At 67.5% G+C, this 89,397-nt stretch carries 80 protein-coding genes and 1 pseudogene; 49 read left to right on the forward strand and 32 right to left on the reverse strand.

Translation table 11 applies throughout. The features are described from left to right. From CXY81_RS07130 to CXY81_RS07175, 10 genes are all read right to left on the reverse strand, one after another. Nucleotides 1–693, reverse strand: a 693-nt coding sequence (locus CXY81_RS07130; protein ID WP_104194454.1) for an HAD family hydrolase, incomplete at its 3' end; no start/stop codon positions are given. A 3-nt stretch (nucleotides 694–696) separates the two neighbouring features. Then, nucleotides 697–855: a hypothetical protein gene (locus CXY81_RS16630; protein ID WP_199183009.1), complete on the reverse strand. Its 159-nt coding sequence runs from the start codon at nucleotides 853–855 to the stop codon at nucleotides 697–699. A 7-nt stretch (nucleotides 856–862) separates the two neighbouring features. Then, a complete protein-coding gene (trpS, locus tag CXY81_RS07140) occupies nucleotides 863–1,867 on the reverse strand; it encodes a tryptophan--tRNA ligase (RefSeq protein WP_104171369.1) in 1,005 nt (334 codons plus the stop codon). 64 nt (nucleotides 1,868–1,931) lie between these two features. Continuing rightward, complete coding sequence (locus tag CXY81_RS07145) at nucleotides 1,932–2,699, reverse strand: exodeoxyribonuclease III (protein ID WP_233194047.1); 768 nt, start codon at nucleotides 2,697–2,699, stop codon at nucleotides 1,932–1,934. A 190-nt stretch (nucleotides 2,700–2,889) separates the two neighbouring features. Next, the gene (locus CXY81_RS07150) at nucleotides 2,890–3,981 is read right to left on the reverse strand and encodes a YihY/virulence factor BrkB family protein (protein WP_104194424.1); all 1,092 of its coding nucleotides are present in this window, start codon (nucleotides 3,979–3,981) and stop codon (nucleotides 2,890–2,892) included. A gap of 99 nt (nucleotides 3,982–4,080) precedes the next feature. Next, the gene (locus CXY81_RS07155) at nucleotides 4,081–4,869 is read right to left on the reverse strand and encodes a succinate dehydrogenase iron-sulfur subunit (protein WP_199183011.1); all 789 of its coding nucleotides are present in this window, start codon (nucleotides 4,867–4,869) and stop codon (nucleotides 4,081–4,083) included. Nucleotide 4,870: 1 nt separating this feature from the next. Further along, on the reverse strand, nucleotides 4,871–6,685 hold the full coding sequence (sdhA, locus tag CXY81_RS07160) for a succinate dehydrogenase flavoprotein subunit (RefSeq protein ID WP_104171372.1): 1,815 nt from the start codon (nucleotides 6,683–6,685) through the stop codon (nucleotides 4,871–4,873). A gap of 17 nt (nucleotides 6,686–6,702) precedes the next feature. Then, nucleotides 6,703–7,155 (reverse strand): succinate dehydrogenase hydrophobic membrane anchor subunit, encoded by a 453-nt coding sequence (locus tag CXY81_RS07165; protein WP_104100347.1) that lies wholly within the window; start codon nucleotides 7,153–7,155, stop codon nucleotides 6,703–6,705. 13 nt (nucleotides 7,156–7,168) lie between these two features. Beyond that, nucleotides 7,169–7,582: a succinate dehydrogenase, cytochrome b556 subunit gene (gene sdhC / locus CXY81_RS07170; RefSeq protein ID WP_104100346.1), complete on the reverse strand. Its 414-nt coding sequence runs from the start codon at nucleotides 7,580–7,582 to the stop codon at nucleotides 7,169–7,171. A 113-nt stretch (nucleotides 7,583–7,695) separates the two neighbouring features. After that, entirely contained in the window at nucleotides 7,696–8,850 is a 1,155-nt protein-coding gene (locus CXY81_RS07175; protein WP_104171373.1) for a glycosyltransferase family 1 protein, read from the reverse strand. A 79-nt stretch (nucleotides 8,851–8,929) separates the two neighbouring features. Between CXY81_RS07175 and CXY81_RS07180 the strand changes: the two genes are divergently transcribed. The 10 genes from CXY81_RS07180 (at nucleotide 8,930) to CXY81_RS07225 (ending at nucleotide 19,356) form a co-directional block, all read left to right on the forward strand. Next, nucleotides 8,930–10,051 (forward strand): mannose-1-phosphate guanylyltransferase, encoded by a 1,122-nt coding sequence (locus CXY81_RS07180; protein WP_104171374.1) that lies wholly within the window; start codon nucleotides 8,930–8,932, stop codon nucleotides 10,049–10,051. A 212-nt stretch (nucleotides 10,052–10,263) separates the two neighbouring features. Continuing rightward, nucleotides 10,264–11,358 (forward strand): BMP family protein, encoded by a 1,095-nt coding sequence (locus CXY81_RS07185; protein ID WP_104100343.1) that lies wholly within the window; start codon nucleotides 10,264–10,266, stop codon nucleotides 11,356–11,358. A 177-nt stretch (nucleotides 11,359–11,535) separates the two neighbouring features. Next, entirely contained in the window at nucleotides 11,536–13,056 is a 1,521-nt protein-coding gene (locus tag CXY81_RS07190; RefSeq protein WP_104171375.1) for an ABC transporter ATP-binding protein, read from the forward strand. After that, nucleotides 13,053–14,321, forward strand: a complete 1,269-nt coding sequence (locus CXY81_RS07195) for an ABC transporter permease (protein WP_166784761.1) — start codon at nucleotides 13,053–13,055, stop codon at nucleotides 14,319–14,321. The genes CXY81_RS07190 and CXY81_RS07195 overlap by 4 nt, the downstream gene beginning before the upstream one ends. Further along, the gene (locus tag CXY81_RS07200; protein ID WP_369828353.1) at nucleotides 14,318–15,613 is read left to right on the forward strand and encodes an ABC transporter permease; all 1,296 of its coding nucleotides are present in this window, start codon (nucleotides 14,318–14,320) and stop codon (nucleotides 15,611–15,613) included. Before CXY81_RS07195 ends, CXY81_RS07200 begins: the two co-directional genes overlap by 4 nt. Before the next feature lie 5 nt (nucleotides 15,614–15,618). Then, complete coding sequence (locus CXY81_RS07205) at nucleotides 15,619–16,047, forward strand: cytidine deaminase (RefSeq protein WP_255408686.1); 429 nt, start codon at nucleotides 15,619–15,621, stop codon at nucleotides 16,045–16,047. Nucleotides 16,048–16,049: 2 nt separating this feature from the next. Continuing rightward, nucleotides 16,050–17,363, forward strand: coding sequence for a thymidine phosphorylase (locus CXY81_RS07210; RefSeq protein WP_104194425.1), 1,314 nt, complete (start codon nucleotides 16,050–16,052; stop codon nucleotides 17,361–17,363). Between the two features lie 96 nt (nucleotides 17,364–17,459). Then, nucleotides 17,460–18,581 carry an adenosine deaminase gene (locus tag CXY81_RS07215; RefSeq protein ID WP_104194426.1) on the forward strand — a complete coding sequence of 374 codons (1,122 nt, stop codon included), beginning with the start codon at nucleotides 17,460–17,462 and terminating at the stop codon, nucleotides 18,579–18,581. 41 nt (nucleotides 18,582–18,622) lie between these two features. Then, nucleotides 18,623–19,087, forward strand: coding sequence for a PTS sugar transporter subunit IIA (locus CXY81_RS07220; protein WP_104171377.1), 465 nt, complete (start codon nucleotides 18,623–18,625; stop codon nucleotides 19,085–19,087). Beyond that, nucleotides 19,084–19,356, forward strand: a complete 273-nt coding sequence (locus tag CXY81_RS07225) for a PTS sugar transporter subunit IIB (protein ID WP_104100338.1) — start codon at nucleotides 19,084–19,086, stop codon at nucleotides 19,354–19,356. The genes CXY81_RS07220 and CXY81_RS07225 overlap by 4 nt, the downstream gene beginning before the upstream one ends. A 113-nt stretch (nucleotides 19,357–19,469) precedes the next feature. Here the strand turns inward: CXY81_RS07225 and CXY81_RS07230 are convergent, their stop codons facing one another. Both CXY81_RS07230 and CXY81_RS07235 read right to left on the reverse strand, forming a co-directional pair. Then, nucleotides 19,470–21,263, reverse strand: a complete 1,794-nt coding sequence (locus CXY81_RS07230; protein ID WP_104194457.1) for a phospho-sugar mutase — start codon at nucleotides 21,261–21,263, stop codon at nucleotides 19,470–19,472. Nucleotides 21,264–21,388: 125 nt separating this feature from the next. Beyond that, complete coding sequence (locus tag CXY81_RS07235; protein ID WP_104100337.1) at nucleotides 21,389–22,222, reverse strand: purine-nucleoside phosphorylase; 834 nt, start codon at nucleotides 22,220–22,222, stop codon at nucleotides 21,389–21,391. A gap of 191 nt (nucleotides 22,223–22,413) precedes the next feature. Between CXY81_RS07235 and CXY81_RS07240 the strand changes: the two genes are divergently transcribed. After that, complete coding sequence (locus tag CXY81_RS07240; protein WP_104194458.1) at nucleotides 22,414–23,850, forward strand: NAD(P)H-quinone dehydrogenase; 1,437 nt, start codon at nucleotides 22,414–22,416, stop codon at nucleotides 23,848–23,850. Between the two features lie 87 nt (nucleotides 23,851–23,937). Here the strand turns inward: CXY81_RS07240 and CXY81_RS07245 are convergent, their stop codons facing one another. Together CXY81_RS07245 and CXY81_RS07250 are read right to left on the reverse strand one after the other, a co-directional pair. After that, nucleotides 23,938–25,752, reverse strand: a complete 1,815-nt coding sequence (locus CXY81_RS07245; protein WP_104194427.1) for a biotin carboxylase N-terminal domain-containing protein — start codon at nucleotides 25,750–25,752, stop codon at nucleotides 23,938–23,940. Between the two features lie 109 nt (nucleotides 25,753–25,861). Next, nucleotides 25,862–26,515, reverse strand: a complete 654-nt coding sequence (locus CXY81_RS07250) for a nucleoside triphosphate pyrophosphatase (protein ID WP_104194428.1) — start codon at nucleotides 26,513–26,515, stop codon at nucleotides 25,862–25,864. A 45-nt stretch (nucleotides 26,516–26,560) separates the two neighbouring features. Here CXY81_RS07250 and CXY81_RS07255 point away from each other — a divergent pair, with 45 nt between their 5' ends. From CXY81_RS07255 to CXY81_RS07270, 4 genes are all read left to right on the forward strand, one after another. Beyond that, on the forward strand, nucleotides 26,561–27,874 hold the full coding sequence (locus tag CXY81_RS07255) for a class I SAM-dependent RNA methyltransferase (RefSeq protein ID WP_104194429.1): 1,314 nt from the start codon (nucleotides 26,561–26,563) through the stop codon (nucleotides 27,872–27,874). Nucleotides 27,875–27,953: 79 nt separating this feature from the next. Continuing rightward, nucleotides 27,954–28,640, forward strand: coding sequence for a response regulator transcription factor (locus CXY81_RS07260; RefSeq protein WP_104194459.1), 687 nt, complete (start codon nucleotides 27,954–27,956; stop codon nucleotides 28,638–28,640). Then, on the forward strand, nucleotides 28,627–29,925 hold the full coding sequence (locus tag CXY81_RS07265) for a sensor histidine kinase (protein WP_146067644.1): 1,299 nt from the start codon (nucleotides 28,627–28,629) through the stop codon (nucleotides 29,923–29,925). The genes CXY81_RS07260 and CXY81_RS07265 overlap by 14 nt, the downstream gene beginning before the upstream one ends. Continuing rightward, nucleotides 29,922–30,962 (forward strand): hypothetical protein, encoded by a 1,041-nt coding sequence (locus tag CXY81_RS07270; RefSeq protein WP_104171382.1) that lies wholly within the window; start codon nucleotides 29,922–29,924, stop codon nucleotides 30,960–30,962. The genes CXY81_RS07265 and CXY81_RS07270 overlap by 4 nt, the downstream gene beginning before the upstream one ends. A gap of 395 nt (nucleotides 30,963–31,357) precedes the next feature. On the opposite strand, the gene CXY81_RS07275 is transcribed toward CXY81_RS07270, so the two are convergent. Further along, nucleotides 31,358–31,660 (reverse strand): acyl-CoA carboxylase epsilon subunit, encoded by a 303-nt coding sequence (locus tag CXY81_RS07275; protein WP_233194038.1) that lies wholly within the window; start codon nucleotides 31,658–31,660, stop codon nucleotides 31,358–31,360. Between the two features lie 9 nt (nucleotides 31,661–31,669). Next, nucleotides 31,670–33,283, reverse strand: a complete 1,614-nt coding sequence (locus tag CXY81_RS07280; RefSeq protein WP_369828354.1) for an acyl-CoA carboxylase subunit beta — start codon at nucleotides 33,281–33,283, stop codon at nucleotides 31,670–31,672. Between the two features lie 185 nt (nucleotides 33,284–33,468). Here CXY81_RS07280 and CXY81_RS07285 point away from each other — a divergent pair, with 185 nt between their 5' ends. After that, complete coding sequence (locus CXY81_RS07285) at nucleotides 33,469–34,311, forward strand: biotin--[acetyl-CoA-carboxylase] ligase (protein ID WP_104194430.1); 843 nt, start codon at nucleotides 33,469–33,471, stop codon at nucleotides 34,309–34,311. Nucleotides 34,312–34,317: 6 nt separating this feature from the next. Continuing rightward, a complete protein-coding gene (locus CXY81_RS07290; RefSeq protein ID WP_233194039.1) occupies nucleotides 34,318–34,875 on the forward strand; it encodes a PH domain-containing protein in 558 nt (185 codons plus the stop codon). Here CXY81_RS07290 and CXY81_RS07295 read toward each other — a convergent pair. Next, complete coding sequence (locus CXY81_RS07295) at nucleotides 34,872–35,363, reverse strand: GtrA family protein (protein WP_104194431.1); 492 nt, start codon at nucleotides 35,361–35,363, stop codon at nucleotides 34,872–34,874. The genes CXY81_RS07290 and CXY81_RS07295 overlap by 4 nt on opposite strands. Before the next feature lie 121 nt (nucleotides 35,364–35,484). On the opposite strand from CXY81_RS07295, the gene CXY81_RS07300 reads away from it, so the two are divergent. From CXY81_RS07300 to CXY81_RS07310, 3 genes are all read left to right on the forward strand, one after another. Beyond that, nucleotides 35,485–36,621: a 5-(carboxyamino)imidazole ribonucleotide synthase gene (locus CXY81_RS07300; protein ID WP_104194432.1), complete on the forward strand. Its 1,137-nt coding sequence runs from the start codon at nucleotides 35,485–35,487 to the stop codon at nucleotides 36,619–36,621. Between the two features lie 87 nt (nucleotides 36,622–36,708). Then, entirely contained in the window at nucleotides 36,709–37,176 is a 468-nt protein-coding gene (gene purE, locus CXY81_RS07305; RefSeq protein ID WP_104194461.1) for a 5-(carboxyamino)imidazole ribonucleotide mutase, read from the forward strand. Further along, nucleotides 37,176–38,534, forward strand: coding sequence for an LCP family protein (locus tag CXY81_RS07310; protein ID WP_369828355.1), 1,359 nt, complete (start codon nucleotides 37,176–37,178; stop codon nucleotides 38,532–38,534). Before purE ends, CXY81_RS07310 begins: the two co-directional genes overlap by 1 nt. 50 nt (nucleotides 38,535–38,584) lie before the next feature. Here the strand turns inward: CXY81_RS07310 and CXY81_RS07315 are convergent, their stop codons facing one another. Genes CXY81_RS07315 through rfbB form a run of 3 tightly spaced genes read right to left on the reverse strand, consistent with a single transcriptional unit; the run spans nucleotide 38,585 to nucleotide 41,567 of the window. After that, nucleotides 38,585–39,730, reverse strand: a complete 1,146-nt coding sequence (locus CXY81_RS07315; RefSeq protein WP_104171386.1) for a glycosyltransferase family 1 protein — start codon at nucleotides 39,728–39,730, stop codon at nucleotides 38,585–38,587. Next, the gene (gene rfbD / locus CXY81_RS07320; protein ID WP_104194433.1) at nucleotides 39,727–40,581 is read right to left on the reverse strand and encodes a dTDP-4-dehydrorhamnose reductase; all 855 of its coding nucleotides are present in this window, start codon (nucleotides 40,579–40,581) and stop codon (nucleotides 39,727–39,729) included. The genes CXY81_RS07315 and rfbD overlap by 4 nt, the downstream gene beginning before the upstream one ends. Then, nucleotides 40,581–41,567 (reverse strand): dTDP-glucose 4,6-dehydratase, encoded by a 987-nt coding sequence (rfbB, locus tag CXY81_RS07325; RefSeq protein WP_104100325.1) that lies wholly within the window; start codon nucleotides 41,565–41,567, stop codon nucleotides 40,581–40,583. Before rfbB ends, rfbD begins: the two co-directional genes overlap by 1 nt. A 185-nt stretch (nucleotides 41,568–41,752) precedes the next feature. On the opposite strand from rfbB, the gene CXY81_RS07330 reads away from it, so the two are divergent. The 5 genes from CXY81_RS07330 to CXY81_RS07350 all read left to right on the forward strand — a co-directional run bounded on the left by CXY81_RS07330 (nucleotide 41,753) and on the right by CXY81_RS07350 (nucleotide 46,135). Continuing rightward, entirely contained in the window at nucleotides 41,753–42,772 is a 1,020-nt protein-coding gene (locus CXY81_RS07330; RefSeq protein ID WP_158252023.1) for a class I SAM-dependent methyltransferase, read from the forward strand. A 44-nt stretch (nucleotides 42,773–42,816) separates the two neighbouring features. Next, nucleotides 42,817–43,425 carry a dTDP-4-dehydrorhamnose 3,5-epimerase family protein gene (locus CXY81_RS07335; protein WP_104171389.1) on the forward strand — a complete coding sequence of 203 codons (609 nt, stop codon included), beginning with the start codon at nucleotides 42,817–42,819 and terminating at the stop codon, nucleotides 43,423–43,425. 2 nt (nucleotides 43,426–43,427) lie between these two features. Beyond that, on the forward strand, nucleotides 43,428–44,294 hold the full coding sequence (rfbA, locus tag CXY81_RS07340; protein ID WP_104171390.1) for a glucose-1-phosphate thymidylyltransferase RfbA: 867 nt from the start codon (nucleotides 43,428–43,430) through the stop codon (nucleotides 44,292–44,294). A gap of 234 nt (nucleotides 44,295–44,528) precedes the next feature. Next, on the forward strand, nucleotides 44,529–45,698 hold the full coding sequence (locus CXY81_RS07345; RefSeq protein WP_104171391.1) for a polysaccharide pyruvyl transferase family protein: 1,170 nt from the start codon (nucleotides 44,529–44,531) through the stop codon (nucleotides 45,696–45,698). Continuing rightward, a complete protein-coding gene (locus CXY81_RS07350; protein WP_104171392.1) occupies nucleotides 45,695–46,135 on the forward strand; it encodes a hypothetical protein in 441 nt (146 codons plus the stop codon). Before CXY81_RS07345 ends, CXY81_RS07350 begins: the two co-directional genes overlap by 4 nt. A 17-nt stretch (nucleotides 46,136–46,152) precedes the next feature. Here CXY81_RS07350 and CXY81_RS07355 read toward each other — a convergent pair whose 3' ends face one another. Continuing rightward, nucleotides 46,153–47,055 (reverse strand): glycosyltransferase family 2 protein, encoded by a 903-nt coding sequence (locus CXY81_RS07355; RefSeq protein WP_233194041.1) that lies wholly within the window; start codon nucleotides 47,053–47,055, stop codon nucleotides 46,153–46,155. A gap of 55 nt (nucleotides 47,056–47,110) precedes the next feature. Between CXY81_RS07355 and CXY81_RS07360 the strand changes: the two genes are divergently transcribed. The 5 genes from CXY81_RS07360 (at nucleotide 47,111) to CXY81_RS07380 (ending at nucleotide 55,495) form a co-directional block, all read left to right on the forward strand. Continuing rightward, nucleotides 47,111–47,947 (forward strand): ABC transporter permease, encoded by an 837-nt coding sequence (locus CXY81_RS07360; protein WP_104171394.1) that lies wholly within the window; start codon nucleotides 47,111–47,113, stop codon nucleotides 47,945–47,947. Next, on the forward strand, nucleotides 47,944–48,690 hold the full coding sequence (locus CXY81_RS07365; RefSeq protein WP_104171395.1) for an ABC transporter ATP-binding protein: 747 nt from the start codon (nucleotides 47,944–47,946) through the stop codon (nucleotides 48,688–48,690). The genes CXY81_RS07360 and CXY81_RS07365 overlap by 4 nt, the downstream gene beginning before the upstream one ends. A gap of 99 nt (nucleotides 48,691–48,789) precedes the next feature. Next, the gene (locus CXY81_RS07370; RefSeq protein WP_104171396.1) at nucleotides 48,790–51,306 is read left to right on the forward strand and encodes a glycosyltransferase; all 2,517 of its coding nucleotides are present in this window, start codon (nucleotides 48,790–48,792) and stop codon (nucleotides 51,304–51,306) included. 83 nt (nucleotides 51,307–51,389) lie between these two features. Continuing rightward, on the forward strand, nucleotides 51,390–53,447 hold the full coding sequence (locus CXY81_RS16055) for a hypothetical protein (RefSeq protein ID WP_146067645.1): 2,058 nt from the start codon (nucleotides 51,390–51,392) through the stop codon (nucleotides 53,445–53,447). Nucleotides 53,448–53,521: 74 nt separating this feature from the next. Further along, a complete protein-coding gene (locus CXY81_RS07380) occupies nucleotides 53,522–55,495 on the forward strand; it encodes a hypothetical protein (protein ID WP_146067646.1) in 1,974 nt (657 codons plus the stop codon). Here CXY81_RS07380 and CXY81_RS07385 read toward each other — a convergent pair. Next, nucleotides 55,482–55,934 (reverse strand): GtrA family protein, encoded by a 453-nt coding sequence (locus CXY81_RS07385; RefSeq protein WP_199180971.1) that lies wholly within the window; start codon nucleotides 55,932–55,934, stop codon nucleotides 55,482–55,484. The two genes, CXY81_RS07380 and CXY81_RS07385, sit on opposite strands and share 14 nt — an antisense overlap. Nucleotides 55,935–56,124: 190 nt before the next feature. Between CXY81_RS07385 and CXY81_RS07390 the strand changes: the two genes are divergently transcribed. From CXY81_RS07390 to CXY81_RS07400, 3 genes are all read left to right on the forward strand, one after another. Then, a complete protein-coding gene (locus tag CXY81_RS07390; protein WP_233194042.1) occupies nucleotides 56,125–57,081 on the forward strand; it encodes a glycosyltransferase family 2 protein in 957 nt (318 codons plus the stop codon). A 93-nt stretch (nucleotides 57,082–57,174) separates the two neighbouring features. Then, nucleotides 57,175–58,731 carry a DUF2142 domain-containing protein gene (locus tag CXY81_RS07395; RefSeq protein WP_158252024.1) on the forward strand — a complete coding sequence of 519 codons (1,557 nt, stop codon included), beginning with the start codon at nucleotides 57,175–57,177 and terminating at the stop codon, nucleotides 58,729–58,731. Between the two features lie 334 nt (nucleotides 58,732–59,065). Beyond that, nucleotides 59,066–59,893: a glycosyltransferase family 4 protein gene (locus CXY81_RS07400; protein ID WP_233194043.1), complete on the forward strand. Its 828-nt coding sequence runs from the start codon at nucleotides 59,066–59,068 to the stop codon at nucleotides 59,891–59,893. On the opposite strand, the gene CXY81_RS07405 is transcribed toward CXY81_RS07400, so the two are convergent. From CXY81_RS07405 to CXY81_RS07415, 3 genes are read right to left on the reverse strand one after another with little or no spacing between them, the layout of a single operon-like run. After that, complete coding sequence (locus CXY81_RS07405) at nucleotides 59,869–60,966, reverse strand: glycosyltransferase family 1 protein (protein ID WP_104171403.1); 1,098 nt, start codon at nucleotides 60,964–60,966, stop codon at nucleotides 59,869–59,871. The two genes, CXY81_RS07400 and CXY81_RS07405, sit on opposite strands and share 25 nt — an antisense overlap. Further along, nucleotides 60,963–62,120: a hypothetical protein gene (locus tag CXY81_RS07410; RefSeq protein ID WP_104171404.1), complete on the reverse strand. Its 1,158-nt coding sequence runs from the start codon at nucleotides 62,118–62,120 to the stop codon at nucleotides 60,963–60,965. Before CXY81_RS07410 ends, CXY81_RS07405 begins: the two co-directional genes overlap by 4 nt. Further along, nucleotides 62,117–62,992 carry a glycosyltransferase family 2 protein gene (locus tag CXY81_RS07415; protein ID WP_104194437.1) on the reverse strand — a complete coding sequence of 292 codons (876 nt, stop codon included), beginning with the start codon at nucleotides 62,990–62,992 and terminating at the stop codon, nucleotides 62,117–62,119. The genes CXY81_RS07410 and CXY81_RS07415 overlap by 4 nt, the downstream gene beginning before the upstream one ends. 58 nt (nucleotides 62,993–63,050) lie before the next feature. On the opposite strand from CXY81_RS07415, the gene CXY81_RS07420 reads away from it, so the two are divergent. Both CXY81_RS07420 and CXY81_RS07425 read left to right on the forward strand, forming a co-directional pair. After that, on the forward strand, nucleotides 63,051–64,220 hold the full coding sequence (locus CXY81_RS07420; protein ID WP_233194044.1) for a glycosyltransferase family 2 protein: 1,170 nt from the start codon (nucleotides 63,051–63,053) through the stop codon (nucleotides 64,218–64,220). Further along, nucleotides 64,220–65,254: a glycosyltransferase family 2 protein gene (locus CXY81_RS07425; RefSeq protein WP_104171407.1), complete on the forward strand. Its 1,035-nt coding sequence runs from the start codon at nucleotides 64,220–64,222 to the stop codon at nucleotides 65,252–65,254. The genes CXY81_RS07420 and CXY81_RS07425 overlap by 1 nt, the downstream gene beginning before the upstream one ends. Nucleotides 65,255–65,278: 24 nt before the next feature. Here the strand turns inward: CXY81_RS07425 and CXY81_RS07430 are convergent, their stop codons facing one another. Both CXY81_RS07430 and CXY81_RS07435 read right to left on the reverse strand, forming a co-directional pair. Then, entirely contained in the window at nucleotides 65,279–66,583 is a 1,305-nt protein-coding gene (locus tag CXY81_RS07430) for an O-antigen ligase (protein ID WP_104171408.1), read from the reverse strand. A 19-nt stretch (nucleotides 66,584–66,602) separates the two neighbouring features. Beyond that, a complete protein-coding gene (locus CXY81_RS07435; RefSeq protein ID WP_104194439.1) occupies nucleotides 66,603–67,907 on the reverse strand; it encodes an O-antigen ligase in 1,305 nt (434 codons plus the stop codon). Nucleotides 67,908–67,987: 80 nt separating this feature from the next. On the opposite strand from CXY81_RS07435, the gene CXY81_RS07440 reads away from it, so the two are divergent. Together CXY81_RS07440 and CXY81_RS07445 are read left to right on the forward strand one after the other, a co-directional pair. Then, complete coding sequence (locus CXY81_RS07440; protein ID WP_104194440.1) at nucleotides 67,988–69,664, forward strand: FAD-dependent oxidoreductase; 1,677 nt, start codon at nucleotides 67,988–67,990, stop codon at nucleotides 69,662–69,664. Beyond that, a complete protein-coding gene (locus CXY81_RS07445; RefSeq protein ID WP_104100304.1) occupies nucleotides 69,661–69,966 on the forward strand; it encodes a metal-sensitive transcriptional regulator in 306 nt (101 codons plus the stop codon). The genes CXY81_RS07440 and CXY81_RS07445 overlap by 4 nt, the downstream gene beginning before the upstream one ends. Nucleotides 69,967–70,125: 159 nt before the next feature. Here the strand turns inward: CXY81_RS07445 and CXY81_RS07450 are convergent. Then, nucleotides 70,126–70,293 (reverse strand): annotated as a pseudogene (locus CXY81_RS07450) (acyl-CoA dehydrogenase family protein); the annotation flags it as partial. A 203-nt stretch (nucleotides 70,294–70,496) separates the two neighbouring features. Between CXY81_RS07450 and manA the strand changes: the two are divergent. From manA to CXY81_RS07490, 8 genes are all read left to right on the forward strand, one after another. After that, nucleotides 70,497–71,795, forward strand: a complete 1,299-nt coding sequence (manA, locus tag CXY81_RS07455) for a mannose-6-phosphate isomerase, class I (protein WP_104194441.1) — start codon at nucleotides 70,497–70,499, stop codon at nucleotides 71,793–71,795. A gap of 256 nt (nucleotides 71,796–72,051) precedes the next feature. After that, nucleotides 72,052–73,008, forward strand: a complete 957-nt coding sequence (locus CXY81_RS07460) for a hypothetical protein (protein WP_104194442.1) — start codon at nucleotides 72,052–72,054, stop codon at nucleotides 73,006–73,008. Between the two features lie 81 nt (nucleotides 73,009–73,089). Further along, nucleotides 73,090–74,064, forward strand: coding sequence for a UDP-glucose 4-epimerase GalE (gene galE / locus CXY81_RS07465; protein WP_104194443.1), 975 nt, complete (start codon nucleotides 73,090–73,092; stop codon nucleotides 74,062–74,064). A 158-nt stretch (nucleotides 74,065–74,222) separates the two neighbouring features. Further along, on the forward strand, nucleotides 74,223–74,543 hold the full coding sequence (locus tag CXY81_RS07470) for a WhiB family transcriptional regulator (protein WP_104194444.1): 321 nt from the start codon (nucleotides 74,223–74,225) through the stop codon (nucleotides 74,541–74,543). Nucleotides 74,544–74,687: 144 nt separating this feature from the next. Then, nucleotides 74,688–77,813: a glycosyltransferase gene (locus CXY81_RS07475; RefSeq protein WP_104194445.1), complete on the forward strand. Its 3,126-nt coding sequence runs from the start codon at nucleotides 74,688–74,690 to the stop codon at nucleotides 77,811–77,813. Next, nucleotides 77,803–79,260, forward strand: coding sequence for a DUF5719 family protein (locus tag CXY81_RS07480; RefSeq protein ID WP_104194446.1), 1,458 nt, complete (start codon nucleotides 77,803–77,805; stop codon nucleotides 79,258–79,260). The genes CXY81_RS07475 and CXY81_RS07480 overlap by 11 nt, the downstream gene beginning before the upstream one ends. 25 nt (nucleotides 79,261–79,285) lie before the next feature. Further along, nucleotides 79,286–80,254: an MTAP family purine nucleoside phosphorylase gene (locus CXY81_RS07485; RefSeq protein WP_233194045.1), complete on the forward strand. Its 969-nt coding sequence runs from the start codon at nucleotides 79,286–79,288 to the stop codon at nucleotides 80,252–80,254. Then, the gene (locus CXY81_RS07490; protein WP_104194447.1) at nucleotides 80,251–81,315 is read left to right on the forward strand and encodes an NAD(P)-dependent oxidoreductase; all 1,065 of its coding nucleotides are present in this window, start codon (nucleotides 80,251–80,253) and stop codon (nucleotides 81,313–81,315) included. Before CXY81_RS07485 ends, CXY81_RS07490 begins: the two co-directional genes overlap by 4 nt. Before the next feature lie 113 nt (nucleotides 81,316–81,428). On the opposite strand, the gene CXY81_RS07495 is transcribed toward CXY81_RS07490, so the two are convergent. Both CXY81_RS07495 and CXY81_RS07500 read right to left on the reverse strand, forming a co-directional pair. Further along, nucleotides 81,429–82,595 carry a sensor histidine kinase KdpD gene (locus CXY81_RS07495; protein ID WP_104194448.1) on the reverse strand — a complete coding sequence of 389 codons (1,167 nt, stop codon included), beginning with the start codon at nucleotides 82,593–82,595 and terminating at the stop codon, nucleotides 81,429–81,431. Beyond that, nucleotides 82,592–83,344, reverse strand: coding sequence for a response regulator transcription factor (locus CXY81_RS07500; RefSeq protein WP_233194046.1), 753 nt, complete (start codon nucleotides 83,342–83,344; stop codon nucleotides 82,592–82,594). The genes CXY81_RS07495 and CXY81_RS07500 overlap by 4 nt, the downstream gene beginning before the upstream one ends. Nucleotides 83,345–83,464: 120 nt before the next feature. Here CXY81_RS07500 and CXY81_RS07505 point away from each other — a divergent pair, with 120 nt between their 5' ends. From CXY81_RS07505 to CXY81_RS07515, 3 genes are read left to right on the forward strand one after another with little or no spacing between them, the layout of a single operon-like run. Then, nucleotides 83,465–84,133, forward strand: a complete 669-nt coding sequence (locus tag CXY81_RS07505) for a glycosyltransferase family 2 protein (RefSeq protein WP_104099192.1) — start codon at nucleotides 83,465–83,467, stop codon at nucleotides 84,131–84,133. Continuing rightward, nucleotides 84,130–84,771, forward strand: a complete 642-nt coding sequence (locus CXY81_RS07510) for a DUF2064 domain-containing protein (protein ID WP_104171420.1) — start codon at nucleotides 84,130–84,132, stop codon at nucleotides 84,769–84,771. Before CXY81_RS07505 ends, CXY81_RS07510 begins: the two co-directional genes overlap by 4 nt. Beyond that, nucleotides 84,768–85,460 carry a bifunctional 2-polyprenyl-6-hydroxyphenol methylase/3-demethylubiquinol 3-O-methyltransferase UbiG gene (locus CXY81_RS07515; protein WP_104194450.1) on the forward strand — a complete coding sequence of 231 codons (693 nt, stop codon included), beginning with the start codon at nucleotides 84,768–84,770 and terminating at the stop codon, nucleotides 85,458–85,460. The genes CXY81_RS07510 and CXY81_RS07515 overlap by 4 nt, the downstream gene beginning before the upstream one ends. Here CXY81_RS07515 and CXY81_RS07520 read toward each other — a convergent pair. Both CXY81_RS07520 and CXY81_RS07525 read right to left on the reverse strand, forming a co-directional pair. Continuing rightward, nucleotides 85,409–85,909 (reverse strand): hypothetical protein, encoded by a 501-nt coding sequence (locus CXY81_RS07520; protein ID WP_104099189.1) that lies wholly within the window; start codon nucleotides 85,907–85,909, stop codon nucleotides 85,409–85,411. The two genes, CXY81_RS07515 and CXY81_RS07520, sit on opposite strands and share 52 nt — an antisense overlap. Before the next feature lie 11 nt (nucleotides 85,910–85,920). After that, nucleotides 85,921–87,210, reverse strand: a complete 1,290-nt coding sequence (locus CXY81_RS07525) for a molybdopterin-dependent oxidoreductase (RefSeq protein WP_104194451.1) — start codon at nucleotides 87,208–87,210, stop codon at nucleotides 85,921–85,923. A 111-nt stretch (nucleotides 87,211–87,321) separates the two neighbouring features. On the opposite strand from CXY81_RS07525, the gene CXY81_RS07530 reads away from it, so the two are divergent. Then, the gene (locus tag CXY81_RS07530; RefSeq protein WP_158252025.1) at nucleotides 87,322–88,854 is read left to right on the forward strand and encodes a glycosyltransferase family 87 protein; all 1,533 of its coding nucleotides are present in this window, start codon (nucleotides 87,322–87,324) and stop codon (nucleotides 88,852–88,854) included. Nucleotides 88,855–89,397: the final 543 nt, after the last annotated feature.

Here is an 89,397-nt window from a genome sequence, read left to right on the forward strand (position 1 = left end):
AGCCCCGGCCCCGGCCCCAGCCCCACCTCCAGCCCCAGTACCACCAGCCCCGGCCGCGGTCCGGTCCAGCCAGACTCCAGTCAGCCCGACCGCGGCGGCTCCGATCGCGTCCGTGCGCAGCCGGTCGCCCACGTAAACGGTCTGCTCCGGCTCCGACTCGAACACCATGCAGGCATGCCGGAAGATGCGAGGATCCGGCTTGGCGAAGCCCAGGCTGCCGGATGCGATCACGTGCTCCACCCGCACGTCGAGCCCGGTGTCCGCCAGTTTGTGCCCCTGAGGCGTCGACTCACCGTTGGTGATCAGCCCGATCCGCACGCCCGGAAAGGCGACGGCCAGCGCGTCGAGGCAGGGGAGCGCATCGGTGTGGAGGCGCCAGCTCGCCCGATAGTGCAGAAAATACGCGTCGAACCAGCTCGTCGCAGCCGGCCCGGTCAGGGTCAGGCCGTGCGCCGCCGCGAAGTCGCGGGCCCGCTCCCGGCGCTGCCCGGCGAAGTCCAGACTGCCGGCGAGGTAGGCGTGGTAATGCCGCTCTTCCAGGTCGTCCCAGAGCGCCAGCGCCGTGCCGGGGTCGGCGTCGGTGAAGGTGCCGCCCAGAGAGCCGAGGTAGGCGCGGATGCCGTCGGCCACGGCACCGCGATGGGCGAACAGGGTGTCATCGAGGTCGAACAGAACGACCGCGGGCGCGGACATCCGCTACCCGACGACGACGTCGACGACCATGACGACCATGACGACCATGACGACCATGACGAACATGACGACGACGACGACCATGACGACGACGACGGCCATGACGACGACGTCGACGGGCCGGCCCCGCCCCATCGGCAGCGAGCTCACCACAATCGCCACCACCGCCCTAGCGCCGCGGTAGCAGACCGACGCGGTCGTAGGCGCGCGCCAGCGTCTCGTTGGCCACCGTCGCCGCCCGGTCCGCGTTGAGGGCGAGGAGTCGGTCGAGTTCGGCCGGGTCGTCGAGCAGCTCGAGAACGCGCGCCCGGATCGGCCCGAACGTGCCCGTGACCACCTCGGCGAGACCTTTCTTCAGGTCGCCGTAGCCGCGGCCGGCGTACTCGTCCTCGATCGAACCCACCGAGCGTTCCGCGAGCACCGAGTAGATCGTCAGCAGGTTGGCCACGCCCGGCTTGTTCTCGCGGTCGAAGACCACGCCGCCCTCGGCATCCGTGACCGCGCGCATGATCTTCTTATTCGTCACCGCCGGCTCGTCGAGCAGCCAGATCACGCCCGCGTGCGACTCGGCCGACTTCGACATCTTCGACGTCGGGTTCTGCAGGTCGTAGATCTTGGCGGTCTCCGTGACGATGGCGACCTCCGGCACCGTGAACGTCTGCCCGAACCGGGCGTTGAAGCGCGCCGCGAGGTCGCGGGTCAGTTCAACGTGCTGACGCTGGTCTTCGCCGACCGGCACGATCTCGGTGTCGTACAGCAGAATGTCCGCGGCCATCAGCATCGGGTAGGCGAACAGTCCCACGGTGGTCGCGTCCGATCCCTGCCGGGCGGATTTGTCCTTGAACTGGGTCATCCGGCTGGCCTCGCCGAAACCGGTGATCGTGTTCAGCACCCAAGCCAGCTGGGCGTGCGCGGCGACATGCGACTGCACGTACAGTGTCGACGCCGACGGGTCGATGCCGCTCGCGATGTATTGGGCGGCGGTGCGGCGGGTGTTCTCCCGCAGCTTCACCGGGTCCTGCGCCACGGTCAGGGCGTGCAGGTCGACGATGGAGAAGTACGCGTCGTGGGTCTGCTGCAGCGCCTTCCAGTTCAGGAGGGCGCCGATGTAATTGCCGATCTGCAGGGAATCGGCGCTCGGCTGCATGCCCGAGTAGAGGCGGGGCTTGTCCATGGGATCAGATCTTTTCGTAGCGTGTGGCCGCCGGCCGGGCCGAAGGCGCGAGTTGGAGGGGAGGTCAGATGGTGTAGTCGACGACCACGGGGGTGTGGTCGGACCAGCGCTGGTCGTAGGCGGCCGCGCGGTCGACGACGTAGCCGGTGACGGATGCCGCGAGCGCCGATGTGGCCAGCTGGTAGTCGATCCGCCAGCCGGTGTCGTTGTCGAACGCCTGGCCGCGCCACGACCACCAGGTGAACGGCCCGTCCACTTCGCCGGCCCACCGGCGCCCCACGTCGATCCAGCCGAGTCCGGCCCCGGCGTTGTAGTCCGGGGCGTCTTCGGCGCCGACGATGCGGTCGAAGTAGGCGCGCTCCTCGGGCAGGAACCCGGCGTGCTTCACGTTTCCGCGCCAATTCTTGATGTCGAGCGTGCGGTGCCCGACGTTCAGGTCACCGAGCACGACGGCCCGGTCGCTGTGCGCGGCGAGCTCGGGCAGTCGTTCGAGCATGGCGTCGAGGAACCTGTACTTCTCGACCTGCTTCGGGGTACCTACCTCGCCGGAGTGCACATAGGTGCTCACGACGGTGATCAATTTGCCGTTGACCTCGTAGTCGGCTTCGAGCCAGCGGCCGGCGCTGTCGAATTCGGCGGCGCCGAGCTCGACCCGGTGGATGGCCGCGGTCGATCGGCTGGCCAGGGCCACCCCGGCCCGGCCCTTCGCGGTGGCGGCGTCGTGCAGGATGCTCCATTCCGGCCCGAGCAGACCCTCGAGGTCCTCGGTCGAGGCACGCACCTCCTGAAGGGCGAGGATGTCCACGTCGCGTTCGGACAGCCAGCCGCCCATTCCCTTGCGGAAGGCGGCGCGCACGCCGTTCACGTTCACGCTCGCGATCCGCAGGCGCTCGCCGGCGAAAGCCGCGGACACAGCGGAATCGGCGGAGGCGGCGGAGGAAGCAGGGTCGGACGCGGCCGGGGTGGAAGCGGCAGTCGAGGCGGCAGTCGAGGCGGAAGGCATTCCCCGATTCTACTTTGGCTCAGGCCGAGGGGCCGTCGTTCGTCAGCTCAGCGGCTCGCTTCTCGGCGGCGCGCAGGCGACGCGCGGTGAGCAGCCGCTGGGGCCAGGCCGCGGTGTCGTGTGCGAGGCGGGCCTCCCGAAGCTCGGCCTGCACCACCACGCGGAACGCCTCCCCCTCCTGCCGGCGCTTCTCGGTGGCAACCTCGTCCGCGCTGATCCGTCGCGGTGAGAACCCGGCGTCGTCCATGCCGACGGCGATCCAGGATGCCGCGAGCAGTGTCAGGGTGCTGGTCAGGTTAAACCAGATCAGGAGTCCGATGATCACCGCGAATGCGGCGAGCAGCGGGTTGCGGCCGGCGCCGGCGAGCAGCGTGCTGCCGAGGACCTTGAGGACACCGAGGCCCACCGCGCCCAGGATGGAGCCGGTGATGAGCTGGCGAACGGGGATCCGCACCCGCGACAGCACCCGGAACAGTGCGGCGAGGGTGATCGTGTCGATCAGGAGCACGAGGAGCAGGCCGACCGCTCGGGCGGCGCCGTTGAACCAGAACGAATCCCGGGACACCCCGAAAAGCCCGAACAGGGCCCCGAGCGCCTCGGTGCTCGCGATCGAGATCAACGCCGACACCACGAGCACGACCGCGAACAGCACTCCGAGGCCCAGCTCCCGCAGCTTGACGAGGAGGATGAAGGTCTTGTCGGGCGGCATCCGGAAGATCGTGCGCACTGCCTGCGCCGTTGTCGAGAGCCAGCCGAGCACGGTCGCGAGCAGGCCGACCAGTGCGATGACGCCCGACCAGCCGAGGACCCTGGCGTCGGCGAGGACGCTCGGGTCGATCACGCCTTCCTCGCCGATCAGCCCGGGCACGGACTGGTTGATGAAGGAGTAGAGCGTCAGCTCGAGGTCGGGATTGGACGTGATCCACAGCCCCGCGATGGAGAAGGTCAGCCAGAGGGCCGCGAACGTCGCGAAGATGGCCTGGTAGGACATGCCGCCGGCCAGGATGCCGCCGCCGCTTTCACCGAACCGGGTGAAGACCCGCACCGGGCGCGAGCGCATCACCCGCGCGATGAGTGTCTTGGTCCGGTCGATCGCCGTGGGAGTGTTCACCCGCTCAGCCTAAGCGGCAGCCGGGCAGCGGAGAAAGCGAAAGGCCGGTCTCGCCACGACGAAACGTCGTGACAAGACCGGCCCCAGGGTTCGGACCGGCTACACTATGCCGCGCAGCATGGCCTGCTTGACCTCGGAGATGGCCTGCGTGACCTGGATCCCGCGGGGGCACGCCTCGGTGCAGTTGAAGGTCGTGCGGCAGCGCCACACGCCTTCCTTGTCGTTCAGGATGTCGAGGCGCACGGCGGCGTTGTCGTCGCGCGAGTCAAAGATGAAGCGGTGCGCGTTGACGATCGCGGCCGGACCGAAGTACTGTCCGTCGGTCCAGAACACCGGGCAGCTCGACGTGCACGCGGCGCAGAGGATGCACTTCGTCGTGTCATCGAAGCGTTCGCGCTGGGCGACGGTCTGGATGCGCTCCTTGCCGTCGGTGGGGGCGTTGTTCGCCACCAGGAACGGCTGCACGGCACGGAACGATTCGAAGAACGGCTCCATGTCCACGATCAGGTCCTTCTCCAGCGGCAGGCCCTTGATCGCCTCCACGTATACCGGCTTGGTGATGTCGAGGTCCTTGATCAGGGTCTTGCAGGCCAGGCGGTTGCGGCCGTTGATGCGCATGGCGTCCGAGCCGCAGATGCCGTGCGCACAGGAGCGGCGGAAGCTCAGTGAGCCGTCCTGCTCCCACTTGATCTTGTGCAGAGCGTCGAGCACGCGGTCCGTCGGGTACATCTGTACGTCGAAGTCGTCCCAGTGCGGTTCGTCGTCGACCTCCGGGTTGTACCGGCGGATGATCAGGGTCACGGTGAAGGACTGGATTTCCTCCGGCACGACCGGGGCACTCGCAGTTGTCGGTGCGGTTGTCGGTGCGGTTGCGGTTGCGGTACTCAACTCAGTACTTCCTTTCCATCGGCTGGTAGCGCGTGATGGTGACCGGCTTCCAGTCGAGCGCAATGTGGTCGGCGGCGTCGGCGGAGAGCGGGTCTCCGGTCAGGTAGGCCATGGTGTGCACGAGGTAGTTGGCGTCGTCGCGCAGGGGGAAGTCGTCGCGCATGTGCCCGCCGCGGCTTTCCTTGCGGTTGCGTGCGGAGTACACGACGACCTCGGCCAGGTCGAGCAGAAAGCCGAGTTCGACGGCCTCGAGAAGGTCGGTGTTGAACCGGCGGCCCTTGTCCTGCACGCCGATGTTCTTGTACCGCTCGCGCAGGCCGTGGATCACGTTGGTGACGTCGGAGAGCGACTCGTCGGTGCGGAATACCTGCGCCTTGGCGTCCATCGTCTCCTGCAGCTCCTTGCGGAGCACCGCGATGCGCTCGGTTCCCGTCGAGGTGCGGATTCCTTCCAGCAGCTCCCGCACACCCCGGGCCGGGTCGGTCGGCAGCGGCGTGAACTCGGCTGTTTTGACGTAGGCGACGGCGTTGTTGCCGGCGCGCTTGCCGAAGACGTTGATGTCGAGCAACGAGTTGGTGCCGAGGCGGTTGGAGCCGTGCACGGACACGCAGGCGCATTCGCCGGCCGCGTAGAGGCCGGGCACGACGGTCGTATTGTTGCGCAGCACCTCCGCGTTCACGTTGGTGGGGATGCCGCCCATCGCGTAGTGCGCGGTGGGCATGACCGGCACCGGTTCGGTGACCGGGTCGACGCCCAGGTAGGTGCGGGCGAACTCGGTGATGTCGGGCAGCTTGGTCTCGAGCACCTCGGCACCGAGGTGGGTGCAGTCGAGGTACAGGTAGTCCTTGTTGGGACCGGCACCGCGGCCTTCCGCGACCTCCTTGACCATGCAACGGGCGATGATGTCCCGCGGGGCGAGGTCCTTGATGGTGGGCGCGTAGCGCTCCATGAACCGTTCACCGGCCGCGTTGCGGAGGATGGCGCCCTCGCCGCGCGCGCCCTCGGTGAGCAGGATGCCCAGGCCCGCCAGTCCGGTCGGGTGGAACTGGAAGAACTCCATATCCTCGAGCGGCAGGCCCTTGCGCCACACGATGCCCACGCCGTCGCCGGTGAGGGTGTGCGCGTTGGAGGTGGTCTTGTAGATCTTGCCGAACCCGCCGGTGGCGAAGATGAACGCCTTCGCCTGGAAGACGTGCAGTTCGCCGGTGGACAGGTCGTAGGCGACGACGGCCGAGGGCTGGTCGACCCCGTCGACCGGTGTCATGACCAGGTCGAGCACGTAGTACTCGTTGAAGAAGTTGATGCCGCGTTTGACGCAGTTCTGGTAGAGCGTCTGCAGGATCATGTGGCCGGTGCGGTCGGCGGCGTAGCAGGCCCGCCGTACCGGCGCCTTGCCGTGGTCGCTGGTGTGGCCGCCGAACCGGCGCTGGTCGATCTTGCCCTCCGGCGTTCGGTTGAAGGGCAGGCCCATGTTCTCGAGGTCGATGACCGCGTCGATGGCTTCCTTGGCGAGGATCTCGGCCGCGTCCTGGTCCACCAGGTAGTCGCCGCCCTTGACCGTGTCGAAGGTGTGCCATTCCCAGTTGTCTTCTTCGACGTTGGCGAGGGCCGCGGCCATCCCGCCCTGCGCCGCACCCGTGTGCGAACGCGTCGGGTACAGCTTGGAGATCACGGCCGTGCTGGCGCCGGAGCCGGCTTCGATGGCGGCACGCATACCGGCACCGCCGGCTCCCACGATGACGATGTCGAACTGGTGGTAGTGCACACCGTCGACGACGGTGGACTCTGAGGGCGCGGTTGAAGCATCCGTAGTCATATGGGTTTTAGCAGCTCCTAGATGGCCGAGCAAAACGAGGGAAGAAGATCGGCGGGCGAACCGGCCGGGCAAGGGTCGAACGTGAAGACCACGAGCGTGCCGAGCACGATCAGGATCACGACGGCCGCCAGGATGGCGGACTTCAGGATGCCGCGTGTCAGACGCTGCGTGGCGTAGTCGTTGACCAGCGTGCGCATGCCGTTGCCGCCGTGGATCAGGGCGAGCCAGAGCATGAGAACGTCCCAGACCATCCAGAACGGGGTGGTCAGCTTGCCGGCGACGAAAGCGAAGTTGAGGGCGCTGACGCCCTCGCCGACCATCAGGTTGACGAAGAGGTGTCCGAAGATGAGCACGACCAGCACGACGCCGGAGACGCGCATGTAGATCCAGCCCCACTTCTCCCAGTTCACGCCGCGGGAGCGCGGCGCGCGGGAGTAGGGGCTGCGGGGAGCTTCGATTGTGGATGTCATGGCTCTCCCCGTTCTAGTGGCTGAACACGTTGATCAGGTGGCGCGGCACGAAGGCGAGCATCGTTACCACCCACAAGGCGACCACAACGTAGAACATGGCCTTCTGGTACTTGGCGTTCCAGAAGTCGATCAGGATGATCCGAATCCCGTTGAAGGCGTGGAACACGATGGCCCCGACGAGCGCGGTTTCGCCGAGGCCCATGATCGGCGTCTGATAGCTGCTGATGACCGCGTTGTAAGCCTCCGGGCTGACGCGCACCAGCGCGGTGTCCAAGATGTGAACCAGCAAGAAGAAGAAGATCGCAACACCCGTAATGCGGTGGAGGACCCACGACCACATGCCCTCACGGCCCCGATACAGGGTGCCGGCGGGGCGACGTGATGTCGTCTTCTGCTGGGATGTCAGTGTCGCTGCCTGCTCTGGCATGACCAACCCTCCCTGGCTGTGTAGCGGCCTCGACGAAGCAGGCCGACAATGCGCCGTGCGCACATGATTCAATTATAAGTGTCTCTGTGCCGAGATAAAACGCGAATGTCCGGCTAGCGCTGCATTGACAGCGGAACCGCAACCATGGCGCGAACGGCGGCTCGTTCGTCGACGACCTGCTCGTAATGCGCCAGCAGCGCGCCGCAAACGTTTTCCCAGGATCGACCGAGCACGCTCCGGCGTCCCGCCTCGCCCATCCGCCGCCGCAGCGCAGGGTCCAGGACCAGCCGGGCGACGCAGCGGCGCAGGTCTCTCTCGTCGTCCGGAATGAAGAGGAAGCCGTTTTCGCCGTGGCTGACCAGGTCGATCGGGCCGCCGGCCCGCGGTGCGACGACCGGCAGCCCGGCGGCGTGCGCCTCCTGCAGGGTCTGGCCGAAGGTCTCCTCGGTGCCCGCGTGCAGGAACAGGTCGAAGCTCGCGTAAGCCCGGGCGAGATCCGCCCCGTCCAGGCGGCCGAGCCAGGTCACCGGTATCCCGGCGAGCTCCCGCTCGAGCGCCGGCCGCGACGGGCCGTCGCCGACGAGGGCGAGACGGATGCCGGGCAGCCCGCGCAGGGCCCGGAACCTCTCCACCTGCTTCTCCGGTGCCAGGCGGCCGACGTAGCCCACGACGACCTCCCCGTTCGGGGCCAGCCGGCTCCGCAGCGCCGACGCCTCCGGGTCGGATCTCCGGTTGGGGTGGTAGCCGACCAGGTCGACGCCGCGGGTCCAGTGCGCTAGCCGCCGCAGGCCGATGCGGCGCAGGTCCGCCATCGACGCGGAGGAGGGAGCCAGGGTGAGGTCGGCTCCCTCGTGCACCCACTTGACGAAACGCCAGACGGACTGCGCGGCCGGGCCGAGCCGGTTGCGGCGGGCGTAGCCGGCGACATCCGTCTGGAAAACGGCGACGCTGGGAACGTCCTGCCGGTTCGCGGCCGCGATGCCCTGGGCGCCGAGCAGGAACGGCGACGCCGCGTGCAGCACGTCCGGGGCGAAATCGGCCAGCAGCCGGTGCACCTGCGGGCTGGGCATTCCCACCGGGAACTGCCGGTAGCGTGCCGCGGGAACACCGTGCACGGGGAACCCGGCGTACTCGGCCGGGGCGCCGGCCGGGGCGATGACCATCGCGTCGTGGCCCGTGCGGGAAAGATGCTCGAGCACCTTGCACACGCTCGTGGTGACTCCGCTGACCGTGGGCAGAAAACTTTCGGTGATGAGTGCAACCCTCATGAGGGTGACCCTAGGCACGCCCTCCGGCGGGCAGGTGAACGCACCGTGAACGGCGTGGACCGGGCGGTAGTCTGGCCGAATGCTGCCTTCCACGGAACCACTCGATCGTTTCTACAGCGTGATTCCCGCCGGTGGGATCGGATCCCGGCTGTGGCCGCTGTCCCGCGCCGACGCCCCCAAATTCCTGCACGACCTGACCGGCTCCGGCCAGACCCTGCTCCGGGCCACCTGGGATCGCCTCGCACCTCTGTCGGGCGAGCAGCGCATCATGGTGGTCACCGGCCGCGCGCACCGCGCCGCCGTCGAGGAGCAGCTCCCCGAGCTCGCCGACCTGAACGTGGTGCTCGAAAGCGAGCCGCGCGAGTCCACCGCCGCCATCGGCCTGGCCGCGGCGATTCTGGAGAAGCGCGAACCGGGCGTCATCATCGGCTCCTTCGCCGCCGACCACGTGATAAAGGGACACCACCTGTTCCGCCAGGCGGTCGCCGAGGCCGTGCGCGCCGCCGACGCCGGCTACATCGCCACCATCGGCATCCAGCCCACGGAGCCGGCCGTCGGCTTCGGCTATATCAAGACCGCCGGCGCGCTGCACATTGCAGGAGCTGCCAGCGCCCTGTCGGTGGACTCCTTCGTGGAGAAGCCCGACCTTGCCACCGCCCAGGACTACCTGGCCAACGGCACCTATTTCTGGAACGCCGGCATGTTCATCGCCCGCGCCGACCGCCTGCTCGAAGAGATCGGGGCGTCCGAGCCCGAACTTCTCGCCGGGCTGCTTGAACTGGCCGAGGCCTGGGATACCCCGCGCCGCGGCGCCGTGGTCGACCGCGTCTGGCCCCGTTTGAAGAAGATCGCGATCGACTACTCGGTCGCCGAACCGGCGGCCGCCCGCGGCAAGCTCGCCGTGATCCCCGGCCAGTTCGACTGGGACGACGTGGGTGACTTCGCATCGATCGCGAAAATCCACGCCAACGGCCGCAAGCGCGATCTCGCCATCCTCGGCGACGGTGCCCGGGTGCTTGCCGACTCCTCGAGCGGGATCGTGGTCAGCCACACCGGGCGCATGATCGCCCTGATCGGCGTCGAGGACATCGTCGTGGTCGACACCCCGGACGCCCTCCTCATCACCACCAGCGCCAACGCGCAGAAGGTCAAGGCCGTCGTCGACGCGCTGAAGCTGTCCGGCAGCAACGACGTGCTCTAATCGGCATTAAACCCCCCGATCGGGGGCATTTTCGGGCCCGATTCGGCCGGGGCGTCCGGCAGGCCCGCCGCGGACCAGTATCGCGTCTTGATAACCTTTCGCCCACGGGCCCGTTTTGCTCCTCTGAGCAGAGAATCATTCGATAGCGTGTAACTCAATACAGCCCCTTGCGAACCCGCGTCGGGCGACCATTGGAGCTCATTTTGACAATCATGAAACGACGGGTCGCATTCAGCGGCCTTGCCACGCTGGGCGTCGTGGCCCTTCTCGCAGCCTGTGCGCCGGCGCCGACCGATGAGGGAACCGCTGGTGGCGGTGCCGAATCCGACTACCTGCCCTGCATCGTCTCCGACTTCGGCGGCTTCGACGACAAGTCCTTCAACCAGTCCAGCTTCGAGGGCATCACCAAGGCCTCCGACGAGCTCGGCATCGAATTCCAGCAGGCCGAGTCCAAGTCGGAAGACCAGTACGGCCCGAACGTCTCGAGCATGGTCGACCAGGGTTGCGACTTCGTCCTCACCGTCGGTTTCGCCCTCTCCAACGCCACCCGCGATGCCGCCCAGGCCGCGCCCGACACCAACTTCGCGCTGATCGACTCCGCGCTCTCCAATGACGACTTCAGCCCGCTGACGCTCGACAACGTGAAGCCGGTGCTGTACGACACGGCGCAGGCCGCGTTCCTGGCCGGCTACCTGGCCGCGGGCACCACCAAGACCGGAGTCGTCGGCACCTACGGCGGACTCCAGTTCCCGTCGGTCACCATCTTCATGGACGGCTTTGTCGACGGCGTCGCGTACCACAACGAGAAGAAGGGCACCGACGTCACCGTCAGCGGCTGGGACAAGGCCACCCAGACCGGCCTGTTCGCCGGTGGCTTCGACGACATCAACCAGGGCAAGGCGCTCAGCACCACCCTGATCGACGCCGGCGCTGACATCATCCTCCCGGTTGCCGGACCGCTCTTCCAGGGCACCGCGCAGGCCATTCAGGACTCCGGCAAGGACGTCGCCATCATCGGTGTCGACAGCGACCTGTTCGAGACCACGCCCGAGTTCGCTTCGCTGTACCTCACCTCGGTGCTCAAGCAGATGACGGATGCCACCGAGCAGATCATCCTCGACGACGCTGAGGGCGACTTCTCGTCCACCCCCTACGTCGGCACGCTCGAGAACGAGGGCGTCGACATCGCCCCGCTCCACGACTGGGAGTCCAAGGTCGACCCCGCGGTCATGACCGAGATCGAGGCCATCAAGGCCGACATCATCAGCGGCGCTCTCAAGGTTGAGTCGCCCGCGACCCCGAAGTAGCACCGAAACAGCACTCAGACGCAGTCGGGGAGGCACGCATCTTGCGTGCCTCCCCTCCTGCGTCAGTGGGCGGATGTCGTCGGCCGGGATGCCTGCACACCCAAGCGAACGGCGCCACCCCGCCAACATATGAGCAAGAGTGTCAACTTTCGCTCACCACTGAATAGAATCGACGACATGAAGCTCGAACTTCGAGGCATTACGAAGCGATTCGGTGCCCTGGTCGCGAATGACCACATTGACCTCACCGTCGAGGCCGGAGAAATCCACGCACTGCTCGGCGAAAACGGCGCGGGGAAATCCACCCTGATGAACGTGCTCTACGGCCTGTACCGGGCCGAGGAGGGCGATATCCTCCTCGACGACGTGGTGCAGCACTTCAGCGGCCCCGGCGACGCCATGGCCGCCGGCATCGGCATGGTGCACCAGCACTTCATGCTCATCCCGGTGTTCACCGTCGCCGAGAACGTCATGCTCGGGCATGAGGAGACCAAGGCCGGCGGTCGCCTCGACCTGCCCGCGGCCCGCAAGCACGTGCGCGAGATCTCCCGGCGGTTCGGGTTCGACGTCGACCCGGATGCGCTCGTCGAAGACCTCCCCGTCGGCGTGCAGCAGCGGGTCGAGATCATCAAGGCGCTCTCGCGCGACGCGAAGGTGCTCGTCTTCGACGAGCCCACCGCCGTGCTCACGCCGCAGGAGACCGACGAGCTGATGGTCATCATGCGCCAGCTCAAGGCGAGCGGTACCTCCATCGTGTTCATCACCCACAAGCTGCGCGAGGTGCGCGAAGTCGCCGACCGGATCACCGTCATCCGTCTGGGCAAGGTCGTCGGCGAGGCGTCCCCGACCGCGAGCAACGTCGAGCTGGCCACCCAGATGGTCGGCCGTGCGGTCGACCTCACCGTGGACAAGTCCCCGGCACTGCCCGGTGAGGTGGTTCTGTCGGTGAAGAACCTCACCGTGCTGGGCCCGCACGGCCAGATCCTGGTCAACAACGTCAGCTTCGAGGTGCACAAGGGCGAGATCCTGGCCATCGCCGGGGTGCAGGGAAACGGCCAGACCGAACTCACCGAGGCGATGATGGGGCTCCAATCGCGGGTCTCCGGGGAGATCACCCTCGACGGCAAGTCGCTGCGCGGGCATTCGGTGCGCCAGGTACTCGACGCCGGAGTCGGATTCGTGCCGGAAGACCGCAACGAAGACGGACTGGTCGGTGAGTTCACCATCGCCGAGAACCTCATGCTCGACCGCTCGAACGCGCTCCCCTTCGTCAAACGGTGGAACGTGCAGCGGGCCTTCCTCGCCGCGTTCGCCGAAAAAAAAGTCACAGAGTTCGACGTGCGCGCCCAGGGCATCGAGACCCCGGTCGGCAAGCTCTCCGGCGGCAACCAGCAGAAGGTCGTGCTCGCCCGCGAGCTCGGCCGCGATCTGCGCCTCTTCGTCGCAGCCCAGCCCACCCGCGGGCTCGACGTCGGCTCGGTGGAGTTCGTCCACGAACGCATCGTGGCCACCCGGGATGCCGGCACACCCGTGATCGTCATCTCGACGGAGCTCGACGAGGTGGCAGCCCTCGCGGACCGGATCATGGTCATGTACCGCGGTCGCATCGTCGGCATCGTTCCCGGTGACACGCCGCGCGCCGTACTCGGTTTGATGATGGCCGGCGAAACGCCCGCCGGAGAAGGAGCTGCCGCGTGAGCGCGACACAGGGTCCCACGACCGAGTCAGGAACGCCGTCAAGCCCGGCCCCCGAACAGCCGTCCCGCTGGAACCAGGCGTTTCGCGAGATCACCACCGGCAACGCGATCATCTCCGTGCTCGCCGTCGTGCTCGCGCTCTTCGTCGGCGGCATCATGATCGCCTTCACCAACGAGGGCGTTCAGGAAGCCGCAGGCTACTTCTTCTCCCGGCCCGGCGACCTGCTGCGGGAAGTCTGGTATTCCGTGTCCGGCGCCTACTCGGCCCTGTTTCAGGGGTCGGTCTACAACTTCCGTCGACCGAGCTTCGCCGCCGGCATCAAGCCGCTCACCGAGACGCTCACCTTCGCGACCCCGCTGATCATGGCGGGGCTCGGCGTGGCGCTGGGCTTCCGGGTGGGCATGTTCAACATCGGTGGCCGCGGCCAGATGCTGATCGCCGCCGCCCTCGGCGGCTGGGTCGGTTTCGCCGTTGACCTGCCCTACGGCCTGCACATGGTCGCGGCCCTCGTGGCCGGCGTGCTCGGCGGCGCCCTCTGGGGTGGGATCGTGGGTCTGCTCAAGGCCCGCACCGGCGCCCATGAGGTGATCACCACGATCATGCTCAACTACGTCGCGTTCTACCTGGTCAGCTACCTGCTGCGCGAGGGCTTCCTGAAGACCCCCGGATCGAACAACCCGAAGAGCCCGGCGACGAAGGTCACCGCGGTCTTCCCCGACCTTCTCGGCTCGACGTACTCGCTGCACTTCGGCTTCATCCTGGCCATCGCCGCCACGGTTTTCACCTGGTGGCTGCTGTCCCGGTCGAACCTGGGCTTCCAGTTCCGGGCCGTGGGACTGAACCCCCACGCGGCGCGCGTCGCCGGCATCAGCGTCAAGCGCATCTACGTCTACGCGATGCTGTTCTCGGGCGGACTGATCGGCCTGGCCGGCATCAACCAGGTGCTCGGCACCACGACCAGCGGTTTCGGCGCCGGACTGGACTCCGGCATCGGCTTCGATGCGATCACGGTCGCGCTGCTGGGCCGTTCCAAGCCCTGGGGTGTGTTCGCCGCGGGCATCCTGTTCGGCGCGTTCAAGGCCGGCGGTTTCTCGATGCAGGCGGCCGAGGGTGTGCCGATCGACATCGTGCTCGTCGTGCAGTCACTGATCGTGCTTTTCATCGCGGCTCCGCCCCTCGTGCGGGCCATCTTCCGACTGCCGGCCCCGGGCTCCGCGCCCCGCCGGGCACTGCCCAACGTTTCCCAGGAGGTGGCTGCACAGTGAGCACCGTTGCCCCGGCCGTCCAGCCCATTTCGTCCACCGCCGACGATCGCCCCGAATTCAAAATCGTGAAGAGTTGGAAGTCGCCCATCGCCCTGGCGATCTTCACCGTCGTCGCCCTCGCGCTCTTCGTGGCCTTCGGCCGCGAGGGCGTCAGCACCATGCGGCTCTCCACCTCGAGCGACCTGATCCAGCTTCCCGATCTCCTGCTGCCCACGCGGCTGACCGGCATCGTCATCAGTGTGCTGCTGCTTTTGATCACGGGCGTGAGCGTGTGGCTGGTGCAGTCCCGGCGTCAGGTGCCGATCTGGCTTATCTCCGTCTACGCGGTCCTCTTCCTGATCGGATTCCTGGTCTGGGCCGCCGCCGGCGAGTCCATCCCGGTGCCCGGGCTGCTGTTCGGTTCGCTCAGCCTGGCCGTACCGCTGATCTTCGGTGCACTCGGCGGTGTCATCTCCGAACGGGTCGGCGTGGTCAACATCGCCATCGAGGGGCAACTGCTCGCCGGGGCGTTCACCTCGGCCATGGTGGCGTCCCTGACCAACCAGCCCATCCTCGGCCTCGTCGCGGCCATGTTCGCCGGCGTTCTCGTTTCGATGGTGCTCGCCTCGTTCTCGATCAAGTACTTCGTCGACCAGGTCATCGTCGGTGTCGTGCTCAACGTTCTCGTGATCGGCGTCACCGGTTTCCTTTACTCCCAGGTGATGGCGCCAAACGCGGCCCTGCTCAACCAGCCGCCTCGATTCGAGCGGATCAACATCCCGCTGATCAGCGAGATCCCGATCATCGGACCGGTCTTGTTCCGGCAGACCCTGATCGTCTACATCATGTATGTGGCCGTCGCCTTGGTGTACTACGGCATCTTCCACACCCGGTGGGGCCTGCGCCTCCGCAGCGTGGGCGAGCACCCCCAGGCGGCAGACACCGTCGGCATCAACGTCGGCCGCACCCGGTTCTGGAACGTGTCGCTCGCCGGCGCGATCGTCGGCCTCGGCGGCGCCTACTTCACCCTCGGTTCGGTGGGCGCTTTCGGCAAGGAGATGACCGCCGGAGCCGGCTTCATCGCGCTGGCCGCCGTGATCTTCGGCCGTTGGGATCCGATCCGGGCCACGCTGGCCGCCCTCCTGTTCGGGTTCGCGAGCAACTTGCAGAACGTGCTCAGTGTCATCGGTTCGCCGGTGCCGAGCGAGTTCATGCTCATGCTGCCGTACCTGATCACCATCGCCGCCGTTGCCGGGTTCGTTGGAACGTCGCGGGGACCGGCGGCATCCGGCAAGCCCTACATCAAATCGTGACCGGCGTGAGCCACAGCGCCTCGCCAGCGGCCGGCGACATCGACTGGGCGGCGCTGCGGGAGGCCGCGACGACGGCGATGGCCCAGGCCTATGTGCCGTACTCGAAGTTCCCGGTCGGCGCCGCAGCGCAGGTCACCGACGGTCGTGTGATCAGCGGATGCAACGTGGAGAACGCCTCCTACGGGCTCACCCTCTGCGCCGAATGCGCCCTCGTCTCCGTGCTGCACCTGACCGGGGGAGGCCACCTCGTCGCGTTCACCTGCGTCGACGGCAACGGCCGAACGCTGATGCCCTGCGGCCGCTGCCGCCAGCTGTTGTACGAACATTCCGCGCCCGGCATGCTGCTGGAGACGGTGTCGGGTGTGCGCACCATCGATGAAGTGCTGCCGGACGCCTTCGGGCCGAGGCAGCTCGCCGAATATCAGGAAGAGTAGCTGTGAGCACCAACGAGAACCGTATCGAGGCCTTCGACGCCGTGGACCTCATCCATACCAAGCGTGATCGGGGCGAGCTCAGCACGCCGCAGATCGACTGGCTGATCGACGCGTACACGCGCGGTTACGTCGGCGACGAGCAGATGGCCGCTATGACCATGGCGATCTTCCTGAACGGCATGAACCGCCGGGAGATCAAGGATCTCACCATGGCGATGCTGAGCAGCGGCGAGCGGATGAGCTTCGCCGGACTCGGCAAACCGACCACCGACAAGCACTCCACCGGCGGCGTCGGCGACAAGATCACCCTGCCGCTGATGCCACTCGTGGCGGTCTTCGGTGCGGCCGTGCCGCAGCTGTCCGGCCGCGGCCTCGGCCACACCGGCGGCACCCTCGACAAGCTCGAATCCATCCCCGGCTGGCGTGCGCACCTCACCAACGAGGAGATGTTCGCGCAGCTGCAGGAATTCGGCGGCGTGATCTGCGCCGCCGGCGGCGGTCTGGCCCCGGCCGACGGCAAGCTCTACGCGCTGCGCGACATCACCGGCACCGTCGAGGCGATCCCGCTGATCGCGTCGTCGATCATGTCGAAGAAGATCGCGGAGGGCACCGGCGCCCTCGTCCTGGACGTGAAGTTCGGGTCGGGCGCGTTCCTGAAAGACATCGAACGGTCCCGGGAGCTCGCCCGCACCATGGTCGCCCTCGGCGAGGACGCCGGCGTGGCGACATCCGCTCTGCTCACCAACATGAACGTGCCGCTCGGGCTCGCGATCGGAAACGCCAACGAGGTGCGTGAATCGGTCGAGGTTCTCGCCGGCGGCGGGCCGGCGGATGTCGTCGAGCTCACCGTGGCCCTGGCCCGGGAGATGCTCGCTCTGGTGGGCATCACCGACGTCGACGTGGAATCCGCCCTCACCGACGGGCGCGCCATGGACAAGTGGCGCGACGTGATCCGTGCCCAGGGCGGCGATCCCGACGCCCCGCTGCCCGTGGCCCGCGAGACCCACGTCGTCACCGCCCTGCGCGACGGTGTTCTCGTCGAGCAGCAGGCGCTGCCGTTCGGCATCGGCGCCTGGCGCCTCGGCGCCGGCCGCGCCCGCAAGCAGGATCCGGTGCAGCACGCCGCCGGCATCGACCTGCACGCCAAGCCTGGCGATACCGTGCGCGCCGGCCAGCCCCTGTTCACCCTCAGCGCCGACGAACCCGAGCGCTTCGCGCGGGCCCTGGAGGCCGTGGACGGCGCATATCGCATCGGCGACCCCGGCGAGCCCGTGCAGGACGGCGGCCCGCTGATCGCCGAGCGCATCGGCCGCTGAACCGCCCGGCCGGTCTCGGCCCGTGCATCTGAACGGATGTGCGGGCCGGCTCGGCCAGCAGTGTGACTCTCAGCACCCAGCCGGTAGATTAGGGGGGTGAACACGAGCCCTGAGGACTACCTGCTGCCCGGTGCCGGCACGAGCATCAACGCACTGCCGAAGATCTCCCTGCACGACCACCTCGACGGCGGCCTGCGCCCGCAGACCATCATCGAGCTGGCCGACGCGGTCGGGCTGGCGCTGCCGGCGACGGATGCCCGATCGCTCGGCTTCTGGTTCAGCACCCAGGCCGACTCCGGCACCCTGGTCGACTACCTGAAGACTTTCGACGTCACCGTCGGCGTGATGCAGACCCGCGAGGCCCTGGTGCGCGTGGCCCGCGAATTCGTGGAGGACCTCGCCGCCGACGGCGTGATCTACGGGGAGATCCGCTGGGCCCCCGAGCAGCACCTGGCCCGCGGCCTCACCCTCGACCAGAGCGTCGAGGCGGTGCAGGAGGGCATCGAGGCCGGCATCGCGCTGGTCGCGGGTGCCGGGTCCCGCATTCGGATCGGCCAGCTGATCACGGCCATGAGGCATGCCGAGCGCAGCCTGGAGATCGCGGAACTCGCCGTGCGGCATCGTTCCAACGGGGTTGTCGGCTTCGACATCGCCGGGGCCGAACTGGGGTTCCCGGCCCACCACCACCGGGACGCGTTCGACTTCCTCGCGAAGGCCTTCCTGCCCGTCACCGTGCATGCGGGCGAGGCTGACGGGTTGGAGAGCATCCGCGGTGCGCTCTACGACGGCCGGGCATTGCGCCTGGGCCACGGCGTGCGTCTGGCCGAGGAAATCGTGATCGGGCGCGAAGACGCGGAGAACACCTACGTCACGCTCGGCCCGGTGGCGCAGTGGGTGCGCGACCGCGACATCGCCCTCGAGCTCAGCCCGTCGTCCAACCTGCAGACCGGCGCAATCGCCGCGTGGGGCGCGGACCTGCTCGACCACCCCTTCGACCTGCTCTACCAGCTGGGCTTCCGGGTCACGGTCAACACCGACAACCGCCTGATGAGCAGCACCACCCTGACCCAGGAACTCGCGCTGCTCAGCGATGCGTTCGGCTACGACATCGACGACCTCGAGGTCTTCCAGCTCAACGCGGCGCAGGCCGCGTTCCTCCCGCTCGACGAACGCGAAGAGCTGGCGGACGCCATCGTCGCCGGTTTCGAAAGCGCCTGAGCGACTCGCGAAAGCCGACCCCCTACCCCGTGAAAGTTCCCATGCCCCTTCCGCCCCTGCCCCTCGAAGCCATCGCGATCGGCGTCCACGTCGACGATTGGCGCGGCGCGGTGGCCGCCGCCGGTGGTGCCCTCGAGCGCTCCGGCGCCACCGCCCCCGAATACACGAAGCGCATGATCGCCGTCATCGAGGAATTCGGTGCCTACGTGGTCATCGCCCCCGGGCTGGCGCTCGCGCACGCCCGACCCGGACCCGATGTGCACACCGAGGGCCTCAGCATCGTGACCCTGGCCGACCCGGTCGCGTTCGGACATCCGCACAACGACCCGGTCAGCGTGGTGCTCGGGCTCGCCGTCACCAGCTCCGACGAGCACGTGCTGCTCGTGGCCGAGCTGGCCAACGTCTTCAACGACGCGCACGTCATCCCCTCGCTCGCCGCGGCCACGGACGCCGACGCCATCCGCGCCCTGCTCGGCGTGCCGACCGCAACCGAGGAGCCCTCATGAAGATCGTCGCACTCTGCGGGGTGGGAGTGGGAACCTCCGCCATCCTCAAAATCAACGCCGAGCGCGCGCTCAAACGCCTCGACATCGAAGCTTTCGTCACGGCCACCGACATCGCCGGGGTGAGCACGGTCGGGGCGGATGCCCAGGTCATCCTTACCTCGTCGGAGCTGGTCGACGCCATCGGCAAGACCAATGCCGATATCGTCGTGATCGACAACTACTTCGATGTGGACGAGCTCACCGCCAAGCTGGAGACCGCCCTGGGCTGACGCCCTCGCGGCGGTGCGCTGCAGCTGCGCCGTTGCGCGCGAGGCACGCCACCCGCGCAGCGGCGCAACACCCGCGCGCCGTGCGAACGGATGCTGCACCGCGTTTCGCGGGGCTACGCGATCAGCTCGCGCATACCCCGGTCGAGCTCCGCGAGGGTTGCCTCCGCGGCGGCCCGGCGTTCGGCGACCGTGCCGACGGAACTGCTGGTGTCGAGGTAGACCTTGAGCTTGGGCTCGGTGCCGCTCGGGCGCACCATGACGCGGGAGCCGTCGGCCAGCCGGATGCGCAGCACGTCGCTGGGCGGCAGGCCGTTGAAGCCCCCGGAGAGGTCGTCGATGTGGTCGACGGCGATGCTGCCGACGAAGACCGGGGGTGTCTCGCGCAGCCGCGCCATGACCTGCTCGATCTCGGTCAGGTCGGTGACGCGCACCGAGATCTGGCCGGAGGCGAAGTGGCCGAAGCGTTCGCTGAAACGGTCGAGGTGCTGGGCGAGGGTGACGCCCTCCGCCTTCAGATTGCTGACCAGGGAGAGCAGCGCCACGGCGGCGGAGATGCCGTCTTTGTCGCGCACGGTTTCGGGGTTCACGAGGTAGCCGAGGGCCTCCTCGAAGCCGAAGATCAGGTCGGGCGCGCGCGACACCCACTTGAAGCCGGTGAGGGTGTCGGTGAACCGCAGCCCGTAAGCCTTCGCCACGGCCTCCAGCGCCGGGGTGGAGACGATGGAGCACGCGAGGGTGCCGGTGGCGCCGCCGTCACCGGTGACGCTCGCGGCCAGTTCCGCGGCTCGCCAGCCGAGGATCGCCCCGACCTCGTTGCCGCTGAGGCGCCGGTACCCGTCGGGGGACCCCTCTTGCGGGATGGCGATCGCAAGGCGGTCGGCGTCGGGGTCGTTGGCGATGATCAGCTCGGCGCCGGTCTCACGGGCCGTCTCATAGGCGAGGTCCATCGCGCCGGGTTCTTCTGGGTTGGGGAAGGAGACCGTGGGGAAGGCGGCATCCGGGGCGATCTGGGCGTCGACGAGCGTGGGCAGGTCGAAGCCGGCGGCTTCAAACACCCGGCGGGTGGTGTCCCAGCCGACGCCGTGCAGGGCCGTGTAAACCGTGTTGACCTGCGCGAGGGGCCGGCGGGCAAGACCTGCCGTCGCGTCGATGTAGGCCTGCACGATCGACTCGGGCGCCGTCTCGTAGGATGCCCGGGGCAGGTCGGGAACCCGTTCCTCCGCGGCGACGCGCAGGATCTCGGCCGCGATCGCGGCGTCGTCGGGCGAAACGATCTGGGAGCCTTGGTTGGCGCCGCCCAGGTAGACCTTGTAGCCGTTGTCGTTGGGCGGGTTGTGCGAGGCGGTGACCATGATGCCCGCGCCGACGTCGAGGTGGCGCACAGCGAACGCGAGCACGGGGGTCGGTAGCAAGCGGGGGAGCAGGATGGCGCGTACCCCGGCACCGGCCATGATCGCGGCCGAGTCAGTGGCGAAGACCTGCGAGTTCTTGCGCCCGTCATAGCCGATGACGACCGAGGGGACCCGGCCCGGGACGGCGTTCTTCGTCAGGAACGCGGCGAGGCCGGCGGCTGCCTGGCAGACGAGTACGCGGTTCATCCGGTTGGAGCCGGCGGCGATGGCGCCGCGCAGACCCGCCGTGCCGAAGGCGAGGCGTTCGTCGAAGCGGGCGTGCAGCTCCGCGAGTGCGACGGCGTCGCCGTCGCCGGCCCCGCGCAGCAGGAGGCGCAGCTCGGCCTGGGTCTCGGGATCGGGGTCCTGGCTGAGCCAGGCATTGGCCACGGCGATCACGGTCGGCGTGGCAGCCGCGGCCGGAGCGGAGTCGGTGCCGGTCTCGCTGCCGCTCACGGCATCCGTGCTGGTGCTGGTGTCTGTGTCGTCGTCGGCGCCGATGGTGTTGATGACCATCGTGTCGGGCAGGACTGTTTCGGTGGCGCCGGTGCCGGTGGCGGCGTCGGCACCGGCAGCGGACGCGGGAGCAGCGTCGGCGGCGGAATGCCGGCCGGTGATCTGCGGGTCGGTGTTGTCGAGGCTCACAGTGCGGCCACGATCCGGGCGAGGAGCGCGCTGATGACGGGCTCGGCGAGCTTTCCGGCCTCGAGCACCTCCGAGTGGCTGAGCGGGTCCTGCTGGATTCCGGCCGCGAGGTTGGTGATCAGCGACAGACCGAGGATCTCCATGCCCGACTGGCGGGCGGCGATCGCCTCGAGGGCGGTCGACATGCCGACGATGTGGCCGCCGATGACCTTGGCCATCTGCACCTCGGCCGGCGTCTCGTAGTGCGGGCCGCGGAACTGGCAGTACACGCCCTCGTCGAGCGACGGGTCGATGGTGCGGGCCAGGTCGCGCAGGCGGCGCGAGTAGAGGTCGGTCAGGTCGACGAACGTCGCGCCCTCGAGGGGCGAGTCGGCGGTGAGGTTGATGTGGTCGCTGATCAGCACGGGGGTGCCGGCTTTCCAGGTCTCCCGGATGCCGCCGGCACCGTTGGTGAGGATCATGGTCGTCGCGCCGGTGGCGGCGGCGGTGCGCACGCTGTGCACGACCCGGCGCACACCGTGGCCTTCGTAATAGTGCGTGCGGGCGCCGATGAGGAGGGCGCGCTTGCCGCTGGGCAGCAGCACCGAGCGCAGCGTGCCGGCGTGGCCGGCCAGGGCGGGTGCACTGAAACCGGTGATGTACTGCGCGTCGAGGGTGTGCGTGGTCTCGCCGATGAGATCGGCGGCCTTGCCCCATCCGCTGCCCAGGGTCAGGGCGATGTCGTGGCGGGCTACGCCCGTGGCTTCGGCGATTTCAGAAGCGGCGGTCCGTGCAACATCAAACGGATCGGTTTCTGGCGCGTCAAGCAAGTTATTGTCGGTCTTCAGCATCCCCCTACTCTAATTGCCCGCCGATTTCGGGACCGTTCCCTTGTTCAATTCGACGGAGATTTTGGGATTTCACGGCGAAAAAGGGGCCTGAACGTCAATTTTGGGCAGAATCTCCGTCGAATTGGTCCGTCGACGGGGGAGCGGAGCCCCGGGGTTTGGCGGCGGGCGCGCCGGGGCAGGAGAATATGAGCATGGCCTACGACTTCGAACGCAAGCAGCGCATCGCTATCCTCGGCGGAGGCCCCGGCGGGTACGAGGCCGCCCTGGCCGGCGCTCAGCAGGGCGCCGAGGTCACCCTGATCGAGCGTGTCGGCGTCGGCGGTTCGGCCGTGATCACGGACGTCGTCCCGTCCAAGTCCCTCATCGCGACGGCCGAGGCCACCAACTCGATCCACGACGCGACCGAGCTCGGCGTACAGCTGTTCGTGCGCGGCGAAAAGGGCAAGCCGGCCCGCCCCGAGGTGGCCATCAACCTCGCCGCGGTCAACAAGCGGCTCCTGGCCCTGGCCCGGCAGCAGTCCGAAGACATGAAGTCCACCCTGATGCGCGCCGGGGTCAACCTGGTGCACGGCCACGGCCGGCTGGACGGTACCAGCGGCGTGATCGTGTCCACGGCCGAAGACGGCTCCGGCACGGACTTCGACCGGATCGAGGCCGACACGATCGTCGTCTCCGTCGGGGCAACCCCGCGCATCCTGCCCACCGCGCTCCCCGACGGCGAGCGCATCCTCACCTGGACGCAGCTCTACAACCTGCGGGCCGTACCCGAACACCTCATCGTCGTGGGCTCCGGGGTGACCGGGGCCGAATTCGCCTCCGCCTACCGCGCCCTCGGTGCCAAGGTCACCCTGATTTCCAGCCGCGACCGCGTGCTGCCCGGTGAGGACGCCGACGCCGCGAACGTGGTCGAGAACGTATTCAAGCGCAACGGCATGGTCGTGCTCAGCAAGTCCCGCGCCGAGTCCGTCGTGCGCACGGTGGGTGGAGTGCTGGCCACGCTGGCCGACGGCCGAACCGTCGAGGGTAGCCACTGCCTGATCGCGGTCGGGTCCGTGCCGAACACGAAGGGCCTCGGCCTCGAGGAAGCCGACGTGCAGCTCACCGACTCCGGTCACATCCGGGTGAACCGGGTCGCGCGCACGTCGATGCCGAACATCTACGCGGCCGGGGACTGCACCACCGAGCTGCCGCTGGCATCCGTCGCCTCGATGATGGGCCGCACGGCCGTGTTCCACGCCATGGGCGACGCGGTCAACCCGATCGAGATTCGCAACGTCGCGGCCAACATCTTCACGCAGCCGGAGATCGCCACGGTCGGCTGGACCCAGAAGCAGATCGAGGACGGCCTCACCCGCGGCAGCATCTACAAGCTCCCGCTCGCTTCGAACCCTCGGGCCAAGATGATGGGCATCAAGGACGGCTTCGTGAAGCTGTTCGCCACCACCACCACCGGCACCGTCATCGGCGGCGTGATCGTGGCCCCTAAGGCCAGCGAACTGATCTTCCCGCTCGCCCTGGCCGTGGAGCACCGGCTCACCGTCGACGAGGTCGCACGAGCGTTCCCGGTCTACCCATCGCTGACGCATTCGATCACGGATGCCGCCCGCGCCATGCACATCGTGCTCTGACGCCTTCGAGAGACACCACAAACGAAAGAAAAGACAACGCCCTCGTTCTTGGAACGAGGGCGTTGACGTGTCAGCCGGTGACGCGGGTCAGGCGTCCACGGCTTCCACGGCTTCCACGGCTTCCACGGCTTCCACGGCGTCCATGACGGCCATCAGCAGGAAGCCGGAGGCCACGGTCGCGCCGATGATCGCCCCCACGTTGCCGACGATGCCGTCCTTGTGGGCGGTCAGTGGTTGCTCCATCTTCATGGCCTCCAGCACCAGCAGCAGATCGCCCTTGACGACGAGGTCGCCCTCGGCCACGGCCAGCTTCACGATGGTCGCCTGCATCGGGGCGTGTACGGCGTCGCCGGTGGCCGAGCTGACGGAGGGGGAGCCGCCGCGCCGACGGGGTGCCGGGCCGGCCGTGTTCTCGGAGGCGGCGCCGGGCAGCAGGCGAACCGGCAGACTGACCTCGATCCGTCGCCCCTCCACCTCGACGACGACGTTGTGGCGCTTAGCGGGGCTGGTCAGCACTTCCGGCGAGCCGTTCCACGGCTCGATGTCGTTGACGAACTCGGTTTCGATCCACCGGGTGAAGATCGTGAACGGCTCACCGTCGGCGGGGGCGAACGCGGGGTCGCGCACGATCCGGCGGTGGAACGGCAGCACGGTGGGGAGACCCGCGACCTCGAACTCGTCCAGGGCCCGGCGGGAACGCTCGAGCGCTTCCTCGCGGGTGGCGCCGGTGACGATGAGCTTTGCGAGAAGGGAGTCGAACGAACCCGAGATGACGTCGCCGGCCGTGACGCCGCTGTCCACGCGCACCCCGGGGCCCCCGGAGGGCTTGAAGACGTGCACGGGGCCGGGGGCCGGCATGAAGCCGCGGCCGGCATCCTCGCCGTTGATGCGGAACTCGAAGGAGTGTCCGATCGGCTCCGGGTCGGGGTAGTCGAGGCGACCGCCCTCGGCCAGGCGGAACTGCTCGCGCACCAGGTCGATTCCGGTCACTTCCTCGGACACGGGATGCTCGACCTGCAGCCGGGTGTTGACCTCCAGGAACGAGACGGTGCCGTCCTGGCCGATCAGGAACTCGCAGGTGCCGGCGCCCACGTAGCCGACCTCGGCGAGGATCGCCTTGGACGCGCGATACATCTCGTTACGCTGCGCGTCGGTCAGGAACGGCGCGGGGGCCTCCTCGACCAGCTTCTGGTGGCGGCGCTGCAGGGAACAGTCGCGGGTGGAGACGACGACGACCGTACCGGATGCGTCGGCGAGGCACTGGGTCTCGACGTGGCGCGGCTTGTCCAGGTACTTTTCGACGAAGCATTCGCCGCGACCGAACGCGGCAATGGCCTCGCGGGTGGCGGAGTCGAAGAGCTCGGGCACCTCCTCGCGGGTGCGGGCGACCTTGAGGCCGCGACCGCCGCCGCCGAAGGCCGCCTTGATCGCGACCGGCAGGCCGTGGAGGTCGACGAAATCGAGCACCTCCGCGGCATCCGCCACCGGGTTGAGGGTGCCGGGCGCCATCGGCGCATGCACCTTCTCGGCGACGTGCCGTGCGGAGACCTTGTCGCCGAGCTTCTCGATGGCGTCGGGGGAGGGGCCGATCCAAATCAGGCCGGCCCCGATCACGGCGCGGGCGAAGTCGGCGTTCTCGGCGAGGAACCCGTAGCCGGGGTGCACGGCATCGGCGCCGGACCGTCGGGCCACGGAGAGCAGCTTTTCGATGACGAGGTAGGTGTCGGCGCTCGTGGTTCCGTCGAGACCGTAGGCCTCGTCGGCCAGATGCGAATGCATCGAGTCGCGATCCTGGTCAGCGTAGACGGCAACCGAGGCAATGCCGCTGTCTTTTGCGGCTCGGATCACCCGGACGGCGATTTCGCCCCGGTTTGCGATGAGGACCTTCGTTATTGGGGGCACAGTGCCCTAGCTTATGGGGCAGAGCGACCGGGTTTTTGGTTCTCTCCCACAAAAAGAGGCCGGAGAAAGGTGCGGATGCCTACAAACAACCTCGAAAACCAGCAATCTGTCAGTTGTCGGTGCGGTTCCACAGGCTCGGCCACGCGTGCCCGAGACCGGTCACCAGCCGGCGCAGCGTCGGCAGCGAGAGCCCGACGACGGTGGACGGATCCCCGCTGATGTGGGTGATGAACGGCGCCCCGAGGCTGTCGATGGTGAAGGCCCCGGCCACGAGCAGAGGCTCGCCGGTGGCGATATAGGCGTCCAGCTCCGCATCCTCGATGTCGTCGGCGAAGGTGACGTCCGCGACGGCGACGGCGCCGACACCGCGCCCGGCCACGCCGGCCGAGTGGTCGATCAGCCAATGGCCCGAATACAGCTGCCCGGTTCGGCCGCGCTGCAGGTGCCAGCGTTCGCGCGCCTTCGCGGCGGTGTGCGGCTTGCCGTAGATGACGTCGTCGATCACGAAGACCGAGTCGCCGCCGAGCACGAGGCCTTCGGTGATGTCGCCGCTGTCGGTCAACACGCGGGACACGGCCTCCGCCTTGGCCCGCGCCAGCAGCTCCACGACCCGGTGGGGAGTCAGCGGTCCGCCGCCCGACCGGGCCGCGTCGGCGGCGACCACGTCCTCGTCGACGTCGGGCGCGACCGTGACGGGTTCGATCCCCGCGGTGCGCAGCAGCATCAGCCGGGCCGGAGACGTGGACGCCAGGTACAAGCGCATGGGTTTCCTTCGGTGGGGGTGCAAGCGGTGTGGGATCATCGAAGGATGGGCACCAGCAATGACATTCAGGCAGATTCGAACGGGCACTCCGCAGAAGTGAGCGCGGAACTCGAACTCGACGTCACCAACGTAGCCCACGGCGGCATCTTCATCGCCCGGCACGAGGGCCGCGTGGTCTTCGTGAGTGACACACTGCCGGGGGAGCGCGTGCGCGCCCGGCTGACCTCGGCCAGCCACAAAAGCTTCTGGCGGGCGGAGACCGTCGAAGTGCTCACCCCGGCACCGGAGCGTCAGCCGCACATTTGGGCCGCCGCCGCCCTCGACCGCGACCCCGTCGACCGCGCCGGCGGCGCCGAGTTCGGCCACATCGAGCTCGGTTTCCAGCGCGAGCTGAAGCGCCAGGTTTTGGCTGACGCCTTGAAACGGATGGCCGGCATCGAGTCCGAGGTCACGGTCGAGCCGGTCCCGGTCGGCCCCAACGCCTCGCCCGGCGACGCCGCCGACGGCACCGGCTGGCGCACCCGCGTGCGCCTGCACGTGGACGAGGACGGCTCTGTCGGCCCTTATGCCGCCCGCTCGCACCGGGTGATCCCGGTTGGCGACCTGCCGCTGGCCGACCGCCTACTCGAGGCGGCCGCGCCGCTGGACAAAATGTTTCCCGGCGCCGCATCCGTCGACATCGTCGCCCCGAGCCTGGGCACCGTGCAGATCCTGGTGGCGGAGCAGGACGACAAGGGCCGACGCCGGCACACCCCGAAAACGCTGATCCGCGAGGTTGTGGGCGAGCGCGAGTTCCGCCTCGACGCCGCTGGGTTCTGGCAGGTGCACACCAGCGCCGCCGAGACCCTCTACCGCGCGGTGCAGGACATCATCGACGCTGACGCCTTCGACCCCCGGGCCGCGAACCTGGACCTCTACGGCGGGGTCGGCCTGCTCGCCGCCGCCGTGGGCGACCGATTCGGCAGCACGGTGCGCATGACCAGCGTCGAGAGCGACCCGCAGGCCACGGACTTCGCGGCTGAGAACCTCGCCGAATGGGTGGGGGCCAGCGTGCAGACCTCCCGCGTCGACCGGTTCCTGAACGCGCTCGTGCGCGATTCGAGCGCCGCCGAGAGGGCTCGCCAGTCGGCCGCCACGGTGATCCTCGACCCGCCACGCTCCGGCGCCGGCAAGGAGGTCATCGACCTGCTCGGCGCCGTGGAACCGGCCCAGATCGTCTACGTGGCCTGTGACCCCGTCGCCCTGGCCCGCGACATCGCCCTCCTCGCCGGTCACGGGTACATCCTGCGCCGGCTGCGTGCCTTCGACCTGTTCCCCAATACCCACCATGTCGAAGCCGTCGCGCTCCTGTCCCGGTAGCTATCGTTGACCTGTACGACAACGTGAGGATGTAGGAACCGTGAACCAGCCAGCAACACCTCTCCCCTCGGCCCCGGGAATTCCTGGCGGCCTCGAACTCGGCCATCCCGTGCGGGTGGGCATCGCCGACGATCACGAGTCGGTGCGCCTGGGCATCAAGGCGGCCTGTGAGAACGTCGGCTACGAGGTCGTCTTCACCGCGCCCACCGTGCAGGAGCTCGTGGACGGCATCGACGGGCGCGCCGTGGACGTCATCGTGTTGGATCTGTCGCTGGGCGATGGATCCCGCGTCACCGACAATGTGCACCGTGCCCAGAGCACGGGCGCGTCGGTACTCGTGCACAGCATCGCCGACCGGGTCGCCCTGGTGCGCGAGGCGCTTGCCGCGGGCGCGGCCGGTGTCATCCCCAAATCGTCCCCCACCACCACGGTCATGGCGGCCGTCGCATCCGTGGCCCGCGGCGACGTTCTCAACAACCTCGAGTGGGCCACGGCCATCGACGCCGACCGCGACTTCGCCAAGGCCCAGCTCGGCCGGCGCGAACGTGACGTGCTGCACCTCTACGCGTCGGGGCTCCCACTCAAAATGGTGGCGATGCAGCTTGGCATCGCTCACTCGACCGCCCGTGAGTACCTCGACCGGATCCGGGTGAAATACGTGGAGGTCGGCCGTCCGGCACCCACCAAGGTGGACCTGCTCCGGCGCGCCGTCGAAGACGGAATCCTGCCGGGCCTCGACCCGGATGGCGGAGATGCCCGCGGGTAAGCCCGCGGGCTCCGGCCCTCTGGGCTCCACCGCGGCGCACTCGGACGCCGAGCTGCTCGATTCCGACCCGATCGTGGGGCCCAAACAGCCGCGCAACCCGATCAGCCGCACCCGGATCGAAGTCGTGGCCTCGCGTTCCGTCGCCGGCGTCGGCGTGGTCTTCGCCCTCCAGGCGATGCCGATCATGCTCGCGCAGGCCCCGGTGCGGGTGCCGGTGATGGGTTTGCTCGCGCCGCTGCTGCTCGGTCTGTCGCTGGCGGCGGTCGTGGTGGCCGCCGTGACCAAGGTCGGGGTGCGGGCATCCGCCGGAACCGTGGCGATGCTCTATCTGGCGGCGCTGCTGGCCTGGCCCATGCTGATGCGTGACCCCGCGGCCGTGCTCGACGGCAAACCGTGGCTCTGGTACATGTGCACCATCGCAACGGCCTGCGCCGCTCTGGCCTTCCCGGTGTTCTGGGCCGTCATCTACACGGTGGTCGTGCCGATCGTCTACGGCGTGGTGCGGTCGACACCGTCCGGCGGCAACGCCGATGTTCTTCTGTCGTCTCTGGACACGGTCTACGCGATAATCCTCGGCCAGGTCATCCTGATCATCATCTTCATGCTGCGGCAGACGGCCCTCGCGGTCGACAACGCGCAGACCAACGCGCTGCACCAGTATGGGAACGCCGTGCGGCAGCACGCGACGGAGGTCGAGCGCGTGCAGGTCGACTCGATCGTGCACGACAGCGTGCTGGCCACGTTCCTCGCCGCGGCCGCGGCCGGCAGCCCGAAGGCGGCCGAGCTGGCCTCCGGCATGGCCTCTGATGCCCTCACCCGGCTCAACGACGCCGCCATCGTGCCTGCCGGTGACGACAGCACGGTTGCCTTCAGCGAGCTCAGCGCGCAGATCCGTGCCGCCGCCGACCGGCTGCCGGTGCCGTTCACCGTCGACGAGTGCGAGATCGACGGGTTGCGCCTCCCGGTCCACGCGAGCGAGGCGATCCTCGCCGCGAGCGTGCAAGCCATGGTGAACAGCGTCCAGCATGCCGGCACGCCGAGCTTCGAGCCCGACCGCGCCCTCACGATGAGCGGGAACGCCCGGGGGGGCTGCACCATCACGATCGCCGACACCGGCGTGGGCTTCGACCCGGAGCTTGTGCCGGCGGAACGGCTCGGACTGCGCATCTCGATCCAGGACCGGGTGGCCAGCGCCGGCGGATCCGTGCGCGTGCGCGCCGGGGTGGGCCGCGGAACGACGATCACCATCGAATGGCCGCCGGCCCAGGAAGGACGTCCCGAGTGATCACCGTTCCGCGCGGACTCGTGCTCTCCCTGGCCGCAATGTTCTCCGCCTATCACATCGTGCTCGGCTTCTACTCGCTGGGCCAACCTCGCAGCCCGGTGCCGGCGATCCTGGCGCTGCTCGTCTACGGTGTGGCGACCGTGCTCAGCCTCTGGCCGACGAGCCCGATGCGGATGCCGGTGTGGCTGGCGTTCTTCAACGTCGCTGTTTGTGCGATGCTGCCGCTGCTCGTGGGGAGCCAGCTCGACGGCTCCGTCGACAATGGCTACGCCACCTGGAATGTCGCGGCCGTGGGCACCCTGATGACTATTACCGCCACCCGCCGGCGCCCAGGCCTGGCCTGGGTCGGCGCCGCGACGCTGGTCGTGCACACGATTTTCTGGGCCGGCCCGGCGGCCCTGGGCTCCATGGGCGTCATCGGCAGTGTGGTCTGGGTCGCGGTCGCGGTCATCCTGGCGCGGGCGCTGGCCAAGGCAGGCCGCGACGCCCGGCAGTACGCCCTGGCCGAGCAGGAGGCCACCGAGTGGCAGGCCGCCCAGGACGCGCACCTCTACGAGCGCCAGGTGCGGCTCGCCCAGACCATCCGGCTCGCGGCCCCGATGCTGCGCCGGATCATCGACCAGGGCGGGGTGCTGAACGACGAGCAGCGTCAGGAGTCCCGCTACCTGGAGGCGGCTGTGCGGGACGAGATCCGCGGACGGAAGCTGCTCAATGACGCCGTGCGTGACGCGATCATGGCCGCGCGTCGCCGCGGCGCCATCGTCACCCTGCTCGACGAGGGCAGTATCGACGACATCCGCGGCGCGGAGCTGGAATCGGTGCTCAACACTCTGGCGACCGCGATCGACTCCACCCTGGCGGACACGATCATCGCCCGCACCGCCGGCGACGGGTCCGCGACCGCGGTCACCGTGGTGGGTCTCAGCTCCGCAGACGCGAAGCTGAGCGCCCTCGGCCAGGAGTCACCGGAGCCTGAAGTGCACCTGTGGCTGGAGATCCCGCGCAACCCGGTCCTGACGTCCTCCGGCCCGGGCTAGCTGGTCAGCACGCGGAGCACCGTGCGCCGACGACGCACCAATTCGACGGAGATTTTCGTCCGAAACCACTTTTTCGGAGTGTTTGGGGCCGTTTCCCTCAAAATCTCCGTCGAATTCGTTCGAGACGGGGTTACACCCGGGCCACGCCGGGGCCACGCCGGCAAATGCGAAAGGGACCAACCGTGGTTGATCCCTTTCGACTTTCGTGCCAGGGCGACAACCCGAATGTCACCCTGACGCGCCCCCAAAACCCGACTGCTTACCCTAGTCGACGGACTTTAGTCGTGAACTCTTAAGAGCATCACCGAGCAGTACCAATACTGGTCGAACCGGTTCGGTAAAAAAAGTCGGCATTTAGGGGGACCGGGAGCCCCCGACGGTTGGGAACCGAAGGGTCAGGCCGAGAATCCGCGCCAGCGGCCTGCGCCGGGGGTCAGAGCCACCCGAACACTGCGCTGGCTGCGCTGCCACGCGCTCTGGCCGCGCACCGGCGTCTGGCGCAGGTTGTCGCCCTCCTCGCGCACCAGGCCGTGCAGCACGGCCGACACGGCGGCCGCCTCGGTGGGGGAGACGCCGCGGGTCAGGAAACGCAGCCCGGGCACCGGGGGAACCTCGGGCGACGCAGACTCGGTCTCCTCGGCTGAGCTCGGGGCGCTCGGGACGCTCGGGTCATTCGTAACATTCGATGAATCGGTCATAGCACCCGCCTACAGCGGAATGTTCCCGTGCTTCTTGGGCGGCAGACTCGCTCGCTTGGTGCGCAGGGCGCGCAGGGCCTTGGTCACCGCGACGCGGGTCGTGGCCGGCTCGATGATGCCGTCCAGTTCGCCGCGCTCGGCCGCCAGGAACGGACTCGCCACGTTGTAGGTGTACTCGTTGGCCAGCCGGGTGCGCACGGCGGCAACATCCTCCTCGGCTGCTTCGGCCTTCTTGATCTCGGCACGGTACAGGATGTTCACGGCGCCTTGGCCGCCCATCACGGCGATCTCCGCGGTCGGCCATGCCAGGTTGATGTCCGCGCCGAGCTGCTTGGAGCCCATCACGATGTACGCGCCGCCGTAGGCCTTGCGCAGGATGACGGTGACCAGAGGCACGGTCGCCTCCGCATAGGCGTAGAGCAGCTTGGCGCCGCGGCGGATGATTCCGGTCCACTCCTGGTCGGTGCCGGGAAGGAAGCCCGGCACGTCGACCAGGGTGAGGATCGGAATCGAGAACGCGTCGCAGAAACGCACGAACCGGGCGGCCTTCTCGCCGGCCGGAATGTTGAGCGTGCCGGCCATGGCGTTGGGCTGGTTGGCGACGATGCCGATCGAGCGTCCCTCGACGCGGGCGAAGCCGACGACGATGTTCGGGGCGAACAACGGCTGCGTCTCGAGGAAGTCGCCGTGGTCGACGATGTGCTCGATCACGGTCTTCACGTCGTAAGGCTGGTGCGCGGAATCGGGGATGATCGTGTTCAAGCCCCGGTCGCTATCCGTCGTCTCGAGCTCGATGTCGCTGTCGAAGACGGGCAGGTCGGCCAGGTTGTTGTCCGGCAGGAAGCTGAGCAGGGTGCGGGCGTAGTCGAGGGCGTCGGGCTCGTCGCTGGCCAGGTAGTGCGCCACACCGGAGATCGTGTTGTGCGTGAGCGCGCCGCCGAGCTCTTCCATGCCGACGTCTTCGCCCGTGACGGTCTTGATCACGTCGGGGCCGGTGACGAACATCTGGCTGGTCTTGTCGACCATGATCACGAAGTCGGTCAGGGCAGGGGAGTAGACGGCGCCGCCGGCGGCGGGGCCGCAGATGATCGAGATCTGCGGGATGACGCCGGACGCGGCCGTGTTCCGGCGGAAAATCTCGCCGTACTTGCCGAGGGCGACGACGCCCTCCTGGATGCGCGCTCCGCCGGAGTCGAGGATGCCGATGATGGGCACCCCGGTCTTGAGGGCAAGGTCCATCACCTTGATGATCTTCTCGCCGGCAACCTCGCCGAGCGAGCCGCCGAAGATGGTGAAGTCCTGCGAGTAGACGCAGACCTGGCGGCCGTGGATGGTGCCGGTGCCCGTGACGACCGCGTCGCCGTAGGGCCGCTTCTTCTCCATGCCGAATGCGTGCGTGCGGTGCCGCACGAACTCGTCGATCTCGACGAAGGAGCCCTGGTCGAGCAGCAGGTTGATGCGTTCCCGCGCGGTCATCTTGCCTTTGGCGTGCTGTTTCTCGATCGCGGCCTCGCCGCTGGCGGTCACGGCTTCGTGATAGCGCAGCTTGAGGTCGGCGAGCTTTCCAGCCGTCGTGTACAGGTCGGGGCCCGCAAGGGGCGAGTTCTCAGTCACGCGGTTCACTCTACCGGCCAGCCCCTGCTCCCGATCGTTGACGATTGTCTACAAAAACCGGCCGGTTTGCTGGTCGGGTGCGTCTGCCTTCCCGTGGCCAACTCCTGAGGATTGGCGGATTCGGGCCGGAATTGTGCCATTTGCGCTCGTATTCGCCAGAATTACAGGAGTTAGCCACAGGGAGAGAGAACCAGATGGAGTTTCCGCTCAGCCGCGAGGTCGTGCCGCGTTTCGAGTACCTGCCCGAGACCGGGTCGACGAACGACGTGCTCGTCGCCCACGCTGCGGGCGAGGATGTCGCAGCCTGGCCCGACCTGTCGACGGTCGTCACCGACAACCAGACCCGCGGTCGCGGCCGACTGGGTCGCACCTGGCTCGCCCCCACCGGAAAGTCGCTCGCCATCTCGGTGCTGCTCCGCCCGAGGGCCTCGGCCGCCCCGCTCCCGATCGACCACTTCGGCTGGTTCCCCCTGCTCGCCGGAGCCGCGATGACCCGGGCCGTGCGCGCGGTCGTCGAGGCGAGCCTGGCAGCCCGGGTGGACGAACCCGGCGAGGAGGCGCCCCGGCACGAGGTCACCCTGAAATGGCCCAACGACGTGCTGATCGACGGTTACAAGGTGTCGGGCATCCTCTCGGAGCTGCTGCCCGGCGCGCAGGGGCTGGTTATCGGCGCCGGCCTGAACGTGTCCCTCGACGAACACGACCTGCCCACGCTCACCTCGACGTCGCTGCTGCTGGTGACCGGTTCGGCCCCCGACCCGGATGCCGTGCTCGCCCGCTACCTCACCGAACTGCGGCAGCTCACCCGGGCCTTCCTCGACGCGGAGGGCGACCCGGTCCAAAGCGGGCTGCTGCACGCGGTGACCGAAGTGTGCGGCACACTCGGTGGGGTCGTGCGGGTGGAACTTCCCGGTGGCACCGACCTGGTCGGCACCGCGATTGCTCTCGACCGGAGCGGCCGGCTCATCGTCGAAGACCAGACGAACGGTGAACTACAGGCTGTCGCCGCCGGGGATGTCACCCACCTGCGGTATTAATAGATTATGACAAAGACAGCGGGCTTCGGGGCGGCCGAGGTGCTTCCCCCGGCCGAGTCGGTCGTGGCCGGGCTCCGGCCGCACGCCCGAATCCTGTTCTGGCCCACCCTGGCACTGCTGGCCATTGCCGCGGCGACCGGGTACTTCTACGGTTCTCTGCCGGAGCCGTGGCAGAATATCGCGCTGCTGGCAGCCGCGGCCGCCCTCGTGCTGCTGCTCTGGCTGCTGCCGCTGGCGTCGTGGCTGAACAACCGCTACACGATCACCACCCGGCGCATCATCTTCCGCCACGGATTCTTCGTGCGCACCCGCCAGGAATTGCTGCACAGCCGCGGCTACGACGTGACGGTGCGCCAGAACTGGCTGCAGTCGCTGGCCCACTCGGGTGACGTTCTGATCAGCGCCGGGCTGGAGCATCCGCTCGTCTTGAAAGACGTGCCCAACGCCGCCCTGGTGCAACAGGTGTTGCACGACCTGATGGAGTCCTCGCGTACCTTGATGGGCTTGCGCCGCCTGGAACAGTCAGCACTCGCCGACGAGACCGCGAACTGGGGCTCCCGCTAGGCAGCCAGCGCCCGCTTCGAGTCGGCCGTCGCCGCGCGCCGCGGGGAGAACACCCAGTGCCGGTAGAGCACGAAACGGAAGGCCGAGCCCAGCCCCAGCCCGACCACGTTCGACGAGATGTTGTCGGCGAGCAGGCTGGTGTAGCCGAGCCCGTAGCGGCTGACCCAGAGGCAGGCGAGGCCGATGGCCATGCCGACGAGACTGACCGCGAAGAACTCGGCCGCCTCGCGCAGCGTGCGCGACTGCCGGTTGGCCCCGAAGGTCCAGAAGCGGTTGCCGATCCAGTTCACAATGATGGCCAGCGTGGTCGACACGACCTTGGCATAGATCGGTCCGGACTCCACCACGGCGGGGTCGAAAACCGTGGTGCGCAGCAAGTTGAAGACAGTGAAGTCCACGACGAAACCGACGAGGCCGACAGCCCCGAACTTGCCGAGTTGGTGGACGAAGGCCAGAAGCCGTGCTGATCGGCGCTGTGTACTCGGCATGCATCCCTCCGAATGATGGGCAAAGATAGAAGTCGAGAACCCGAGTCTACGGCGAGGTCCAGCCTGCAGCCTGAGAGAACCCGTACCGGAGAATGACCGGTACCAAGGAATTGGTGGAGCGATGAACACGACTGTGGGCGTTATCGGCGGCGGCCAGTTGGCCAGGATGATGATTCCGGCGGCCGTCAACCTGGGTATCCGGATCCGGGTGCTGGCCGAGAACGAGGGCATGTCGGCCGACCTGGCTGCGGTGCAGGTGGGCGACTACCGCGACCGAGACGTGGTGCTGGCCTTCGCCGACACCGTCGACGTCGTCACGTTCGACCACGAGCACGTGCCGCAGGGGATCCTGCGCGAGCTCGTGGCCAGGGGCGTGGCCGTGCACCCGGGCCCCGACGCGCTGCTCTTCGCCCAGGACAAGCTGTTGATGCGTCAGCGCCTGAGCGAGCTGGGTCTGCCCGTGCCCGACTGGGCGCGGGTCGAGAACGCCGCCGAGTTGGGCGTGTTCCTGGCCGCCCACAACAGTCGCGCGGTCGTCAAGACGGCCCGCGGCGGCTACGACGGCAAGGGCGTTCGGCTGGTCACCCACGAGCACGAGGTCGACGACTGGTTCGCCGCGCTCGCCGAAGACGGCAACGACGGCGCCCTCCTGGTGGAGGAGCTGGTCGAGTTCCGTCGCGAGCTCGCCCAGTTGGTCGCGCGACGCCCGTCCGGCCAGATCGCGCTCTGGCCCGTGGTGGAGACCGTACAGCAGGGCGGCGTCTGCGCCGAGGTCATCGCGCCCGCACCCCAGTCCGAGGGCAGGCTGGCCCGGGCCGCCGCCGACATCGCCGTGCGCATCGCCGAGGGCATCGGCGCCACCGGCATGCTGGCCGTCGAACTGTTCGAGACGATGGATGAGCGCATCCTGGTCAACGAGTTGGCGATGCGCCCACACAACAGCGGCCACTGGTCGATCGAGGGGTCGACGACGAGCCAGTTCGAGCAGCACCTGCGCGCCGTGCTCGACCTTCCCCTCGGGGCGACCGACGTCAGGGACCCGTGGACGGTCATGGTCAACATCCTCGGCGGGCCGGCGTCGGAGCCCCTGTCCGCGCGCTACCCGGCCGCGTTCGAGGCCTACCCGGCCGCCAAGGTGCACACCTACGGCAAGGACCCCCGGCCGGGGCGCAAGGTCGGCCACGTGACCGTCGGTGGGGACGATTTGGACCTCGTCGCGTACCAGGCGCGGGCCGCAGCGGCAGTTTTTCAGGACTGACCAAATAGGATCGATTGCGTGACAGACAACCCTGAGCTCGAGACCGCCCCGCGCGAGACCGCCCTGGTGCCGCTGGTCGGCGTCGTGATGGGCTCCGATTCCGACTGGCCGGTGATGAGCGACGCGGCGCAACTCCTGCGCGACTTCGACGTTCCCTTCGAGGTGCAGGTCGTTTCCGCGCACCGCACCCCGGAGAAGATGATCGCCTACGGCCAGAGCGCCCATGCGCGCGGCATCCGGGTGATCATCGCCGGCGCCGGCGGCGCCGCCCACCTGCCCGGCATGCTCGCGGCCGTGACCACCCTGCCGGTGGTGGGCGTGCCCGTTCCGCAGGGTCGGCTCGACGGCCTGGACTCGCTCCTGTCGATCGTGCAGATGCCGGCCGGGGTGCCCGTGGCCACCGTCTCCATCGGCGGAGCACGCAACGCCGGCCTGCTCGCCGTCAAGGTCCTCGCCATCGCCGACGACTCCCTGTGGGTCAAGCTGCTCGGCTATCGGGAGATGCTCGCCGCACAAGTCGAGCAGAAGAACCTGGACCTCCAAGCAAAACTATGATCAGTGCACGCACGTCGATCCGGCATCCGGATCTCGGGTCCGCCCCGATCATGACCAAACGGGCCTGGTGGCTCGTCGTACTCAATTTCGTGCTGCCCGGCTCCGCGCAGGTGCTGGCCGGCAACCGTCGGCTCGGCCGGTTCGGCCTCGGCATGACGCTCACGCTGCTCGCCCTCGCGGTGGTCGTGGGGGTCGTCTACACTCTCTGGCCTGCCGTCGCTCTGACCGTGTTCACCAACTCGATCGGCCTGTGGGCGGCCGCCCTGCTGCTGGCCTTCTCCGGTGTGGTCTGGCTGATCCTGTCCCTGGACACCCTGCGCCTCGTGCGGCTCGTGCGTGCCACCCCCAAGGCCCGCCCGATCATCGCCGGGCTCGCGACGGTACTGATGGTGGGCGTGGTCGGCACGGCCGGGTACGGCGCGTACGTGGCCACGACGGCCAGCGGGTTCCTCTCCTCGGTCTTCGTGGCAGGCCCGACGGAGCCGCCCTCCGACGGCCGCTATAACATCCTGCTGCTCGGCGGCGACGCCGGCCCCGACCGTGAGGGTCTACGCCCCGACAGCATCTCCGTGGTCAGCATCGATGCGGAGACCGGCCAGGCCAGCATGATCGGCTTGCCGCGCAACCTGGAGGACGTGCCGTTCTCTGCGGGGCCACTCGCCGACCTGTACCCGGAAGGGTACGGATCGATCGACGGCTGTGAGGTCTCCGCGTGCATGCTGAACTCGATCTACACCGAGGTGGAGGTGAAGAGCCCGGAGATGTACCCGGATGCTGTCGGCAGCGGCAGCGAACCGGGCATCGAAGGCATGCGCGACGCGGCCCAGGGCGTGACCGGGCTGACGATCCAGTACTACGTATTGATCGACATGCAGGGATTCTCCGACCTCGTCGACGCGCTCGGCGGAGTCGACATCAACGTCGACCACCGTGTCCCCGTGCATACCGACGAGACCTTCACCGAGGTTGCCTTCTGGTTCGAGCCCGGCAGGCAGCACATGGACGGGTACCACGCCCTCTGGTACGCACGCTCACGCCATGACACGAGCGACTACGACCGGATGGTGCGGCAGCGGCAGGTGCAGGAGGCGATCCTGCAGCAGGCGAGCCCCGCCAACGTGCTGACGAAGTTCCAGGCGGTTGCATCGGCCGGCAGCCAGGTCGTGAAGACCGACATCCCTCAGGGCATGCTCGGCTATTTCACGCACCTGGCGTCGAAGACGAAGGCGCTGCCGATCCAGTCCGTCGAGTTGGTGCCGGAAAACGACGTCGACCCGGAGGATCCCGATTACGACGTCATCCGCAGCCTGATCGAAGCCGCCCTGATTCCGCCGCCCACGGCGGAGCCGGCTCCGTAGGGTCGGTTGGGTCCGGGTTCGGTCGAACGGCCCCGGACTCGGTGGTGCTGTTACAGGTCCGCGTGCAGCAGCCAGATGCGCTCGGCGGAATCGCGCCAGGTGAAGGCCTGGGCTCGATCGCTACCGAAGATGCGCAGCCGGTTTGCGAGAGTGGTGTCGCTCAGCACCTGGGTGACGGCCGCAGCCAGTCGCTCGGGGTACCCGGATGCATCCTCACGCTCGACGACCAGCCCCGCGTCGCCGGCGGCCTCGACCAGGGCCGGGGCGTCCGAATGCACGACCGGGGTGCCCAGGTAAAACGCCTGGATCATCGGCCCGGCGAAGCCTTCTTCCCGGCTGGGGTAGACGAACACGGCCGCCCGGGAGATGACCACGGCCAACTCTTCGTCGGTCAGCCCGTTCAGGGCGCGCACCCGGCCCCACGGGAGGCCGGCCTCGTCGGCGACGGATGCCACGTCGAGCTCACCCCAGGCGGCCGGTCCCAGAACGATCAGCGGGAGATCCGGCGCTCCCGGCAGGCCCAGGGCGGTGATCAGCGCCGTGATGGCCTTCCGCGGCTCGAGCGTGCCGACGGTGACGATGTACTCGTTCGGCAACGCCAGGCGTTCCGCGATGATCTCCGTCGCGGAGGAGTTCGACGGAAGGCGGAGGCCGCTGCCGATTCCGCCGCCGATCACCCGCACGCGGTCGCCGAGGTCGACGATGTTCGCGAGCTGGTGGGCCACGGCGTGGCTGGGGACCACGATCGCATCCGCGTGTTTGCGGGCGCGTTTGACCATGACCTTCGTCCAGGCGACGGTCGCCGGAGTGAGCGCCTCCGGATGCGTCCAGGCCAGCACGTCGTGAATGGTGACGGTCACCTGGGTGCCGTCGTTGACGATGCTGTGCTTGCGCAGAGGCGCCAGCAGGGAGGGGGCATGGATCATGCCCGACCCGGAACTGTTGGCTATGCCCAGTTGCCAGGCCGCCGTGAGCTCGCGCCGCGGCAAGGTGGTCTTGTGCAGACTGGCCAGACCCGGCAGGGACGCCTCGACCCTGGCGTAGTGCTCGGCCGACGACGACGACACGATTCCTTCGACGTCGCAATCGGCCGGCGCCGCCGCGATCAGGGCCCGGGTCAGTTCTTCGGTGTAACGCCCGATGCCGCCCGGGACCGGCGCAATCATCTGGTCCAGGACGACTCTCAGTGTGGTCATTGGTCCGCGAAGATCCCCTGCTCGGCCGCCGCGGCCAGAGCCTCGCGCCAATCGCGAATGGGGGACAGCCCGGCGGCAGCCCAGGCATCGTGGCCGAGCACCGAATACGAGGGCCGGGGGGCCGGGCGCACGAACTGCGAACTGTCGGTCGGGGTGACCCGTTCAGGGTCAAGGCCGGCTGTGGCGAAGACGGCACGGGCGAAGCCGAACCAGCTCGTCACTCCGGAGCTGGTGCCGTGGTAGATGCCGGCGGGGGCGTCGGAATCGAGCAAGGCGACGATCTGCGCGGCCAGGTCAGCGGTCCAGGTTGGCTGACCGACCTGGTCGTCGACGACGCTGAGGGTGTCGCGGGCTGCAGCCAGCTTCAGCATGGTCTTGGGGAAGTTCGGGCCGTGTTGGCCGTAGAGCCAGGCCGTGCGCACGATGTAGCTGCCCGCCGGGTGTTCCTGCAGCACGAACGCCTCGCCGGCGGCCTTGGTGCGGCCGTAGGCGGAGATCGGGTCGATCTCGGTGTCCTCCGCGTAGGGCGCGGTGGCGCTGCCATCGAACACGTAGTCGGTCGAGATCTGCACGAGCTTCGCCCCGGTGGCGGATGCGGCCAGCGCCAGGTTGTGGGGGCCGGTCGCGTTGATCGCGTACGCGGCATCCTCATTCGTCTCGGCGTCGTCCACCTGCGTGTATGCGGCGGCGTTGATGATGACGTCGTAGCCGACGACCTGAGCCAGAACCGCGGCTTGGTCGGTGATGTCCAGGTCGGTGCGGTCGAACGCTGTGACGTCGCGGCCGGCGAGCATGGCCTGCAGGTCGCGTCCGAGCATCCCGGCCGCGCCGGTGATCAGATAGCGGGTCATCAGCTCAATGCCGCACGGGCCTTGAGCGGCTCCCACCAGGTGCGGTTGTCGCGGTACCACTGCACGACGTCCGCGAGCCCCTGCTCGAACGGAACGAGGGGCGCGTAGCCGAGTTCGGCCTGGATCTTCGAGATATCCACGGAGTAGCGCAGGTCGTGGCCGAGGCGGTCGGCGACGCGGTCGACGTAGGACCAGTCCTTGCCGGTGGAGTCGAGCAGCATCTGCGTGAGCTCCTTATTGGTCAGCTCGGTGCCGCCGCCGATGTTGTAGATCTCACCGGCGCGGCCGCCGACGAGCACCATCGCGATGGCGCGAGTGTGGTCGTCCACGTGCAGCCAGTCACGGATGTTGTTTCCCTCGCCATAGAGGGGAACGTGCAAGCCGTCGATCAGGTTGGTGACGAACAGCGGGATGACCTTCTCCGGGAAGTGGTACGGCCCGTAGTTGTTCGAGCAGCGCGTGATCGAGATATTCAGACCGTGCGTGCGGTGGTAGCTGCGCGCGAGCAGGTCGCTGCCGGCCTTCGACGCGGAGTAGGGGGAGTTCGGCTCCAGCGCGCGCTCCTCGTTCCACGATCCCTCGGCGATGGAGCCGTAGACCTCGTCGGTGGAGACGTGCACGAACCGGGCCAGGTCGTGGCGGAGCGCTGCGTCGAGCAGCTGCTGGGTGCCGAGCACGTTCGTCTCGACGAAGATCGACGCGTCGCGCACGGAGCGGTCCACGTGGGATTCTGCGGCGAAGTGCACCACGGCGTCGAGAGAGGGGAAGAGCTCGTCGAGCAGTGCGGCGTCACGGATGTCGCCGTGCACGAACGAGTAACGCGGGGACCCGGCGACCGGGGCCAGGTTCTCGAGGTTGCCCGAGTAGGTGAGGGCGTCGAGCACGACGACCTCGGCTCCTTCGAGGCCCGGGTAGGCGTCTTCGAGGGTGCGCCGAACAAAGTTCGAGCCGATGAAACCGGCTCCGCCGGTGACGAGGATCTTCATATGGAGGTAACCGTTCCGTTTGATGAAAGTGCCCCCGCGATTCTACCGGAACGCGCTTGGGGAAACGGCCGACAGCAAGAGCTCAACTGCCGTATCTTCGACCGCCCAGGCCACGACAACTGGGACTGATAGCCTCAATCAGGGAAGCAGTTGCTTGCCGTGCATTAATATTGGAGGGCTCAAACGTGGATGAAATCCGGTCAGACTCGAATGGTCTGGAACGTGATACTCGACCTTCTGCTTCCTGGATCAGCGACACGTCGTACTGGATTCCGCGCCATTTTGTCGAGTCAGCTTGGTTGGAGCATGCCCCGTTCGCATTCTGGCTGGTGGATGCAATTAGGCCGACCGCTATTGCCGAACTCGGCACGCACAACGGCTTCTCCTATTTTGTCTTCTGCGAAGCAATCGCTCGATTGGGGTTGCCCGCCAAGACCTTCGCACTTGACAGCTGGCAGGGTGATGATCAAGCCGGATTCTATGGCTCTGAGGTCTACGAAAGCGTCAGCACGATCAATGGAGCTGACTACTCTGCCTTCTCAACACTGCTGCGCGGTTATTTTGATGACAGCCTCGAATCGATTCCGGACGGCTCAATCGATCTCCTCCACATCGACGGCAGGCACGGGTACGACGACGTGCGTCACGATTTCGAGGCTTGGCGCCCGAAGCTCACAAATCGGGGCGTCGTGATTTTTCACGATATCGCGGAGCACCAGGAGGGTTTCGGTGTGTGGCGATTCTGGAAAGAGCTCACCGCGCAATATCCGTCGTTCGCTTTTGACCACGGTCATGGATTAGGCGTGTTGGCGGTCGGTGGCGACATACCTCAGCGCCTGCACGAATTCCTCGAGGTGGGCCTCGTGAAGGCGAGTGAGATCAAGGAGTTCTACGAGTTGCGAGGGGCAGCTATCGGTGAACTGTATGACCGGGGTGTGCGAGCAGCAGAAGTGCCTCTGCTCAAGGGGGAGCTGGAAGCCGTAAAGGGTGAGCTGGCATCCGTGAAGGGTGACCTGGCATCAGTGAAGGCCGGACTGGAAGTCGCTGGGCAGCAAAGCGATGAACAAGACCGCGTCATTGCGGTGTATGCGAGCGAGCGCCTTGGCCTGCTGGATCAGATCAAGAGGATTCACCAGAGCACGAGCTGGAAAGTCACGAGGCCGCTTCGCCTTCTGAGCGCCGCGGTCCGTCGCCCCCGGGGCTGACTGGCCGTGCTCTTAGCCTGAGCCCGATGGGTAGACTGCCAACCGTGAAGATCCGCGAACTCTCCATCCCTGATTCCTACGAAATCACTCCCAGGCAGTTTGGGGACGACCGGGGGGTTTTCCTCGAGTGGTACCGCTTCGACCGTCTTGAGGAGACGATCGGGCATCGCCTCGAGATCGCCCAGGCCAACACGTCGGTGTCCAAGCGCGGTTCCGTGCGTGGCATCCACTTCGCCGACATCCCGCCGAGCCAGGCTAAGTACGTCACGGCCGCGCACGGCGCTGTGCTCGACTTCGTCATCGACATCCGTGTGGGCTCCCCGACCTTCGGCCAGTGGGACAGCGTTCTGCTCGATGACACCGACCGCCGCGCGATCTACATCGCCGAGGGCCTCGGTCACTGCTTCGTGGCACTCACCGACAATGCCACGGTCAGCTACCTGGTCACCGCCCCGTTCAACCCGGGACGCGAGCACGGCATCAACCCCCTCGACTCGGACATCGGCCTGGTCTTCCCGCCCGAAGCCGGAGAACTGCTTCTGTCCCCAAAGGACACGGACGCCCCAAGCCTGACCGAAGCCGCTGCCAGCGGCCTGCTGCCCACCTGGGCCGACGCCCGGGCGTTCTACACCTCCCTGAACGAAGGAAAGTAACAATGCGCGGAATCATCCTCGCCGGCGGCTCTGGCACCCGCCTGTGGCCCATCACCAAGGGCATCTCCAAGCAGCTGATGCCCATTTACGACAAGCCGATGATCTATTACCCCCTGTCGACGCTGATGATGGCGGACATCAAGGAAATCCTGATCATCACGACGCCGGAGTACAACCAGCAATTTCAGGCGCTGCTCGGCGACGGCTCCGAGCTCGGCATTCACATCGAGTACGCGGTGCAGGAATCTCCCGACGGCCTCGCACAGGCATTCATCATCGGTGAGGACTTCATCGGCGATCAGAGCGTGGCGCTCGTTCTCGGCGACAACATTTTCCACGGTGCGGGCCTGGGTTCTGCCCTCCGTGGCAACGCAACACTCGAGGGTGCACGCATCTTCGCCTACCACGTATCCAACCCGCACGCCTATGGCGTCGTCGAGTTCGACAAGTCGATGACAGCGCTTTCGATTGAAGAGAAGCCGCTCAAGCCCAAGAGCAACTACGCCGTTCCCGGCCTCTACTTCTACGACAACCGGGTCGTCGAGATCGCGAAGACCATCGAGCCCTCTGCGCGTGGCGAACTCGAGATCTCTACGATCAACGAACGGTACCTGCAGCAGGGCGACCTGCACGTGCAGGTGCTCGACCGTGGCACAGCCTGGTTGGACACCGGGACATTCGAGTCCATGATGCAGGCCTCTGAGTACGTGCGCGTGATCGAAGACCGCCAGGGCTTCAAGGTCGGCTGCATCGAGGAAATCGCCTGGCGCGCGGGCTGGATTGACGACGCTCAACTTGCTAAGCTCGCCGCCCCCCTGGTCAAGAGCGGCTATGGCTCCTACCTGATGACACTCGTCTGGCAGGGCTAAGACTAGCCGGCAGGCTAGCTCAGCTGGACGTGCCGATAGCCAGCAAGGGGCGGTAAAGCCTGAGGTCGATTGTGCTGCGGAACTGATCGTGATCCGACTGTGGTCAGCGCGCCGGGACAGCCGACCCTGAGCAGGATTCGCCCGGAATACGCCGTCGGCGTGGCTTCGGCTAGAGTAATTGATTCGTTGGGGGGCGTACGCGAAGGGACCACCCACTTTTTGTCCAAATCCAGTATGACTGCCCAGGTGCTGCTCGTCGGCGCGTACGAGCGAGACAACTTTGGTGACCTACTCTTCTACGAGCTCACTCGGGAATACTTCGACGGGCACACTGTGCTGGCCGGCAGTGTCATCGGGGCCGACATGACTCGACTCATCGGAATCCGTGTGCACCCGCACAACGACCTGCTCGCCACCCGCGCCTTCGATCTGGTCTGGGTCGTCGGCGGCGAGATCGGCGGTGTCGACACCCGCGGGGCGCTGGCGATGTCGCTCAGTGACGAGGACGGCAGCGTCTTCGACGGTGCGGGCATGCGCGGCAAGGAACTTATTGCACGCTTCCTTTCGGGCGCGGGGGCGGACGCCCCGGCCTACCTGCCGGTGCTGTCACGCTTTCCTGCGAACGCCGATACGCCTCTCGTGCTGAACTCCGTTGGCTTGGGCAACCTGCGCCCGGCGATCACGGCGGCCGGCGCAGGAACCGTCGCCGACCCCGCTATCCCTGTCATCAGGGGTGCCGCCGAGGTGGTCGTGCGAGACAGCGCCTCTCTCGAGGTGGCGGGTTCGATCGGCACACCGGCGCGGCTGGTGCCGGACATGGTGCACGCGATCAGCCTGCGGCATCCCGAACTCGCCCTGCCTAGCTCGGCGGGGGCGACCCCGTTCTTCGTCTTCCAGTGCAACGCGCACCTGATCCTCGAGTACGGTGCGGAAGCGATCGCGCAGGCGCTCGCCTCGGTGGCTGCGGTAACAGGCTGGAGGCCGGCATTCTTCTTGGCTGGAACCGCCCGGCACCACGACCGCGCCGACCAGTACGCGGAAATCACCGCCACACTCAAACGCATCTCGCCGAATCTGGTGCCGATGACAATGAAGAGCCGTCGCCCCGTCGCCCTCGCCTCCTTCATCGCCCGTTCGCAGCTGTGGGTCGGGTCGTCTCTTCACGGCCGCATCATCTCGGGGTCCTTCGGGCTGCCCCGGGTTAGCCTGACGAACGCCAAGGTGGAGACCTACGCGGCGACATGGGACTCCGTGTTTCCGGTGGGCGTCGGAATCGAGAACCTCGGCGCCGCCGTCTCGGAGGCGATCGCGATCGCCTCCCGACCCGCCGCGGTTCAGGCTTCTGCCGACCTCGCCCGGCTGGCCGACCGATCAACGTGCGCCTTGGTCGAGGAGTTCCTGTGAGCGACAGGCTCCCGCCGATCGGGGACAGTGCCGGCACCGGCGGCGGCGCTGACTTCGACAACGGCACGACCAGCGTGTTACTGCTGCACCAGCTGGATCGCCAGCGTGCCGCGATGATCGGGGCGGTCAGAGACTACGAGCTGCGGCTCGGGCGGGAGACCGACCGGATTCGCGGGCTCGAGGCCGATATCAATGCCGAATGCGGCCGGTCCGGCGAACTGCGCGCGGTCGAAGACGAGCTGCGCGCCGAACTGCAACAGGCCCGGCTGGCCCGCGAAGCGGGGGAGGCCGAAAACCGACGGCGTCAGGAGGAGAACGACGCGCTCCGGGATACGATCGACGAGATCGCCGGCAGCCGGTCGTGGCGAATTACTCGGCCGATGCGATCCCTCTCCCGTGGGGCAAAGCGACTTGGCGGCCCGGCGCACGACGCCTGACCCAAGGTTGGCCGACCTCAGTGCGAGATTCGACGCTCCACGAGGCGTGAGCGCACAAGCAAGGCGAGGTTCAGGGCGGCGCGCACCGGCCAGAGTAACGGCCCGGAGTACTTGCGGGTGAGGAAGCGCCGCGCGCTGTCGTGGTGCGCGCGAGACATCCGCCGGGAGTCGGTGTTGGTGGAGTGTGCACCGGTGTGCACGACAGTAGCCGCCGGCTCATAGACGTTGCGCAGCCCCAACCGGCCGATACGGTAACCGAGATCCACGTCTTCGAAGTACATGAAGTAGCTCTCGTCGAAACCGCCCAGCCGTTCAAACACCGACCGCCGCACGATCAAGAACGCCCCGGACAGCCAGCCGGCATCTCGTCGCACGGCCGCTTCTCCGGTCTCACGGCGGTAGCCACGCGTCCAGGGATTGTTCGGCCACAGGGTACCGAAGAGCGCATGCCCGACTCCTGAACCCAGCGAGGGGATCGAGCGCGCCGATGGGTAAAGGGATCCGTCGGCTGAGAGGATGCGCGGGCCGACTGCGGCTACGAGGTCCTGGCCGCGCACGCTCTCGAGCAGGGTATCGATGGCGCCGGCAGTGACGGTGACGTCGGGGTTGCTCACGACGATCCACTCGATGTCGCCGGGCAGGCTTGCGACCGCGCGGTTGATGGCACCGCCGTAGCCGTGATTCGCGTCGAGACGCAGGTACGTGGCCCCAGCGGCAGAGGCGAGGGAGCGGACGGTGTTTCCGGCGGCATCCGCCTTGTTGTCAATGACGACGACCGTCAGTGGATGCGCGGATGCGGCTGGAAGGGAAGCGAGGAAGGGGCGGAGCACGTCTTCGGAGCCGAAGCTGACGGTGACGACTGCGACCAGCGTGTCGCGTGGAGGCGTGTCAGATGAAATGGCCATATCTTCATTCACCATACTTCTAGGCTAGGTTGGTCTGCGGCCATACCGATCGGCCACTCAGCGAGGTTACATGCGATATCTGAACGAAGTTTTCGCTTCGCGGGAACTCTTGGCCAATCTCACCCTCCGGGAGATCAGAGGCCAATACAAGCGAACCGTCTTCGGGCAGCTATGGTCCTTGGTGAACCCGCTAGCCACGATGCTTGTCTACACGCTCGTGTTCGGCTTCTTCCTGAGGGTGGAACCCGAGCCCGGAAACCCCAGCGGCCTCGACGTCTTCGCTGTCTGGCTGATGTGCGGCCTGCTGCCATGGTCCTTCTTCGCAAACGTCGTGCAGCAGGGCATGGGGGCGATCATTGGCAATGCCGGCCTCGTTCAGAAGGTGTATTTCTCCCGCATCGTGCTGCCGCTCTCCAAGGTCGGCTCTGTCGGCTACAACTGGCTCCTGGAGATGGGCGTACTGATCCTCGTGCTGGCGCTGTGCGGCTCGTTCATCTGGCCGTGGATCCCGTTCACGCTAGTGATGATGGTCGTGCTCGCGTTCTTCGCTGCCGGACTTTCGCTGATGCTCGCCGTCGCCAACGTGCACTTCCGCGATACCCAGTACCTCGTCGGCATCGTCTTCCAGATCTGGTTTTACTTGACCCCGATCATTTACCCGATCAGTCTGGTGCAAGTGCAATCGGATGCGAACGGTGGGCTCTTCGGAACGCCAATCACGCTCATGGACATCTACAAAATCAACCCGCTCGAACACTTCGTCATGATCTTCCGGAACCTGATGTACGACAACCGGATGCCTAGCGGGCGAGAAGTTCTTCTCTGCGTGGTCTGGGCCTTCGGCTCCATGGTCGTCGGCGTCTGGGTCTTCCGCCGCAGCGAAAAGAAACTGGCTGAATTACTATGATCGACAGTGCCGTACACGTTGACAACGTCAGCAAGCGATTCCGCCTTTACCACGAGCGCAACCAGTCCATCAAGTCGGCCATCATGCGTGGCCGGCGTTCGGTGCACGAGGACTTCTGGGCGCTGACCGATGTGACCTTCGACGTTCCGACTGGGTCTACCTTCGGCCTGATCGGCAGCAACGGTTCCGGCAAATCGACGTTACTCAAGTGCCTCGCCAAGATCTACTACCCCGAGAAGGGGTCGATCTCCTACAAGGGCCGCATCGCCGCCCTACTCGAGGTTGGTTCGGGATTCCACCCGGAACTGTCCGGCCGGGAGAATGTCTTCTTGAACGGGTCAATCCTGGGCATGTCGAAGAAGGAAATCACCCGTAAGTTCGACGAGATCGTCGATTTCTCCGGGGTAGAGAACTTCATCGACCAGCCGGTGAAGAACTACTCGTCCGGTATGTACGTGCGACTCGGGTTCGCGATCGCGATCAACGTCGAGCCCGACGTGCTCGTGGTCGACGAGGTGCTTTCGGTCGGCGACGCCAGCTTCCAGGACAAGTGCCGTCAGAAGTTCATCGATTTCAAGGACGCCGGAAAGACCGTCGTGCTCGTAAGCCACTCCATGGGACAAGTGGAGGACATGTGCGATTCCGCAGCGTGGCTGCGCAAGGGCGAGCTCGTGATGGTCGGCGACGCAAAACCGACCATCAAGGCCTACCTTGACTCGCTGCAGAGCGAGGAGCGCGAGTAGCTTGCCCGCGCTGTTGCGACGGGACTAAAAGCGACCAGGGCAATCCGCCCGATTTTTCAGGTTTTCAAGGCCTTCCGGCCGGGAATGAGCGAGGTAGAAATGAAGAAACGACGTGCAGGTGTCGTATCCGTCGTACTGGTCAACTTTCGTGGAGCGGAAGACACGCTCGAGTGCATCGAAGGACTGTTCGGACTGAACTGGCCGATGGAACTGCTCGAGATCGTGGTCGTTGAAAACGGCTCCGGTGATGACAGCATGGCCACGCTCAAGGCTGTGGCCGATCGGGTGACCATCGTCGAATCCAAGGAAAACCGCGGGTTCACAGGCGGCTGCAACGTCGGTGTCGAACGCTCTACCGGCGAATACGTTGCGTTCCTGAACAATGACGCCAAGCCGCACCCGGACTGGATTTCCGAGGCCATCGCCACATTTGCCCAGGGTGCAGACATCGCTGCTGTGGCGAGCAAGGTTCTCGACTGGGACGGCGTCAACGTCGACTATCTCGACGCGGCCGTCACCTGGTACGGCATGGGCTACAAGCCCCACGCCGGCGAGAAGGACCGCGGCATCTGGGACGAAGAGAAGGACGTGCTCTTCGGAACCGGCGCGGCCATGTTCATCAAGGCCGACGTGTTCGAGGAGCTCGGAGGGTTCGACGACAACTTCTTCATGTTCTACGACGACGTCGACCTCGGCTGGCGGCTGAATCTGCTCGGCTACCGGTTCCGATTTCAGCCCAAGTCTCTTGCGTACCACAAGCACCACGCGTCGATGAACAAGTTCGGCAACTTCCGTGAGGAGTACCTACTGGAGCGCAACGCGCTCTATTCGCTGTACAAGAACCTCGATGATGACTCGCTCGCGCGGGTCTTTCCGGGCGCGTTGCTCCTCGCCACCCGACGTGCAATCGGCCGCGGCAATCTTGACTCGACCTCGCTGGACCTGCGCAAGCCCGGCGGAGACGACGAAGGAACCATGCCTGTGCCGAAGTCGACGATGGCGGGCATGTTCGCGATCGACCAGCTCGTCGAGCTGTTGCCGCAGATGACGCTGGCCCGCGCCCAGGTGCAGGCCTCGCGCCGCCGCACCGACCGCGAACTCGAGGGCCTCTTCGGCAACGTTGACGAGCCCGCTTACCCGATCGAGACGTACCTGCGCGGCTACGAGAAGATCGTCACGAGCCTCAACGTGCTGGCGACGCCAACCAAGCGCCGCATCCTGGTGATCACGGGTGACTCCGTCGGAAAGAAAATGGCCGGCCCGGCAATCCGTGCTTGGAACATTGCCAAGCTACTCTCCAACGAGCACGACGTACGCCTGCTCAGCATGACGCACGCCGAGTCACTCGACCCGGCCTTCGAGGTGGGCCTGATCTCGCACCACCGGCCGAGCTCCGTGATGGCCCACGAACACTGGGCTGACATCATCATCGTGCAGGGCCACGCACTCGCTTTGTTCCCCGCGCTCGCCACATCCACCAAGGTCATTGTCGTCGACATCTATGACCCGCTGCACCTTGAACAGCTCGAGCAGGGCCGGGGCAAGATCCTCGAGCTGTGGAACAAGCAGGTCAACGACGCTACGGATGCGCTCAACCACCAGCTGCTTCTCGGCGACTTCTTCCTCTGTGCCAGCGAACGCCAGCGGCACTTTTGGCTCGGCCAGCTCGCCGCTCTCGGTCGAATCAACGCTTACACCTACTCTCGGGACAGCGAGCTCGACTCGCTCCTCGCGATAGCGCCGTTCGGTATCTCGAGCGTCGACCCGGTGATGACCGAGCCGGCCATCCGCGGGGTCGTGCCCGGCATCGGCCAGGACGACAAGATCATCATTTGGGGCGGTGGAATTTACAACTGGTTCGACCCGGGAGTGCTTATCCGCGCCGTCGCGGAACTCTCTGTGGAACACCCCGACGTGCGGCTGTTCTTCATGGGCGTCAAACATCCCAACCCGGACGTTCCCGAGATGGAAGCCGTCGCCGAGGCCCGGGTCTTGTCCGAGTCGCTCGGTATGACGAATAAGCACGTCTTCTTCAACGAGTCCTGGGTCCCGTTCGATGAGCGCCAGAACTACCTGCTTGAGGCGAACTTAGGTGTATCCACCCACTTTCAGCATGTGGAAACCACCTTCTCGTTCCGAACACGCATCCTGGACTACCTGTGGGCCGGGTTGCCGATCGTCACGACTGAGGGTGACTCCTTCGGTGACCTCGTCGAAAAGGAGAAGTTGGGCGCGGCGATTCCCGAGCGGGACCAGTCCGCCCTCGTTGCAGCCCTCGCGAGCTACTTGTATGACCCCGCAGCGATTGAGAGCGCCCGCGCTAACGTGCACCGCGTGCGTGCGGAGTTCGTCTGGGAGAGCGCTCTTGAACCGCTGGTCGAATTCTGCCGTGAGCCCGTTCACGCGGCGGACAAGGCCTTCCCTCCTGGCCATGTCGGAACGAGAACAGGTGCCAAGGTTAAGCCGCTGGAGGCCACGCGCCGCAGCCCGCATACGGGTATCCGGAGAGACGTGGATCGAGCCGCCTATTACTTCCGCCAGGGTGGGGCGACGGCGGTCGTTGAACGTTTTCGGGCCCGGCTGGACCGCAAACGCGAAGTTCGCCTCGGCGGCTGAGAATCGGGTCAGGGGCCGTGTCGGTCCGGTAAGTATCCGTTCGCACCGTACACTTTGATCGGTCTCTCCGTTCGTGGTCGGCCATGATGGGGGAAACCGTGAAATTGTCCGCTGTGTTTCGTGTCTGCGCGGTTTCTCTAGTCCTCCTGCTGCTCGGTGCGGTCGTGGTCGCGGTTCCCCAGCGGGCGGAGGCGTTGACCGGCTCCGAGTTCGACCCGGGTTACATCATTTCCGACTCGCAGTTCTACACTCGTGATGCCATGTCGCAGGAACAGATTCAGAAATTTCTGGACGCGAAAATTGGAACTTGCACCAATTCGCTGTGCCTGAACATTTTGAAGGTCGACACGCCGACAACCACTCTTGGCTTCGGTACGTGCAACACATATTTTGGCGAGGCAGGAGAGCCGGCGGCCAGAATCATCTACAAGGTCCAGCAGGCGTGCGCAATCAGCGCCAAGGTTATTCTGGCTACGCTCCAAAAGGAGCAGGGGCTTGTCGAAGGTAAAATTGCCAAGGCTCCGACAAGTGCCGTGCTTCGGAAAGCTATGGGGCAGGGCTGCCCTGATACCTCGCAGTGTGACTCCGCATTTTATGGTTTCTTCATTCAGGTATTGACGGGCGTGCGGCAATTGGGGTGGTATGGAAACCCGGAAGGCTCGCACACTTCAATCAAAGTCGGCCAGAAAAATGCCGTGCGCTATCACCCCGATTTAACCTGTGGGTCAAGCGAAGTAGTCATCGCGAACAGGGCAACGGCCTCTCTGTACTACTACACGCCTTACCAGCCAAACGCGGCAGCATTGAATAACCTCGATGGAACCGGGGACGGTTGCTCGGCCTATGGAAACCGCAATTTTTGGGTGCACTACTCGAACTGGTTCGGTTCACCCACGGCAAGCAGAAATCCAATCGGCGGCTTTGACGTCACGCCCGTCTTCGGGGCGGTCACTCTCGGCGGCTGGGCCATCGACCGTGACACGACGGGTGCCGTTCGGATCGACGTCTACTCCGATGGACGCGGCCTGACCTCGTTCCCGGCCGATTCGAGCCGTCCCGACGTCGGAGCTGCGTACCCGGGGTACGGCGACAATCACGGAATCGTACGGACGGTCCCGCTCGATGCGGGAACGCACGAAATCTGCGTCTATGCCATCAATGTCGGCGTCGGTTCGAATACCTCCTTCGGCTGCCGGACGGTCCAGGTCAGCCAGGCCAGCCCGTTCGGCGACACGGCGGTGGCGGTCGCCCCGGGTGGGGTGCAGTTGCGGGGCTGGACCATCGACCCGGAGACTGCGGCCCCGCTCGATGTGCACGTCTACATCGACGGCAGAGGTCAGTCGATCAAGGCGGACAAGGCCCGCCCGGATGTCGGCCGAACCTACCCCGGTTACGGTGACAATCATGGGATTGATCAGCGTTTTGATCTCGCGCCCGGAAAGCACAGCGTGTGTGCGTTCGGGATCAATGTGGGCCAGGGCGGGAACACGCTGCTCGGCTGCTACGACGTGACGGTCCCTGCCGGCAGCCCGTTCGGCGGCACGGATGTGGCGGTGCTCCCGGGTGGGGTGCAGTTGCGTGGCTGGACCATTGATCCGGAGACTGCGGCCCCGCTCGATGTGCACGTCTACATCGATGGCAGAGGTCAGTCGATCAAGGCGGATAAGTCCCGCCCGGATGTCGGTCGGATTTTTGCCGGTTATGGCGATAATCATGGGATTGACCAGCGTTTTGATCTGATGCCCGGAAAGCACAGCGTGTGTGCGTTCGGGATCAACGTGGGCGAGGGCGGGAACACGTTGCTCGGCTGCTATGACGTGACGGTCCCTGCCGGCAGCCCGTTCGGCGGCACGGATGTGGCGCTGGTCCCGGGTGGGGTGCAGTTGCGTGGCTGGACCATTGATCCGGAGACTGCTTCGTCCCTCGATGTGCACGTCTACATCGATGGCAGGGGTCAGTCGATCAAGGCGGATAAGTCCCGCCCGGATGTCGGTCGGATCTTTGCCGGTTATGGTGATAACCATGGGATTGACCAGCGTTTTGATCTGATGCCCGGAAAGCACAGCGTGTGTGCGTTCGGGATCAACGTGGGCCAGGGCGGGAACACGCTGCTCGGCTGTTACGACGTGATGGTGCCGTGAAAGCTCGTTCAATGAGGAGTCGGCCTGGGCTCGTTCCCGCGCTCCGCCGTCGCAGTGCGGCGTCGGTGGCGGCGATGTCCCAGCTCACTCAACCGAGCCGGTACGGGCTGCCCAGCCTCTTCGTTTCGCTGTGGTTTCCCGCACTTCTGCTGATCGCCTGCATTCTGCTGGTCGCTTTCGGTGTCTCCGGGTCGTCGACGGGCGTGTACTGGTCGTACTTCGGCACCGGCCAGGACCCGTCCCTGCTCATGGGGGAGCCGCGACCGATTCGCAGTGATGAGTGGCTAGTTCAGTCCAGCTGGGTGATGTCTCAGTACCAGCAGGGGTTTGGGACCTTCAACCAGACTCTGCCGGGAGGAATGGACGCTACCGTTCAGAACGACCTGCCCACCCTCGACTGGTCGTCCATATTCAGGCCGCACCTACTGGGATTTCTTGCCCTCCCGCTGGACCAGGGGATGGCGGTGAGGTGGTGGCTTCCCGCTTGCGTGATGGTCGGTGCATGCTATTCGTTCGTGGTCAGCCTGCTGCCCAAGCACCCGCTGTCGGCTACGCTGCTCAGCGCGGCGCTCTTCCTGACCCCGGTCATCCAGTGGTGGTTCCTGCCCACCACCATCTGGCCGGTCGCCCTCGCGTTCCTGGCGATGACTGGAATCGTGTGGACCCTCCGACACCCGGCCAGGTGGGTTCGTGTCGTGTGGGCAGCCGCGATCGCCTACGTAGCCGTGGCCACCGCGATGTCGATCTATGCTCCGTTCATCGTGCCTGCCGCGTTGGTAGTCGTCTTCTTCCTCATCGGATTCAGTCTCTCTGAATCCAGAGACCAGGGTGTCCCGTTCCGGACGGTTCTGGTGCGGCTGGTGCCCTTGATCGCCGCCGGGGTCGGCGCCGCAGTGGTGCTGAGCCTGTGGATCGCCACCAGACTCGACACCATCCGGGCACTCTTCGAAACGGTCTACCCAGGCCAAAGATTCGAGAAGACGGGGACCGTGGGCCTGGAAGGCCTGATGGGACTCATGGGCGGGCCCTTTGACCAGGCCCTGCTGAACGATGGGGTTGAGGGACTGGGGGGGAACCAGTCCGAAGCCGCTTCGGTGCTTATGGTCGCTCTGTTCCTATTGGTTCCGCTGATCTGGTTGATCACTCAGCAGTGGGCCGAGAACCGGACGATCGATTGGCTGTCGATGTCGGTTGTGGCATGCACGTCTGTGATCCTGGCCTTCATGTTCCTGCCTGGTTGGGACAGCCTGGCCCACCTCCTGCTTCTGGACCGGAGTAGCGCATCACGTCTGCGACTGGGCCTGGCGATCCTGGGAATCGTCTCCGTTGTGGTCCTTTCCGAGCGCCTGTCGAAGGCGCGCATCAGGAGCGTGCCGTGGAGCGTCAGCTGGGTCACCTCCGGTGCCGTGCTGCTGAGCGTGGTCGTGCCCTGGGCTTACTTCAGGACTTCTGCCCCCGAGACGATCGCACTGTCACCGTCATGGAAGATCGCCGCCGTGTTGATAATCGTGTGCGCGGTCGCTTTTTCGCGACAGTGGATCTTTGCCGGGTCGGTGGCATTCCTGCTCGCATCGGCGATAGTCGGGCTGGGCGTCAACCCGCTCTACCTCGGTGTCTTTGAGTTGAATGAGACAGCCGTCGGAACAGAAGTTCGGAAGATCGACTCCAGGGAGCCGGGGACCTGGGTCGGCATCGGCAGCTACGTGCCCACGGCTGTGCTCGTGCAATCCGGTGTTGAAGCCATGAACGGCGTCCAGACCTACCCGCCGGAGGAGATGTGGGACGAGATCGACCCCTCGGGGGAGTACGAGGACGTCTGGAACCGGCTCGCCAACGTCGGGTGGGAGCCAGGGTCAGGGGAGCCGACCGTTTCTAGCCCCGTGCGAGACCAAATTCGGATAACGTTCGATTCCTGCAGTTCATTCGGCCAGGATCGTGTGGACTACGTGCTGACGGACGCGCCCCTCGATCAGGAATGCGCGGTTCTGCTGGATGAGGTCAATGAGGGGCCGTCCCAGCACTTCATCTACCAAGTCACGCCGGGCTGAGGTCCGGATTCTTCGGGAATACCCACACGTTGTAGGAGAAGTACCGTAAAACGGTGGCAAGAATCTGGCCAACAATGGTTCCGGAGATGTTGTCGGAGACGGGATCTGCCAGGCCGAGAACATACCGCGAAAAGGCCAGACAGCCCAGCTGGACCAGAATCGCCACACCGTTGATTGCGATAAAGGCGAGGATGTGCCGGAAGGAAGTCTTCGTCTGGCGGTCACGGAAGGTCCACAGGTGGTTTCCGACATAAGTCGCAACGGACGCGGCCACGATGGAGATGATTTTAGCGGCGAGGGGCCAATCGAACATCGGACCCCGCTCTCCCCAGTAAACGAGAGCGTTGAACACGGCCGCGTCGATGATGAAGGCGGCCCCGCCGATGACCAGGAAGGCGCTTCCTTTCTTGGCGTGGTCCATCAACTGCCGTGACTTCAATGGAAAGCTCCTTGCTGTGGACTCGAGCTCCCGGGATGCCAGCGAAGCCTAGAGGAAACAGCATATCCAGAACGTCGGGCAGGGACTGCTTCGTCCGGGCGCGGACGAACTCTTTAATCGAGTACCCTGACAGGGGTCCTTTCGAGTCCGGGCCAGTCCAGTGTGGTCTCGATGAATCTAGTGATCGTGAGTGTCAAAGTTGAATATGTTCACCGGTGTGAAAATTGCTGTCATCGTCCCGTGCCATAACGAGGAGGCGGCAATCACCAAGGTGGTCACCGACCTGTTTCTGGCGTTGCCTGGCGCCGAGGTCTACGTCTATGACAACGTCAGCACGGACCGAACAGCGGAGCTGGCGCTGAAAGCCGGTGCGATTGTTCGCCACGAGGACACCAAAGGCAAGGGAAACGTCGTGCGTCGGGCTTTTGCCGATATTGAAGCCGACGTCTACCTGCTGATCGACGGGGACGACACCTACGACGTTCTCGCTGCACCCGGCATGGTCGAAGAACTTCTGAACGGCCCCTACGACCAGATTCTGGGCGTGCGCGAAGAGTCGTCGACATCTGCTTACCGACCAGGTCACTCCGCCGGCAACCGGGCTTTCAACGCTTTGGTCAGCGCGGTCTTCGGGCTCAGGGTCAACGACATGCTTAGTGGCTACCGCGTCTTCTCGCGTCGTTTCGTCAAGTCGTTCCCGGCAGTGTCGCACGAGTTCGAAATTGAGACTGAACTCACGGTTCACTCAATGAGCCTCCGTGTTCCCCAGACCGAGGTGAAAGTCGGCTTTCGCGATCGCCCGGAGGGCAGTGAAAGCAAACTGAATACATTCAGGGACGGGTTCAAAATCCTCGGCTTGATCGTCAACCTGACTCGGCACGAACGTCCGCTCTTTTTCCACGGCCTGCTGGCAAGCCTTCTGATCGTCGGCGCCGTTGTTCTCGGTGCGCCCGTTCTCCTCGAGTTCTTCGACACAGGACTCGTGCCGCGTCTTCCCACCGCTCTTCTTGCCTCGACTCTGGTCATTGTGGGAGCGTTCATCGGATTCGTCGGACTGATGCTAGACGGAATCACAAAATCCCGACGGGAACTCGCCCGACTGACCTACCTGGCCTACAGCGCCCCCAAACGTCCGGCAGGTCGCTGAGGGCCTCGTGACCAATTTGGTCCGGGCCTGGCGTTTGTGATGCCCGGGGCCCTGCGGAGGTCGAAAGCGTCTCCTCACGCGGTTGAAACCGCAGTGAGCGACGGACGCCGAACAGGCACCTTCTGGACGGCGTTCGTCTTCTTCGCTTTGCTCTCGACACTGTGGTCGTTGGCCAGCCCTATCTTCTCGGTCCCGGACGAGAACGCGCACGTCATCAAGGCCGTTGGCCAGCTCCGTGGTGAACTCGTCGGTCACTTTGAACCGGACGCCAGACATCCGGTGTTCAATCTCCCCGCCGGGTGGTCGGTCAGCCCTCAGATCCAGTGCTTTGTCTATCACCCAGAGGTTCCGGCAAGTTGTGGTGTGGAGATCGGTGACCCTGACGGCGCCACGAGCCCTTCTAGCTGGGTGGCGAGATACAATCCCCTGTACTACTACGTGATCGGCTGGCCGAGCCTGTTCGTCGACGGCTCGGCCGGCGTCTACATCCTGCGTATCCTGAGCGCCCTCTTCGGCTCCGTGTTTCTTGCCTGGGCCTATCAGACCGCGGTCGCCGGCGCCCGTGCCCGGTGGATGCCCTTTGCGGTTGCCTTTGCGGCGAGTCCCATGATCATCTACCTCCTCGGGTCCGTGAATCCGAACGGTGTGGAAATCGCTTCTGCCGTCGCGCTGTGGACAGCCTTGCCTCGTCTGCTGCAAACGTTCCATCCCGCCAGGCCTGCGGTCAACCTGCCCCGCTGGTACCTGTGGGTCATCGTGACAGTGGCCTCCGCCGTGCTCGCGAATGCGAGGGCGCTGGGTCCGCTGTGGCTGTTGGTCGTTGTGTTGCTGTGCTTCCTGGTCGGTGGCTGGTCCAGCGTGCGGGGTCTGTTCACGAATCGCCGGAGCTACCTATGGCTCACCGTTATCGCGGTCACCGGGCTCTTCTCCGTGCTCTGGACACTCGGCGGAGGCAGCCTGTCGGGGCAGGCGGAGAAGGCGGACGCGCCTCTCGTCGGGGCGTCATTCCCGACCGGAGTCGTCTACATGCTGCGCCTGACCGTGCCTTTCCTGAAACAGGCGGTTGGCTACTTCGGCTGGTTCGACGCGAGCCTGCCCGACGTCGCCTTCTGGCCGATCGTGGCTGCCAGCGCGATCCTGCTTGTGCTCGCGGTCACGGCATTGGATCGGCGCGGTGTCCTGACCCTGGCCACTGTCTCTCTGTCGGCGATATTGGTACCTGCGCTGGTGCAGGCCTACGGTGTAGCGAGCACCGGGATTATCTGGCAAGGCCGCTACGGTCTCTTTCTGTACCTGGGAGTGGCCGTCGTCGCGGGCTGGCTGCTATCGGGTCCCGCCGGCGACCGACTCGCTTTTCTGGCGCCTCGTGTGACGTGGATCGGTGCCGCGCTGATTCTGCTGTATGGTGCTGTCGCCTTTGCCTTGGTGCTACGCCGTTACGTGACCGGATCGGAGGCTCTGCCGAGCGCCATGTGGAACGATCCCCAATGGCAGCCCCCGCTTGGCTGGCCTGCCCTCTGCCTGCTCTTTGGGGTTGTGTCCGTCGGCTTCGTCCTGTGGGTGGGACTCCTCGGACAGAGCGTCGCTCGCCAAGAGCAGAGCGTTGTTCGCGACGAGCGTGCTGCACTCGCTGGCTCGAAGAAGCACTGAGATGAGCCGCCCGCGCGTCGCGATCGCCTACGATTGCCTGTTTCCCCGGACCACCGGCGGGGGTGAACGGGTCTACCGGCGACTCGCGGAGCTGCTAATCTTGAACGGCAGTGACGTCGACTATGTGACACGGACGCAGCAGGCCGTGGAGTCACCGACGGCTGTATTCACTGTCGTTCCGGTCTGGGCCGGAGACATCAGCGATTCGGCCGGAACGCGCACGCCCACCGCGGCTGTCGCATTCGCTTTCGCCCTCTTTCGACACTTCCACAGCCATCGCGGTCACTATGATCTCGTGGTGGTGAGTGCTTTGCCCGTGCTTAACATATTCGCAGTGGCCCTGGCGCTGGTCGGGACGAAAACGTTCGTCGTCGTGGACTGGCTCGAGGTCTGGCCGTGGCCGAAGTGGCGGGAGTACGCCGGCTCGCTGCCGGGAGCGATCGCGTTCCTGCTGCAGACCGTGGGCATCCGCCTCGGTGACTTGCACACCGTCAACAGCGAGTTCACTGGTGCCCGGCTGCGCCGCTATCGGCGCCGTGCCCAGCCGGTCGCCCTGGGTCTGGTCGACCTCGTCGGCGACGAGCCCGATGCCACAACCGAGCGCCCGGCCGACCCGTACCTGGTCTTCGTGGGCCGGCACATCGCCGACAAACGCGTGATCGATCTCATTCCGGCCCTGCGGGAGGCCCGCAGCCAGGTCCCGGCCCTGCGCGCGGTTATCGTGGGCACCGGCCCCGAAACGCCCCGGGTGGCCGCACGAGTGCGCGAACTCGGCCTCGACTCCGCCGTCGAGCTGCTCGGCCGAGTGAGCGACAACGAGCTGAGGGGCCTCGTGCAGGGTGCTCGGGTGCTGGTCAACCCGTCGGCCCGGGAGGGCTTCGGGCTCGTCATCGCCGAGGCGGCGGCCTTCGGCACGCCCAGCGTGGTGGTGGCGGGCCCCGACAACGCCGCAGCGGAGCTGGTCGTCGACGGCGTCAACGGCTACGTGGCCCTCTCCGTGGCGCCCGCCGAACTTGGCGGGGCTATTGTGCGAGCGGTCGAGGCCGGCGAGCCCCTGCGCCGCTCCACGCTCGACTGGTTCCGGCGCGAGCGGGTCAGCCACGGCCTGAGCGCCTCGGTCGACCAGATTCTGGCGCGCTACCGCTCGGCGAGAGCCCGCTGAAACGACGCCAGGGTGTCCCGGGCGGTCTTCGCCCACGAGAAGGTGCGGGCGCGGTCACGGCCCTGTGCTGACAGGCGCGCCAGCTCGGCCGGGTCGTCGAGCAGGCGGGACAGCGTCGCCGCGAGGGCCGCGGTATCCCGCGGCGCGACGTAGACGGCCGCCTCTCCGGCGACCTCGTGCAGCACCGGGATGTCGGAGCAAACCACGGGGCAGCCTCGAGACATGGCCTCCAACACCGGCAGTCCGAAGCCCTCGAACAGGGTCGGGAAGACGATCAGGCTCGACTCGGCGTAGCACCGGTCGAGTTCCTCGGCGCTCAGCCAGCCCCGCAGCGACACCCACGGCTCCAGACCGAGCCGGGCAACGACGGGGGTGAGCGGGTCGTCGCCGTGGCTGCCGGTGATCACCAGGTGCGGCCGGGACTCGGCGGGGATCAGGGCGAGGGCCTCCAGCAGCAGGGGGAAGTTCTTGTGCGGCATCCGGTTGCCCACGGCCATTAGCCGGCCAGGCAACCGGGGGAGAGGCACAGGGTCCGGGTTCGCAGCCGGGTCCTTGCCCGCGAGCGGCACCACGTCGATGCGGGCGGCCGGAACCCGCAGATAGCGCACGATGTCTTCTGCCGAGGCGACGCTCACGGTGAGAACGCGGCGGGCGCCGTGCGCGGCCACCCGGATCATGGTGCGGAGAATGCGCGAATAGGCCCCAGGCACGTATTCCGGATGCCGGAACGGCAGCAGGTCATGCACCGTGAGCACCACGGGCACCCGCGACCAGACCGGGCCGAGGTTTGCCGGACAGTGCACCAGATCGGCGCGCAGCCAGCGGGCCGCGCGGGCGACGGTGACGAGCTCACCGCGGGCCCAGGCGATCCGGTTCTCACCGCTGATGCCCGAGTCGACGATCTCGCCGGGGAACCAGGACGTGTCCGAGCCGGCCAGCTCGCTCGACGCGAGGCCGATGAATTCGATCCCGCCGGCATCCGGTTCGATCCGGCCGTACACCTCCCGCACGTACGACTCCATGCCGCCCTTGCGGCCGGTGTAGAAGAGCAGATCGACGAGGACACGGCTCACGCGGCGGCCACCACGACCAGCGCGGCGGCGCGCACCCGGCGGCGTCGCGCGAGCTCGTAGACCACCGCCGAGGCCAGCTCAGCGATGAGCAGGCCCAGGAACACGGCGGATAGGCTGTTCAGCGCCAGGCCGATCCCGGCGAGGACGAACGCCATCACGGAGACTGCGGCGCGCAGCCCGGTGAGCAGCCGCACCTCGCCCATCCGGCGCAACGCGGCGAACGGAATCGTCGTGGCGAGCGACGCGGCCCGCCAGCCGCACGCGAGCACCAGCGGCAGGACGGCGGCCGAGCCGGTCCAGACGCCGCCGAAGATGAAGCCGAGCACTCCGGTGAGCTCCAGCATCATCAGCACCACCACGGCCGCGACCACCGCGCCGGCCGACACCACGATGTCGAGCCGGGAATGCTCCTTGAGCAGCCGCAGTCGCATGAAGTTCAGGGGGATCGCGAGCAGGCCGGACACCGTCGCGATCGCCGTGAACAGCACTGCGCCGCCGGGCCCGATCAGTGTCAGGATCATTACATTCAGGAGCGGATAGATCACCCCGGTGATCGCCGTGTCGGCCACCACCCAGCTCATCACGGCCGGCTCGGGGCGACTGGCCCGGTGCGTCACCGGCAGGCAGCGCACCGGGGTGGCCAGGGCGATTCCGGCCACGAGCGGGATCAGCGCCCAGTCCTGGCCGGTGAACGCTGCCGCCACACCGGCGAGGGCACCGAGCCCCACGGCGATGGATGCCCAGATCTCCCGCAGGTCGAGACGCTCGGCGACCGAGACGCCCCGGCCCACTTCCAGCGCGGCGATCAGCAGAGGCAGGCCGAGACAGAGCACGACCGGGTTCGTGGCGTTGAGGGCGATCACCACGGCGGCGACCAGGGCAAGGCCGGCCAGCCAGAGCGGGAACACCACCCGGCGGTCGGTTGCCGCCGAGCTGAGCCGGGATTCCAGCACGACCGCGAAGGTGAGCTGGCCGGCGAAGGTGGCCACCATCACCGCCACGGCAATGACGCCCTGCTCCGGCCGGCTGAACAGTCGGGACGAGATGGCGACCGTTGCTGCGGGGATGACGGCCAGCGATACACCCCCGAGCAGGGTGATCAGGCTGAGTGTGGCCCGGCGCAGACGGAGAGGGGCGGGCAGATCGGCCGTCATCGGGTCACCGCGGTGAGCGTGCCGACGGGGCCGAGGGCGCGCCCAAGCATTCCTTCGAGCCGGCCGAGGAACACCCACCAGCCGTCAGTGAGGGCGTTCGTGCCGCGATTGCGCAGACCGAAGAACAGACCGCCGCCGAGGAACGCGAACCGCCACCACAACGGATACCGCCAGCGGGTCACCAGGCGTCCCAGCCCGCGGCCGTAGCCGCGCAGCTTGTGACGGCGTTCCGCGCTGCTGAGCCCGCTCGGGTCGCTGATCCCGCCCACCGTGAGCGCGGGCGGCTGCCAAGCGAAGCCGAGGTGCTCCCCGGCACAGATCAGTTTCAGGAGCAGGTCCGTGGCCTCCCCGGCCTGCCAGGGCGTCGGGGCGCCGGTGCCAATCTCCGGGTTGAAGCCCCCGATCCGGTCGAACACGCTGCGCCGGATCAGGATGCCCATCTCGATCACGCTCCAGACCGTCCACCGGGTCAGGGCCGCGCCCGGCTCGGGCAGCACGAACTTAGGCCCGTTCTCGTCGACCACTGTGAGGGCGCCCGCAAGGAAGCCCTCGGGGAGAAGCCTCATTCGTTGCAGCGCGCCCGGTGGGTACCAGGTGGTGTCATTGGGAAAATTAAGCAGCAGATCCCGGTCGGCCGGCAGCGCCGCGACGCCCGCGTTCCGGCCGCGGGCAGCCCCGGGCGGCGACGTCGTCACGATGATTCGCATGCTCTCCGAGCGGTAGACGGATGCGAGGGCCTCCACTTCAGACAGGTTTCGCTGGGCGACCACAAGGAGCGTGTCACCCACCAATAGCTGACCAGACAGGGAATCGAAGAGTCGCTTCAGGCTCTCGACACGGCCGAGCGTCGACACAACCAGTCCAAGGTCCACACAGCCCAGTCTGTACGATGAGGGGGCCAGACCAACAATGACGGGACTTGCAGCGAGCATGACAATCACCGCAACCATTGAACTTTCGATCCTGATGCCGTGCCTCAATGAGGCCGAGACGCTTGCGATCTGCATCGACAAGGCCCAGGGATATCTGCGGCGAAGCGGCATCACCGGTGAGGTCCTGATCGCCGACAACGGCAGCACTGACGGGTCGCAGCAGATCGCCGAGGCGCACGGGGCCCGGGTCGTGAATGTCACGGAAAAAGGCTACGGCAGCGCTCTCATCGTAGGCATGGAGGCCGCCCACGGCACCTATGTGATCATGGGTGACGCCGACGACAGCTACGACTTCAGCGAACTCGACGGTTTCGTTGAGCGGCTGCGTGCGAGCGATGAACTGGTCATGGGCAACCGCTTTCGCGGCGGCATCGAACCCGGCGCCATGCCGCCGCTGCACCGGTACCTCGGAAACCCGGTGCTGTCGTGGATCGGGCGCTCCCTGTTCCGTTCCCCGATCAAGGATTTCCACTGCGGGCTGCGCGGCTTCAACCGCCAGTCGATGCTTGCCCTGCACTTGCAGACCTCGGGCATGGAGTTCGCCAGCGAGATGGTGGTCAAGTCCACACTCGGTGGGTCCCGGGTGAGCGAAGTGCCGACCACGCTTAAGAAGGACGGCCGCAGCCGGCCGCCGCACCTGCGCAGCTGGCGGGACGGCTGGCGGCACCTGCGGTTCCTGCTCATCTTCAGCCCGCGCTGGCTGTTCCTGATCCCCGGCATCTCCGCGTTCCTGATCGGCCTGGTCGGCACCGTGCTGCTCGGCTTCGGACCCGTCGTGGTGGGGGAGGTGGGCTTCACCTACTCCAGTCAGATCTACCTGGCCGCCCTGGCGGTCGTCGGCTACCAGGCCTTCCTGTTCGCCCTGCTCACCAAGATCTACGCCCAGCATGAGGGGTTCCGCATCCCCCGCAGCCGCAACTTCGAACGGCTCGAGAAACGCATCAGCCTCGAGAGCGGTGCGATCCTCGGGGTCGTGCTGTTCCTGATCGGACTGGGCATAGCCTTGTCGCAGCTGATCGGCTGGGCGGCGGGCGGTTATGGCGCGCTTGAGGCCGGTGCCACCGTGCGGGTGGCCATCCCATCTGCCCTGCTGATGATGCTGGGCTCGCAGACGGTCATGGGCGGCCTCTTCCTCGGCGTGCTGTCGGTCGGCCTGAAGCGACGCTGATGGCTCGCTCCACCGCTTCCTCGTCGCGCGCGCCCGGGGCATCCCTACCGCGCGTGTCCGTGGCCCTCTGCACCTACAACGGCTCCGCGTTCATCGAGGAGCAGCTGCGCAGCATCCTCGGCCAGACCGCGCCCGCCGACGAGATCGTCGTCTCCGACGACGGCTCCACTGACGACACCCCGGCTGAGGTGGAAAGCGTCTTCGCTGCCTGGAAGGTAGAGCATCCGCGGCAGGCCGTGACCCTGCGCCTGATCCGCAACTCTGCCCCGCTGGGCGTCACCGCGAACTTCGAGCAGGCGCTCACTGACTGCACGGGCGAGCTGATCGCGCTCAGCGACCAGGATGACGTGTGGCCCCCGGAGCGGCTGGCCCTGCTGATCGCCGAGTTCCGGGTCCGCCCGGACCTGCAACTGCTGCATACGGATGCCCGCCTCGTCGACGAGGCGGGCCTGCCGACGGGCCGCACCCTGCTCGCCACCCTGGGGGTCACCGCCGCGGAGCGGGCCGCGGAGCATGAGGGGAACGCCTTCGACATCCTGCTGCGCCGCAACACTGTAACCGGCGCCACCGTGATGCTGCGCCGCGGGCTCGTGCAGCGTGCACGACCGTTTCCGGCGGCGTGGGTGCACGACGAATGGCTGGCGATCGTTGCCGCCGCGACCGGGGAGGTCGACCTGCTTGAAATCCCGCTGCTGGACTACCGCCAGCACGCAGGAAACCAGATCGGCGCCTCCAACCTCGACGCGGCCGGCAGGTTTGGCCGGCTGCGGGCGCCGCGCACGGCGCGCAACGCCCGTTTGCTGGCCCGAGCTCAGGCGCTGCAGGCGCGGGCGGCGCAGCTGCAGCCTGCGCCGGCAGCCGGAACGCTCGCCCTGATCGACGCCAAGCTGGCCCACGAACGCCGGCGCAGCACCCTTCCGGCCCTGCGCGCGGCCCGGGTCGCGTCCGTTTTCGCGGGCTGGCGTGCCGGCGACTACCGTCGCTTCGGCCTCGGCCTACAGGACATGCTGCGCGACCTGGTGCAGCCGGTCTGAGCTTTCGCTCGGCTCGGCCCCCGCTCAGTTCTCCGGGTGCCGGTGCGGGGTGGGCTGCAGCAGGCTGCGCCAGCTCTTGCCCTGCGCGGCCTTCACCGCGCAGATCAGCAGCAGCAGCCAGCCGAAGTCGACCAGCACGGTGCTTTCAGCCGCCGAGGTGACCAGCAGGGTCACCAGCACCAGCGGCGACCAGACGTAGACCATCGAGCGTTTGTCCGAGGCAAGCAGCCACGACCGCCAGAAGGCGAGCATCACGAGCGCGAGGAACGACAGGAGGCCGACCAGGCCGACCTGGAAGTAGACGTCGAGGAACGCGTTCAGCGCGGAGGCCTGCGGGCGCCCGGTGACGAAGCTGAGCCAGCCGTATGGCGTGACGTCGACGGGCCAGAGACCGGCCCAGCCCCAACCCTCGAGCGGGTTCAGCATGGCCAGTCGCCAGATTTCGCCCCAGAGTGTGGTGCGGGCCTCGAACTCGCTGCCCGCGTTCAGCTGGTCGGTGATGCGCGCGCGGGCCGCAACCGCGATGATGCCGGCCACGACGGTGCCGCCGAGCAGCCCGATCTGCAGCAGCCACCGGTTCGCGGCGGGCGTGGCGCGCAGCCAGATCAGCGCCAGCGCGGCGAGGCCCACGAACAGGGCCACCACGAGGATGACGGGGGAGCGGGTGAGTAGCAGGCCGAACACGGCCAGGGCGATGGAGCCGATGCCGAGCCCGCGCCGCACCGACCGGGACCGCAGTTCGACCGCGAAAGTGACCGCCGCGATCAGCGAGACCAACCCGAACACGTTGCGAGAGCCGAAGAGGCCCTGCACGGGCCCGAAAGAGTCGATGTTGCCCTGGATGCCGAGGAAGACGAAGGGCGTGTCGAGCAGCAGGCCGGAGAGCACCTCCAGAGCCAGGGACAGTCCGAGCAGCACCCGCAGCACGTCGCCGGTGGCGCGCACGACCTGGATGGTGTCGCGGGCCAGGGCGATGTAGATGGCCAAAAAGGTGAAGGCGAGCTGGTAGAGCGAAGCGCTGAGGGTTTGCAGCGGGTAGCTGGACCACAGCACCGACAGGGCACACCAGCCCACGAAGACCATGATCGAGATCGGCAGGAGCCCGTGCCAGTCGACGCCGGCCCAGCGGGCGGTGAGCGAGAACGCGGCCAGCACGACGAGGCCCACGAGAATGCCGACGACGCCGGGCGGGCCGATCACGGCGCGCAGGGCAGTGGTCGAAAAGGCGAAGCCGATGATGACCAGCGCCAGCGAGGAGGCGAACTTGGGGGAGGCGAACAGCCGTGTGAACTGGTCCGGCACGGCGGGGGGATACGCGCGGTAGGTCATGACGTTCCCACGCTACCGCCTAAGGCATCCGTTGATTGGTTGCCTGCTGTCGCTTCGTGATCACGGCGAGCACGACCAGCAGCAGCCAGCCGGATTCGATCAGGATGCGGCTTTCGGCCAGGCTCTGGGCGATCAGGGCTACCAGGAGCAGCAGCGGGAGCAGGGCGGAGGCCGCGTAGGGTTCCGTGTCGGCGAGGGCGCGCCTGGGCCGGTCGACCGCGAGGAACCAGCAGCGCCACAGCGTTGAGAAAACGGCGGCGGCGAAGATGATCAGCCCGAGGACGCCCAGCTGAAGCCAGACGTCGAGCCAGGCGTTGTGCGCCTGAAGGTAGACGACGCCGCGGCGCACGGCGAGACCCTCGAAGGGTTCGACCCAGGGGGCCCAGTAGCTCACCCACCCCCAGCCGAACACCGGGCGCTCGGCAGCCAGCCCGGCCACGCTGCGCCAGATGTCGAAGCGGCCGGTGAGGTCGGCGGATTTGCCGAGCAGGGCGAGGAGCTGCGGCGTGAGGGCCACCAGGCCGACACCGCCGACGACCACGGATGCCGCGGCCACCAGGTACACCGGCCGGCGCCCCTCGGGGGGCCGGCGGCGGGCCCAGAGGGCGAAGAGCAGCGCTGCGGCGACGGCGGCGGCGGCAAGCGTCACGGTCGCGGACCGGGTCAGCAGCAGCATGAGCACCCCGAGGCCCAGCCATGCCAGACCCCAGTTGCGGCTCACGGTGCCGGCGGCGAGCTGCACGGCGAAGACGATCACGGCCATCAGTGCCACGAATCCGAGCAGGTTGCGGTTGGCGACGATGCCCTCGATTGGCCCGCCCTGCAGCAGGATGCCGCGGGTCCAGTAGTACGACTCCGGCACGTTGCGGGTGCCGTAGTCGACCCAGAAGGGGAGCACGGCCTGCCGCACGAACAGGGCGACGATGAGCTCGAACGCGAGGGATAGGGCGAGGATCCAACGCAGTGCGGCGGCGAGCGTGCGCAGCAGCTCGGCCCAACTCAGGCACAGGGCGAGGAACAGCGCGGCCAGCGTGGTTGCCCACTGCAGGGTGACCCCGATCAGGGAGGCGCCGAGGTAGAACGACCAGGCCAGCGACAGGGTGGCCAGACCGAGGAAGGCGATGAGCGATTTCGGGAACCGCGACCACATCCAGTCCGGGTTCAACGTGACGAGGGCGACGACGCTGCTCACGACGACGACCAGCGCGATCGCACCGTAGCCCCACCAGCCGAACAGGCTGCGCCAGAACTGGCCGGCCAGGACGGAGAAAAAGACGAGCGTCGCGAAGGTGCGAACGACGAATCGGCTCTGGACGGCGGGCATGTGTCTAAGGCTAGAGCGTGCCGGGGCGGTCACCGATCATTTTCTATACCCCCTGGGGTATACTTATCCCGGAGGTTCGAATGAAAACGATCATAGTTGGTGGAGTTGCGGGCGGAATGTCGGCGGCGACGCGGTTGCGTCGGCTGGACGAGACGGCAGACATCATTGTATTTGAACGCGGCCACTATGTCTCGTTCGCAAACTGCGGACTTCCCTATTACGTGGGCGGCGTGATCACGGACCGCAGCAACCTCCTACTCCAGACCCCAGAATCCCTCGGGGGCCGCTTCCGCCTCGACGTGCGCGTCGACCACGAGGTCACGGCGATCGACCGGGAAGCGAAGACGGTCTCCGTGCGCCAAACGCAGACCGGCGCTGAGACCATCGAGACGTACGACCGCCTCATCCTGGCTGCCGGAGCGACGGCCCGAACCGGGATCACCCCGGCCGGCCTCGCCACTCGCACCCTGCGCACGGTCGACGACGTCGACCACATCACCGCTCTGCTGGCCGGCATCACGGGTCAGGCCTCCGCCGTCGTCATCGGCGCCGGGTTCATCGGCCTGGAGGCCGTCGAAAACCTTGTTCGCCGCGGCGTGCACGTGACCCTGGTCGAGTTCGGCTCCCAGGTCTTCGGGCCCTTCGACGCCGAGATGGCCGCGCCGATCTTCGACGAGCTGCTCTTGCGGGGTGTTGACGTACGCCTGAACACGACCGTCACCGCCGCCGCCGACGCGGGAGTCAAGCTCAGCGACGGATCCGTCGTTCCGGCCGACCTCGTCATCGACTCCGTCGGGGTGCTCCCCGACACCTCGCTCGCCGCCCGGGCGGGCATCACGATCGGCGCGAGCGGCGGTATCGCCGTCGATGGCAGTCAGCAGACCAACGACCCGTCGATCTACGCGGTCGGCGACGGCGTCGAGAAGATCGACGCCGTCGACAATAGCGGCATCCTGATCACCATGGCCGGCCTCGCAAACCGGCACGGCCGGGCGGCCGCCGACAGCATCGCCGGCGAGCCCGCGTCGGCCGCCCCGGTGCTCGGAACCGCCATCCTCGGCATCTTCGGCCTGACGGCGGCCATGGTCGGCTGGAGCGAGAAGCGTCTCGTGCAGCGCGGCCGCGCGCACCGGGTCGTGCACACCCACCCGGCCTCGCACGCCACGTACTACCCCGGCGCCGAGGGCATGTCAATAAAGCTCCTGGTCGACCCGGCGACGGATGCCATCCTCGGCGCCCAGATCGTCGGCGGCAGCGGCGTCGACAAGCGCATCGACATCCTGGCGACGGCGATGACCGGCGGACTGGCGGCATCCGCTCTCACCCGCCTCGAGCTGGCATACGCGCCGCAGTACGCGTCGGCGAAGGACCCGATCAACCAGCTCGGCTATGTCGCCGACAACCTTGCCGCGGGAACGACGCGTGCGCTGCAGTGGCACGAGCTGGCCGCAGCCCGGGCCGCGGGCGCGGTGCTCGTGGATGTGCGCTCGGCGGCGGAGTTCGCCGCCGGGAACATTCCCGGCGCGATCAACGTTCCGGTGGACGAACTGCGGGACCGCCTGGCCGAGCTGCCCGACGCACCTGTGATCGTGCACTGCCAGGTGGGCCAGCGCGGGCACACGGCCGCACGCATTTTGAGCCAGAACGGGCTGGACGTGCAGAACCTCGACGGCGGCTACCGCACCTGGATCGCCGGCGAAACCGCTCTCGGCCTGATGCCCGTCATCGCCGCCAAGTCTGAAAGGATTCCGGCATGACCGAAATCACCGCTACCGCTGCTGACGTCGCTGCTGCCGACGTCGCTGGGGAACAGAACCAGAAGAAGATCCTCAACCGGTTGCGCCGGGCCCAGGGCCAGCTCGCGGCGGTCATCACCGCCGTCGAGGCCGGCGGCAGCTGCAAGGATGTCGTCACTCAGCTTGCCGCCGTGTCCAGCGCCCTCGACAAGGCCGGTTTCGTCATCGTCTCCACGGCGATGCGCGAGTGCCTCGACAACCCGCAGGGGGAAAATTCCCTCACGGTCGAGGAGCTGGAGAAGCTCTTCCTGACGCTGGCGTAGCCGCCCGACGCGACCCGGGCCCGCTCGGCGTTGAACCAATTCGACGGAGATTCTCCCGTAAAAGCGCGTTTTCAGGGTTTTGCGGACTAGTTTGGCCAAAATCTCCGTCGAATTCGTTCGGGGTTCGGGGCGGTAGGGCGGGCGCGGCCCCTGACTCGCCTAGACGAAGGCCGCCTGGCCGGTGATGCTGCGCCCCACGATCAGGGTGTTCATCTCCCGGGTGCCCTCATAGGAGTAGACGGCCTCGGCGTCGGAGAAGAAGCGCGCCACATCGTACGAGAGCACGATGCCGTTGCCGCCGAATAGTTCGCGGCACCAGGCGACCGCGGTCTTCTCCTGATCGGTCAGCAGATTCTCGTAGCCGTAGAAGTCGCTGGGAAGTAGCTCGAAGGTCATCAGGTGCTCCATTGCAGGGGGTGGCGACGGCCGGCGTGCGGCGGTCGGCGGATGTTCGCAGCCTACGGTCGCGGAACCGGCACGCCGCAAGCGGTTGGTAGTTTGGTCTAAACCTAAGAGTGCAGGAGAGCGCCATGTTTGTGGGCATCACCAATACGCCGCGGCACTATGCCTGGGGTTCGACCACCGCCATCGCGGGTCTGCTCGGCTACGATCCGTCGGGCACAGCTGAGGCCGAACTCTGGCTGGGCGCTCACCCGGGATCGCCGAGCGTCATCACCGACCCCGAGCAGGTCGGCGGCCACCACACCCTCCTGGACTGGATCCACGCAGCCCCGAAGGAGGCCCTCGGCGCCGCGCTCGCCGCGCCCGCTGCTCCGCGGTTGCCGTATCTCCTGAAGATCCTCGCCGCCGCGGGACCGCTCTCGCTGCAGGCGCACCCGACCGCGGAGCGGGCACGGATCGGCTTCGGCCTGGAGAACGCGGCCGGTATTCCGCAGGATGCGGCGGACCGCAACTACCGCGACCCGTTCCATAAGCCCGAGGTGATTTTCGCCCTGAGCGACACCTTCGAGGCCCTCTGCGGGTTCCGCGAGCCGGTCGAGATCCGCGGCATCCTGGGCGAGCTGCGCGCCCTCGACGTGGCCTCGGACGACCCGCAGCCCGGCGCGCTCGATGCGCTCGAGCGGCACCTGCTCGGCGACGACGCCCTGCGCGACTGCGTCGACTGGTTGTTGCGCGACGGCCGCGGCGGCGATTCCGGCGAGGTGGCCTGGCTGGTCGAGCGGGTGGTTGCCCTCGCCGTCAGCGCGGCCGACCTTGCCGAGAGCGGCGCGATCCTCGACTACCCGCTCGAACTCGCCACCGTGCGGGACCTGGCCCGTGCCTACCCGGGGGATCCCGGCATCGTGATCTCGCTGCTGACGAACCGGGTGTCGCTGCGCCGAGGCGAGGTGCTCTACCTGCCTGCCGGGAACATCCACGCCTACCTGTCCGGCCTCGGTGTGGAGCTGATGGCCGCCTCGGACAACGTGCTGCGCGGCGGGCTGAGCCCCAAGCACATCGACGTCGACGAACTGCTCGAGGTGCTCGAATTCACACCGCTGCCCGTGCCGTACCTTCCGCCCGTGCTGTCGTCTCCGGGCGTCTCGGAGTACCGACCCGACGTGGACGACTTCGTGCTCGTGCACATCGCGGCGGAAGCCGGGGGTGCGGGTGTGCCTGCGGCTTCGGCTTCTCGCGCGGGAGTGCCGATGCGGCAGTTCACGCTGACGGGGCCCGCGATCGCCATCTGCACGGCCGGGGGATTCCTGGTGGCCGGTGCGGGGGCATCCGTCGCCCTCAAGCGCGGCGAGTCCGTCTACATCACGCCCGACGAAGGCACGCTCACGTTCGCCGGCGTCGGCGAGGTCTTCCTGGCCACGACCCCCTAGCCCTGGCTCCCCACCAATTCGACGGAGATTTTGCGCTCGAACCCGCTATTTGCCGGTTTGTGCGCTGTTCGGAGCAAAATCTCCGTCGAATTCGTTCGCGGTCGCCCTTCCGCGCAGCAGCGAGGGGGTGCTGGGGCGGTCTGATCGGTAGCGTCCGGGCGGGAAACGGTGCCCCCCACCCGGTGGGGGCGGCGCGTTATCCCCAAGGTGACGGATGCCGCGGCGCGGGTACGACTCCGCTGCGAGGCTGCGGGCCATGCGCTCACTCACCAGGGACATCCTCGGCCACGGACTCTTCGTCAAGCGCGCCGCACTCCGCGCCCGAGGCTGGAGCGATGGGCACCTCCGCGGCGAGGTCAACCGGGGAACGGTCGTGCGGGTGCGCAAGGGCTGGTACTCGGTTCCGTTGGCGCCGCCGTCGGCCGTCGAGGCGTTCCGGATCGGAGGCCGGCTGGCCGGATTGAGCTGCCTGAAGTCCTACGGGATCTGGACCCCAACCACCGGCAGGCTCCACGTCAGCGTCCCCAGCGCCGCGCGCGGGTTGCGGCGCCCGACGGACATGCGCGCGCGGCTGGATGTGCTCGACGGTGTGCGGTGCCGCGTGACGTGGAGCGACGACGCGATCGACGGGCGGGGCGACTGCGTGTGGCGTACCAGCGTGCACGAGGCCCTGGTGCACATTCTGAACAACCACGACCGGGTCACCGCGATCGTGTGTCTGGATGCCGCGTTGCACAGCGCCCAGGAAAACGGCGTCGGGATTATCCTCGACGACCTGGGCTGGATCTTCGCCCGCGCGCTGCTGCGGGTTCAGTCCTGGCGCGACGAGGTCGACGGACGCGCCGCCGCGGGTGGGGAAACGGAATTCCGGCTCAAGGCCCTGGCCGCGGGCATCCCCTTCGTTCCGCAACCGTTCGTCAGCGGCGTCGGGCATCTCGATGGCCAGATCGGGCCGTCGACCTTCGTCGAGATCGATGGGAAGGACTGGCATGACGATCCGATCGCCTTCGAGGTCGACCGGGAACGTGATCTGCTTGTTGCAAGCCAGAACGGGCGCACCCTGAGGTTCAGCTACGCGCTCCTTCGTAAACAGTGGGGGTTGTGTGTGCGGGCGATGGTCACGGCGCTGGAGTACGACTACCTGCGCGAGCCGTCGGCAGCGTTTCTGCCGTTCCACGAGCGGATGCTGCGGGCTCGCCGCCGTCTCGGCTAGGGCCCGGGTCGGTTCCCGGCCCCCGAGGCTAGGCTTGCAGAGCGGCAGTGCTTGATTGCCGTCAGATCTTGCGAGGTTCAGATGGCGTGGCTTGTCACCGGAGGTGCCGGATACATCGGTTCCCACATCGTTCGTGCTTTCCTGAAAGAGGGCATCGAGGTGGTCGTCATCGACGACCTCTCCAGCGGGCACGCTGAATTCGTGCCTGCCGACGTGCCGTTTGTGCGCGGCACCCTCCTCGACCGCGAGCTGCTGATGCGCACCTTCGCCGAGCACACCGTGACCGGCGTCGTGCACGTCGCGGGCTACAAGTACGCCGGGGTCTCGGTGCAGCGCCCGCTGCACACCTACGAGCAGAACGTCACGGCCATGGCCACCCTGCTGGCGGTCATGCAGGAGTGCGAGGTCAAACGGATGGTGTTCTCCTCGAGCGCGGCCGTCTACGGCACCCCGCACACCGACCTGGTCACCGAGGAAACCCCGAAGAACCCCGAATCTCCCTACGGTGAGTCCAAACTGATCGGCGAATGGTTGCTGCGCGATCAGGCCGTCGCCGCCGGACTGCGCTACACGGCGCTGCGCTACTTCAACGTGGTCGGGTCCGGAGCGACGGACCTGCGCGACACCAGCCCGCACAACCTCTTCCCCCTCGTCTTCGACGCGCTGATGGAGAGCCGCATCCCGAGCATCAACGGCGACGACTACGCCACCGCCGACGGAACGTGCGTGCGGGACTACATCCACGTGGCAGACCTGGCCCTCTCGCACGTGGCCGCGGCCCGGCACCTGGACGCCGGCGAGCCGGTGCTGCCCGTCTACAACCTCGGCAGCGGCGACGGAGTGTCGGTGGGGCAGATCATGTCGACCGTGGCGGCCGTCACCGGCATCGACTTCGCTCCCGTGATCGGTCCGCGCCGCGCGGGCGACCCCGACCGGATCGTCGCCTCCGGCGAACTCGCGGCCCGCGATCTGGACTGGGCCATGCGCCACAGCCTGGAGGAGATGGTGCAAAGCGCCTGGGAATCGCGACAGGCGGCATCCGTCTCAGCGTTGTGACCAATCAAATCTCACCGATTTTCGCTCTTGGGCGAGTCGAAACCCTCCAACAAATATTGACGGTTTAGTATCAGCGACTTGACGGCAAGGAATTACACGGCTGTAATTAGGGCTGACGCGTAATTTTGGGCACATTTTGCAGTGGGGTGGATGACGATATGGCGCTATCAGAGTCTCGTGCCGGGGCACCGGAGGACTGGTTCATTGACCCGGTTCGTCTGGGTGTTCCCGGGGTTCGCAAGGAAGCGGGCGACGGCGATCTTCTGTCGTGGCAATCGGACTCGCTCTGCGCGCAGACCGATCCGGAGGCGTTCTTCCCCGAAAAGGGAGGGTCGACCCGCGATGCCAAGAAGATCTGCTCCTCGTGCGAGGTGAAAACCCAGTGCCTGCAATACGCGCTCGCCAACGACGAGCGGTTCGGAATCTGGGGCGGCCTGTCCGAGCGGGAACGGCGCAAACTGCGCAAGCGGGCCAGCTAGGCCTCAGACGGGCCGTAAAACGACGCACGGCATGCGAATCCGGACCCGACGCCGGCTGCGGCACCGGAGGCGAAGCAGTGTTTTTCAGGCTCGCCCCTCCCATTGCTCCTCATCGGGCCCGAACCAATCTAGGCTGTTCTCCATATGCATGCCAGAGTCACCGCCATCCTCGTTGCCCGTAACGGCGCCAAGCACCTCGAACGCACTATCGAGGCGCTGAGTCGCCAGACACGTCAACCCGACGTCGTGATCACGGTCGACTGCGGATCGACCGACACTACGGCCGCGCTTCTGGCTGCCTACGCACCGACTCACTTCATCTCAGCGGATGCCGGACTCAGCTTCGGCGAGGCCATCGCCACGGCCGAGAGGGTCATCGCGCCCGCCGAGTCTGATAGCGAAATGCTGTGGCTCCTCGCCCAGGACAGTGCGCCGGAACCCGACGCCCTGACGGCCCTGCTCGGCGAACTGGAGATTGCGCCATCCGTTGCCGTGGCCGGTCCCAAGGTCATGGACTGGGACGCCGGCGACTACATCCACGAATTCGGGCAGTCCCTGACGCCCGGCGGTGCGACCGTCACCCTGGTGGAGAGCGAACTCGACCAGGGCCAGCACGATGGAATGGGCGACGTGCTCGGTGTGAGCGCCGGCGGCATGCTGGTACGCCACCTCGTCTGGCAGCAGCTCGGCGGCTTCGACCCGGCCCTGCCGTCCGCGGACGACTCCCTCGATTTCTGTGTGCGCGTGCGGATGGCCGGCTACCGCGTCTCCGGCGTCGCCGCGGCTCAGGTGGCCTCAGCCGGAGACGGCGTTGCCGGCACCAGCGGCTCCTCCCGCGGCCGCGCGCGTCGCAAGCGCCTCCGTGCCATGCGCGCCGCGCAGCTGCACCGCCGGCTTGTCTACTCCCCGCGCTGGATGATCCCTCTGCACTGGCTGGCCCTGGTTCCCCTCGCGGTGCTGCGCTCGTTCGGGCAGTTGCTGCAGAAGGAACCCGGGGCGATTCTGGGTGAGTACTCCGCCGCGTTCGCCGCGGCTTTCAGCGGTCTGCGGGTGAGTGCTGCCCGGCGCCGCTTCGGTGCCACCCGCACCCTGGGCTGGGCATCGATCGCCTCGCTGCGCGTGCCCACCGTCGAGGTGCGCCGCCGCCAGGCGCTCCGCCGTGAGGCCAGCCTCACCAGCGTGAACGGCGAGGTGCCCGAAATCCGCTTCATCTCCGGTGGCGGCGCGTGGACCGTGTTGGCCGCCCTGGTGGCCGGCCTCATCGTCCTGGGCCCTCTGATCGGCGCCCGCACCCTCACCGGCGGCGGGCTGCTGCCACTGTCGGACACCCCCGCCGAACTCTGGGGGAGCATCGGCTACGGCTGGCGCGACATCGGCCTGGGCTTTGTCGGCGGCGCCGACCCATTCGCCACGGTGCTGGCGGTGCTGGGCTCGCTCACCTTCTGGGCGCCGTCCTTCTCGCTCGTCCTGCTCCACTTCCTCGCCCTGCCGCTGGCCGCCCTCGGCGCCTGGCTTGCCGCGACCCGCCTCTCCGAGCGCGCGTCCATTCGCGCCATCGCCGCCGTGCTCTGGATGCTGTCGCCCACCTTCCTCAGCGCCCTCGCTGCCGGGCGTCCGGCTGCGATCCTCGTGCACCTGCTGCTGCCGTGGCTGTTCTTCGCCGGGTTCATGGCCGCCCGCTCGTGGTCGGCGTCCGGCTCCGCGGCCCTGCTGTTCGCCGCCATCGTGGCTGCGGCGCCGTCGCTCGCGCCCGCGCTCCTGGTGGTCTGGCTGATCGCCATGCTGCTCAGTGGGCGCAGCGGTATGCGGTTCATCGGCATCCCTCTGGCGGCGCTCGCCCTCGCGGCACCTCTGATCTGGAATCAGGGACTGCGCGGCAACTGGCTGGCCCTGCTGGCGGACCCGGGCCTGCCTCTGCCCGCCCCCGACGTCTCGGTGTGGCAGCTGTTGCTCGGCTTCCCGTCCGGTGAGCTCGGCGGGTGGACCCCGCTGCTCGAGACGCTCGGGCTGCCCGGTGTCGACGCGTCCGTGCTCGTGCCGGTGCTCCTGATCCCGCTGGCCGTACTCGGCGCCCTTGCCCTCTTCCTGCCTGGGGCCCGCGGCGCGAGCTTCGCGCTGCTGACCGCCCTGCTCGGCGCGGGCACGGCCATCGCCGCCAGCCAGCTCTCCCTCTCCTCGGTCGGCGGCCAGTCGGTCGGCATCTGGGCCGGCGCCGGGCTCAGCCTGTACTGGCTCGGGCTGGTCGGCGCGGTCGTCTTCGCCCTGCGCGGCCTGCGCCGCTTCGCCATCGCCCCGGCGGTCACCGTGGTCGCCCTGCTCGTGATCGTGGTGGCGCCGCTGGTCGCAGCCCTGCCCCTCGGCACCAGTGTCGTGGCCGAGGGCATCGACCGCACCCAGCCCGCGTTCGTCAGCGCCGAGGCGCAGACGGATGCCCGGGTCGGCACCCTGCAGATCGTGCCGCAACCCGACGGCGGCATCCTCGCGACCATCGTGCGCGGTCCCGGCGCCACCCTGAACACCCAGTCCACCCTCAGCAGCACCGACGTGACCCTCAGCCCGCGGGAGGAGGAGCTGGCCACTTTGGCCGGAAACCTCGCCTCGCGCAGCGGGCTCGACGCCGCGGCCGGCCTGGCCGACTTCGGCATCCGTTTCGTGCTGCTTCGACCGGCCGCCGTCGCACCGGCCGGTCCCGGAAACACGGCGCCGGTCACCCCCGCGGCAGAAGAGACCGCCGGCCGCACCACGACCGCCCTCGACGGCAACGCCTCCCTGGCGCCGGTGGGAGACACGGTCTTCGGCCGGCTCTGGCAGTACGAGGTGACGGATGCCCCGGTCCCCACCGCGGCCAACGGCGCCATCCCGGCCAACGCCGGCGGCACCCTCGGTCTGGTGTTCCTCGTCATCGCCGTGCTCGTGGTCGGGGCCACCGTGCTCTTGTCGATCCCCACCGGTGCGGGGCCGGAGGCGGTGCGTCAGGCCAGCCGGGACGCCATCCGCAACACGGCAAAGGCCCGCACCAGGGAGAACAAGCGTATCGCCAAGGCGGCGGCCCGCAGGAAGCCCGCGCCCGGCTTCCGGCCCTCCGCCGAGCGCGCCGTCACGCCCGCGGCGGCGGGCGCCCTCGACACAGCCGCACCGGTCACGTCGACTGAAGCCGTCCCTGGAACGTCACCGGACGTCGGTTCCGGTACCGGACCCGATTCCGGACCTGATTCCGGACCTGACACGGAAATCGGCGCCCGTTCGGAGGAGCACGACCATGCCCAGTAAACGCGGAATCGCCCTGTTCGGGGCGCGGGCGGTGGCCGGATTGGTCGGTCTCGGCGTCGTCGTCGCATCCGTCGGCGCGGCAACCCTCGTCACCTGGCCCACGCTTGAGAAGGGGCCGTCGTCCATCATCGTGTCGCCGACCCCGAGCGAGCAGCAACGAGTCTGCCCGGGGCCGCTCCTCGTGCTGGCCGAGGATTCCAGCCAGGCACAGGCAGCCAGTTCCGTCGGAAGCGCTGCAGCCGTTTTCGGCGCCCATGCGGCGTCGGGCGAGCCGGGGTGGATCGAACCGCAGGTTACGTCCATCGCGGCCCCGGATAACGCGAACCCCGAATCGTTCGGCGCACCGCAGTTGCTGCGCGTTCCGACCCCGCCCGGGTCGGGGGCGGCACCGCTGGTCACGGGCAGCCAGTCCCAGATCGCGGGCGGCGAATCGCTCGGTGGCCTGGCCGTCGCGGGCTGCGGGGAGGCGGCCGGTGATAGCTGGCTCGTCGGCGGTTCCACCGACATCGGCCGCACCAGCCTCGTGCTGCTCAGCAACCCCACCACGGTCGTGGCCACCGTCGACCTGGCCGTGTTCGGCGAGACCGGTCAGGTGGATGCCCCCGGCTCCACTGGAATCCTCGTGCAGCCGGGCACCCAGCGGGTCGTTTCCCTCGCCGGACTGGCCCCCAACCTCCGCTCACCCGTGCTGCACGTGCAATCCAAGGGCGGCCAGGTGGCGGCCACGCTGCAGCAGAGCATCGTGCGCGGGCTGGAACCCGGCGGCGTCGACCTCCTCGGTCCCTCCAACGGCCCTGCCGAGGCATTGGCCATCGCCGGCGTGATCGTCTCCAACGCGGCCGGATCGGATGCCCCCGACGAGGTCGGCGGCCTCAGTGACGACGTCACCTCGGTGCGGGTGCTTGTGCCCGGAACGGTGGCGGCGACGGTCCAGGTCGGTGTGACCGGTGCGACCGGCCAGGCGGCCGGGGCCTCGGTCCAGGTCGACATCCAGCCGGGGGTTGCCACCGAGGTGCCCCTGACCGGGCTCGTTCCCGGTACCTACTCGCTGGAACTGGTCGCCAGCGAGCCGATCGTGGCCGCGGCGCAGAGTTCCGCGGCGGGTTCCGCAGGCCGCGACTTCGCCTGGTTCGCGTCGTCCGGCGCCCTCGCCGACGAGTTCCTGGTGGCCGCCGCCGACGGCCCGTCCCCGCAACTCAACCTGGTCAACATGGGCACCGTCGACGCCACCTACACGGCCACCCCCGACAATGGCGCATCCAGCACAGTGGCGGTGCCGGCCGGTGGCTCGGCCACGATGCCGTTGGAGCAGTCGCAGCGCTACCTCGTGTCCGGCGGCACCTCGACCGTGGCTTCGGTAGCCTACGCGGGCGACGGGCTGCTCGCGGCATTCCCGCTGAGCCAGGCCGGGCCGCTGGCGGCCCCGATCCGGGTCTACCCCCGCTAACCGTCTTCCAACCTCTGGAGATCCCGTGATCGAGACCACCAGCACCACCACTAGCACCACCAGCGCCGCCGACGTGGGCGTCGCCGTCATCGGCGGGTCCGGACTGTACCGGCTCTTCGACGCCGGCACCGAGACATCCGTCGACATCATCACGCCCTATGGCCCTCCCTCGGCGTCGATCACCATCGGACTGCGGGCCGGCCGGCGGGTCGCCTTCCTGGCCCGGCACGGCGGCGACCATTCGGTGGCGCCGCACCTGATCAACTATCGGGCCAACATCTGGGCGCTCGCGTCGCTGGGCGTGAAGGCCATCATCTCCTCGTCGGCCGTCGGCGGCGTCAGCCCCGCATACCCGCCGGGGATGCTGGTGGTGACCGACCAGTTCATCGACCGCACCTCGGGCCGTGCCGACACCTTCTACGACCAGGGCACGGTCGGGCACCTGGCCGCGGCCGACCCGTTCGATCCGGAGTTGCGCCGCCTCGCGATCGGCGCGCTCGCGGCGCTGGAGGAGAACTTCGCACCCACCGGCACCTGCGTCGTGATTCAGGGCCCGCGGTTCTCCACCCGGGCGGAATCGCTCTGGTTCCGCGCCGCGGGCGCGCACACCGTCAACATGACGCAGTACCCGGAGGTCGTCCTGGCCGCCGAACTCAACATGGGCACGGTCAATCTCTCCTTCGTCACCGACGCCGACGCAGGCCTGGCCCCGGTGCCCAACGTTCAAACCGACACCGCTCAGACCATCACACCTCAGGCCGAGGCCGACCCGGATACCGTTTCCGCCAGCCTGGTCTTCACGCGTCTCCGGGCCGCCCAGCCGAGGATCCTGGCCGCAATCGACGGCATCCTGCGTGCCCTGCCCGAGAATTTCGCCCCCCGCGAGCTGATCGCCCCCGAGCAGGTCGGCGTCGTGCTCGATCGTCGACCTGCACCTGCACCTGCACCTGCACCTGCACCTGCCCCTGCCGCGCCGGCCGGAGCCGACGCGTGACCCGGCGCCTGCTCGTCACGGGTGGGGCCGGTTTCATCGGCGGCGCGATCGTCCGGGACGCGCTCGCCCGCGGCTGGCAGGTACGGGTGCTCGACTCCCTTCGCAGTGACGTGCACGGTGGACTCCCGGTGCTGCCGGACGGTGTTGACGTGATCGTCGGCGACGTGACCGACGCATCCGTCGTCGCGCTCGCTCTCCGCGACACGGATGCCGTCTGTCACCAGGCCGCGAAGGTCGGCCTCGGCGTGGACTTCGCCGACGCCCCCGACTATGTGCACAGCAACGAGGTCGGCACGTCCGTTCTGCTCGCGGCGATGACCGAGGCCGGGATCAACCGGTTTGTGCTGGCCTCCTCGATGGTGGTCTACGGGGAGGGAAGCTACCGCGGCCCGGAGGGGTTCACGCGTCCGGGACCGCGCCGCGAGGCCGATCTGCTGCGGGGCGTGTTCGACCCCGTCGATGAGGCCACCGGTGAGGCCCTCGAGCCACTGCTCATCTCCGAGGACGACCCGCTTGACCCGCGCAACGTCTACGCGAGCACCAAGCTGGGACAGGAATACCTCGCGTCGGCGTGGGCCCGCGTCACCGGAGGCCGGGCCGCGGCGCTCCGTTACCATAACGTCTACGGGCCGGGGATGCCGCAGAACACGCCCTACGCGGGTGTCGCGTCGCTGTTCCGCTCGGCCCTGGAACGCGGCGAGGCCCCACGGGTCTACGAAGACGGCGGCCAGCGTCGCGACTTCGTGCACGTCGCCGACGTCGCCTCGGCCAACCTCGCCGCGCTCGACTGGACCGCCGGCACCGAGCCGTCCACTTTCCGCCCCTTCAACGTGGGCAGCGGCGTCGTGCACACCATCGGCGAGATGGCCGCGGCCCTCAGCGTGGCCACCGACGGACCGACCCCCGTCGTCACCGGGCAATTCCGGCTCGGCGATGTGCGCCACATCACTGCCTCTTCGGGGCGACTCCGCCGCGAACTGGACTGGGCACCCAGCATTTCATTCGAGGAGGGCATGCGCGCTTTCGCGAACGCGCCCCTGCGCGCCGCCGTCACCCGGTAGCCCCGGTATGAACCAATTCGACGGAGATTTTCGTGTGAACCGGCTTTTTCGGCGCTTCTGGCGCCGATTCAGTCAAAATCTCCGTCGAATTCGTTCGGGGCGTCCGGCGCGGATCAGCGCGTAGCGATCGGATGCCGCGGCAACAGCACCTCGAACCGGCACCCGCCGGGCACGTTCAGCACCCGCACTTCGCCGTGGTGCGCCCGCACGATCCCCTGCACGATGGCCAGGCCGAGACCAGCGCCGCCGGTGCCCAACGGTTCGGCCACCGGGGTGCGCGGACCGCTCGCCCGCCAGCCGGCTTCGAAGACCCGGCTGAGGTCCTGCTCGGGGATGCCGCCAGCGGCATCCGTTACCGAGATCACGGCGTGGTCGGTGGCACCGGCACCCGATCCGGTGCTGGCCGTGACCGAGACCACGATCGAGCTGCCGGCCGGCGAATGCTGGATGGCGTTCATGACGAGGTTGCCGACCACCCGGGACAGTTCGCGCGGGTCCGCGAGGATGGTCAGCCCCTTCTCTCCGGCGAATCGCAGGTCGAGCGACTTGGCCTGGGCGATCGGCCAGAGTCCGGCGACGGTGTCGCTGATCAGGTCGTAGAGCGAGACCGGCTGCAGCCTCAGGCGCAGGGTGCCGGAGTGGATTTTCGACAGCTCGAACAGGTCGTCGACCATACCCGTGAGCCGGTCCACCTGCCCGCGCATCTGCGTGTAGTACCGTTCCGGGTCCTCGACCATGCCGTCCTCGAGGGCTTCGGCCATGGCACGGATGCCCGCGAGCGGCGTGCGCAGGTCATGGGAGATCCAGGCGATCAGCTCGTGCCGTGACTCCTCGATCTGATTCTCGCGGACACGGGATTCGGCGAGGTGTTCCCCGGTCGCGGCCAGCTCCCCGGCCAGCGCCGTGAACTCGTTGTTGCTGTGCCGGTCGGTCGCAGCGACCCGTTCGCCGGGCCCGATGCTGGCCGCGGCCGAGCGCAGGGAGCGGATGTCCCGGGCGAGCTGACGGTTGAGCACCGCGGCCATGGCCAGCGACACCAGGCCGGCGACACTGGCCACGGAGTAGAAGACCGTGAGGTCGTGCCGGGAGACGTATGTCTGCGAGGCGACCGCCGCCATCCCGCCGACGACCGACACCACCGTGGCAAGGGCGATCACCATCAGCTTCAGTACGAGGGAGGTGCGGGAGAGCAGGCGCAGGGTGAGCAGGCCGGCGCCGCCGACGACCACCGCGCAGGCCAGCGTGAACAGGGAGACCGTGAGGAGCACATCCGGTGTCATGACTGCCGCCCCGTGGGAGCCAGCGGAACCGGGTCGAACCGGTAGCCGACCCCCCAGACCGTGTTCAGCAGCCGGGGCTGCGCCGGGTCAGCCTCGATCTTCTCCCGCAGCCGGCGCACGTGCACCGTCACCGTGGACAGGTCGCCGAACTCCCAGCCCCAGACCGAACGAAGCAGGTCCTCCCGGCTGAGCACGGTGTGCGGACGCCTGATCAGGTGGGCCAGCAGGTCGAATTCCCGCGCGGTGAGCACCAGCGGCTCGCCGCGCAGCCGCACCTCGTGCGCCTGCGCGTCCAGGGCGAAGTCGCCGACCGAGACCAGCCCGGCCGGCACGGCGGGCGCGGTGCTCCGGCGCAGCACCGACTGCACCCGCAGCACGAGCTCGCGCGGGGAGAACGGTTTGGTCAGGTAGTCGTCGGCGCCGGCCTCGAGGCCGTCGATGCGGTCCTCCTCCTGGTTGAGGGCGGTCAACATGATCACCGGGATCTCCCAGTCCCCGCGGATGCGCCGACACACCTCGATTCCGTCCAGGAGTGGCAGCATCCGGTCGAGCACGACCAGGTCTGGCCGCAGCTGTTCGGCTTTCGCGAGCCCGTCCAAGCCGTCTGCCGCCTCGTCGACCACGAACCCGGACGCCCGCAGATACCGGCAGACGATCTCGGACACCGTCGGGTCGTCGTCGACGACGAGGATGCGGCGCTCGAGAGGCGGTAGCGGGCGCAAATCGCCCGGGGGCAGGGAAGAAGGCACGAAATCAGGATAGAGCGGCGGGCACCGGGTGTGCCGGGCCGGAGCAGGCGACACCGTTTCTTCCTCACTCCGTAATCTCTTTCGCCGTTTCGGCGGAGCCGGCCCCCATAGTGTCGAGTCATGACTGTGTTCCAGGTGGACCTCGTGCTGCCATGCCTGAACGAAGCCGACGCCCTGCCCTGGGTGCTGTCGCGGCTCCCGGAGGGATATCGGGCCATCGTCGTCGACAACGGCTCGACCGACGGATCGGCCGAGATCGCCGCCATGGCCGGCGCCCAGGTCGTGCACGAGGCGCGCCGCGGCTTCGGCGCCGCCGCTCACGCGGGCCTCCTGGCGGCCACCGCGCCGATTGTCGCCTTCTGCGACGCCGACGCGTCGATGGACCCGGCCGAACTGCCGCTCCTGGTCGATCCCGTGCGGGCCGGATCCGCCGACCTGGTGCTCGGCCGCCGCCGGCCCGCGACCGCCAAATCCTGGCCGCTGCACGCGCGCCTCGCCAATTCCAGTCTGTCCTGGCGTCTGCGCCGAATAACAGGGGTGAACATCCATGACCTCGGCCCCATGCGCGCCGCGCTCCGCGAATCCGTGCTGGACCTCAATCTCCAGGACCGCCGCAGCGGGTATCCGCTGGAGATGTTCTTGAAGGCGGCGTCGGCGAACTGGCGCATTCTCGAGGTTGACACGACGTATTCGCCCAGGGTCGGCCGCAGCAAGGTGACCGGAACCGTGCGCGGCACCCTGACCGCGGTCAATGACATGTCCGCCCTCCTCCGGGAGACGCGCCGATGACGACCATCGTCGTGATCGCCAAGGAATGCCTTCCCGGTCGGGTGAAGACCCGGCTGCACCCGCCGCTGAGCCTCGAACAGGCCGCCGATCTGGCGGCGGCCAGCCTCGACGACACTCTCGCCGCGGTCGCCGCCCTGCCCGCGACCCGCCGCATTCTGGCCTTCGACGGTGTGATTGCGCCGAACGCAGCCGCCGGCTACGAGATCCTGCCACAGGTGGAGGGCACCCTCGACCTGCGGCTCGCGGCCGTGTTCGACGCCTGCGAGGGTCCCATGCTGCTGGTCGGCATGGACACCCCGCAGGTCACCTCCGCCCTGCTTGAACCCGTCTTCACCGACTGGACCGATGACGTGGATGCCTGGTTCGGCTTCGCGAACGACGGCGGATTCTGGGCGCTCGCCCTGAACGACCCGACCGGCGACCTGATCCGCGGCGTGCCGATGTCCCGGGACGATACTGGCGCTGTGCAGCTGAAACGGCTGACGGATGCCGGGTTGCGCGTGAACCTGTTGCCTACCCTCACCGATGTGGACACCATCGAAGACGCCCACCGGGTGGCGGGGATCGCGCCCACCGGCAGATTCGCCGCGGCCCTGGCCGCCATGATGCCGCCGAGCCCGACGGACAATTTCCGATGACGCTGCTGGCCGCACAACTCGAGGGGGAGTGGGCCGAACCGACCACCTTCGGTGCCGGCGGCGCGGAGCCCTATGCCGCCGCGCTAAGGAACGCCGACAACGTGCTCTACCTGCGCCGGATATCCTCCGGCGAGCACGCCACCATCGACGCCGGCCGGTGGAGCGCCGACGCCGACGACACCGACCTCTGCCTGCTCGACGGGATCACCGGCCCGGTGCTCGACATCGGCTGCGGCCCCGGCCGCATGGTGCGGGCCGCCATGGGGCTGGGGCTGACCGCGCTCGGCCTCGACGTGTCGGCGACCGCCGTGCGCATGGCCGCAGACGCCGGCCTCGACGTGTTGCAGGGCAGCGTCTTCGACCCTCTGCCGCTGGAGGGTGGCTGGGCGGCCGCGCTGCTCGTCGACGGCAACATCGGAATCGGCGGCGACGCATCCGTTCTGCTCACGCGCTGCGCCGACCTGCTGGCGCCGGACGGCGTTCTCCTGGTCGAACTCAGCCACGACCCGGCCCGGGACGACAGCTACCTCGGCACCATCGAGGATTCAACCGGGAGCCGCAGCGCCGTGTTCCCCTGGGCGGAAATCGGCATTAACGGCCTCCGCGATCGTGCCGGAGCGACCGGTCTGGTCGTGACTCAGGACTGGCGGCTGGACGGCCGCTGGTTCGCGCGCCTGCTGCGAGCGTAGAGCACGACCGACCAGACCGTCGCGACCAGGGCGACGGCCACCCAGAACAGAGCGAGGTTCCGACCGTAGTCGAGCGGAAGGATGCTCGGATTGTTCGAGGTGAGAGACCGGGCGACGATCGCGGGCACCACGATCAGCGTCATGATCGAGCCGACCACGATGGCGGCCTGCACGACCAGCACGATCGTGCCCGTGACGCGGCGCCCCGCGCGGCGCAGCAGAAGGCCGCAGAAGAAGACCAGGGGCGCCAGCACGGCGTCGTGCAGCACGATCGCCGCGCCGATCCAGAGCGCCACCCCGGGCAGTCGGGTGATCCGCACTGTGTCGAACAGAACGTAGAGGCCGAAGAGGAGCCCGGACGTGCCGAGCAGAATCAGCGTGGTGCGGGCTGCGCGCATCCGTCGGTCGCCGGCGTGGGGGAGCGCGGTGGTCGCGCGTGCTGTTGTCATACCTGCGGTGTTCATGCGGTGATCGCCTCGATCCGGCTCAGCCATTTGGTTTGCAGCACTCCGGGCCGTCCCGGGGCGATCATGCGTGCCGGGTAACCGTGCTGCAGGTCGAGCGTCTCGCCGTTCAGCTCGAGTGCCACCAGGGTCAACGGGTCCCGCACGTATTCCGGTCCCATCTCGGTCTTCTTGAAGCTGCCGCGCTCCTCGAGACTGATCAGGCGAAAGGATGCGCCGGTGTCGGCGCCGACCAGGTCGGCCAGTTCTGACAGGCGAACCCCGCGCCAGAGCGCCAATTGGCTCCAGCCCTCGACGCAGGCGATCGGCAGTTCCACCTCGGTCTGCGGCAGGGCCTCGAGCTCGGCGCGGCTGAAGCTGCGCTCCACGCCACCGGCAGCGAGGGTGAGCACCCAGTCGGCGGCGACGGCCGACGCGGTGACCTTTGCCTCCTCGGCCGTGCGGTTCACCGGGAGGCCCTGCGGGCCGACGCCCTTCTTGCGCGGACCGAACACGTTCACCGCGTCCAGAGGCGCAAAGGTCTGGCCGGCGGTCAGCCCCACCACGGCGGCGCAGGCGATTCCGACGGTGGTGAGGAAGCCCCGGCGACTCACGGTCGTCGTCTCGCTCACGGTCTTCGTCTCGCTCACGAACGAGGGCGTGGCGTCGATCCAGGCGATCAACCGGCCCGTCACACCGGACGGACGTCCGCTGCCCCAGAGCCGCACCGCCTCGACGTCGGCCGGTGACTCAACGTCGCTCGCGGCATCCGTTGCCTCGTGCTCGGCAGCGGCGCGCCCGTTCCAGAACCGTGTGATGATCGGCAGCTTGATGCCGATGTGCAGTACCAGCAGTCCCACCAACACCCAGCCGAGGGCGTAGTGCACCTCGCGGAAGGGAAAGGGCCACGGGTACCACTGGTAGGTGTTGATCAGGCCGATGGTGATCTGCACCAGGGATGCGCCCACGAAGAGGGCGATCGACGCGCGTTCGAGCAGGTGTAGGAACGATTTCACCGGCGGCCACTGGAACAGGTCGGGGAAGACGATGTAGAGCTTGGCCAGCAGCAGCGGGAAGCACGCGATGCCGGCCACGATGTGCGTGCCCTGGGTGATCTGGTAGAGCGACGCGGGCCGGGTCGGGAACCGCATCCACGGCAGCGGCTCCTGCAGGAAATGGCTGTACAGGCCGGTGCCGAAGCAGACGATGAACGCGGCGCCGAGCAGCCGGCCGATCACGACCGCCAGCCGGGGATTGCGCACCGGGGAGGCCAGCGCGCGCTGGGCCTCGTACATCATTCGTCTCATGGTTCCATTGCATCATCCGGGGTGCCCGGAGAGGCGGCGCAATCCTTACGGTCCGGTGACGCGCACCGGGACGGTTGGGCCCGAATGCCCGGGTTCCGTCAGGATGGCAGGGTGCGTATCGCCGTTGTCTCCCTCCTCCTTGCCGCCAGTGCGGCCCTGACGGCCTTCAGCGTGCTCGCGTATGACCTGTTCAAGCCGGGACGCGACACGGTGCCTCTGGTCATCTGCACCAGCGGGCTGTGGCTGCTTTTCGCGCTCGCCGTGGTCCTACTGCGCGGGGTGCGGGGCCGGGCCGTGGTCGTGCTGATCCTGGCGGGTTCGGTCGGGATCGGGGCCGCGGCCATGGTCGGTCCGCCGAACACGAGCACGGACTCCGCGCGCTACGCCTGGGACGGCATCGTCGCCACCGCGGGCATTTCGCCGTATGCCTACACGCCGGCCGACGATCGGCTCGACGCCCTGCGCCCCGACTGGTTGTTTCCGGCTCCGGAGCTGACCGCGGCCGGCGATCTCGTGTGCGTCGGCGAACGCATCCAGACGGCGCTGAAAAGCGAGTCCGACGAGATTCTCTGTTCGGCACTGAACCGCACCGGAGTGCCCACGATCTATCCGCCGGCCGCCGAGATCTTCTTCGCCGGCGTCCGGGCGGTCACCGGGCCGGATGCGGAGTACTGGCCCCTGCAACTGACGGGCCTCCTGCTCAGCGTCGGCACCACGGTGATGCTGCTGGTCGGGATGCGCCGCCGCGGCATCGACCAGCGGTTCGCCGCGCTTTGGGCCTGGTGTCCGCTCGTGGCCACGGAAGCGGTCACGAATTCCCACATCGACATGCTCGGCGTCGTCTTCACGTTGAGCGCGGTGTTCCTGGTCACCGGCCGGCGCTATTGGAGCGGTGGGATCGCGCTCGGCGCGGCGATCGCGACCAAGCTGATTCCCGTGCTCGCGGCCCCTGCCATGCTGCGGCGGCAGGGGTGGAAGGTCGCCGTGGCCGCCGTGGCCACCTTCCTGCTGCTGTACGTGCCGTATGTGCTGACCACCGGTATCGGGGTGCTCGGCTATCTGCCCGGCTACCTCTCCGAGGAAGGGTACGAGGACGGCACCCGCTTCGCCCTGCTCTCGCTGGTCGCCCCGGGCGGCTCGGCCGTCATCGTTGCCGGTGTGCTGCTTTTCGTCATCGCCGTGCTCGTGATCTGGAAGACGGACCCCGACCAGCCCTGGCTGGGCCAACTTGTCATGATCGGCAGTGCGCTGCTCATTCTGAGCCCGCGATACTCCTGGTATGCCCTGCTGCTGCTGCCGTTCATCGCCCTCAGCGGCCGCTGGGAATGGCTCCTGGTGCCGATGGCCCTCACCCTCCGCTTGCTTGTCCCTTCGATTCCGCTTACCCGGGTGGCCATCGCCACGGCTATCGTCGTCATCGTCATCATGTCGATCCACCGCGCCCGCCCCGAGGTGGCACGACGCCTGTTCCGCCCGATCAGAACGGCGCCGATACGTCCGAATCCGGCTCCCGCGCCTTCTTCACCTTCTACTTTTCCGCCTTCTCCGCCTTCTCAGCCTTCTCAGCCTTCTCCTTCTTCTCCGGCTTCTCCTTCTTCTCCGGCTTCTCCTCCTTCTCCGCCGGATGCCTCGCCGGGCGGATGATCGTGGCCGGTTCGCTGAGGAGGGTGCGCCCGGTCGGTGACGTCTTCTTCAGCGTCCCGTCGGGCAGGTGCACGGAGCTCCCCCGGGTCGCGTTCCGGGCCGTGATCTCGGAATACCGGCGGGCTCCATTGACCTGCGCGGCGAATCGGGCGTCGACTCGGGCGGACTCCGCCTGCGTCGTCTGAGTCGCTTGAATCGCCTCGAAGTGTCGCCCCGGGCCTCGAACTTCTCGCTATAAGTCGGCTTCATGAGGGAGACGCTACGGGTATCCACTGACATTCCATGCCCCAGGTGGGCACCAGTCATCGCTCTGTGGATAACCCGATGAAACCCATATCGTGGAGGAGGAGAGGGGCCACGGCGCAATCCGTTTAACTGTCCGCCGCGGGCATCGGTCACACGGCCCTCACCTCGCATCCGCCGTGTGACGTAAACGCGGAGATTTTCGCGAAATGCCGGTTGTGGCGCTGGGGTGACCCGGTCTTTTCGGACGGGGTCCTTGGTTTCATTTTAGGCGGCGAGTGTGAGTTTGATGAGGCGTTC

The sequence above is a fragment of the Cryobacterium sp. M25 genome (genome assembly GCF_002929635.1).
Taxonomy (GTDB): Bacteria; Actinomycetota; Actinomycetes; order Actinomycetales; family Microbacteriaceae; genus Cryobacterium; species Cryobacterium sandaracinum.

Coding starts and splice junctions, on each gene's coding strand:
- CXY81_RS16055 (WP_146067645.1), top strand. CDS start 51,390: ATGATGGGGGAAACCGTGAAATTGTCCGCTGTGTTTCGTGTCTGCGCG.
- CXY81_RS07495 (WP_104194448.1), bottom strand. CDS start 82,595: ATGACACCGGATGTGCTCCTCACGGTCTCCCTGTTCACGCTGGCCTGC.
- CXY81_RS07250 (WP_104194428.1), bottom strand. CDS start 26,515: ATGCGCTTGTACCTGGCGTCCACGTCTCCGGCCCGGCTGATGCTGCTG.
- CXY81_RS07410 (WP_104171404.1), bottom strand. CDS start 62,120: ATGACGGCCGATCTGCCCGCCCCTCTCCGTCTGCGCCGGGCCACACTC.
- CXY81_RS07265 (WP_146067644.1), top strand. CDS start 28,627: ATGCCCGCGGGTAAGCCCGCGGGCTCCGGCCCTCTGGGCTCCACCGCG.
- rfbB (WP_104100325.1), bottom strand. CDS start 41,567: ATGAAGATCCTCGTCACCGGCGGAGCCGGTTTCATCGGCTCGAACTTT.
- CXY81_RS07365 (WP_104171395.1), top strand. CDS start 47,944: ATGATCGACAGTGCCGTACACGTTGACAACGTCAGCAAGCGATTCCGC.
- sdhC (WP_104100346.1), bottom strand. CDS start 7,582: ATGCCAGAGCAGGCAGCGACACTGACATCCCAGCAGAAGACGACATCA.
- CXY81_RS07355 (WP_233194041.1), bottom strand. CDS start 47,055: ATGGTGAATGAAGATATGGCCATTTCATCTGACACGCCTCCACGCGAC.
- CXY81_RS07145 (WP_233194047.1), bottom strand. CDS start 2,699: ATGGGCGGCTGGCTGTCCGAACGCGACGTGGACATCCTCGCCCTTCAG.
- CXY81_RS07295 (WP_104194431.1), bottom strand. CDS start 35,363: ATGCCGAGTACACAGCGCCGATCAGCACGGCTTCTGGCCTTCGTCCAC.
- CXY81_RS07360 (WP_104171394.1), top strand. CDS start 47,111: ATGCGATATCTGAACGAAGTTTTCGCTTCGCGGGAACTCTTGGCCAAT.
- CXY81_RS07185 (WP_104100343.1), top strand. CDS start 10,264: ATGAAACGACGGGTCGCATTCAGCGGCCTTGCCACGCTGGGCGTCGTG.
- CXY81_RS07225 (WP_104100338.1), top strand. CDS start 19,084: ATGAAGATCGTCGCACTCTGCGGGGTGGGAGTGGGAACCTCCGCCATC.
- CXY81_RS07315 (WP_104171386.1), bottom strand. CDS start 39,730: ATGACCACACTGAGAGTCGTCCTGGACCAGATGATTGCGCCGGTCCCG.
- CXY81_RS07420 (WP_233194044.1), top strand. CDS start 63,051: ATGACAATCACCGCAACCATTGAACTTTCGATCCTGATGCCGTGCCTC.
- CXY81_RS07520 (WP_104099189.1), bottom strand. CDS start 85,909: ATGACAACAGCACGCGCGACCACCGCGCTCCCCCACGCCGGCGACCGA.
- rfbA (WP_104171390.1), top strand. CDS start 43,428: ATGCGCGGAATCATCCTCGCCGGCGGCTCTGGCACCCGCCTGTGGCCC.
- manA (WP_104194441.1), top strand. CDS start 70,497: ATGTTTGTGGGCATCACCAATACGCCGCGGCACTATGCCTGGGGTTCG.
- CXY81_RS07235 (WP_104100337.1), bottom strand. CDS start 22,222: ATGCTGAAGACCGACAATAACTTGCTTGACGCGCCAGAAACCGATCCG.
- CXY81_RS07435 (WP_104194439.1), bottom strand. CDS start 67,907: ATGCCCGCCGTCCAGAGCCGATTCGTCGTTCGCACCTTCGCGACGCTC.
- CXY81_RS07230 (WP_104194457.1), bottom strand. CDS start 21,263: ATGGTCATCAACACCATCGGCGCCGACGACGACACAGACACCAGCACC.
- CXY81_RS07370 (WP_104171396.1), top strand. CDS start 48,790: ATGAAGAAACGACGTGCAGGTGTCGTATCCGTCGTACTGGTCAACTTT.
- CXY81_RS07510 (WP_104171420.1), top strand. CDS start 84,130: ATGACGACCATCGTCGTGATCGCCAAGGAATGCCTTCCCGGTCGGGTG.
- CXY81_RS07240 (WP_104194458.1), top strand. CDS start 22,414: ATGGCCTACGACTTCGAACGCAAGCAGCGCATCGCTATCCTCGGCGGA.
- CXY81_RS07425 (WP_104171407.1), top strand. CDS start 64,220: ATGGCTCGCTCCACCGCTTCCTCGTCGCGCGCGCCCGGGGCATCCCTA.
- CXY81_RS07515 (WP_104194450.1), top strand. CDS start 84,768: ATGACGCTGCTGGCCGCACAACTCGAGGGGGAGTGGGCCGAACCGACC.
- CXY81_RS07275 (WP_233194038.1), bottom strand. CDS start 31,660: ATGACCGATTCATCGAATGTTACGAATGACCCGAGCGTCCCGAGCGCC.
- CXY81_RS07440 (WP_104194440.1), top strand. CDS start 67,988: ATGAAAACGATCATAGTTGGTGGAGTTGCGGGCGGAATGTCGGCGGCG.
- CXY81_RS07180 (WP_104171374.1), top strand. CDS start 8,930: ATGCTGCCTTCCACGGAACCACTCGATCGTTTCTACAGCGTGATTCCC.
- galE (WP_104194443.1), top strand. CDS start 73,090: ATGGCGTGGCTTGTCACCGGAGGTGCCGGATACATCGGTTCCCACATC.
- CXY81_RS07285 (WP_104194430.1), top strand. CDS start 33,469: ATGGAGTTTCCGCTCAGCCGCGAGGTCGTGCCGCGTTTCGAGTACCTG.
- trpS (WP_104171369.1), bottom strand. CDS start 1,867: ATGGACAAGCCCCGCCTCTACTCGGGCATGCAGCCGAGCGCCGATTCC.
- CXY81_RS07430 (WP_104171408.1), bottom strand. CDS start 66,583: ATGACCTACCGCGCGTATCCCCCCGCCGTGCCGGACCAGTTCACACGG.
- CXY81_RS07380 (WP_146067646.1), top strand. CDS start 53,522: ATGTCCCAGCTCACTCAACCGAGCCGGTACGGGCTGCCCAGCCTCTTC.
- CXY81_RS07165 (WP_104100347.1), bottom strand. CDS start 7,155: ATGACATCCACAATCGAAGCTCCCCGCAGCCCCTACTCCCGCGCGCCG.
- CXY81_RS07460 (WP_104194442.1), top strand. CDS start 72,052: ATGCGCTCACTCACCAGGGACATCCTCGGCCACGGACTCTTCGTCAAG.
- CXY81_RS07480 (WP_104194446.1), top strand. CDS start 77,803: ATGCCCAGTAAACGCGGAATCGCCCTGTTCGGGGCGCGGGCGGTGGCC.
- CXY81_RS07525 (WP_104194451.1), bottom strand. CDS start 87,210: ATGAGACGAATGATGTACGAGGCCCAGCGCGCGCTGGCCTCCCCGGTG.
- CXY81_RS07220 (WP_104171377.1), top strand. CDS start 18,623: ATGCCCCTTCCGCCCCTGCCCCTCGAAGCCATCGCGATCGGCGTCCAC.
- CXY81_RS07290 (WP_233194039.1), top strand. CDS start 34,318: ATGACAAAGACAGCGGGCTTCGGGGCGGCCGAGGTGCTTCCCCCGGCC.
- rfbD (WP_104194433.1), bottom strand. CDS start 40,581: ATGACCCGCTATCTGATCACCGGCGCGGCCGGGATGCTCGGACGCGAC.
- CXY81_RS07475 (WP_104194445.1), top strand. CDS start 74,688: ATGCATGCCAGAGTCACCGCCATCCTCGTTGCCCGTAACGGCGCCAAG.
- CXY81_RS07470 (WP_104194444.1), top strand. CDS start 74,223: ATGGCGCTATCAGAGTCTCGTGCCGGGGCACCGGAGGACTGGTTCATT.
- CXY81_RS07505 (WP_104099192.1), top strand. CDS start 83,465: ATGACTGTGTTCCAGGTGGACCTCGTGCTGCCATGCCTGAACGAAGCC.
- CXY81_RS07190 (WP_104171375.1), top strand. CDS start 11,536: ATGAAGCTCGAACTTCGAGGCATTACGAAGCGATTCGGTGCCCTGGTC.
- CXY81_RS07345 (WP_104171391.1), top strand. CDS start 44,529: ATGACTGCCCAGGTGCTGCTCGTCGGCGCGTACGAGCGAGACAACTTT.
- purE (WP_104194461.1), top strand. CDS start 36,709: ATGGGCTCCGATTCCGACTGGCCGGTGATGAGCGACGCGGCGCAACTC.
- CXY81_RS07255 (WP_104194429.1), top strand. CDS start 26,561: ATGGGCACCAGCAATGACATTCAGGCAGATTCGAACGGGCACTCCGCA.
- sdhA (WP_104171372.1), bottom strand. CDS start 6,685: ATGACTACGGATGCTTCAACCGCGCCCTCAGAGTCCACCGTCGTCGAC.
- CXY81_RS07300 (WP_104194432.1), top strand. CDS start 35,485: ATGAACACGACTGTGGGCGTTATCGGCGGCGGCCAGTTGGCCAGGATG.
- CXY81_RS07175 (WP_104171373.1), bottom strand. CDS start 8,850: ATGAGGGTTGCACTCATCACCGAAAGTTTTCTGCCCACGGTCAGCGGA.
- CXY81_RS07445 (WP_104100304.1), top strand. CDS start 69,661: ATGACCGAAATCACCGCTACCGCTGCTGACGTCGCTGCTGCCGACGTC.